The organism is Dyadobacter endophyticus, from assembly GCF_014641595.1.
Taxonomy (GTDB): Bacteria; Bacteroidota; Bacteroidia; order Cytophagales; family Spirosomataceae; genus Dyadobacter; species Dyadobacter endophyticus.
Genome location: NZ_BMIA01000001.1, coordinates 2652891 through 2768233 on the forward strand (window position 1 = coordinate 2652891; position 115343 = coordinate 2768233).

Sequence of the window (115343 nt, forward strand, 5' to 3'; positions counted from 1 at the left end):
CCCGGGTAATGTCGAAAAAATTGGCAACCTTTTCCTCGGGCGCAACCCAGCTTACGTGTAGTTCGAAATTTTTGACGACTATTCCGCGCGCATTCATCTCTTGCGTAAAACTCTGCCAGTTCTTTGATTTTGAACTTATTACCGACTCAGCAACCTTCGTCCCGATACCTTTTTTCCGTATGAGGAGCCCCTCGTAGACCAATTTGTTGAGCGCCTGCCGCAAAGTCGATCTCGATATCGCAAGCTGCTTGGCGAGTTCGACTTCATTGGGTAGGAACTTTCCATTCATGTGCTCGGGATCGTTAATGATGTTGCGAAGCAGGTTTTCGGCCTGAACATGCAATGGAACCGGGCTTTTATGGTCGATGCTAAATTTCATAATCGGAGTTAAAGTATACAATCACAAAAATAGCTAAATAGCCTGCTTGCGAAATACCTGCGCGGCCAATGCAAACAAATAGGCTCGCGTCCGTCGGGCTACTCCAGAACAAAACTTGCAGGCGCATAAGCCCCGAGAGGAAAACTGAACTTCCCGCCTGAAAGGGCGATTCGGGAACCTGTGGGTTCGCCACGAAGGTTCACCGGCGTCGCAGACTTGAATGCTGACTTCGCCGGAAGTGATACGGTAATCTCGCCCGATTCTCCTGCCTGCTCCCACAATCTGAAAATCACTCCGGGGCCGTCCGGGTTCTCTCCGAATGCCGTCACCAACGCGCCGCTCCGGGATGTTGTCACCCCCGTTTTTTGAGATTGGAGCTTTCCGCCCTGGCCGTCAGCAAAGCCGGTCAGCAGCGGTAGCCTGGCATCCCAGGCACCTTCTACGAGGTTGGACATCGTAGCAGAATGTGTGCCGACGCCCCATACACGCACTTTTTCACTCCAAGTTCCTGCCTGCCATAACGGGAAATTGGTGTTCCACATATTATTGTAAATATTCACAAACACAGCTGGCTTACTGGGAACATGGTCCATTGAAAACTTCCACAAACCGGGCTCGCCGAGGCTGATCAAGGGTGAATCCACAGGCGACAACGCTACGCCCGACCGATCTGCCTGTGTTACCGATACGCCCGAATTGACCGCCATCAGATACTTGCTTGTGCCGGTTATGATGTCCTTGGCCGGATCAACGGGTCCGCCCAGACGGCCTATCGTAAACGCGGGACTCTTCACCGCAAAAGGAAAGCAAAGCCAGCCTCCTTCGGGATGTTTATCCGCGGTTTTGGAGTCCACAAACCATTCCACGTCGACATAGGCAGCTTTACGCGGAAATGTAAATACCATGGTGTATTTCTTTGCCAGGCCTTCGGTATCCTCCGAAATGAGCGTGGCAATATCGGCAGCGGCCGAATGTGACACCTTAATATGCCAGTTTGCAGGCGTGATGGCCTTGTAGGGCAACTTATCGGCCGTCGGCATGCCGGGTTTACCCAGGTCGTTCAATCCCCAGCCTTCTTTGATCCGGCTGTATGCGTTGAACCAGGTGTCGACTTCATTACTGCTGAACCGTTCATGCAGGAACTGTCCCAGCACATATCCCGACGACTTATCGGCCAATTCCCGGCCCGTCGATTTTTCGATGAGCGATGAAATACCGCCTTTATTCAAATCAAAAACGATTTTGAAATGAGGTGTATCAAACGATGGTTGCGTGTCGACGGTCGGAGTATAATCCTGTACCTGGCTTTCGGTGAATGCCACAAATCCCGAAGCCGGCACATCCTTCGCATAAAAGTACTTGCCTTTCTCCCAGGGGATTTCCACTAGTCCGGAGCGCGGCCACGGCAGCGCATTATATACGACCATGCGCTTCCCTCCGATACCTACTGAGCGGGCAAGGAGATTGAGGTGATTCGACAGCTCCTCATTCACGATATTGCCAGCATTATGAATATACCGGCGCTTTTCGTCGTAAGAATTCAGCCACTTTCTTTTGCTTCCTTTCTCGGTATTTTTGGCGTAGCTGTTCGGTAGTTTCGAATAGTCGCCATCGGCGGCAACCGGCTCAGCTTCCGCTTCTTTCATCCATTTTTTCCAATCATCGCCATAGCTGTACCGCGGGCCATATTCTGCATTCATTCCCCAGGTATGCTCGGCGTACAGCAGGCTCTGCTCGTAAGCTTTTGCCAATTTCTCCGAGACCGGTTCCATCGGGATATTCCATAATTTCATTTGCGTATGCAAGCCATCCAGTGCCGACTCCAGCGGACGGATATTTCTGGCAATTTTTGCTTCTTCCGGATTCGACAGCAACCCTTGAATCCAGGTATCGGGCGTGTCCCCCTTCACAACAGGCAACTTCGGGTTTTCGGCCAGTACCGCCCGGGCGAAATCGTCCAGCGTTCCCAAATGTATGCGTACGCCCGGCAGGTCCCTGGTGGTTCTTGCCAAAATTTCGTCCAGCTGCTTTTGGGTCGGCGGCCCCTCATTATCGTTGGTCATAATCATGCCCAGGTAGTTGCGGCAAGGCCAATCCACCGGCGGCTTTATTTCCGACCCATACAGCGCCGTGTACTGGCATAAAATTCGGGAACCATCAGCTCCCTCCCACCAAAACAGCGGCGGAACCCGGGGATACTGACTGGCGGGATTGCAACCCAATTGGAGAAATTTAACACCCGCGTGGTTGAGCAATACCGGTAGCACCCACGAATGGCTCGGAACATCGGTCATTTTCGCGCTGATCGGGAGCGGCAGGCCATACGTGCGGGCAACTTTTGAGGAAAACCCCAACCCCCTTACAAGATCTTCGTAATCAAGCGACTCGGTATGGGTACTGAATGGAAATGCATGGGCGACAATGGCGCCTTCGCGGACCGCTTTTTCTACGCGCAGCCTGCGCTCGGGCGTTTGCAGCGGGCCCAGTATCTGGGCACTCAGCGGCCATCCGGGGACGGTCCACGAAAAACGTTTTTCCTTAGGGAGCCTGGCATTCTCGTCTATTATTTTCAATGCATTATCCATCATTTCCTCTCTGTACCTGGCAAATACGTTGGCGGGCAAATCGGTAAAACCAAGATCGAAATGCGTCTTGAAAACCAGCCATACATCGGTTACTTTGGACGGTTCCTGCTGCGCTTGCCCGTGTGCCGCGGTGGTCAGGGCGAAGAACATTAATAAAGACAATCTCAATACGCTCATGCTTTCCGGTAATAAAATAGCTGGTTGTCTATATCCTGATGTATGCTTTTAGGGTCGCACATTTTTTCCCTGCCGATTTCCCGAACGGCGTGACCGTGTAAGCCGGCACATTGGCGGGTACTATGAATGTTTCCGCGTAATGGATCACATAGGGTTCAAAAAGTCCGTCGGGGCTCTCCACAACGGCCTCCTCACCTTCCACCAGGTTGACTACGTTCAGGTTACCACGGGTGTAATGCGTTACCCTGGCATCAAACCAGTGCCTTCTGGTTTCAATAAACTGCGTTGCATACAGCCCGGTAGATTCCTCTCTCGAATGCCCGTTTACAGAGATTTCGGTAATGTTGTTAAACAGGTTTTCTTTGACCCAATCTTCATCGCGGTTCCAGTCGATCACCTTTTTACCGTGCTCTATATTGATCGGCCTTGGCTTTCCGTCCAGTCCCAGCCTGCCCCAATCCCACAATTTGAAGGTAAAAATGTATGGTGTGGCCGAAATTTCGAGTACTACCGCGTTCTTTCCCGAACAATGGACCGTTCCGGCCGGTATCAGAATATGGTCATGCTTCTTGACCGCCAGCTTGTTGACGTATTTTTCGGCATCAAAGTCGGTCGAACCGTTCTGGGCATCTTCCAGATCCGTGATCATCTGGGCCGCATTCACATCTTTACACGTACCCAGGTATACGCAGGCATCATCGCCAGCTTCGAGAAAGTAATAGCTTTCGTCCTGGGTATAATCCATGCCAAACTGCTCCTGGATGTAAGCCCTGGTAGGATGCACCTGCAAGCTCAGGTTCCCGCCCTCCATGGTATCCAGGAAGTCGAACCGGATCGGGAACTCGGCACCAAATTGCTTGTAGACCGATTCCCCGAGCAGCTGTTTGGGGCGGGTTAATACCAGGTTAATCGAGGGGAGTTCGAAAATATACTCCCCCAATTTGAAAAGAAGGCTATTCTCTTCCGGAACGCAGTCAAAGCCCCAGGCATAATTCACTTCGTCGCGATCCAGGTCTGCCACTTCTTTAAGCCATTGTCCTCCCCATGGGCCGGGATCAAAAAAGGGAACGACGCGAAAAGGCTGGTTTACGGCCTTATCCAGGCCCTTTTTGTATATCTCCGCACCCACCATTTTAGGTTCACCGGCGAGGTGAGTATCCAGGAAATAATCAATCAGGTCGAAAAGCCTCTCCTTATGCCTGTCCAGGACACGCCAGTCGACGAAATAACCTTGCTTGTATTTCAGTGCAAATGCTTCGTCGAGGTTATTCATTCCAAAATTCCCGACCTCTTTCCGTTTCATACGTTTCTGGATCTCCCAACGCGCCAGATCGGCATAGATCAGGATATCCGCGTCGGCAAAAAGGGCGGCGCCTTCTCCCAACACCACCACTGTACCCGCCGTGATCGCCCGCAGCTCGGCCTGCGCCTGCGCCACCAAGTCCATTTCAAAAAAATCCTTCATTTCCAGGCTATTCATTTTCCCGAAAACAGGATCGTCCGTCACAAACGGGTACACCATTTCCCTGATTTCTTCGGTGTCTTTCAGGAAGTCACCGGTGTTCAGCAAGGCTACGGTTTCAAGGTTCGTTCTGATCGCGTCCAGTATTTCGGCTGTATCAACGCCATGATACAGCTCTATGCAAATCACCGTCTTAGTTTTGTTTTTGGACACGACAAGACGCTTCACCTCCGTAAAGATATTTTCCCAGCCGGCCATGCACAGCTCTGACGATTTGCTGACTTCAACAAATGGAAACTTGTCGTAATTGGAACGCATTATCAGCTATTAGTTTGTTTTAACAATTCATATACCCCCAATATTCCCGCATGCTCCGGGCGCACGGCGGCGACGAGCGCTACGTCGGCCGGAGTGATCCAGGCGTGTTTATCGATCATTTGCCTGATGTATGGTAAAATAATATGGCTGCTTTTCATGATCCCGCCTCCCACTATTACTTTCGCGGGGTCGTAGGCGTGGATCAGATTGATCACACATAACGACCATACTTTCAGGCAGCGGTCTCTCAGCTTCGCGGCAAGCGGGTCACCTTCTTCCGCCAATTCAAAAAGGGCTTTAAAATCAATCAGATCCAACCCTGCCAGCTTGCTTGCCGAAAAATCGGGAGATGCCTCTGCGATCCGTTTCAGTGCCCAGGTCGAGCCCTCGCTTTCCACACAGCCGATATTCCCGCAGTTGCAAACCGCTCCATCGACATTGATCGTCATGTGCCCCCCGAGGTTGCCGCCGAGAAAGTTCTTCCCGCGCAGCGGCGCGCCATTCACGAGTGCGCCTGTGCCCACGCCCGTACCGAGCGTGACCAGCACGAGATCGGTGCTACCCACACCCGCCCCATGCTTCCACTCCCCGATCAGCGCCGCCCTCGCATCGTTCTCCACCACAGCCGGTACTCCGAAATGCCTGTTTGCCCACGCACGAAGGTCTGTGTTTTCGGCCCCGGGATATTTCACATACCGGGATAAAATGGTCCCCTGGTAAAAATTGACAATACCGGGGAACGCAAAGCCCATACCCGTAACCCGGTAGTCGCGGCGGGCCAGCAACCGATGGATCTCCGCACCTACCTCATTCAGCCTGTATTCAAAATCCTGCTCGGCTGCCGCCTCCATATTAAGGTCTTCCAGAATTTCGCCATCACCGACCAGTCCGATCTTAATCCGGGTGCCACCAAAATCTATACCGACAAAGACTTCTTTCATTAGAAAATGTTTTAATACTTCAAGCTTCTTCCTATTCCGCCCTTCCTGGCTGGCTGTCTGAACGTGACTTGAATTTCACACGTACAAACCGCGGACGATACATATTAGGTTGCTTTTCCAATATTTCAAAAAACTTGAAAGTGTTTACATTATAGGAGATCAGCAATTCTCCCGGCGCCGACAATGCGGGATGCGCTTTGGCATTGTAGGTAAACAAATCGGGATCCTTTATGTCGGCCGAAGTCTTGTAAAGAACGATCCGCGGGCCGAAAGGTCCCACGGGCGTAGGTCCTACCTGCATGCAGATATCGGAAAACAACCCTCCCAACTGGTATACCAATGCATACTTACCGGGAGCCAGCAAACTAACACTCAATTCATTGGAGACAGAATCAGCCAATGTAGCTACCGATTTCACGTCTTTGGTCCATCCTGTACCATTCCAGAACTCCCATTCATTAAACGCTGTCACCCTAGCCGGCGTTACCCGAGCCGACACGAGCTTTTTATCGGCTCCTTTGGTCCCATACACATATACGAAGCCGTCAGGACCGGCCTGCTCCGCCGAGCTGCTATTGTTGAACACCGCCGAACCGAATGAGATCGTCTCTCCTCCGCTTTTATAGTCATTGAAAGGCAGGTCGAATTGCTGCTGGTCCGTGTAGGGAAAATGGCTTCCCGCGGGAATGCGTATCAACGAATTGCCGGTCTCTTTGAACGGGAGCGCCGAATTATCATGTGTATTGGTGATTTGATAACTAAAAATAAACAGGTCTTTGCCTGCATCGCGATTCACAAAACCGTCGCCGAGCCAGAAGTATGTGTCCTTATCCGGCTTGTGTGCGTTGGGTCTGAATATCGCCCGGTAATGCCCTGCCTCTCCTGCCATTCTGAATGTCAGCCCGGTGGAATCGGGCTTTTTGCCTTTCAGTACTGCTACCGAATTGTTGACCAGCGAGAAACCCGGTTTCAGTTTGTTTCCTTCAATTTGGCCAATCATGGTATCGCTGAACAGAAAGAGCACGCTGTCTTGCTGCTCGTAATCACTGCCGGAAAATGGGATCGCAAAAATTCCGTCGCCGCCGAACCACCCCGATTTCCTGACGAATAAGTCGGACCATTCCGGGGCAGGCGCTGCCGTAAATTCATGCTCATCCACATCCAGCCCACTCGTCGGCTCGTTACGGTCGGACGACCGTGTGCCGCATGAGAAACTGGCGAACAAGAACAACAGAGCGTAGTATTTCATCCCGGTTTACGATTATTTTATAAATATATTCAATATGTATATATGTATAAACATTCAAGCGGATATTCTTTCAAAAAACAGGTTCGCTCCGTACAGGTAGCTGCTCAACTAGCTCTCGACATGATTATGGGCTTTACTGGTAGTCAAAAGTTGTTCTATTTCCTCCAACCTTTTTCCTTTGGTTTCAAACAAATTCTTCCTCGCGTACAGGTACGAGCAGATGCAAAAGAAAGAGAACACGAAGAATGTGTTGGCAATTCCTAAATCGTCGCGCATGATTGGAAAAAGCAGGTTCACGATCCAGTCGGATACCCACATCGTCATGATACAAATCGACAACGCCCTTCCCCGGATATGCATCGGAAAGACTTCCGTGGCAATCACAAACTTCAACGGACCGAGCGAGAATGCGAAAAAGAGCAGGAACAATATGATACACAGCAGCATTCCCCAACCATTGACCCCATACATAAAACAGAGGCCGGTCAATGCCAACGCTATTGCGGCCCAGAATGACCCGACCAGATAAAGCGACCGCCTGCCCCACGTATCGACCTTCCAGATGGCGATGAGGGTGAACAGCATACTCGCTGTTCCCAGGATCACCTGGTACAGCAATGCATCGCTGGTAACTATTCCCGCAGATTTCAAAATGGTTGGCCCGTAAAAAATCACCCCGTTAATCCCGCTGAACTGCGATAGCGCCGTCAAAGTCATCGTCATCACCAGTAAGCCTCTGAAAGGAAAACGCGTCAGTTCCTTTAAGCCGCCCGACTTCTGCGAAGCGACCTGTTTTATTGCCTCCAATTCGGAACGCGCCGTTTCCTCACCGCTTATCTTTTCCAGGATTTCCAATGCCTCCTGGTTTCGGCCGTTGCCTGCCAGCCACCGCGGGCTTTCGGGCACGATCGTGAGCAGCACACAAAATAGCGACGCGGGGATGACACTCACAAAAAACATCCCACGCCATACCTGCTGTTCGAAAAGCCAATGGAACAAACCGTCGCCGACTTCCTGATGTGCTGCTGCGTGGCGCTGCAAAAACATATTACTCGTGTAAGCAGCCAGTACGCCAATGGTGATGGCCAGCTGATAGAAAGTCACCAATCCACCCCGCTTGTCCGCCGGAGCGATTTCGGAAATATAGAGGGGCGACACATTGGAAGCTACCCCCACGCCCACCCCAGCGAGTATCCTGAATACAATCAAAATTACATAAGTGCCGGATAAAGAAAAACCAACAGCGCTGACCAGGAACAGGGAAGCGGCTACAAAGAGGACCTTTTTCCTCCCTATCTTATCGGCCAGGTAGCCAGAGAATGCGACCCCGACAATGCACCCCAACAGCGCAAACGAAACAAACAACCCTTCCTCAGCGGCCGATAAGCCATATTGCGCCCTGACAGGCTCGATAATGCCGCTTACCACAGCCATATCGAACCCAAATAGAAAGCCTCCCAATGCGGCGATGAGCGTGATAAGGGAGATAAAGTGTTTTACTTGTTTTGTTTGCAAAGCGTTGTTAGTTTAACGTCAAAGACGAATGCTACCCCAAGTCTAATGAGTCCGGCCCGCAGTACTGAACGCCAGACTATAAACGTGGCACCTCGGATGCCAACATTTACGGGCAATACTGGTCGTTCCCGGCCATTCAACTGAATATGTACAAATGTATGTACATAAAGCACAAATACAAAAATATTTTAAATAAAAACTGGTTTATTACTAAATACGGTATCCGCGTGTTTCAGGACCGGCGTGGTTGCTGCCAACGAAATCGCCCCGCTGTTGCTTTATGACAATAGCGGGGCGATGAGTTTTATTGACGGAGTCAGATCAGACGTCCTGATAAATCAGTCTTTCGCCATAAACGATCGTTCCATTACTCAGAATAGCATAAGCCCGGAAGGACACGTTATTAGTGCAAATCTTGGAGTTCTTGTTTTTCACACCCGTAGTAAAAGGCGGATCAAAGACCAATTTGGTATGGGTTCCTACTGATGGTGTTTCCGAAGAATTTCCGCCGAAACCGGTACCTGCCACCACCATGCCGAACTCTGTTATGGGGATGTTGCCCGTATCGACCAAATTGAAGTTAAAAGCAACTTCACATCTTACTGCACCCGGGGACACCTGAAGTGTAACCAGCGAAGGCGGTACTTCTGGAATCTGATGATCCTGACAGGAGTAGCTAAAAAGGAAAAGGGACAAAAAGACCATCCCGAAAACGGATAAACGTCTGGTCATAGCGATTCAAAGTTTAGGGTAAGTGCATACAAATGTTACAAATTAATCTTTGAATAAACAAATTAACGGTGGCCGATACTTAGTATTCGGCCTGCTGGTCTTTTTTCGAGCAAAAACATACCAACTAGTATGTTTTTGATTTACCTTTGCCCCATAACCTCATCAGCAATGTATCAAACACTTCTTATTTTACATTCCCTCACCAGATGGCTGGTACTGGCAAGCCTCGTCTACACGATTATCATCAGTTGGAAGGGATACCGGACAAACCGGGCATTTTCGGGCCCGGACAACGCCGCCAGGCACGTTACAGCGACGATAGCCCACATTCAGCTATTACTTGGCCTGTATCTGTACATGATTAGTCCGATTGTGAAACTTGCACCGGTGGAAGGCTCGGGTATCGCAGGCGAGCCCCTATTTTTCCGCCTCGTACACATCGCTCTAATGGTGGTCGCCATTGTCATTATCACAATCGGCTCGGCGCGTGCCAGGCGAACAGGTACCGACAAGTCGAAATACAGGACCATGCTTGTGTGGTTTTCGGTTGCCTTGCTGATCATTCTGATCGCCATTCCCTGGCCCTTTTCGCCGCTCGCCCAAAGACCGTATTTCAGATCATTTTAATTTCATTACCCATGCTGAATTTGTTCAAAACGCCCATCGGCCGTCTGAGAATCATCGGATTCTTAGAGGGTATCTCCCTGATCCTGCTGGTATTTGTGGCCATGCCATTCAAATACCTCGGCGGCCAGCCAATGCTCGTAAAATTGATCGGGCCTGTTCACGGACTACTTTTTACGCTGTTTGTCTTTACTACATTAAGCGTAGGCGTGGCTTATCGCTGGAAATTTTCGGAAACCTCGTGGAAAGTACTCTTGGCCTGCATCGTTCCTTTTGGTACATTTTACATTGATAGAACGATTCTGAAACCGCAGGAGGCTATATTGAAGGAGCCGGCCGATGTCGATGCCAAATGCCATTAAGCACATTGATCTATGAAAAAAGCGGAAGCTACGCGACTGAACATTCTGGAAAAGGCATTTGAGCTGATCTACGTCAAAGGCTACCAGACCACCAGTGTCGACGATATTATCGCCACTACCGAAGTGACCAAAGGTGCCTTTTACTATCATTTCAAAAACAAAGATGAAATGGGCGTAGCCATTATCAATGAGCTTTTGAAGCCTTCATTGACAACCAGCTTCATCGACCCCCTGCTGAATGATAGCGACCCCCTGGACGCCATCTACAATCTGATACATAACCTTTTGATCGATAACGAGTTTCTTAAAGTAGAATATGGGTGCCCGGCTTCCAACCTGACCCACGAAATGACGCCGTGGAATGCCGACTTCCACCATGCATTAAACGACCTCACCCAACAATGGATAAAGACAATGGCAGGTGCCATTGAAAACGGGAAGAGGAACGGACATGTACGCACAAATGTAGACCCCTTGCAGGCGACCATGTTTGTCATGTCAGGATATTGGGGGATACGCAACTTCGGGAAGCTCGAAAACAGCAAGAAAGTATATTTCCCGTTTTTAAAGGAGCTCAGAAATTACCTGGATTCTTTGCGGTAACAAATTCACCTTTTTCCGCGGCGATCTGATTCCCCCATCCAAGAATGGCATCCAGCACGGGCGTGAAAGACCTCCCGAAGTCTGTCAGGCTGTAAACAACTTTAATAGGCGGCTTTTCCCCGAACACTTGCCGTAAAATCAGGCCATCCTCCTCCAATTGCTTCAACTGGAGGCTCAACGTCCTTTCCGTAACACCAGGCAGCTCCTTCCTCAGCGCGCTGTACCGCTTGGGGCCGTCCTTCAAATGGTAGAGCATAACCACTTTCCATTTTCCGCCAACCAAATCCATTGCTACACTCACCGTGCAAGGGTATAGCTTGTTATTGACCTTTACAAAATCACCTTCACATTCTATTCCCATCACATGTCGTTTTGAAGCACCTATCCAAATGGATAGTTATTGCAAAGTTATTGGACTATAAATAGTTTTGCAACTATAATTTTTATAGTTAAAAAACTTCACCAGAAAGCATGAAATATCAGGATAAACCACTCATTACTATCGTCGGCGTTTTGGGCAAGCAGGGGCGCAGTGTTGCGCACACCCTGTTGGCAAGCGGGCGTTATCGTGTCCGCGGCATTACCCGCAGGATTGATTCGCCCGAAGCGCTTGGCCTGGCAGCGCAGGGAATGGAACTCGTGAGTCTTCCACTAGCCCCGGGACACAAAAAAGAATTCGAAAACGCATTCCGTGGTTCGGATGGCGTGTTCCTGCTGACGCCCAACATCGCCCCGCCGGCAAGTCACGAGTTCGAGCTGGGTAAAGAACTGGCGAATGCGGCCGTTGACGCAGGCGTAGGACACATTATCTTTAGCAGCCTGGAAAATGTCGACAAAATCAGCGGCGGAAAAATGTTTGCCCCTCATTTTACCGACAAGGCCAGGATCGAAGAATATATCCGGAATTTACCGGTCGTAAGCTCGTTTATATACATGGCTTTCTTTTACACCAACCTGATTGAATTTTATACTCCCACCATCAAAGGAGACTCGCTCGTATTCCCGATCTATTTACCGAGGGATTTCCAGGCACCATTTGTTGATCCGCTCACCGCGACCGGGCCTGCCGTTCTGGAGATTTTCTCGAATCCGGATGAATATGCGGGTAAATCGTTGCCGGTAATCGGCGACTTCATTTCTCCACAGGAAATGGTCGATACTTTCACGCGGGTCACAGGCAAAAAGGCCGAATACAGTTCCGCATTTACCCGCGAAGAACTTCTTCTTCATTTCCCGGAATTCGGCTCCAATGAGACACTGGTGCGGGAGATTTCGGGAATGGTGGCGTATGCCGTTGATTATGGCTATTTCGGTCAGGATCGCGACCTGCTATGGAGCCGGCGCATCGACCCGGACACGCTAAGCTGGGAACAATTTCTGCGAAATACGGGATGGAGCGGTGAAAAATCTCTGTCCCCTATTCGCTCTTCAAACTCTTGACCGGGTTACTCAATGCTGCTTTCATACTTTGCAAACTGATTGTCAGGAGCGTCAGGCCCAGCAGCAGCAATGGCGGAACCAGGAAAATAGAGGCGCCCAGGCCAATGTGGAAGGCATAGTTGTCTAGCCAGGCTTTGGCTATGAAGTACACGATGGGCACGGCGATCAGCGAGGCCAGCATGACCAGTTTCACGAAGTCTTTTGAAATAAGGACCAGCAAGCCGCCGATCGTCGCACCCAGTACTTTTCTAATCCCGATTTCCTTGGTACGCAGCCTGATTACAAAGCTCGACAGGCCCAGCAGCCCCATACACGCCACGAGGATGGCAAGCACCGCAAAAAGGCCGAAGACATTGCCCAGCCGCTGGTCGGCCTGATATTGCTTGTTGAAATACTCGTCCAGGAAAAAGTATTCGAACGGGTTTCCGGTAAAAGTCTTTTTGTAGAGATTCCCGATGTCGGCAAGGCTTCTGGCGAAATCTCCCCGTCGGACATTCACCGAAATATATTTCCATTCGGTGCGGGTGGGATAATAAAACAGGATCGGGTCGTATTTTTCTTTCATCGATCGCTGATGAAAGTTTTTGACCACGCCTATTACCCTGCACGGTAGCTCATTCTGCCCTAATTTAAATTTGATATCCTGATTCACGGCGGCTGCGGCGTCGGGATATCCCAACGCTTTAACGACCTCCTCATTAACGAGTACTTTATTATTGGTGGTCATTTGCATGTCCGACGAATCCGCATTCTCAAAATTCCGGCCCGCCACCAGCTGGATTTTGTACGATGGGAGAAACTGCTCATCGATTTCCATGAGGTAGCTCGTAAAATTCTTGTCGACACCCTGGCTTGCCCGTCGCACGGCGTTGCGATACCTGATCGTATTTCCGGGAATATCGGATGTGGCCGTAGCGGGGCCGATCGACGGTACATTGCGCATCTCGGATTTGAAGAACCGGTACTTTCTGAAAACAGTCGTGTCGTTGACTACCGGCGCCTTCACGATCAATAGCTGGTCTTTGTCATAACCCAGGCTGCCATTCCGCATGTAGTTGAATTGTTTCAGCACCACGAACGTGCAGGCGATCAATATAATGGAAAGCGTGAACTGAAACGATACCAGCACCCTTCGCATCGAGATGCCCGACCGCGACTGGACCATCAGGCCTTTTAGTACTTTTACCGGGAGAAAAGACGACAACACGAATGCGGGATAAGCACCCACAAGCAAAGCCCCTGCCATAAAAACCAGCAACGCTGTCGCCCAGAACCGTGGTTCGCTGCCCAAGCCGGTAGAAAAGAAATCCTGACTAATTTGTTTACCCACAAAACCATCGAAAAACGGACCGAACAAAACGATAAACACAACCGCCAAAAGAAGGGATAGCAGATTGATAATCAGTGATTCAAACAAAAATTGACCGATCAGCTGTTTTTTAAATGCACCCACTACTTTTCTCAAACCGACCTCCTTGGCCCGTTCCATCGATTTGGCCGTCGAAAGATTAATGTAGTTTATCCAGGCAATCAGCAAAATAAATACGCCGATAATACCCAGGAAATACACTTCTTTCTGACTGCCGTTTGCCTCTGTTTCATGCAGGTAGTTGGAATTGAGATGAATATCGGTCAGTGGCTGCAATTCGAAGCTGCATCCGAAGTTCAGCTCTTTCATTTTGGCGGCCAGGTACTTATTAATGAATGCCGGAAATTTGGCCTCGACTTTTTTGGGATCCGTGCCCGGCGCGAGGAGCACATAGTTGTAAAATTCCGGGTACGTCCATTCCTGGAAGCCCCATTCGTGCCCTACCGTTTCAAAGGAGATCAGCATATCGAACTTGAAATGCGAATTTTCAGGCATTTCCTTGTAAACAGCCGTCACCTTCAGCGGAAGGTCGCTGTTCAGTTTCAATATTTTTCCGAGCGGATTGGTTTTACCAAAATACCTTGCGGCTGTGCGCTCCGAGATCGCGATGGCCCTCTCTCCGGCAAGGCAGGTCGCCGGGTCGCCGGAAATCAGTGGGTAGCTGAAGATTTTGAAGAAGGATTGGTCGGCGATAAAAATATTGCCCTCGTTAAAAGTCTTTGGCGCCGCACCTCCGTCTGTATACGACATAGTCGAGGCATTCATAAACAGCGAAACACTCACGATACGAACATAATCCAGCACCTCGGGAAAATCCGCCTTCATCGCCGGGCCCAGCGCCGGGTGGTTGGTCGCCGTGGTGGGCACATCCGCCATACTGCCCGAATAGGAGATCGGGACGCGGTAAATATTGGCCGCATTCACATTGAAGCGGTCGTAGCTGTTTTCGAAGTAGACATATTGAAATACAAAAAAACAGGCAGCTATCCCCAATGCCAGGCCAAAAATGTTGATCGCGGAGAAAGCCTTGTTTCTCCACAAATTCCGCCGCGCAATTTTGAAGTAATTACCGAGCATATCAGCGCAAGTTTAAGGTTGGATAACGGGGATACAGCGTATGCTACGCAAAAGTCGCGCCCGGGCACAAAACTCTTCTTAAATTATTAATTATCAATAATTTACATTGTTGATTACGCAAATTTAATGTCCAAAAGTGAACACATTCGTTCGCTTTTGCGAAAGGCATTGGCCGGATGTAGTCCCGAAATGTAAATTTTCAATCGGAAATTTTTTTTATTATAATAATTTCCATTTCCTTTGCTGGAAATTAATTTTAATAAAAAAATTTCCAATCAAGCCGGGTGCCAGGCCGTTCCGCTTGTCAGCCAGTCTGTACTTTGTTTCACTTCAAATCATCGAATCTCATGAGAAAAGCCGGTATTTTTCTGTTCCTGCTATTTTTGGGCGCCACTGCCGCCTGTTTTTCACAAGCTTCCGCTCCCGCTGATTTCTTCGCCGGGAAATGGGAAATTACCGTCCTGAACTCGCCCAAAGGTGACGTCGTTTTTCTAACCGACCTGGTCCGGAAAGACGGATTACTCACCGGCGACCTCGTCGAGAAGGGCGATGCTGCCAATGGTACCCGCAAAATTTTGAAAGCCGAGGATAGCGCCGACAAACTGGTGCTCGTTTTCGAATCGTCGCAAGGCGGGGAAATGAGCCTGGAACTGGCAAAAGTGGATAACGACAACCTGAAAGGCACGCTTTATACTTTCGAGGCAACCGCCAAGCGATTGAAGTAACCCGCACCATTCAATCCGTTTAACTTCGCCGCAAAAAGTTGGTATGAAAGAAGAAATCCTGCAAAAGTCGCTGAGCCTGTTTTTGAAGCATGGTATCCGGGAAATGTCCAATCAGAAGCTGGTCGACTGGCTGGGCATTTCAACCAAAACCATTTACAAATACTTCCAAAACAAGGAAGGCCTGTTGGAAGAAGCGCTGCACCTCTATCATAACACGCAGTACGAGAGGCTACTGGGCTTATCGGACGAGCAAAATGCAGCTTGTCATTTTCTCGAAGTATGGCAGATTGCCGTTGAAATGGAATATCAGGTCAACAAATCATTTTACGAGGACCTGCATTACTACTATCCCGAACTGGCCAAAAAAGTGGAGGCAGCCATTGGTCCTCAGTTCGAACAGCACTTTCTGTCTATCATTCACCGGGGCATACAGCAGGGCGCTTTCCGCAGCGACATTCTGCCGGAAATTGCATTGCAAAGCATATTTATCCTGCACCGGGCATCGGTTACCAACGAATCCTTCAAAGTGTTCGGCTTACCGGCCACTGACCTGCTTTTGCAAACGACCGCCCAATACATCCGGGGCCTGTGTACGGAAGAAGGCCGGAAGGCGCTGGAAACACGCGTCCAATTGCTGAAAGCCTTGGAGGCGACTGAAAAACAGCACGAAAATATTTAACATTTAAAAGTAGCAACAAATGCTTGTTCGTACCTGCCGTGCCTTTCTTCTGTGCTTGCCATTCATTTATGCAAATGTCGGCCGTGCGCAAACCGGGTTGCAAAAACTGAGCGACGACCTGGCCCAAAAATTCACTACCGCAGACACGCTGTTCAGAGAGCCGTATATCGATGCCGATGAATGGCGCGACAAGCCGGTGCGCCACCGGTACGTGCACGGTGGGTTCAAAGGAACAGGCGCCAGATTCTCCTTCTACTTTCCCCCAAAAGAGCAGTACCGGGGCCGCTTTTTCCAGTACATTACACCTTTTCCCGACAGTGAGACCCTGTCGCAGGGAGCTTCCGGCGAGGAGGACAAGATAGGTTTTTCCGTTACGCACGGCTCCTATTTCATTGAAACGAATGGCGGCGGGCGCGTAGACTTCGCCAAACCGGAGTCCAGAGACCCTACGATCGGGGCTTTCCGCGTGAATGCGGCGGCGGCGCAGTTTTCCAGGATCGTCGCGGCCCGGATTTATGGCGGTAGCCGGGCGTACGGATACGCTTTCGGAGGCAGTGGCGGTGCCTACCGGACGGTCGGCAGCATCGAAAATACGGAGGGTGTTTGGGATGGTGTGGTACCTTATGTACTCGGCTCCCCGATGGCGATCCCCAACGTTTTCACCGTACGCATGCATGCCATGCGTGTGCTAAAAGACAAGTTTCCCCAGATTATCGATGCGCTGGAACCAGGCGGCAGCGGCAATATGTATGCCGGCCTGAACGACGAGGAAAAGCAAGCCCTGGAAGAAGTTACCCGCATGGGTTTTCCACCGAAGGCCTGGTTTGGCTATCAGCGCATGGGCATTCATGGCTTTTTGGTGCTCTACCAGGGGGTAGTCGGGGCAGATAAAAGCTATTTCGAAAATGATTTTTGGAAAACGACCGGGTATTTGGGGGCTAATCCGCCTGCTTCTTTACTCAAAGCCCGCATTCAGCAGCCCGGCAAGATCAAAGAGGGCATTTCCATTGATCAGGCGGTCGGTTTGGGATTGGCACAGCCAGTCTCGCCTACCGAGCGGGGAACGGCCGATGCTGCCTGGAAAGCCATTGGCGGGGTGCAAGGTGCGATGCCCGTTGCATTTCAGCTCATGGACGTGCTGCCCGATGTGGATTTTCTGGGCGGCGACCTGATCATCAAAAGTGGCGCGGCGGCAGGCAAAGCGTTGCAGATCACCAAAATTGCCGGAGATAAAGTGGTGCTGGGCCCTGCCGATGCCGCAGTGCTTGCGCAAGTGAAACCTGGTGATGAAGTACAGGTAGATAACTCCAATTTCCTGGCGGTCCAAACCTATCACCGCCACCAAACCCCGGGTAATGAATATAAAGTTTACGACTATTTCCGCGATCAGGACGGCAAACCCGTTTACCCGCAGCGGCCCATGCTGCTGGGACCTATGTTCACACGCGGAGCCGCAGGCGTACTGCCTACGGGTAAGTTCAATGGTAAAATGATATTACTGGAGTCGCTATGGGACCGCGAGGCATTTCCATGGCAGGCCGACTGGTACCGTTCAAAGGTCCAGGCACACCTCGGCGACAAACTCGACGACAACTTCCGGCTCTGGTACACCGACCGCGCCCTGCACGGCGATGTGTCCATCGAAGACGACCCGACCCGTACTGTGGGCTACCTGGGTGTTTTACAACAGGCCCTGCTCGATCTTAGCGCGTGGGTCGAAAAAGGCGTAGCTCCCGCCGCAACCACGCAGTATAAAATCGAAAAAGGGCAGGTAATCGTGCCGGAAACCGCCGATGAACGCAAAGGTATCCAGCCTGTTGTCACATTAAAAGCCAATGGCAACGAACGGGCCGAGGCGAATGCAGGCCAGGTAGTTACGTTTACGGCAGAAGTGGATGTACCTGAAAATATGGGCAAAGTCGTTGCCGCTGCGTGGAACTTTGAGGGATTACAGAAAGAGGTCGGCAAGCAGTCGGGATGGGATTTTGAAAAATCGGAAGCTTTCCCGGTAGCCGGCAGCTTCACGCTGGTTGACAAAAAGGGTTCCCGTGTTACTTTGAAAACAACTTACACATTCACAAAACCGGGCACTTACTTTCCAACGTTGCGGGTGGCTTCTCAAAGGCAGGGAAATGCTAAGACACCCTATACCCGCATCCAAAATCTGGGTCGGGTGCGGGTTGTGGTTAAATAGTACCCCGAATCAGCAATCGCGTCTCACCGCAACAGCAACCCGGTCGCACTCTTTTGTCGACAAATCTGGCTTTCTGTCGATGAAATAAGGTTTTCTTTCGCCATACCAGTTTTTTTGCTGCTTTAATCAGTACAGACAAACAGCGATGGCGACAACCCTTATCAACTCTGCCGATGTTTTCAATATTGATTCCTTCCCGAACCCGCAATTACTCCGGCCACGAACGGCTGGGGTGGGTGAAAGCGAATTCAGTACTTGCTATAATACGGCAGTGGGTACCCTGAAATTCAAAAGCCTGCTTTTCCCAGATATGCACGTCATGAACCTGCATTGGCAGGTCGACAGGGACGTTAGTATCGTTGAAAACAGCCGTGCCGATACTGTGAACATCAATTTCCAGATGTCGGGGCACATGAACACCCGGTTTACGGGCATCCGCAGCGAGCTTGCGATGAAGCCCCGGAAGCATAACCTCATTTTTTCTCCCGAAGGCGGCTTTCAGAACGGCGTAAAGTCAGGCGAGCAAGTCGAAATGTTCCATATCAGTATGGGGAAGAGATACTTCTCCGATCTGATCGGTTGCGACGACTATTGGAGTGAATGTGCTCAGAATAATCTTTTAAAAGACAGGCCATTTGCGGGAAAGGACGTGAATCCGGATCTGACACCCCACATGCACAAGCTAATCCGGGATATCAAGCAATGCCATGAATCTGGGGCAATGCGTAACCTGCTGATCCAGTCGAAGGTTTTGGAGCTTCTGGCATTGCAGATTGGCCAGATGCAGGACAGCCGGTCTGGCTCGCCCGGTCTGAGCGTGGCGGAAACAGGGCGCCTGCATGAGCTAAAAAATTACATGGAGTCGCATTTCCTCGAAGATTTCAGTTTGCCACACCTCAGCCGCATTTGCCTGCTCAATGATTTTAAGCTTAAAAAGGGATTTAAGGAACTGTTTGGCACAACGGTGTTTGCTTATTTGCGTAAGCTAAGAATGGATTTTGCGGGAAATTTGCTCCTGGATTCCCTCAAAAGCATCGAAGATATCTCGGAGATCCTGGGCTACGAACACCCCCAGCATTTCTCCACAGCTTTCAAACGCTACCATGGAACGACCCCTTCAGACTTCCGGTCATTTGCCACCTGCCGGTACACGGGTCGCCGGTAAAAAACGGGCAGCGCCAATAATTGTCCCATCAACGCCAGCCCACCCCTACTCCCACACCCGCGTGTGAAGCGAGGTTATTAGGCAATAGCGGCGGGGTATAGCGTAGTTTTAGGATATAAATCCATCTTCGGGTCACGAAGTTAAAGCGAAAACCGGCCAGACCGGATGGCGTCAGAAGCCGCTGGTGGTCGGTCCTGCCATAAATGCCATTGTCGTATCGATCCACTAAAAAACCGCCTAGTCCTGCCTCAAAGTAACTTTCAATGAGGTAGTTCCCCGGCTGCGGAATGCAGGAATTACGTTTGTAAGGATTTAAAATAAAACAATGGGTCAATGCTGCGGAGAGTGTAGGACTACGGAACTCCTTCCTGTTAATGGCGCCAAGTCCCGCCTGCGCATTCCAGAATGACCTTTTGAGATAACCGAATGCCGCCTCGGCTGTAACGGCGCCTTTGGGTGTTATACCATACAATTCGACACCAAATGCACCCCGTACCCGGGTATAATAAGGCTGCGCGGCGGCATACTGGGAAAAGAAGAACAGGATTATAAAATATCTCGGCAACACACAGACGGGCTTTGCCTTTTAACGGTTGAAGTATACTCGTAATTATATCAGGAGTTACATTTCACAGATCTTAATCCGGTTCCATATTTTACCGGGGATGTCAGGGGGTAGCGGCAGTCGTTTTCCGGTTGGAATTTTCGACCTGGTCAACAGCACCGAACTGCCGTAAATGGTGATCGGAATGCTTGTAGGCGAATATCCCGATTTCGTCCCGGGTCATCTTGCCGAAAAAATCGTGAATGAAATCCGGGTTGGAAAAGTTCTTATATGCCGCGATGCGACTGATCCAGATTTTCTTTTGTAGTTCCAGGTCTCCATCCTGTTCTTTTATGATGAACGCCCGGCCGGCCGGGGCGTTTTTCTTAATCGGCCGGTCGTCTTTCACGGAGGCTTTCAAGACCATTTTACCAAAAATCAGTCCCAGAAATCCCTGTTTATACTTCGGCTTATGGACACCCAAAACCCATTCGTCCCAAATGGTGCAGTGCTTCGCCATTTGATACACATTCATTTTACCCCATTGCGCCGGATGGCTTTTTTCGAGCGACTGGATTCTTCTGATCAATTCTTCTCTGGTGGCTTCATCAAAGATCGTTTTCATAGTTTGTTTTTTGTTTTGGTTGATGATGTAAAATTACCGGGGCCCTCAGAGTTGTCCCGCGTGTAAAAATGACAATCAAGGGTGTATTTTGTGCCATCTTTGTGTTAGCTTGCTTTGAACAAACCCATTGATCGATGCGTACCAGACACATTTCGGTGATCGTGTATGAGGAAGTACTTTTGACGGCACTTTCCAGCACGGTGGCGTTGCTCGCCGGAGCAAAAAAGGCGGTCGTCAGAAGTGGCAAACCGGCTCCGTTTGAAATCGAGCTGGTCGGCGTCGACCTTCATGATGTACAGTTACAGCTGCCTGTCCAATTTCACTGCAGGAAAACGATATCCGACGATTTTGAAACAGATGTGATCGTGGTACCTCCTATGAACACGGAAGATGTGGACATTGACAAGATGCTGTCGAAAAACCGTAAACTGACGCAATGGCTGGCCGAAAAATACCATCGGAAAGCGCAGATCATCAGCCTTTGCACAGGCTCCTATTTTGTCGCTGAATGCGGTTTGCTGAACGGCATGCCGGCTACATCACACTGGGGCGCAATCGACGACATGCGCAAGAGGTACCCGCTTGTCAATTTCAGGCCCGAAAAGGTCATCACCCAGTCGGAGGCGATCATTACGGGCGGCGGGGGCTTTTCGGCGTTGAATGCGGTGTTGTATTTTATCGAAAAGAACTGCGGGAAAGAAACCGCCATTACCCTCAGCAAGTACTATGCCCTCGATTACGGCCGGACCTCCCAGAGCATCTTTACGATATTCTCCGGACACCGCGGCCACAAAGACGAAGATATCCACCGCGCGCAAACCTATATCGAAGACGAATTCAAGACAGACATTTCGGTTGACCAGATTGCCGGACGCGTAAATATGAGCAAGCGGAATTTTATACGTCGTTTTAAAAGCGCAACTTCCCTGAACCCGATCGAATACATCCAGCGAATAAAGATCGAGGCGGCCAAGAAATCCCTTGAAGCGGGCGAATCAAACATCGCCTATGTTACCTACGAGGTCGGTTACAACGACTTGAAAACCTTCCGGACCATATTCAAACGAATTACAGGCCTGACCCCCATCGAATACCGGAACCGGTACAATACGGAGACATTGCTGACCTATTCAAATTAATTACACCTACTACTTGCATCGTACGATTAAAATCGTACCTTTGCCATGTACTTAATTTTCATAGCCATGAGTTCCGAAAAAACCGAACCGACGAAAGCCGAGCTCGATATCCTGACAATCCTCTGGAAACACGGCCCGTCCACCGTCCGTGCTGTTCACGACCAGCTGAATTCATTTAAGGAAGTGAATTACACCACGACCCTCAAACAAATGCAATTGATGGCCGAAAAAGGTATGCTATCGCGTGACGAGCGCAGCATGAAGCATATTTATGAAGCCGTTGAAGAGGAGCAAAAAACGAAAAGCCTCCTGCTCGACCGCTTTGTGGACCATTTGTACGGCGGCTCGGCCAGTAACCTGGTCATGCAATTGTTGGACAACAAAAAAACCTCCAAAGCAGAGCTGGACGAAATCCGGGCGGTTTTGGACCAATTGGAAAAAGGAAATTCCTAAATCAAACCAGCCATGAAAAATCTTCTTACTTCCGAAACCACCTACGCCCTGATCCGGCAGATCGGGCTTGCACTTGGCCATTCGCTCTGGATTGGCGCTGTTGCTTCACTTCTGGCGGCAGCCGTCGTCGTCTGCACGCGCCGCAGCCGTCCGGAGATCCGCTATAACTTGCTGACCGCCCTGCTTTTGCTGTTTATCTTGGCCACCGGCGTTGCATTTGTTCAATCGGGTCCCTCGGTGCCGGGCGGCGTACCGGCCCGCGGCTTTTCGGCCGCCGGCATTGCAAATGAGCCAATGGTTTCCGGTCAAATACCATCCCAAAGGCAAAGTATTGTCATCATTGCGGCGGACTTTTTAACCCGGAACATCTACACGATCACGCTGGCCTGGCTTGTCATTGTAGTTGCCAAAATCACCGGCCTCATGCTCGGGCTTTACCGTTTGTACCAGCTTAAAACGCAGCAGATTTACAGCATAGGCAGCCATTGGGAGCAGCGTGTGGGCGAGTTTGCCAAAGCCATGGGCATAACGCAGCCCGTGAAGCTATTTCAGTCCGGCCTGGTGAAAGTCCCGACCGTGCTGGGCCATTTCAAACCGGTGATACTCGTCCCGCTGGGCGTGATCGCCTCCATTCCGGCAGATCAGATCGAAATGGTATTGCTGCACGAACTCGCCCACATCCGTCGTCTGGACTTTTTCGTCAATTTCCTGCAACGGCTTACCGAGTTGCTGTTTTTCTTCAACCCGGGCATTCTCTGGATTTCCGGGCTCATTCGCGAAGAGCGGGAAAATTGCTGCGATGACATGGCCCTGCGGCATTCGGGGAACCAGACGACCTATATTCGTGCCCTGCTTGCGTTTCGCGAATACCAGCTGGGCGAAAACGTATATGAACTAGCGTTCTCCGGGAAAAGTGGCATTGTACAACGCGCCAAACGCATCGCCTCACGCACGAACTCGACATTGGGAGCGGCCGAAAAAACGATACTGCTCATGGCCATGTTCGCATTCTTCACATTTTCAGTCCTTTTTGCTCACTCCGGTGGCCGGCAATCCGGTGGCCGACAGTCCGGTGGCCGGCAATCCGGAAATACGCAAATAGTACCGCAAAAGGGCAATGTAAAGCAAGCAGGACGTTCAGGGAAAACTAAAGTCAATGCCAGCTCTCCACAAAATGAGGCTGACGCACAACCAAAGAATGCTCAAAATCAAATCATTAACAGTCTGAACACAGCAAATAAACAAGGACTCCAAAATCCCGTACAGCATGCACAGCGCCGGAGTGTGACATCAGCGGATACGCTCCAACCACTGCAAAAACCGATCGCCCCGCTCTATCAGCCTGTGGCTCCCCTCTATGCCGATTCTTCCGGCGGCGTACGGCTGGCCCCTGTGCAATGGCAGCCTTATCAGCAGAAATATAAAATGCAGCCGCTGCAAACCTATAAGCACGAATATCAGCCCAATCCGATTCGCATCAAGCGCCAGGCGATCAACGAGAAAATCATGGACGCGATCGAACAGCAGGGAGTCGCCATTTCCAGGAACGAGATCGATTTCAGGATTACCAATAAAGAACTGATCGTCAATGGTATCAGGCAGCCGGAAGCAGTTCACAAAAACGTGCTCGATGCGGTACTTACCAACCCGGACGACGTCATCGACTTCACCTACGGAAGCCACCAATAGTTTAAAACAGTGCATTCATAACCAATAACTTACTTCCGGTAAGGCAGGCAAACTACGGCTCTGCCGGTCACAAAAACACTAACCTTAACATTACATCATGAAAACCAATGGCCGGGTGGGAACCACCCTTTGGATTGCCGTTGCCATGCTGGCGGCATTAGGGAATGCTTATGCCCAAATAAAAGGGAAAGTGGTAACGCAAGACAACAAGCCGCTGGAAGGTGCGGCCGTTACAATGCTTCAAGCCGCCGATTCGAGTCTGGTCCAAACAGTGCTTACCGCCCGGGACGGGACTTTTTCCGTTTCCGGCCTGCAAAAGGGCACCTATTTCACGTCTGTCGCGATGCTGGGTTTTAAAAATTTCACCGGCGGCAAGTTTGACCTCGCCGACGGAAAGCCGGATATCGATTTGGGGACCATTACGTTGAGCGTCGCCGACATCCGGCTCCACGAGGTGAAAGTGACCGGGCAGAAGAACTTCGTGGAATACCAGATCGACCGCACGGTACTCAACGTCGATGCGCTGATTTCGAATGCAGGTGCCAATGTGCTGGAAGTACTGGAAAAAGCTCCCGGCGTAATGGTCGATCAGAGCGGCAGCATCAGCCTTAAGGGCCAGCCGGGCGTACTGGTGTTGATCGATAACCGCCCCACGTACCTCTCTCCGGCCGCATTGGCAGCCTACCTGCGGTCATTGCCTGCCAACTCAGTTGAGAAAATCGAGCTGATCACAAATCCTCCCGCTCGCTATGACGCAGCCGGGAGCGCGGGGATCATTCATATTAAAATGCGTAAAAACAAGGTCCATGGCCTGAATGGCAGCATTACGCTCAGTCCGGCAAGATCTAGGTACTGGCGGCATAATGAAAACATCAACCTCAATTACCGGAGCAACCGCATTAATTTCTTTACCAATGCCAGCTTCAACAGCACCGATCAGTGGCGCCGGCTCGATATCCGGCGAAGGTATTATGGCGAAAATGATGTATTACGGTCATCGTTCGACCAAACCACGCTTTTTTACCCCAAAAGCAGGACCTCCAACCTGAAAGCCGGTATCGATTTTTATGCCAATGAAAAGACTACCTGGGGCCTCGTGTACACAGGCGCATTCACACGCTCGCGCGAGCGGCGGCCTGTAAGTAGCTCGGTCAGGAACGCTACCGGCGATATCGATTCGCTCATACGCGCCGACAACAGCGACAAAAACCGCTTCCGGCAGCATGGTATCAACCTTAATTTCAGCCATCAATACGACAGCACCGGAAAGTTACTGACCTTCGACCTCGATTATATCAGCTACCGCATCCGCGCCAGGCAGACATTCGTCAACGATTTCTTCGACGGCGATCAGAACTTCAAAAAGCAGGAAAAAATTACCACCGACCTGCCTTCGTCGATTGCTATTTACTCAGCCAAAACCGATTACGAACATCCGCTGCGAAAGGGAAAACTCGGAAGCGGATTTAAAACAAGCCTTGTCCTAACCGACAATGCGGCCAATTACTTTCTGCATCAGGGCGAAAGCGTATCGACGGATTATGACAAAACCAACCGCTTTCGTTATTCCGAAAATATCAATGCGGCCTATCTGAATTTCAGCCGCGAGTTCAAAAGGCTCTCGTTGCAAACCGGCCTCCGGGCAGAAAACACGAATAGTTATGGTCACCAGCTAGGCAATGCAGTCAAGCCCGACTCGTCGTTTTCCCTGCATTATACCAGTCTCTTCCCTACCCTTTTCCTGAGTTACAAACTCGACACCAACCAGACGCACCTGAATTTCTCCTATGGCCGCAGGATTGGCCGTCCCTATTATCAGGACTTGAACCCATTCGTTTTTTTGCTGGACAAATTTTCCTACTTCGCCGGTAATCCCTACCTGAAACCTGAGCTGGGCAACAGGTTCCAGGTTTCACTCAACTATAAGCGCCGGTTCAACCTGTCGTTACTTTACAATTACACCCGGAATATGCACGGCGAAGTAATCGAGCAGGCCGGGAACATTTTCATCAGCAGAACGGGCAACATCAGCAGGTTGATCTGGGGTGGTATCACATTGTCGGCGCAGCTTAAAGCAGGCAGTTGGTGGACCTGCAGCTTTTACGCCGAACTGATCCGCAACAACTTCCGGGGCATGCCCGGCGATCCTGGCCGCACGACCGGCTCAACCTATGGCTACATTAGTCCGAACAATCAGTTTCTATTCAAAAACGGGTGGAGCGCCGAACTGAGCGGGTTCTATATCACCAGAAGCCAGAGCGCGCAGTTCGATAAGAACGACCTGTTTCTTGTCAATACGGCCGTTCAGAAAAAAGTTATGAAGGATAAGGGCATAGTCAAGCTGTCGCTTCGGGACATTTTCAGCTCGCTCGAACCGAATGGCCGCATTCTCAACATTCCCAATGCCCAGGCGACGTATTATAATGATGCCGACACACGGGTGCTCGTGGCATCGTTCACCTACAATTTTGCCAAAGGCGTTTCCGGGAAGCAAAAACGCAATGTAGGTGGCTCGGGAAGCGAAGAGCAGCGGGTAAAGAACTAGAAAGGCGAAGTTGTCACTTAGAGTAATTTGCTAAATATTAGCGCTTTACACTAAAATGACCCTTTAAATGTTCTGATTGCCTTTGCTACTTAGCTAAATCCGAAACGAACACGAAGCTCGTTCAAATCTACTTTCGGTTGAGCGTTGGGCTATTGTTCTTTATCGACCACTCAATACCCTGTCGCAGCAATTTCCTGTAATTAGGGTTTCCAAATGCCTCGGGCCCGTGACCGAGTTGTATGAAAAGTACCTCGCTCCGGCCAAAGGGATTGGTCCAGGCAATGTATTTCGAACTTCCCGGATGCGTTGTGCTCAGGAGAGGCCGGATCGTTGGCTGGGTCCCAAAGTTCCCGTATACTTCGTCAAAAATCTCAAAATCCGGGAGTCCTGTGGTCACAGGATGCGCCCGGTTTTCAATTTTAACCGGGATCACAACATCATGTTGGTAACTGGATTTCAACGTATCGCCATCGACTAACGTAGCCTTTGCGTAATACTTGCCGCCGATAATTTGCTGGAACGTATCCCAATTTTGATAGGAAACCAACGCATGATGCAGGAAGATCATCGCCTTGCCCTTTTGCAGCAGCTGCAAATAGGCCTGTTTTTGCGACGCCGTAATCGAGTCGTTCATGTCATAAAAAACCAGGGCGTCGTATTTGTTAACCGCAGGCGAAGCGATGAGTTCGTTGGCTTTCGGCTGCTCTATTTTGTCATAACTAAAATTACCCAGTGAATCCATCATGTTGTAAAACGGCACCTTCTCGAATCCGTGGCCGCCTGTGACGATAAGCAAACGTGGCTTAGGCGCAAAAATCTTAACCAGCTCCACCCGTTCCCCACGCCTGGTAGGAAAAGAAAATGTGCTGCCGGTCAGTTGTTCCGCTTTTTGTCCGTTCCGCAACAATTGTACTTTGTGTCCCGGCCACGGGTTTTCGATGGCACAAGGCCTTCCAGCTTCGCTCAGGAGCCTTACATATGCGATCTCTCCTTGCTCCAAACGACTACTTACCAAAAAAGCGCCATACGCCCGGAGCTGATCGAAACTGGCATTTTTGGTTTTGTTCCAATTCGGGAATATCCTGACTATCCCTTCGTAACTCTGCATCATCATTTCATTGATCGTCAGGGGAACTGCCGACAGCGTCTCTATCCCCCCGCCTTCCGCGGTAATCCAAAGGTTGGGTAACGACTGGCGCTTGATCCGGTCGGTGAGCTGCCGCATGATTTCATCAGCATCATATCCAACCCTGACCGCGGCCGGGAAGCAGGTTTCGATTCCATTACCGAGCGTATTTCCCCAATCTCCCGGGGCTTTCATTTTGTCTTTCCATCGGCTGATATCACCCAGCAGGATTTGGTTGAATGCGGAGTCGGTCTTGGGCCCGCACACGCCGGCCGGCAGGAGCAGCCCGTGTATGGATACCCGTGCAAGGCCTTCAACCCGGCTGTGAACCGGAGAAGGGCTGGATTCTACACCTTTCAGACTTGGCTTGCCGTCGACCTCCCCGACTGTGAATTGGCTCATGTGCGTCACAATATGTTCCCACTTTTGAACCCTGCCCGTGTCGGCTTTCAGGAACCTGCTTACGTCGATAATGCCTTTGAAAAGCATTTTTACCAATCCAACAGACAATGTGGAATTGAAATCACCCAGGAGCTGGCGCCATTGCCCCTTGTTTTTCAGGTTTGGCATTACCTCATTATAATGGTCCATGTGAATGACGTAGCGCCCGTCTTCGAATTTCAGATAATCTTCCCAGAAATTCGCGCATTCCAGCATATAAGGGTACACTTTTCGTGCGTAGGCAACATCATACGTACTGTAAAAGCGCATGAGCATATTGCCGACGCTGAACACGGCGTTGATTTTTTGTCCCAGAAACTTGTATCCGCCGTCGATGGTATTCTCCCTGGAAGCATACCGCTTCTCCATTTCATCGGGCGTCAATGGCCAACGTGTCGTAACAAGTCCCATTGGCCCGATTCCGACAGGATAATAAATGCCGCGGATGCCCAAGAGCTCCTTCGCATGGCGCTTTCCGTTTTCCATGTAATCGAGCAGGGGCTTGTCGAAATTACCGGTCTCGTCGATACGGTTCGACGAATAGGCAGCCCAATAGGGCGCCTGGTAGTTGTAATTCAGATGGTAGTCTCCACCCCATGCGGCGGAATCTTTTGTAATAAATGGCCCCCAGATGCCGGGCGCAAACTTATCCCCACGCGACGTCGCCCCGAAAAGGTACTGCGACGCATAGTAGTATTTTTCAAGAAACGGGTCCCCTATTTGTACTGCCGACTGCTTCCAGAACTTTTCCCACCAGGCGTAATGCTCCTTTTGCAGCTGATTAATAGTAGCCTGCGTCGTCCCCTTTGCAACCGCAATCGCCTTTTGTTTCCAATCTCTTGAATCGAAGTTGGTATACATGGTCACCACCAAAGTCACCTTGCTATTGGGTTTCAAGGTAATGCTACCGTCGTTTCCCGGCTTCGCTCCCAGCACTTTAACGGCCATCGCTACATGCGACGGCCATTCCAGCAGCGGCGTATTTTCAAACGAACGTGTAACCCAATGCGTGCCTCCGTCCACTCCCTTTGCATTGACCGAGGTATTTCCTTCGGCCGCCTTTAAGGTAAAATCCATTGAGCAAGCCTGGTTTGACCCGAGCTCGACAACTACCGTATTGGCGGTTGCCGACACCCAGGTTTTAATCCGAACCGTAAGACTATTTTTGGTAAACCGTCCGGTAATTTCACCTTTGTCCTGTATTTGCTCCGCATAATAGTCGGCGCCCGAAAGTGCGGGAATATGCATCTCCAACCACCCGGGCAGCGCAATACCACCGCCTGGATAAACAGGGTATGCACGCCAGAAATCATTTTTCCCGAGATAAAACAGCAGCTTATCAGGCTTCCCGCCGAGCGTCAGACCGATATCCCCGTTTCCCGCCAACGGCCCATCCGGCGTTTTGGCTGTGGGCACTTTGGCGGGCGGGCTTGTGAAGACGGCTTTATAGCGTCCGGCATATATTTCCTGCGCATTCCCGTCTTTAAAAAAACAGAGCAGGATTACGACTGAAAAGCAAATTCCCTGAATGGTTGTTGTCCGAAAAATCTCGTTCATGATTTCGTTATTAATAAGAATGCCCGGCGAAATACCGGCGCACTATCAGCGGTCGAATCTTGCGATGAAACCTCCGCCTTCGGCGAGGTCCAGCTGTATGGTACCATTTTTGTCGTAGCTTCCTTTTCCAAGGCCGACACCCGCGGGGTTGCCGTCCGCATCCCTCACTTCCGAAGCATTGAACTTGCCTTCCCCCAGGAACGCCAGGGAAATATCAATGCGCTTTGGCATAGCCCCATTCATTACTGCCAGAAACCAGCTCGTTCCGCTTCGACGCGCATACACGGCCGCCTCCCCAATCGCGGAGCCGGGTAGTATGATCGTCTCGTCCCACACGGACGGAATGCTCTTGATCATCCCGACGGCCGGGTTGGCAAGCAAATGCTCCGGACTGGCCGAGTAGGTAAGTAATGGGGCCGAGAAAATGGCGGCACTGGCGATCTGGTGCGCCCAGGTCGTGTTTTTCCGTCGCTCGCCAAAATGGACGGGCGTGTATTCCGCTTGCCCCGTTACAAAGCGGGTAAACGGTAATGTAACGTTGTGCCCGGCCCTGTCCTTCAACTTACTAGCCTCCATCCCCTTCACTGCCTCGCGGGTGAGCTCGTTGGGCCAGGTACGCTCCTGGCCGGTGGGTTTATTGGCTCCGTGAAAGTCGACCATGATTTTCAGTTCCGCCGTTTCGCGCAGAATTGACTGGTATAAATCAATTTCCTCCTTCGCCTCATGGTCGAAAAAATCGATCTTTAAGCCACTGATACCCAAATCGCGACAATGCTTAAAAAAAGCCTGACGGGTTGTTGCATCCCTGAGGTTTTTGGAATGCTCCCATAACCAGATGTGAACGCGCTTTTCGCGTGAATAGTCTACCAGGGATTTCAACTCGCTATCAGGCCATTTTTTCCAAAAGCCTTCGAGGATATTGTGCTTAAAACCGAGCTCAGATGCCTGCCGCGAGTATTCCTTCATAGTTTCCAGTGTGCCTTCGCCGCCGCCGTCAAGATATTTCCACACGGCGGCACCTGGCTGGATCCAGTCTGTTTTGATGCCCTGGGGAAATAGCTTCGGATCTGGTGGCGGGCAGAGGTTATGCACAATGTCGCTATTGACCAACGCATTCAGTCCGTTGGCGACGATCACTGTCCTCCATGGGGTGCTGACTGTCCCGGTGATGGCGGCAGGTTGAGAAAGCCTGAGCACATCCTCCGCGCTGTATCGCAACTTAAACGGGTAAGAAGTGGGCTGGCTTTGAGGCAGTCTTAATACCATGCCCCGGTTACCGTCTGTTTGAAGGGCCATCCCCCCGTAATTTTTGAGATCTGCCTCCGTCACCGACAGGTAGACCTGGCTCCCGGGCATTCGGAATGTCACGGAAGGAGCTGCCCATTGTCCGGCTTTCACGGTATCCATGTTTTTCCGGGCATATTCCCCTTCATAATGCATGTACAAGTCGTGGTACCAGCCGGTGGTCCCCGCGGGAAGCCTGAAAACAGTGGATTCGTCGGCAATGCGTTTTGCATCCGGCTTCCCGGGAACGATCAGCCGGAATGCTGCGCCATCGTTAAACACCCGTACATCAAGCGTATAATGCAATGCACCACGGCTAATGCCGATTTTTGAGCCGCTGTAATGGTTCCTGACCATCGAGTGAGCTCCGTACCATGGATATGTTTCGTCCAGCTGATAGCTATCTGCGTTGCCGATCCTCACCTTGTCGGTAATGGCTTTCGCATCCAGCGACATCCGGATTGGCGAAGCTTCGATTACGTCCCTGTTTTCGTAGGAAATTCGATAGAACAGGGAATCGCTCTTCGTAAATACATGGAACGCAACTTTTTGATCAGGACTTTTCACCGTCAGGTCGCCTGCGGCCAATAGCCGGGTGGATGCCAAAAGTATCAGCACCGTTATTCTTTGTATACCCATCATGATTCTCAGTCCTCAATAATTTTCGTTTTGTGTCCAGATCCCTTTCATGATATCCATTTGGGCCAAAGGGATTGGCAAAAGGTAGGCTTTGAATTTTCTTTTTGTTCCTTTCGCATCGTAAGCTACCTGCGGAATAACCTTTTCCGCGACCTTCCAACGCACCAGATCGTTATAACGCAACCCTTCGAAGGCAAGCTCAACCCTGCGCTCGTTTCTGATCACGTCGCGCGTGAGGGCCGGTTTGGGAGGCATTTCAACGCCCGGCCTCGCCCGAACATCGTTCAGCGCTTTCAGCGCACGTGCATCGGTCCCCTTTCCGCTTTCAAACATGGCCTCGGCATACATTAAGAGCAAGTCGGCGTAACGGATCTTCACCATATGCTGCTCGCTCAGCGTCGAGCCCGATCCGTTGTTGATCGCCGTGTTAACCCATTTCCTGAAAGCCATGCCTGTGTACGGGATTTGTCCTTCCGCAAGACTTCCGGTTTGCTTAAAGCCTGCCGGATTGTAGGCCCACGGGTCTCCTGCTTCAAAAATGGTCATTTTCCTGCGCGGGTCGTTGGGTTCATAGGCATCCCGGAGTTCGAGTGTGGGGAATACCGACATCCTCGCCCCGATAATCTGATCAAGCGAATGGTAATCGTCCGGGGCTTTGAACTGCACCGAAAACATGATCTCGCGGTTGCCGATCTGGTTTCCGAAGAAGATACCGGCATAGTTATCTGAGAGTTTGAATGGATTGGCGGCATCCCCGATCAGGCTCCATGCCGCATCGGCTGCCTCGCTGTACAGCTCATTGTTCAGCAATACCCTCGTCTTTAAAGCAATGGCCGATCCTTTTACCGCACGCCCGTCGGTATACGCAACCGCGGGCAGATACGAGATGGCGAGATCGAGATCTTTGAGGATCTGTGCTACTATCTCTGTTTTTGGCGCCCTGGGCGTTGCACGGAGATTATCGTCGAGCTCCGCCGGTTTCAGAATCAGCGGCAGGTCCCCGTAGAGTTGGGTGAGGTCATTGTAATAAAAAGCCCTCAGGAACAATGCTTCTCCTTTCATACGGTTGCGCACAGCGTCGGTAGTAGCCGTCACGCGATCGATATTGGCCAAGAAATAATTGCACGCGGCTATGCCCTGAAATCCGATGGTAAACGACTTGCTGACAATTCCCGTAGTGGCCGAATTGTGTTCCCCTCGCATCACGACATCGAACGACTCGTAATTGGAGGTATTGGAAGCATTGTCCGATAATGCCTCCCAAAAAAGAGAGTTGCCGCTCTGGGCCGGACCGTTTGAAATAATCGGCTCTTTGAGCTTGGCATAGCAGGCGATCAAAGCCTTGTTGGCTTCCGTCTCCGTCTTCCAGAAATTTTCAGAGTTGGGATTACCGAGCGGATTGGTGTCCAGCGTGTCCTGACAGGCGAACACCACCGTAGTCAACAGCAATAGAATTATATTATTTAAATATCTGGTTGTCATAACATTACTGATTAAAATGTGACTTTAACACCAAATGAATAGATCCTGGCCTGCGGATAAATAGCCGCTCTGCCGCTTGCCGCCGCCCGCTCGGGATCTATACCCTTGAAAAACTTGGTGAATGTCACCAGGTTATCTCCCGACACGTATACTCTGAGCATCTGGATCTTCACGCGGTTGATCAGTTTGGTTGGGAAGCTGTAACCCAGCTGAAAGTTCTTCAACCTCAGATAGGAAGCATCTTGGAGCCACCAGTCGGATACCTGGGTGTTAGGCGCGTAATTTTCGTTAAAGATGTGCGGTATCGTATTAGACGTTCCTTCACCGTCCCAGGCTTTTTCCCAGAATGTAGGAGGCGGCCCCGCCTGCCTGAAAGGTGCTATCCCCCACTCCTTGATGTATATTTTACGCCCTTCCACGCCTTGCAGGAAAATGCCGATGTCAAAGTTTTTGTAGTCTGCGTTAAAAGTCAACCCGTAGTTGAACTTGGGGAAGGCGCCGCCGACCACCATGCGGTCGTCCGTTGTAATCTTCCCATCCGGTACGCCGTTAGGCCCGCTGATGTCGCGGTACTTCATGTCACCGGGCTTTGGTTTCACGAGCGGGGTCGGCCCATTGTCAATTTCGCCCTGGTTTTGGTAAATGCCGTCAAAAACGTACATAAAATAGGAGTTGTAAGGCAGGCCTTCCTGCGTTACCGTGCCGTTGCCGTTGTTCACTTCACGGGCACCGAACTTCACAACCTTGTTTTTGTAGGTTTCAAAATTTCCCTGGACCTTGTAGCGGAAATCCTTAACCCTGCTTTGGTAGCCCAGTGAAATTTCAACACCTGTATTGCTCATTTCTCCCAGATTGACCGTCGGACCGGCTACACCAATAAAGTCGGGCACCTGCAAAGGCCTCAAGATGTTCGTGGTCTTTTTGGAATACCAGTCGATGCTTCCGAACACCGATGCCCTGAACAGGCCAAAATCGATCCCGACGTCGGTTACCGTCGTGGTTTCCCAGGTAATGTTGCGGTTGATGAGGTCTGTCTGCGTTACGCCTTGCTGCAATGAGCCGCCGATATTGTACACCACGGGGTTGAGCACCTGCTGATACGGGTAGGGCATGGATTCGCCGCCCAGGTTCCGGTTTACATTCTGGTTACCGACCTGTCCCCATGATACGCGCGCTTTCAGGCTTTCCAGCCAGTTGACCTGTTTCAAAAACTGCTCTTCAGAAATCCTCCATCCTGCGGAGGCCGACGGGAAAAAGCCCCATTTATTACCTTCCGGGAAGCGCGACGAACCGTCGTAACGGAAATTCCCTTCAAGCAGGTATTTCTCTCTGTAATTGTAACTCACCCGCCCGAATACCGATTGAAGCGCCCATTGATAAGCCAGACCGTCGGCCAGCTGCCCGCCTGGGGAGTATGCGCCTAGTTCCAGCAGGTCATTCGACGGCGCATTCCTTTTGAATGCCTGCAAGCGGTCGTACCGGAAGGTTTCCTGGCTCACGCCCAACAATACATTCAGGTCGTGATTTTCCCTGATTTTCTTCGTGTAATTCAAAGTACCAAACAGGGTGTACTGCACGTCATTTTCTTTCCGGACCGTCAGGTTGTTTTCGCCCACTGTACCGTTCCACTGCGTGTTGTACAAGTACTGGCCGCTGGCGTCCGGCAAAAACATATAGGCCGGAATCCCCACTACGTGCACTTTGGTTTGCCGGTCGTTGAATTTCACAGCGCCTTTGATCTGCCCTTTTAAACCCGGGAAAATATTCACATCTAAAAATGCCGATGCCAGCGCGTAATAGTTCCTGACGTACCTGCCGCCGTTTTCAGCGAGTGCGACCGGGTTTTTGTTGCCGCCTTCCTGTATATAGGCTTTGGCAGCATAACGGCCACTTCCATCGGGCAGCTTCGGCGTAAATGTAGGGTGCGCTGCCAATGCACTGAGAATCTGGTCTTCGGTCGAATTCCCGTCGAAAACGGTATTCAACGCAGTTTCATTCCGATCTCCTTTCGAAAAGGCCAGGTTGGTCCCAAACGTAATTTTTTTGTTAAGACTTGTCTTGAAATTGAACTGCGCATCGTAGCGCTTGTAGCCGGTAGCGATCAGGATCCCGTCCTGATTGAGGTAACCTGCCCCGAAATTATAGGTCGTGTTTTCCTTTCCGCCGTTTACGCTCAGGTAATGCTGCTGCATGGGGGAAGTCCGGAAAATAGCGTCCATCCAGTCGTAGCTCGGGTACTGGGCAGGGTTTGTAATGCTTCCCTGGCGGTATTCTTCAATTTGTGCGGGCGTATAGAGCTGGTTCGCATTTGTTCCCGTGTGGGCGATGGCCTTGTTGAGCAGCTCCATAAACTGCACCGAGTTTGTTATCCTGTCATAGACGGAAGTGGCTTTTTGGCTGCCGAAGTTGTAGCTGTAATCGACGTTTAACCTCCCGGCCGTACCGGTTTTGGTGGTTACCAGTATAACCCCGTTCGCGGCGCGCGAACCGTAAATAGCCGCCGATGCCGCATCTTTTAATACAGAAATGCTTTCGATCTGATTAGGGTTGACGTTGTTCAGGTTACCCTCCACCCCATCGATCAATATGAGCGGATCATTCCCCGCCCCGCTGAAAGTACCCTGCCCGCGGATTTGTATACTGGCGTTTTCAGCACCCGGCTGCCCCGAGTTCTGGGTCACTTGCACGCCGGGCATTCTTCCCTGTAACAGCGAAGTGGTATTGGGCGCTTGCCGGGTGGTCAGCTCGGAGCCTGTCACATTGCTAACGGCGCCGGTCAGATTCACTTTTTTCTGGGTACCGTAGCCCACCACCACTACCTCTTCCAAAGCCTTTTCGTCCGTCGCCAGCACGACGTCGAGCACTTCGCGCTTGCCAACTTCCAGCTCCTGAGCCACGTAGCCCACAAAGCTGAATATGAGCACCGGATTATCTTCCTGGAAATCCAGATTATAATTCCCGTTCTGATCCGTAATCGTCCCGTGACTGGTCCCCTTGATGATCACGCTTACGCCCGGCAAGCCCACACCATCCTTGTCGGCCACCTTGCCCCTGACCGGAGCCTTCGTTTTGGGCTCGGGGATCAGTACCTCGCGTTCGGTCAGGATAATATTTCTGCCCTCCTGCCGGAACACGATATGGGTTCGGTCGAGGATCAATTCCAGCGTTTTCTGAACCGTCCTCGGCTCCCTTTGGAGCGTTATGTTGTCGAACGGCGAGACGGCCTTCGAAAGGTAGAAGATATTGTACCCCGATTCCTGTTGCAGCTTTTGAAGCGCTTCCCTTAAAGAAGACTTTTCCAAACCAATTGTTACATTGGCTTCCCTAATATCTTGCGCACCGCTCACACCCGCCAGCAGCAGTTGGCTTGCTATGATGAGAAGGCCGATACCATAAACGCTGATCTTCATTAAATTGCAAAGATATCGGCACAAGATACCTTGCCGGCCGGGCACAGTTCTTCTGCCTACGGATATAGGTTTTTTCATATATTTGTATTGTCTAGAAATTTGTTTTGCGAATTTTCTATTCAAAGCTCCCTATTGCTGTCCAAGGCCGGGGAGCTTTTTTATGGGATCACCGGGCAGCTACGGAGCCCGGCCGGGATGGTTGGCGTTTTGTTTCATAAGAGTTTAGTTATCAGTCAATTCAGCGGCAGCCTTCTCCACTTAACACCAGTTCGCCGCCTTCCAGGGCATATTTTGTATTGCTGGTCAGGGTCAGTACCTTAAAGACTTCTTCCAGGGTTTCCGTCCCTGAAAACCGGCCGGTTATCAGGCAGTTTTGCAATTGCGTATTTTGAAAAGATATTCTTACACCATAACGTTTTGCCAGCATTTCCGCCAGCTCCCCGAATGGCATTTCCTGAAACACCATATCGGCCTGCACCCAGGCGGTAAGCTCTTGCGACTTCACAACTTTTTCGTCCGCAATGGTCGTGTGGGTGTTGTAAGTCATCTGCTCGTTCGCAGTCAGCAAACTCGTGTGCTTACCTCCGTCGTCCACCCTTACTTTCCCCCTGGTGACCGTTACCACCACCTCACTTTCGGAGGGCAGGGATTTAATGCTAAATGCAGTCCCGAGAACCGTAGTACTGATTTTCCCCGTCTTGATCACAAAAGGAACAGGCTTGCGGCCACTGGCATTTAGATGCACCACATCAAAATAAGCCTCCCCTGTCAGCGACACCTCCCGGGTTTTGTTGTTAAAATCCCGACCGTATTCAATCCGCGTGTCGCCATGCAGCACGACCCGGCTGCCATCCGGGAGTACGACAAATTTCGTCTGGCCTTTCACCGACCGGTGCGTTACCATTCTGGCGATTGAAAGCTTGACTCCGGGATGCTGTTGTTCCCTTAGAACGAAGAAAATCCAGCCCAACCCAATCAGGATCACAACTGCCGCCGCCATACGCCAGAATATCCCGGACCAGAGCGGCCGAGACCTGGCTGGTTGAGAATTAATGCGTTTGGCTATGTTTCCTTTCATTCTTTCATGCACGCCGGCGAGCTCTTCTGCCGACACTTCGGATAAATGATCCGGTTTGCCTGCAAAGAGCTCATAGTATTTCTCGATCATGTCCGTTTCTTCCTCATCGGCACCCCCTTTGAGGTACTTCGCGACGATCGACCTGAACTTATTCCTATTTCCGCTTGACATGTTTATAAAACGCTGCTTATTTACCAGTGAAGAATGTCCCTGAAAAGTCCCAGGCCGACCTCAGATTTTTTACAAAAAATTTTAATGCAGGCAGACCCGGCTCGTGGAAAGGCTATGGGCGAAGCAACAAAATGATGACGATAAGGAGCCTTCCGATACTCTCGCGAAGGCTTTGTTGGGAAGTATTAAGCTGGTTTTGTACGGTTTTTCTCGATATATCGAGCTGCTCGGCAATTTCGATTGTGGAAAGTCCTTCAAGAAACCGTAATCTGAAAATTTCCCGGCGCTTTTCGGGCTGTGTTTCCAGCCATTGATGGATGCTTGTGAGCAGCTCATCCCTCAGAAAATTGGAATCGGCATTATCGGTAGAAAACGCCATATAATCGAGCGGCTCCTCGAAAGCCGGTAAATTCTTCCGTTTGTGATAAACAGCAAATACCTGGTACCGTACCGCCCCCAGCAAATATCCCCGGAGGTTTTCGATCCGTCTGCTGGCCCTTTTGTGCCATAGATCAACGAATATGTCCTGTACAATCTCCTCACTGTCCGAAGAGTCATTGATCCTTTTGAACGCTTCATTATAAAGTTTTCTCCAGTAACGCTCATAAATCGAATCAAATGCAGCTTCGGATCCGTCTGTCAACAGGGTCGCCAACTCATCATCCGTTGCCTTCTCGAGGGTATTCATGCCAGGTATGTCCAGATACAGAAGCAAAAATAACAAAAAAATAAAGAAGTAATGTCCTATTTTCTTTTGTCACGAAACTCCGCCGACGGAATAGCCGGAATAGAAAATACGCCCCAATTACTACCGATTAACAATATACGTTTTACTCGGTAAACAAATCCTCCGTGGGCAACTGGCTGCTGCGCGCTCTATCGAAACGGTATAAGTAAGGCGCTTTGTTGGCAGCGCCGGTGTACTTCTTTTCCAGCCGGTCGAGAACGTTCAGGCGCAAAATGCGTTTGGGAAAGTTGTTTTGAGCGAAGCGCTTTTCAAATATGGCTTCATAGAGGTCCTGGATTTCCTGCATGGTAAAGGTTTCAGGAAGCAGATTGAATGCATTCAATTTCTGGTCGATCGTGAGCCTGAGCGTTGCCAGCGCATTGGCCACGATCTGGTTATGGTCCATGATCATAGGCGGCAACTCCCCGATGGGATACCACTCAATAGACACGTCGAGGTCCGTCTTTTGCGGAATTACCTGATTCATGTCTACCAGGGCGTAATAACCGATGGATATAAAACGACGGGTGAACCAATCATAATCCATCCGGCTACGTTGCCCTTCGGCTAGCGGGTCACTAAACAAGTCGCTATTCTGACCGATCATCCGGTCGAGGAACTCCCGGCTGTTCCGGTTCGCCTTTCCCATTACCTGAAACTGTTCCAGGTACACGTCCTTTATGCCCGTACGTTCGTAAAGGATGCGCCTGGCCGCGTCGTCCGTGTCCTCGTCCTGGTACACAAACCCGCCGGGCAAGCCCCAAAAATCTCCTTTAAAAGCAAGCTTTGGCACCAAAACCCTCAGCTGCCGGTCCTGGTACCCCAGGATGACACATTCGACAGAAACCTGTTCGATGTAATTTTTATCACTTACTGATTCCATATTGTTTTTCATTTCTTGATACAGGCAGTCTGCTCACAAAGGGTGCCGCCGGGAACGACCGAAAGATACAGATTTAATTTATTATCTGATCATGTAGAGAATAACTGCCGATTTTCGGTTCAGCGGCCCAATGTTGCTAAACGGATGTCCCGGCAGCGGCCCCTTCAAACCAATAAAACGAAGACTATCAAGACATTATGTAGACGACAAGTAACTAAGACGGATCGCGATGCGCCGCGTTCAAATCCGAAACACAGTCAAAAAATTTATTATCTATTCATGTAGATAATAATAATATTTTTCTTTTACATTTGTGGAGTTATATATGATCACATATTGACGCATTGAAGTAATCAGCTACCAGTCACTCCATTACAGAGTGGCTGGTGTTTTTAAACGCCATTGAATTTTTGTTTGAAAAGCCGCCAGCGCCAAGGGGTACTGTGCCTGGTACCGGCTTGCCCGATTTGTACATTATAACCGATTAACAGATGAACAGACAATTCTACCTTCCCCGGCCTGAAAATGTATTTCGGCCGCTCTTTGGACTTGTGCTCCTATTCATGATCAGTTGCCAGATTGCGTTAGCCCAGTCGTCGGTCCACGGAAAGGTGGCAGATGGAAAGGGAGAGTCCCTGTTGGGCGTCAGTGTAAAGGTGAAAGGTTCGGTCCAGGGTACGGTTACCGATGGCTCGGGGAATTACGAGCTTTCTAACCTAGACCGGTCCGCGACGCTTGTATTCAGTTTTATTGGCTTCTTACCCAAAGAGGTAGTCATTGGTTCTCAGTCCGTTATCAATGTGCAGCTCATGGAAAGCCCGGCCAATCTGGAAGAAGTGATTGTTACCGGTGTATTCGATAAGCGAAGCCGGATGGAGTCCTCGGTGGCGATATCGGTGCTTCCTGCCAAGCTTATTCAGTTGCAGGTGCCCTTGAGTGCAGCCGATCTTTTGAAAAATGTACCCGGTGTATATGTCAACTCATCGCTGGGCGAAATCCGTAACACGGTCAGTTCCAGAGGCGTAAACGTAGGCGGGAACGACGTCTCCAATGGCTATTACTATGTTTCGATGCAGGAGGACGGACTGCCGGTAACAAATGCAACTTACGGCAACTATGGCCCGGATTTCTTTCTGCGGCCCGACCTTACCCTGGGCAAACTGGAAGCGGTTCGGGGCGGTACGGCGTCGATTCTGGGCAACAATGCTCCGGGAGGCATCTTTAACTATGTTTCCAAAACAGGTGGCCAGACATTCGAAGCGCAGGCGCGGGTGAAGTTCGGGCTGGAAGGCAACGGCCGGAATCCCTATTACCGGGCAGACGCTAATATCGGCGGCCCGCTGACGAGCGATAAAACGCTCACCTTTAATATGGGCGGGTTCTGGCGGCAAAATAATGGTGCCCGCTACCCCGGATATCCCATGAACAACGGCGGGCAGATCAAAGCCAATGTCGCGAAACACTTCAAAAAAGGCTCCATGAAATTATACGCCAAATACCTGAACGACCACAATTCCTGGTTTGAACAGTTGCCGACAGTTGATTTCAAAAACCCTCATCTGGCACCGGGCGTCAAGCAAACCAGCTCGGTATTGATCCCGCCGGTGTCGGCCCAATACACCATCAATGACAGCGGCGAGCAGGGCACCTTCGATTCGCGGGACAAGATCCACTCTAAAGACCTGGCAATCGGGCTCAATTTCGACCACAGCTTCGGGAAGGGATGGACGCTTGAAAACAAGGTTCGCTACGCCTACAAAACGTCCTATTGGAACACGACATCGATCCCCTACCCATTTGCAATCGACAATGTGACGTTCTACGGGGTAAATAGCCTGGCGGGTAAATTGGGCACTTATTCGTTCCGTGATCTGGCCACCGGCACCGAACTGGCCAATGTTACGCAAGGCATCAATTTCGTAAACGGGGCGCCGGCGGGCCTCAAATTCACCGTTAACAGCAGCAATTTACCCGGGGCGGAGGTTCAGAAGAACTCCCTGCTGTTCAACCCTTTGATCGTGTTTGATAACCGTGTAAAGGAAACCATCGACCAGGTCACGCTGACCAAACGGCTGAGCCACATGAGTTTTACAGGCGGCCTTTACTACGCGCATGCCGGTGTAAAGCGGCTTAATCCTAATGGCGTAGGCAGCATGTTTGGGCTCATGGGAAGCGCCCGTCCGCAACCAACGGCGATTGTCTACACCGACCTCCAAGGAAAAGTATATCAGGTTACCAATCCCGAGGGTACAACAGGCGGTTCCGGCAGGAGCGTAGCTACCAATATCTTTGATCTCACGCAAAATCAACTCGCCGGTTTCTTCGGACATACATGGGAAATATCCGGCAAACTGAATTTTGACTGGGGGATTCGCTTTGAACGTATAAGGGTGAGAGGTAGCAACCAGATCGCGTCCGCGACGACTTCCACCGACGGCGGAACGGACAAAAATCCCCTGACATTATACGACAACATGGGCGGAGCCGTGACTTCGACATTGGATTATAACAAAACGGTCAAGACCATTTCCTATTCAACCGGCCTTAATTACAAGTTCAATGACCAGCTGGCCGTATACGCCCGCTATTCACAGGGCCGCAAAGCGCCTGATCTTGGCATTTATCTCAACGTTCAGTCGTCGGTCAACGCCAGTTATCTCAATCCGATTGCGCAAAGCACACAGCAGTATGAAGTGGGTTTCAAAGCAAAACAGGATCGGTTCTCGCTTTTCGTTACCCCGTTTTACAGTCTGCTGGGCAAAGTCCCGCAGCAGGCCCTCGGCCAGGAATCGGCCGAGCTCACCTCCACCTACACGACTGCTGTTCTCTACAACAAGTTCAAAACGGTCGGAGTTGAAGTGGAAGGGACTTATAATCTGACCAAACAACTGAGTGTCCGCGCAGTCGCGACATTCCAGAAATCAACAGCTGTCGATTTCAATACCTGGGTGCTGAACGGTAACGGCAAGGCCGATGATCAGATTCAAAGCTACTCGGGCAACGAAACCGATTATTCGCCCCGCCAGATCCTGCGCATTTCCCCAACCTACACCTCCGATAAAGTCTACGGTTCGATCGACTGGTCGTATACAGGCAGGCGGGCAGGTAATGTGGCCAACGTATTTTATCTCCCCGGTTTTGACCAGACCAACCTGAACCTGGGCTATAACGTTTCACGCAGGTTACAGATTCAGGCTAATGTCAACAACGTGTTCAATCAAAACGGCATCATGGGCTGGTCGGCACCGGGCGGGTTTCCGGCGTCGCTCAATACGCAGGGCTTCACGAAGGCCCAAATGGAAGGCAATCCCAATGCGGTATTTTTCACGCTAAGCCTACCTCCGAGAGCCTATTTCCTGACGGCAACTTACACCTTCTGACCGAGTACCAATGCATTCACCGATGATAACCGCGCAAGGTCCATACTACCGGACCGGTGCCGATTGACCATCCACTTTACCATCATGTCATTCATCAAATCAAATGTTTAAAATGAAAAAGTTAAGTTACTTGATGTGGGCTTGCTGTGTGGCCTGCCTACTGCATTCTCCTGTTACCCAAGGGCAAAAGGCCGCGGTCAATCAAACCAATTACGCGCTTACCCCAAAGCTACCGCCCCCGCCGAAGCCCGAGCCTTTCAAAGTGTCCACCATCCCTCTGCCGGACAACGTTCTGGATGCGGTGCTGGTCAACTACTTACCCGATGCCCAACATCTGATTATGGAGGTCACTATGGCCGGTGCGAAAAAATCGAACCTTGCCGTCATGAAGGACGATGGCACCGGTTTCAAATGCCTGACCTGTGATTTGCCGGAGAACATCGGCGGAGAAATGCCGGTACCCCTTGCGGATGGAAAGCGCGTTTACACGCCGACCGGCATTCTTGAATGCAGCCCCTCTATCGTGGATTGCAAGCAAGCCCGAATCCTACCGCTGGTGTACCCAGCTGTTCCGGGAGCTAAAACACTGGCCCGCATTGCCAGCAATATGTCTCAGGACGGCATTCACGTCGCTTACACCCTGCTGGTAGCGAGGCCATTACCGAGCGCCCTGGTGCTGGTGAGCGAACTGACCCGCGTTTCAGATGAGAAAGGAGCGCGCTACGAACTCGCCAAAACGAAGGTAATTTCAGGAGACAAGACAGCGCTACCCGGTGCTCCTATCTTCCGGCCCTTCTTCTACGGAGGAGGCGAGGTAAAAAGCTTTACCGGGATGGGGAAATATCTGACGACTATCAGTGCCTTTGAAGCAGGTAATTTCGATATTGCCAAAATCGACCTGACCACCGGCGACGTCAGCCGCTTCACAAGGCATTTCAGCTATGATGAGGGCGTTTATCCTTCGCCGGACGGCAAGTGGCTGATTTTCCAGTCGCACCGGCATACAACCCGAATGGACGCGTTTAGCCTGATCCCCCGCCCGCTCATTGTCAACAATGCCCTGGCACCGGGAGTCGCGGAATGGCGGAACGAAGAAGTTGAAGGGTTCAGGGATGCCAGGCGGTATTACGGCCTGACGATGACGGACCAGTACGGCGACCGTGCACGGCTACCGGAGGACGGATACACCGGGCAGAACCTGACGACGGCATCGGACAACCTGACCGAGTACAATCACTTCGGTAACCTGACCTGGCACCCAAGCAGCACCCGCGGTATTTTCTGGGAGCAAAAGGATCCCCGGAAGGTAAAAAAGGGCGAAGCGATGGGCCGCCTGCGGATGATTACTTTTACATCGAGAAAGCCGACTACTCCCCTTCCGATCGTGACCCCAACCATGGACTGGGCAGTGAACCTGGCAGATCTTAAACCACTGGATTCCTCACAACCAACCGAAGGAAAGCTGGTCGGGCTTGTTTCCGGCCATGCCAATATAAGCACCCAAAAACCTGCGTCGCCTTCCGAAGAAACGCTATTCAAAATCGAGTATGTGAATTTCTCCGATGATGGGCAATATGTCCTGAATGGCTCAGAAACGATCGGTCAAAAAACCTTTTGGGAAGCAACCTGGAATGCGGATATTACTGTAACCGGCAAACACAAGGGTTTTCTCAAAGTTGATAACGCGAAGTTTAGCGGAAGAAGCCATGGGTCGGGCACCATCCGGACACAACTGGACGGCCACAAAATTGAAGTTGATCTCTCGAAAGGCCTGCCAACGGGCGTACCTGGCGAACTTCGGTAATACACAACCAAAATTTCTATGCTATTAGCGAAAAAGACCATTGTTGTGACCGGTGCCGGAAGCGGTATCGGTCAGCAACTGAGCCTGCAACTGTTGCAGCGGGGAGCCAACGTCGCGGGCATCGATATCAATGCAGCTACGCTTGACGAAACGGGGCGGCTGGCAAGTTCAGCGCCGGGCGAATTCAAAGGCTTCCAGGCAGACATTACCGATCCCAACAAAGTAAACTCGTTACCGGCCGAAGTGCTCGCGCATTTCGGTACGGTCGACGGAATCATTAACAATGCCGGTATTATCCAACCTTTCCGGCGCGTTCTCGATCTGACGATCGAGGATATCAACCGCGTAATGGCTGTTAATTTCTACGGTACGCTCTACCTTACGAAAGCCTTTTTGCCGCTTCTTTTAGCCCGGCCGGAGGCGCATATCGCCAATGTGTCGAGCATGGGCGGCTTTCTTCCGGTGCCGGGCCAAACGCTCTATGGCGCAGCAAAGGCGGCTGTAAAACTGTTTACCGAGGGACTTTATGCAGAATTGAAGGATACCCATGTGAAGGTTACGGTCGTGTTTCCCGGTGCCGTTGCGACCAATATAATGCAGAACTCGGGGCTGAACGTCCCTAAGGCGGACACGGCCGGTGCGTCTGAGTTCAAGCCCATATCACCGCGGGAAGCCGCGGGGCAGATTCTTCGGGCCATTGAGAAGGACCAATTTCGTGTGGTGATTGGCCGGGATGCGCGTGCTATGGACAAACTTTACCGTCTCAATCCAAAATATGCGGCTGACCTGATCCAGCGCAAAATGCGTTCCTTGCTAGGCTAGGCAGGGGGTTTCAAGCAACCGGTAATCCTGAATACAGATTGAATAAAGCGGACAATGCGGCTAGCGCGATACTAGCCGCATTGTCCGCTTTTTAGTTAAAGTTACTATTTCGAACGCGCTCCAATTGCAATTACTTAATATTTATTTTCAACATTTAAAAATCCAATTATCAAACAATTCAATTAATCGTTTTCCCGTAGTGGTATGTCCTACCTGAATCTCATTTTGCATTTACTCACGAAACTCATTTACAAAATCATCAGAAATAGTCACAAAATTCAGTTATCGATACTTCATCACCCATTCATACCACAAAACCATTAATTATATTAGTTGAAAACAAATTCGAATAACAATTATATAAATATTAATATCCATCAAAATGAAATTTCAAAATAGAAAACAAGTTTAACGGAACAATCCATTTCACCCAAAGGAAAGGCCATTATTCATGTTGCCGTTTAATAATATAAAATATGATCGAATTAAGTATTCATATAAATTCGATTCGTTAACATATTTTTTTCAAATCTAAACTGTAAGCAAATGGCAAAGGGTAGAAAAATTCCAGAAAAACTTACGCTTACCAAAACAGATCTAAATTTAATAGATTTGGGTATTGAAATTTTAAGAAACAATAATGTTAAGAAAGTCGACGATCTTACCCGACTGAAAGACATTAACGAGCGGGGTGTAGCCGTTCCTGGTCGGGACTTGGTAGCCACAACACCCTATGTTGAAGTTGCGGTTGCGGTGGTGGCCCTGACTATTGCCGTTTATAAAGCATATAAATCAGGGGCTCTCGCGAACACCCGGGTATTGCCTACCGAGTTGCTTCAAAGATTCAAGATTGAGCACGACTTTTCCCTCGAACAGTTAATAGACGCCAGGGGAGAAATCAACACGATGTTAAATAGGTAATCGAACAAATCAATTAGTAAATATGGACATTTGTGTAGCTTTCATATTCGGTGTGTGGCTTTTGATTTCAATTATTTGGCAATTCCAATTCAAAAGCTTGACAACCATCAAGGAGTTCGACTTTATTGGTATTTTCCCCAACTGGACCTTTTTCGCCCCCAATCCAGGAACCAGCGACTATCATATTGTGTATCGATTGGCGCAAAATGATACCGTTATAACCGAATGGACGGAAATCCCCCTGATTTCTTACAGGACCTATTCAAATTCCGTCTGGAATCCGGAAAAAAGGAAGGTAAAACTACTGATAGATTGCATCAATGCACTGATCAAGACCGTGCAAAAATGTCGTAAAGAAAACATGAGTGATCTTTACATGACACAAAATCTATGCACAAGTGTTCCATATTTACTAATACTTAATGCAGTAACAAAATTCCATCAAAATAACACGGATAAAAACGCTACGCATTTGCAGTTCACCCTTGTGGAGAGTTTTGGGATAGGGTCAACCGAAGCAGCGAAGCCTATTATCAGTTCTCCGTTTCATCGTGTCAGGTAAATACACTTAAAATCATGACAATATGTATTACTATGAATATTTATACGTCATTTTACTATTATTCGTAATAGGCCAGGTTTTCACGACCTCAGAGTTGCTGTTCCTGCACCTCAAAGGGGAATACAGCAGCAACGGTTTTTTCTCCTGGAAAATCATAAGGCTCGACATCAACACCTTGACCGGAGACTCTCGAATCGGGAATATTCTGGATAATCTTTTAGATGCCCGTGGTTTTGTTAAACTGGTGTTCATGAAGTTGGCTTGCCTGATTATTCTGGTGGCTGCCGCTCCGTACTCCTACCTTTTCACATTCGCTAGCGCAACGCTCGTATTATGCATGCTTCTGATACAATTCAGGAGCATGTACGGGGGAGATGGTTCAGATCAGATGTCACTCATTCTTGCGGTGTCCATCTTTTTTGGATTAAGCATGGTTTCGTCGCCAGTCATTCAAAAGTATTGTTTTTATTTTATTGGCTTACAATCATGTCTGGCCTATTCAACATCAGGTATCGCAAAAATACTCTCAAAAAAATGGCGTAGCGGCGATGCGGTCTATGAGATTTTCAATACCGGATCGTATGGAAATAAAACCATATCAAATTTGCTGAAAAATAAAAAATACATCAACCTATTTTTGTGCTGGGCAGTAATCATCATGGAAATAATATTTCCTTTATGTTTGATCGGTCCGATTTATGTATCGTTTGCCATACTCCTGTGGGGATTCACTTTTCATTTACTGAATGTGATTGTCATGGGCCTGAATTCATTTTTTTGGGCATTTACAGCCACCTACCCCGCCCTGATTTTTATTATGCTGGATATTAAAAACTTGATTTGATCACATCGTCAGATGCGGCCCGCGGTAAAGCCACCGATAGTGCCTAATGAATACCGGGAACCCCGCTATAAACCAGTAACCGCAATGCGTCGGCGTCTCGCAAATGCCAGCTTCCCCACGATATGGGCGTATCACCGTTTGCGTCTTTCACCGACGGGTCGGCTCCGGCTTCCAGTAAGCTTTTGATAATCGTCGTGCTCGCGTACGCGGCGGCCCTGTGCAGCGGAGTTTCCCCTTTGAGGTAAGCATCGCGCATGAAGCAAAGGGTCGACACACCGGGGAATGTTTTCTTATTCACATCAATGCCTGCGGCTATTAAGATCCTGACAATTTCTTCCCTCTCCTTCATTTCGCTGGTTTTAGAAATCGTGTAGTGCAAAGCATTCTCGCCAGTCTCTGTGAATGCGAAATTGGCGTCCTCCCCTTTATCCAACAGCCATTTTACAGAATTCACCTTTCCATTGTAAGCCGCGTTGCACAGGAGGTTGGCACCCTCAAACGTGATTTTGGCTCCTAAGCTGTAGAACAGGTCCAACGCCGCTATATTACCATCCCAGGCGGCTGTAAACATCGCAAAATTGCCCCACTGATCGGTATAGTTGATATCTGCCCCGAGGCTCACCATTTTTTCGACTGTCGCCAGATGGCCATCGAAAGCTGCCGATAACATTTGTTTGTTCAAGTCATCCATAAGTTCCCGGTTTATTTTAAGGCCCAGATGTCACATGGCTCACCCCGCGTGGTTTGAGGCCGCAGCTACCTATGAGTTTGTCATCTATTAAATATAACCGGATTTTCGACGCTGTCGTCAAAACGCCACCATCCCATTCGCTGGCTTTGGCGTCGTTCCGTAAAACTTGCCGCTATTTCGTCAATGAAAGGTAGCCGTGGGCCCCGTGAAAAGGACTTTTCATGGCCGGACGTAGTGGAAAGATTCTCCCCACGTCATATTCAGTGTTTTGAAGGATGAGGCTTTGAGCTCGGGGTAAGTTAATTGCAGAAATTCGGAATCGCCCCAGAACGGTACCCGGTCGTCCAGCGGATGTCCCAATTCATTTTCGTGTCCGGGAATCACAAGTTCGGGATTGAACCCTTTTACGATCCTGTGGATTTCGTTGGTCCAGCTTGGGGGGATCAGCACGTCAACGTGGTACTTCCTTGCCACATGGTCAATCCAGTCGTAATCGATCATGAATTTTCCCTCGTTGATCTGGTCGCCCATATGCGAAAACGAAAGGCCTTCGGGTGTGAACACGAGCGGAACATTATTTTCAGTTTCTCCCATCTGGTGTCCGGGATACAACACGATTTTTAATTTCCGACCACTTTTGAGCGTCAGTTCCTGCAAGGTGTCGGCCTGCCGCTTCAAATGCGTTACTGCATTGTGGACCGGTTGTCCAGCCCAGATTTGAGGCGGCGCGATTACCGGTTTTCCATTGTCGATAAACTGCCTCGCAATCGCTTCATCAGCATGGTCGCGGTGGTAATGGCTTACGAAAAGTACATCGCATTGGCGAATGAGCCGGGTCATGATGTTCCCGGAAAGAGCAAATGAGTCGGAACGGGAGCTTTTCCCATCCACAAGATCGAATGCAAGCGTTACCGTTTTCGTGCGGATGATGAAACCCATATTATACAGTTTCCATATGACGGCCCCTTTTTGGACTTTCGTATTTTCGATTTCCGCGAGGGTATTTGCTATTCTTTCATGAAAAAAATCCTGCACAGGCTTTCTGTACGCAGCATACTTGTCGTGCAATACGGCATCGAGCAATAGTAAATGGGGCTGCCTGTGCGCCTGATGCGACAGCCCGGGAGGATATTTTTTGAGGGTTGCGTTGACTTCCGCAAGAAATGCCCTGGCCTGCCGGTCCATATATGCGTTGCCTTTGGCATCAAGGCAGGGGTCGGTGAGCGTCGCCGTATCGGTGGGCTTGTTCTGCGCAATACATAATGATGAAGAGAACAGTATTACACAAAGAAAGCAAGTGCGTATCATCGGTTGGGTTTTAAAGAATAACTGGTCTAATTACTCAAGACCCTCCATTTGATACCCCTCCAAGCCGGAAATGTTTGCTCCTGGTAAGATGAAGCTATCGTGCCGCCAGCGGGTTTTAGCGCGCAATAGCAGTCGTGCTCAAATCAATGTCCGAACCATGCTCAGAATCGTAAAACTCAGCAAAGATTATCCTGGCAACTACTTTTCCACCTGCCGTCTCCAACGAGAAGTCAACATTTAACAGCGCCGAAATATCCCTTACCAATATTAAGCCTAACCCGTAACTATCTCTACCTGAACTGCCAGCATCCGCTTCAAACTGGTACCCCTGATCTGTTCGCGGAATTTCATCCCGGTCTTCGCCCGGAACTGGGTTTTGAATACAAAGGTGCAGCCGGTCATCGATAACGGTGCCTGATATTTCGATTTCACCGTCCAGGGTATTTTTTATCGCGTTGTCCAGCAGATTATGTAGGATCACGCCAAGAAGGTTAGAATTGCTGATCACAGTCAGGTTTTCGTCCAAAGAGAAGCGTAATGTGTTGCCCCTTGAATGTAGAATCTGTTCAAACAAACCTGCCTTTTCGTGGATCAAAGCTACCAGGTTCACATTACCTAAATGCAGCGCCCCTTTACGGATCTGGCCTTTTGCAAATTCCAGCAGATTTTGCATAAATATCCCCATATTGCTCAACGCTCGTTCCAGTTGCTGATTATATTCATCTGCCCGCTCCAACTGGTTGTCCCTGATGAGATCGCCGGTAAGTTTAGTTCCGGTGATGATAAATTTCAGTGGTGCATTGACATCATGGGCGATCGATGCAATGATACGCGTGAGAAGGTATACCTGATGGTCCAGCTCGTCCTGCGACTTGCTCAAAACGGAAAGTGTTTGCTCTAATTCCGCGGTCCGCTCCGAAACGCGTATTTCCAGCAAGTATTTTTGCCGCTCGGCAGCAATAGCACGATCTGTGGCTCTTTGTAACGCCTCTTTTTGCCGCTGACGTTCGATTTCAAGCAAAAAAATAATGGGAACCATAATAAGTCCTATTAAGAGGCCGCGCAAGGAAAGGCGAATTGCTGCTATCCAAAATGGAAGTTCACGGATTGGTTTAAGCGGATAGTCCTCGAAAAAGGGGTTTGATCCGTAATAGAACAAATTGGACAGAATAGCGCAAAATATCAATGAAACAACGAGTTTCTGCCAGGTAACTAAACCAGGCCGGTAGTAAGTGTAATAGCTCACCAGCCAGATTGACATACACATCAGCCAGATAACAGTTTCCGACCCGATCAGATTTACGGGGTTAGCAGCCTGGCCCTCAGAAAGCCTGACTGGCAGGATGGAGACGGTTACCACGGTAGCCATCAGCGCACCAAGTCGCGAATTGTATTTCTTCATGGAAATAATATAGGAGCAATAATCCTTGCAATATAGCAGGTAGATAGCCTGTTGCCAATTTGAGCCTCAATGCGGAGCAGCCGATTTCATTGCATTGGTCTCGCCTATAAAGTTTTATATTTGGCGATGCAAAGCCACGGCTGGTCGGTGAGCGCGAGAGCTCGCACCCGATAGCAGGCTTTTGAATTGTTTGAAGCTCAACGAAGTTCCATGAACGACCAACCCATTATAATTGCCGACGACGACGCCGATGATAGCGAATACATGCGCACGGCCCTGATTTCGGTCTTTGGCCAGGACAAACAAGTGATACAGGTTCCGAATGGCCGCGAATTACTCGCACTCGCCAAAAGCCCAACATTTCGACCGGAGCTCATCATTATCGATATGCAAATGCCGTTTATTTCGGGAACGGATATTCTCTGCAAACTGCGCGACCAGCAACATCTGAAGCAGGTACCGCTGGTCATCATGTCGGGTGATAAGTATAATCTGGAACTCGCCTACCGGGCTGGTGCAGATGGTTTCTACTCAAAGCCAACATCACCCGAGGGCTATCTTGAAGTTGCCATCGATATTAGAACACAATACTACCGTTAGCAAAAGCGAAGCCAGGATCCTGGCCGCCGGGGCATTTACACTGGATATACCCGATCAAAAGCGCAAGTGCTCTCTGGATTTGATCTTAAAGGATGTCACCTGTACACCTAAAAACAGTATATTTAAAGTGCGGGAAAGCGATATTTGTATCTGGCGATAACATAACGATCTTTTGTGTTGGAACAGCACAGCATTGGCACAGAAGCCAATTTTTTAAGGAACACAGGCGAATCAGGGCAATTGATTCTTCAATATGACTGGGACAATTCCTCCCTGGGCCCCCTTTCTCAGTGGCCGTCCAGTCTGCGTACTACACTGGGCATTGTATTGCATTCGGCGTTCCCTATGTTCCTGTTTTGGGGACCTGACAATATTTGCTTTTACAACGACGCCTATCGCCCCAGTTTAGGTCTACCGGGGAAGCATCCCGCCATTGGCAAGCCGGCAATCGAGGTATGGCCGGAGATCTGGGAAATGACTGCTGCGCTGATCAATGAGGTATATTTAACAGGAAACGCGCTGTGGTTTGAGAACAAGTTGATCCCCATTGAACGCAATGGCCGGCTTGAAGACGTCTATTGGACATTCAGCCACAGCCCGGTATACGGGGACAATGGTACCATAGCCGGTGTGCTGGTTACCTCGCTGGAAACAACGCCGACGGTGATAGCCCAGCAGAAGATCAAGGAAACGGTCTTAAAACGTACGCGGGAGCTGGAACAAGCCAACGCCTCGATCAGTCAGGCCAACGCGTACCTTCAGGATATCATTAACTCATTCAAACAACCTCTTCAGGTGCTCGTGCCCGTCTATGAAGGGGGCGAGATCGTTGATTTTCGTTTCAAACTGACGAATCAGGCCTATGCGTCCTATGCCAACACGACACCGGATGCGATCAGCGGCAGCAGAGTAAGCGAGATATTCCCGGGTTACCTGAAAACAACCAGTTTTACCAATGTGGCACGGACTTTCCTGTCGGGGGAAACGGACACGTGGATGATCCATTATGATCAGGACGGGCTGGATTTGTATAATGAAATGACTGCGATTAAAATGGGAGACGAAGTGATACTTCATTTCGCAGATTATACGAAGCTGAAATACCTCGAATTTGAGCTGCTCAATAAGATCACAGAGCTTGAAAACTCGAATCAAAACCTTGAAGCCTTCGCACATGCCGCGTCACACGATTTGAAGGAGCCTGTAAGGAAAATACAAATGTTCGCCAACATCCTCCAAGGGCAACTCGGGGATAAATTATCCGAGCAAAACCGAATGACATTCAGCAAGATCATATCCGCAGCTGAAAGGATGGGTAAGCTGATCGACGACTTGCTGCAGTACTCGCAATTTAGTCTTTTGCCGCCTTTAATGGAACCGGTTGACCTCAATGAGAATGTCCGCCAGGTAATAGAAGATCTGGAAGTTCGGATTCAGGAAAGCAACGCGTCTTTGATATTGAAGGAACTACCCGTCATAAATGGCTACAAAAGGCAGTTGTACCAAATGTTTCAAAATCTGATCAGCAATTCGCTGAAATACCGGGACCCCGCAACTCCGCTGAACATTGAAATCTCCGCAGCCCCTTGCACCGAGAACGGAATAAACTATCACCAGCTGGAAGTACGCGACAACGGTCTGGGATTTGAACAGCAGTTTGCCGAGAATATTTTCCAGCTTTTCACCCGCCTGCAACACACCAGTATGCAAGCAGGCAGCGGCATCGGGCTCTCTACCGTCAAACGGGTCGTCGATAACCACAAGGGAATCGTCAGAGCTGAGAGCCAACCCGGCAACGGCGCGCTATTCAAAATTTTTCTACCAAATAGTGCGCCAAACGTTGAAGTGAGCCATTTCTGATCGCGCGGCTTTTTCTAATGCAAAGGTTATGCTGTTATTCACTTCGTAATGACTTTACCGGGTTCGTCAGAGCTGCTTTCACACTCTGAAAACTGACTGTCAATAGCGCTACCACCACAGTAGCCAAAAGTGCCAGCAGGAAAATAGCCGGATTAAGCGAAATCTTGTACTCAAAATTCTTTAGCCAGCTCTCCATCGCCCACCACGCGACAGGCGCAGACAGTACAAAAGCAATAGCGATTAATTGTATAAACTCTTTGCTAAACAACCAAAGAATGCTCCGTACACTAGCCCCGAGTACTTTACGGACGCCAACCTCCTTAGTTCGTTGATTGACCATGAACAAGACAAGCCCATACAGGCCCATACAACCAATAACCAGAGCTATCCCGGTGAAGAAGTTGATCAACTTACCCATCGTCTGCTCCTGCTGATAAGCCTCCTGAATCTGATCATCTACAAACTGGGGATCGAAAAAACTATCGGCATAAACTTGATTGTAGGCCTTTTCCAATTGTTTCAACGCCCGGCCGAAGTCAGCCGAACGCAACTGGATGTTGGCCGAGTAGTACCCGCTGGCCATCGTGGTAAGGAACATGGGCTTGATCCGCTGCCTGAGATCAGACTGATTGTAATCTTTTAAAACGCCGACGATTTCCAGGGATACCGACTGTTTATGCAGGATTTTGCCCAACACCTCCTCCGGTCGGCTGAAACCCAACTGCCGCATGAAGGTTTCGTTAATGAGTGCTTCGCGGGCAGTGTCGGAACGTTGGAGGTTGCGGCCGGTTATCAGTTTCAATCCATACAAACCCACATAATCGGCATCAATCCAAGCCTGCTGCGGGGTATAAGGCTCTTCATTCGGGCGGGTCTCGAAACGGACGTTCGTTTGACTGGTGGAGCCTGACTGAGGGGGCCCACTCATCGAGTAACTGAAACTGCTCACATTGGGTACTGAGGAAGCCAGGTTACGAAACGCGCTCATTTTGCTGATGTCCTGCGCCGGAAGGTTTGGTAGGCTCACAGTCAGGATAGCATCCTTTCGAAAGCCCAAATCTTTTGTCTGAACGTAGCTGAGCTGATTGGTCACTACGATTAACCCGATAATCAGCATTTGCGAAATGGCAAACTGCGCCACCACCAGTCCCCGCCTGAGGGAAAAGCCACCGGTCTGCTGCGTGGTGAGACGTCCGGCTAATGCCACCACCGGACGGAAACCCGCCACGATCAACGCCGGGTAGAGGCCCGCCAGCAGAATGACCGCGGCCACCATAAGGGCCAGCCATGCCAGCACCGACGGTGAAAAGTAAAATGTAAACCGGAAAGGACCACTCAGATACGAATGAGCCAATGTTTGACCATACTGAAACAGGACGATCCCCAAGGCAAGGGCAGATAGTACTATGAGCGTAGTTTCGCCCATGAATTGCCAGAATAGCTGCGTTTTTGTACTGCCCAATACCTTACGAACGCCCACCTCCCGCGCGCGGTTGAGCGCCTGTGCCGTAGCCAGGTTCACAAAATTGATGCTCGCCGTACCTATCAGCAGTATGCCGATCAACACCAGCGACAGTAACAAGCCGCGACTAACGCCCCCATACTCGGGAGACAGGTGCATACTGCTAAAAGGTATAGCCGGGTAGGATGTTTCCTTGATTTTCCTGGGATTATACTTCTTGACGAACGGAAGCATTTGCTGGTTCCAATCCGCGACCGTAAAGCGGTCGTTAAACAGGGCAAAACAGTGGGTGCTGCCGTTCGTGTTGTCAAAGGGTTCATCTTCGGGACGTCCATTGAACTGCTCTTTCAGCGACCCCCAAGAGGCCATGATCGAGTAATCCAGATCGGTATCCTCGCGGTAGTCGGCAAACACGCCCACCACACGCGCGGGAATGCGCGCCTCGAGCCGAACCGTCCGGCCTATGACGTTGGTGGTGGTACCGAAGCATTTGCGGGCCAGCTCAGCGCTCATTACGACTGTACCTGGCTGGCTGAGGTCGTCGGGCCCACCTGCAATCCAGGTGTAGTCGAAGATGCTGAAATAAGCCGGTTCAACAAACGCGCCGTTGTGACTCTTCTCTTTAATTTTCTTATCGGCCTGGTTGGCGACGGGCACCGCTATCAGTGGCGAATACCACTCATCCAGCATTGCAATGCGCTCAATCCCGGGGTAATCGTTGCGAACCGCCTGACCAAACGGGTAAGGGATACCCTGAATGTTGAATTCGTTGGTAGGCGATGTAAACCGGGAAGTGAATTGATAAATCCGGTCGTAGTTCCGATGGTGATGGTCGGTTTGGTAGTGGAAGCGAACAAGCGCGAAAATCAGCAGGGCACAACCCATACCAAGTGCCAGACCTGATATATTAATGAATGCATAAGCTTGGTTTTTGCGTAAGTTACGCCAGGCAATTTTGAAATAGTTTTGTAGCATATTGATGGATCGTGATGCTTTGTTCAATCTAAAAAGGCTTCCCCCTGCCCTATTGAGTCAATTATCATACCACGAAGTTGAACCTGCATTTTGATTAAGGAGAGGCTTCCTAATCGCTTAAAATGTACGATTTCGGACAACCTGTGTCCGGTACTGCTGCAACCCAATTGATTTGTATTTTCCTTTCGAATTTCCTTTTATGAATTTTGTTTGGGTATATCAAATGAGTGACTTCCCTTTTTCCCGACAAGTAGAACGGCTTCATCACGAGAAGTTAAAACAGAAAACATAATTTCAACTGACTAGCATATAAAACTATGGCAAAAAGTAATTTAGTAAGAATGGACAATATCGGCATCGTTGTAGAATCCCTTGACGACGCCGTTTCGTTTTTCACAGAACTCGGACTGAAGCTTGAGGGACGAGCCACCATTGAAGGCGAGTGGGCTGGCCGTGTAACCGGACTGGGCTCTCAGCACGTAGAGGTTGCTATGATGGTTACGCCGGATGGTCACAGCCGGCTCGAACTTTCCAGATTTCTTACCCCACCAGTTAAATCGGACCACCGAACTGCGCCTGTGAATGCATTAGGGTATCTGCGGGCCATGTTCACGGTTAAAGACATTGACGACACGGTAGCCCGGCTCTCTGCGCACGGCGCTCAGCTGGTTGGAGAAGTGGTTCAGTACGAGAATTCGTATCGGCTCTGCTATATGCGCGGAACCGAAGGGATTCTTATTGGATTGGCAGAAGAAATCGGGCACAAGTAACAAAAAGCGCCCCGGCTATGTAAAAATCACATAAGCGGGGCGCCGGGGCTTGGAAAAACGGTGCAATTCGACCTTCGCTTTAATAGCCGTCGTTCTGTTTCAGATTTGAGTTTTTATTAAGTTCCGGACGCGGGATTGGCAGTAAGCTCCGGTAAGCTCCGTTTGGCTTATGGGAAAGCCACGACTTGGTAGTGAAAACTCCGAACCGGATCAAATCCTGGCGGCGGCGGCCTTCCTGTGCAAACTCCCAGCCCAATTCATCCAAAAAGCGTCCGTACTTAATGTCTGCCCCACCTTCCCGCGTCGATGTGGTGGTGTTGCGGAGCCCGTAATCGTATGCGCTACCCTTCATCAGATCGGCGCCGGTGACAGTAGCTTTGGTAGGGTTGGCTTTGAAATTGCGTTGTCTGACGGTTGTGACAAGCGTAGCGGCTTCATCGGCTTTACCACTTCTGAGAAGCGATTCCGCTTTCATCATAAGCACATCGGCATAACGCAAAAGTGGCCAGTCGTTACTCAGATTGACGGTGGTACCTTTTTCAATTTCGAACTTCCCAAGCCTGAAACCGTGAATCTCTTCGGACTGATCGACACCCGGCAGTTCGTTGATATAACTCAGAGGCTTGCCTGCAAAAGCGCCCAATGTGCAGTTAAGCGGTGTTCCGCCGGCAGAAAACTGAGGCCCCTGGATCCAGTTACTTGTCAACCTTTCATCGTTTTTGTCGAATGAATTGATAAACTGCGGGATAGCACAAATTCCTCCCCAAGGTGTATTCAGCAGATTATACGTAGCCTGGTTGGCCGGTTGAAGTGTTTCCATGTGTATTGAAAAACCATTCCAGTCCGTCACATATTTAATGTCAAAGGGGATCGCAAAAATAATCTCCTTCGATGATTCATTGTTTGTTTTAAAAACCTCTTTTTGGGTAGCTTCCAGTGCATAACCCGCACCGGAATTGATAACCGCATTGCAATGTTCAATACACTTGTCCCAGGCTGCGGTTCCTGTAAATACCTCTGCATTCAAGTACATCTTGGCAAGCAAAGTATGTGCTGCCCATTTGTTGAACCGTCCGTAAGTAGTAGGGTCATTCTTGTCGGAAAGAAGCGGCAGGTTATCGGTGATATCCTTTACGATAAACTCAAAGACCTGCTTACGGGTACTTTGCTCCGGTAAAAAGCCGGCGGGTACATCAAACTGGGTAATGATGGGTACATTGCCGAAGATGTCGCAAAGCACGTAGTAGTACGAAGCCCGCAGTACTTTCAGTTCGGCAATAACCGCCTCTTTCCCGTCGGTGAATGGGATGCTGCCCGATTCGATCTGATAAATGATGCGGTTGCAATTGGCAATCCCCGCATAGGACCGGTTCCAGTTGTTGACGGCAATGTCGTCATCGGCGGTCCATTTATGGTCGTGTATCCGGCGATAAACACCACCATCCACCCAGCCGTTGGGCCGCGCGGGCATCACGAGTTGGTCGCCGGAAACCTCCTGTGTCCTGAAGAGCCCGTTCCATTGTTGCAACACGTCACGCCAATTGGTATACGCTGCGCCAACGAGTGAGGCCACGTCTCCCGACGCAGGCGTGAACTGGCTTGCAATGATCCTGTCAAAACTCTCGTCCTTTAATTCGGTGCAGGCAGTAGCCCAAAGCAAAAGAAGTAATGCAATCTTACTTTTTATGATTAACTGTATGTTCTTCATGATCGGAGATAGTTTAAGAATTTTACAAAACAAGGTTTAGCCCCAGGGTGAATGTGCGCGTGGTTGGGTACTTGTCACGGTTGTCATTCCCTGGTGAGAGCCCCAGCCGGTCCACTTCCGGGTCGATGCCCTTGTACTTTGTAAAAGTGAAAGTGTTCAATGTAGATCCGTAAATACGGATGGACTTGATGAACTTATTCTTGAACCCATTGATATCGTAGCCCAGTGTAATGTTGTCGATTTTCCAGAAATCGCCGTTTTCTACATAGTAGCTGTTAAATTCCTGCGGCATACTGGGGCTTAGCACGGCCTTGTCGAATATTTTGTCGTAAGCAGACTTGATATTGTTGTACTGCTGCAATCCGGTGCTTTCGAAGAACATGCGCTGGAAGTTCAGGATCTGATATTTGAATGCGCCCCGCATGGTCACCCCCAGATCAAACTTCTTGTAACGGATGTTGTTGTTCCAGTTCAGGTAGAACTTGGGAAGGCCGTTTCCGAGCACCCGCTTATCTTCAAATGCATGCTGATAGTCCGCATAAGCCTGCGGTTTTCCATCCCTTCCCTCGTAAATCCATTTCCCGTCTTCCGAAATATCGACCACCTTGAACCCGTAGAAGTCACCGACCTTATCACCGATTCTCACAATATGGGTAAAGGTCTGCACCGGATCGCCGGTTGCTCCCGTTACGAAATAGTCATTTGTGGACTTATAAATTTCGTTCGAAAGGCTCACAAGCTTATTGGTATTGGTGGAATAGTTGACGCTCGAATTCCACACCAGGTCTTTCGTCTGAACCGGAACAAAATTGACAAGCACTTCAAGCCCCTTGTTCTCCATTACCCCCACATTCGCGCGGGTGGAAGTATACAGGTTCGGCGGGCTGGGTACCTGAAAATCATATAGCAATCCATTAATCCGCCTGTTATAATAGTCGATGCTACCGCTGATCCTTGCTTTCAGGATCGAGAAGTCAAGACCGATATTGGACTCGTGCTTTTCTTCCCACCGAAGGTCCGGATTGGGGTTCTGCGCTGGTACCAGGGTTTGTATCCACTTCCCGTTCGAGTAAAAATATTTTTGATAGTTCAGGATCGCTACCCCCAGAAACAGGTTGCTGGGCTGGGTACCCGTTACACCATAGCCCGCACGAAGTTTCAGATCGTCAAACAGATGTTGGCCTTTCATAAAAGCCTCATTGCTAATGCGCCACCCGAGCGAAACGGCCGGAAATGTCCCCCAGGGATGCTTACTGCCTACGAGTTGGCTAGCTCCTTCATGCCTTACGCTGGCGAGTAGCAGGTAGCGGTCATCATAGTTATAGGTAGCCCGTGCGAAAAAGCCGATCAGATTGGTTTCCGCTTTTCCACTGCCCATCGGCGCAAGGCCCGTTTTGATGGCGTTTCCTATACCTATGTTGTTGTAGGTGAATTTGTCGGTCGGGAAATCCCAGTTTTGCATCCAAAAATTCCGGTTCGAGTTGTCCTGATAGCTGTAACCGCCCAAAACAGATGCCTTGTGCTGCCCAAAGTTTTTGGAAAACTGCGCGGTCAATTCCATCAATTTGTCCACAGACGACGTGGACCCGTTAGAAGCATAGCCATTGCGGCCGTCGCGCAAGGTGGAAATGTGGTTCTTCGTCTCGGAATAACCGCGGGTTTGATTGTAGCGGTTGTAGGAGAGCAAAGCCGATAGTTTCAGGCCGCTGATTGGATTATAAGTCAGGTTACCGGTGATGCGGCTGTTTTGCGAATCGTTTTTCCCATCGCTTTCATACAGACGTGCCAGGGGGTTGTCGTAATTAAAGATACCGGTTTGCTGAAACCATGTTCCATCCGGGTTTTTGGTAGGGGCAGTTGGATTTTGTATCAGCGCCTGGCGGTATGCATAACCATTGAAGCTCACGCCGTCGCCGGTCGTCGGATAAGTATTGTAGGAGTTAAGAAACCCGATATTGATGTTCAGTTTATCATTGAACATGGTATGGTTTACGTCAGCGCGCCCATTGAAAGTGGTGTTTTCCGACTTAATAAAAATCCCATCCAGAAAGCGGTAATTGAGGTTGACCAGGTAATTGGTTTTGTGGTTGCCACCGCGGAACGTCAGGTTGTGTATCTGACTGAGCGTCTTTTTCGTCACCTCTTTCATCCAGTCGGTATTCCCGCCCAGGTCCCAGGATTTATCCCTGATGCCCTGTGCAATATGCTCCCGGTAATCGGCAGCGGTAAGCAGGTCCAGCTTCCTGGCGATCGTCTGGGTACTGAACGAAGTATTGTATTCAACTGCACTGTTGTAGTCCCCGCTGGCTCTTTTGGTGGTCACGATAATCACCCCGTTGGTACCGCGTGTGCCGTAAATGGCCGCAGCGGAACCATCTTTCAACACATCAATGGCCTCGATATCTTCGGGGGCAATCGTCTTAAGATCTCCCGGCACGCCATCGATCAGAACCAGTGGGTTGGAATTGGCGCCGAGTAGCGTCGTATTTCCGCGAAGCAGGATCTGCGAGCCTTGCGTAGGGTCGCCGCTCGGTGCCGAAATGGTAAGCCCGGCTACTTTTCCCTGCAAAAGCTGCCCTGCATCGAGGGTTGGGCCTTTGATGAAATTTTCGGGGGTTACGCGCACCACGGCACTGGTAACATCCGCCTTCCGCTGGCTTCCATAACCTACCACTACCACTTCCTCCAGCGCCTTGTCGTCCACCACCAATTTGATGTCCACCACGCTCTGGTTGCCTATCGCTTTCTCCTGGGTCACGTAGCCAAGAAAACTATAAACAAGCGTGCCCTTTTCGTCCGGGATATTCAGGCTATACTTCCCATTAACGTCTGTTGCCGTCCCGGTTTGTGTTCCTTTCAAGACGACATTTACGCCCGGCAATCCGTCCCCCTTTTCATCGGTAACTTTTCCGCTGACCATAAACTGCGTCAAGTCCTCCGGTTTCAGGATCTCCGCGGGTTCTTCGACAGCGCCCGAGTTTTCAAATTCGTTATCGCTTAAAATTATATGCTTTTTGTTGACCTGGAATGATATCTCCAGGGGTTTGAAAAACCGGGCAAGTACCTGGGCGAGCCTTTCGTTTTTGACTTCCAGCGTTACCTTTCGCCTCGACCGGATCAGCTCCGGGCTGTACATGAACTTTACATGTGCGATAGCTTCTATTTTCAATAAAGCGGTCTTAATATCCTGGTTTTCAATCTTCAATGTAACCCGCTGTTCAAGGATTTCCTGTGCATGTCCGGGCCGGGCAACCACAATGGTCGCAAACAATGCAATGGTGCAGAATTGTATCAACGTCACCTTCATAGAAAGCAGTAGTAAGCGTTGGAGGACTGGGTTAACTTTCATACATTTGATTTGTTTTGTGTCGATTTTTGGGAAAATTTTGGACAAAGCGATCCCCCGGGCTTTTTGCAAGAAAGCCTTATACGTAAGTAGAAAAAGGGGGAGGATTATGGAAGACCCGCAGTGCCGCAAACACTGCTGGTCTTTTTTATTGGGTAGAGCTTATGTTTTCATATAGCTGAGATTCTGGGTTGAGATGGTTGGTTTACTTCCTGCAACTTCTTACATTCATCACGATCTGTCCGTCGATCATTTCGTAACTCGCATGAATGGCCTTGCACATCAGGTTTAATTTTTCTATCAGCGGTTCGTCGGCCATGGAAGCCGTCAGGGTACAGTTTTGCACCTGGTTTTCGTCCACGATGATTGGAATGCCGTAAGCTTTTTCAAACTTTCTGAAAACTTCAATCAGCGGCGTTTCTTCAAAAACAAAGTCCTCTTCCCTTACCGTACGGTCCACAATGACTGGATTGGCGATCAGGCTTTTCTGAAATTGCTTTTCGTCTTTTTTGTAATAAATCTCCTGATTGGCCGTCAGCACGATCCCATTGAGCGAAGGATTGGGCTCCTCCTTGGTTTTGGTTAACTCCTCATTGTCAAACACCGACACTTTCCCCGTTTTCACAGTTACGAGTACCTTTTCTTCACTATCGAAGGACCGGATCGTAAAACTCGTACCAAGGACTTTCACCACCAGCTTATTGAAATGCACCAGAAAAGGCTGGTCAGGGTTCCTTGCGACATCAAAAAATGCCTGCCCGTCCAATCGTACAACACGGATACTTTTGTCGAATGCCGCGGGATAGGTGAGCGAACTGCGAGGCTGAAGGGTAACTTTACTACCGTCGGCCAGGCTAATTATTTTGGCCACGTCGGAGTTATTGTGTTCTTTAATCAGCTCGCCCTGCCCGGGAACCTGTGATGTTTCCGGATCTGAAACGAATGCGAATTTGCTTCCTGCGGAATAGAACCAGGCAAAGCCCAGTATCAGCAAAACAGAAGCGGCCACAGAGAATGTACTTACGGAGTATCTCTGCCAGAACGGTTTCACCACCTGCCTGTCATGGCGTTTCTGGTGTTTTGATAAAATTTTGTTCGCGAATTGCTCAATATAATCGTCGGTCACCGCTGGTTGCCCGTCGGCGATGTTGAGCAAAAACGACCTGGCTACTTCCATCTCCCCCCGGAGATGAGGGTGCTTTTCGGACAATGCATTCCAAAATAGACCAGACTCCTGCTTCCTGTGAAAGATCCAGTCGCGAAATCCCGGATCATTCACAAAGTCTATCGTCTTGAAATTTTCATACTCATTCATGAAATTGAAGTATTGTTGATTTCCTGATACGATTAGAAAGAATCGCATCATTTATACCCTATTTCACAAAAAGTTTTTTGAAAAATTTCGACTAGTCTACTAAAACCAATTGATTAACAATAACTTGTGAAGAAAAAGAAAAGGTGCAAATATCCAATTTTCCCTCAAAACATTGATGCTTTTCAACAGCAGGTTCGAAACGGACTGTTTGCTGATGCCCATCATTTCGGCAATTTCATCATTGTCCAGATTTTCGTAGTAACGAAGAAAAAGGACCTCCTTTTGTCGTTTGGTAAGGAAAGAAAAGAAGCGGGTGATTTTTGAAGTAAGCTCTGTTGACTCGTCGAGGCTGACAAGAAATTTTTCGATGTTTTCGAAATCCGCAAAAAGATCCTCCTTTTCGGGCATTTCGATGTTAACCATGTTGTCGTTCATAGCCCTGATGAGGTTATTCCTCAGGCATTTGAAAAGGTAATTTTTAATTGAAACAGGGTTACCAAGATGGGTTCTTCTTTCAAGAAAATCCAGGAAAAGGTCCTGAATAACGTCCTCCACCAGCGAACGATCTTTGCTGAATTTGCTTCCATAGTGAAGCAGGGGACGAAAATAGCGCGACAGAAGTATATTCAAGGATTGATCATCCCCACTCTTAAAAAGAGCCCAGGCCACGGTGTCTGTGATATTTACCTGCTGGATTTCGATCAATTTATCCATTTTGCTCAATGCTGGCCACGACTACTTAGAGAACTGGCATTGCCGGGCCTGGTAAACACAGGGACAAATCGGCATGCAGGAGCTACTAATTAAGACTAACACCACAAATATTGTAATTATTTTCACAATAATTGTAATATATACAATTATTACTTTCAGTATTCCATCAACGTGGTGGTATGCCGAAAGAGCTGATTAATCGAAGAAATCTCCGCTCACGAAGCCCATTGCTCCCCGACTTATCCAAATCAGGAACTTTTAAAGCTGAATAATCTGTCTCTTGTTAAACCGGTCTGGAAAACGGCCTGAAAGATGCATTATGAAGAAAATCGGATTTTTATCGTTCGGACATTGGTCAAACCATCCGGCTTACCGGGCCCGGACAGCAAGCGACACGTTGCTTCAATCTATCGACCTGGCTGTCGCTGCCGAAGAGATCGGTTTGGACGGCGCTTACTTTCGGGTTCATCATTTTGCAGCGCAGTTGGCATCGCCCTTTCCTTTGCTTTCGGCTATCGGCGCTAAAACGCGTAAAATAGAGATTGGAACGGGTGTCATTGACATGCGGTACGAAAATCCGCTTTACATGATAGAAGATGCCGGCGCGGCGGATTTGATTTCGGAGGGCCGACTGCAATTGGGAATCAGCAGAGGATCGCCGGAACAGGTAATTGACGGTTGGCGCTATTTCGGGTATGAACCGGCTGAGGGTGAAACCGATGCAGATATGGGACGCCGCAAGGCATTGGAATTCCTGGATAAGCTCAATGGTGTAGGATTTGCGCAACCAAATCCATACCCGATGTTCCCGAACCCGCCGGGCCTGCTGCGTTTGGAACCTTACTCGGAAGGATTGCGGGAACGTATCTGGTGGGGAGCCGGCTCCAACGCCACTGCTGTTTGGGCGGCCGAAAACGGAATGTATCTTCAAAGTTCAACCTTGAAATTTGATGAAAGCGGTAAGCCTTTTCATGTTCAGCAAGCCGAGCAGATCAGATTGTACAAAGAGGCGTGGAAAAAAGCGGGGCACCAGCGTGAACCGAGGGTTTCCGTGAGTCGGTCTATTTTCGCATTGGTATCCGATCAGGATCGCTATTTATTTGGACAGGAATCCAATCGGAGCGATAAAATTGGCATGATCGAACAGAACAAACGCGCGATTTTCGGTAGAAGTTACGCCGCAGAACCGGATCAGCTGATAAAGGAACTGGCACAGGACGAGGCTATCCAGGAAGCGGATACGCTCCTTTTGACAATACCTAATACGCTGGGAGTTGACTACAACGTACACGTATTGTCTTCTATTTTAGAGCACGTGGCCCCCGGATTGGGGTGGCGCTAAATCCTTGTTCAAATGGTGAATTGTTTTCATCGGCCTCGCTTTCTTACTTATACAGTATTCTGATCTGAAGACCTATGGATGTGAACCTCAGATTGCGGCTCGTGACACCGCCAATGGGATAACGAAGCTGCGGTTCGATTAACAGGGAGCTCCGCGTCGTTACCTTCTTTTCTAGCAGGATTGAGGCACTTAAATACGACGCCGGAGCAAAAACAACCCCGCTGTTCCCACCGGTCAACGGCCTTTCTTGCTTTGAAACCAGTTCTTGAACTTCCCTGACTTCTCCGTTGGAAAGCGCCAGCGTATTCGTAACGATTTTATCCTTCCGATACAATTCTTTGAAATGCTCACCCCAATTTAAGGACGACGACACCCCGAAAAGACCGGATAAGCTAAATTTTGGGCTGTTATGAAGCGCTACCTGGATATCTACCGGAATATCCAGGTCCCACCAGCGGTAATCGCCCGTGGTGAGCCATCTGACCGCATCTTTCTTAAATTCCGGATCCGGGTTGCTCACGTACGCGTGTTCGCGCAGCAGGGCGAGCCCGCCGCGCAGCGACAGTTTGGATGCAATAGGAAATGTAGCAAAAACGGCGGGTCCTAATGTAAGTCTGTTTTCGGAAGGTCTGGTATAGTTTGCCCTCATGGCCGGCCCCAGGCTTAGGTGAAAGCCACGACCGATATTTCCGGTATCCCTGGTCGCATTCATTTCGCTAAGCCGGATGGACGGTAGCCCCAATTTTACGGCATATAATGAAGGTCCTCTGCTGAGCAACGCTCCCGGATTCCGAGGCAAATTGGCTTCCGACCCGGAAATAACGAATGGAGAATTGTTGTGCGACGGCATTAAATGAGGAATTGTAGAGGCGGTGCCCGCTAATCCGATACCTGTTTTAACCCGAAATGTTTCAGGTGTTTTTCCCGAAACTGCCTTTTCGTGGGCATTTCTTTGATAACTGGCTCCCCGGGATCGCAGATCGATGCTTCTGTCGGTCTTACCGTTCTCAACCTGCGCACGATGCTTTTGAATGCCCCCCTTAAATCTATTCGATTGTTGAACAGCCCTTTTTCCATTTTCTAAAAAGACCCGGAAACCAATCAAAACGCCCAAAATGAATAGGACCAACATGCCGATGCCTGCGGCACCGGCAAGTTTTCGGTTCCTATCCTTCCTGCGCCGGTGTTTTTCAAATAGCTGCCAGGAATCATCTCTGGGGTCGCTTTCAAACCCGGCCAATTTGTCCCTTATTTTCCGAAACCCTTCGTCATTCCCCATATCGGCTTCCAAATTTTCGTTGTAACATCAACGACTTTATCCGTTGCTTTGCCCGCGTCAAATAGGTCCTGCTGGTGGCTGCGGGAAACCCAAGCATCTCTCCTATCTCCTGGTGGTTATATCCTTCGATTTCGTATAGGTTAAACACCAATCGTTGGCTCTCCGGAAGCTCCTGCAATAATTTGATAATTTCCTCAGCCGAAAGTTTGTCGATCACATCCTCCGCGATCGTCATATCCTCTTCGGCATAATCGGTGGTGATCCTTTCCATTCGTCGCCGCTCTTTGCGGTAATGGTCAAGCGCGGTATTCACGACGATTCTTCGCAGCCAGGCCCTGAAAACTAAGATTTCCCGGGTGATCAGGATATTTTCAAAGACTTTCAGGAAACTGTCGTTCAGAATTTCCTGGGCTTGCTGATCGGAATTGGAATACCTCAGACATATACCCATCACAAACCCATAAAAATGCCTGAACACCTTTTCCTGGCAACGCGCGTCTCCGCGTCGACAGCCTTCAATCCATTCCGATTCCAGAAAATGTTGCAGAACAAGGGTATTCAAAGTAGAAGAATAGGTTAATAGAGATTACCTTGTTTTGTTTACAAATTCGACACGCTCCCTTTTTCATCCACCACTTTGTCAGCCACTTTCGACCCATTGGACACTCTCACTACGAAGTCGGTTGGATTGAAGGAATCACCTATTAACTTTTTAAGATCAACCTGCAACGTGTAGGATCCTTTGGGATCGCAGCCGTCGTTGTTGCTCTCATTTGCTACCACCAGGTTGATCTGCTGCGGATAAGATTCAAGTATCTCTCCATTCCAGATTGTTTTGAAGTCATCCGCCGAACAGCCGCCCTTCACATCGATGGCCAGCGTATTGCCGGTAAGTACGATGTTCGGGATTTCGAAAGGGACACCGCGGGAGTCTGCCCTGCTCTTCATGATCCGTTCGTAATCACCATTTAGTTCGCTTCCCGGATCGGGCTTTACATTTTGGTTATTATGATCACAGGCGACGAATGAGAGCAATGACAGCAACAGCATTCCTGTTCCAACTAGTCTGATTTTTTTCATGGTTCTAAGTGATTTGATTTCAAACACATGACGTATCAGCGGAAGCAAACGCTACAGTGGGGAAGCAAGCCCGGTCGGAAACCCGGGTTTTCATTTCCGGGAACAATTCCCGCAGCTGATTATATTGGAAGAAATACCTTCGGGATACGCAGCGGCGTGCACTCCGAAGGCCACTCTGCTAGAAGGCGGCGAGGGCGCTAAGCCGGGCGATTGAATGTTTTTTGTTACTCCGTCTTGATCGATTGAACCGGGTTGGCCACGGCGGCTTTGACACTTTGGAAACCAATGGTAAGCAACGCCGTGATCACGGCCAATAGCCCCGCCAGCAAGAAAACCCACCATTGAATTTCCACTTTATAGGCAAAATCATTCAGCCAATGATCCATTACAAGCCAGGCAATGGGCGACGCGATTACGATGGCGATGAGGATCAATTTCATGAAGTCCCTGGACAGCAATGTTGTAATATTCAAAACCGTCGCACCCAGCACCTTCCGGATTCCAATTTCCTTGGTACGCTGTTCGGTGGTAAATGATGTTAACCCCAGCAGTCCCAGGCATGATATTACAATTGCCACGCCTGCAAAAAAGTTGAACAGCCGACCCGTTTGCTCCTCCGTGCGGTAGAGCGCATCGTAATTGGCATCCAGAAATGCATATTCGAACGGATAGGCCGGCATGTATCGCTTCCATAACTGTTCGGTTTTTTTAATGGCGACTGGCGCAAGTTCTGCCGTTGTGTGTACATGCACACGGAAATTTCGGCCCGGATGGCTGAATATAACCAACGGGAAGATAGGCATCCTGACCGAGGTTATATTGAAATCTTTCACCACACCAATGATGATCCCTTCTGTGGCATCCAGCTTAAACCGCTTGCCGATCGGGTCCTTAATTCCAGTTTGCTTCACGGCAGTTTCATTCAAAATCACAGAGGTCGAATCTACTTTGGTACCCCTGAAATTCCGCCCTGCGAGCAGTTTTAGTTTAAAATTCGGGATAAAATCCCGATCCACATTCAGCTGTGCCATAATAAGCGCCCTATCCTTAGCCTTTCCATCCCAATCCGTTGATAAAGTCCCTGTCAAGACATTAACCGGCGTATCTGTTGAAGTACTTACGCCCAGAACGCTCGACTCACCGCTGAGCGCTTGCTTGATCTGTGGCGTAAAAGTCCGTCCGTCGAATGTAAAAGTGTGTTTTCGGTCGAAACCCGGGTCTCGATCTCTGATAAAACGCATTTGACTCCCGATAACAAAGGTGCCTACAATGAGCATGGTTGCCAGCGCGAACTGCGCCACTACCAGCGATTTGCGCAGCAAAGCACCACTCACCTGGCTGGAACGTCCTTTTAATGCCTGAACGGGATTAAAACCCGAAATCAAAAACGCAGGGTAAACGCCTGCCAGAACGAAACAGAATGTGAGCGCGCCGAGCAGAATTTGCCAGGTATGCGGATCGAAAAGGGAAAAGCGGCCCGACTTGCCCGTAATGCTCGCATAAAAAGGTAGAATTCCTTGTAGGAGCATGATTGACAAAAACAAGGAAAGGCTTAGTGTCAGCAAGGATTCCACCAGCAATTGCATAGCCAGCTGCCGCGAGCCGGCGCCTGCGACTTTGCGAATGCCGATTTCCCTGGCCCGCCTCGTGGCCCGAGCTGTGGTCAGGTTTACATAATTAATGCAGCCAATACTGAGCAAAAGCAGCGCAACCGCTCCCATTATCCCCACCTGCTTATCGGCCGAATCGTTGCCTTCGACAGCATAAAGATGGATTTCAGAAAGCGGCTGTAATTGGAAGTTTGACGGATTAGTCGCGTCGTCGCGCGTTTTGGCTTGTATCGAGGTTAATTTTTTTGCAACTGCCGACGGATCTGCGTTCGCTGCCAGCTTCACATAGGTTCCAAACCCGTAATCATCCCAATTCTCGTCCACCGGGCGTCCTCCTTTTCCCGGATCAAGGGTTTTCAGAATGGCCAGATTCACATACATATCATTTTTGAACGATGAATTATCAGGCGCATTTTCCAAAACTGCGCTTACCGTGAAGGTGGCATTGCTTTCAACATTGGTGAAGGTTTTTCCAATGGCATCGGCCGTTCCGAAGAACTTACGAGCCAGTTTCTCTGACAATACTACGGCATTAGGGGTAGGAAAAAGTACATTTTTGTTGCCATAAAGCACTTTGAAGCCGTTGAAGATGTCGACAAAATTGACGTCCGTATAAGCCAGGTTATCCTTTTCCGTAAATGTTTTGTTGTTGGCGCGGAAAGTCGCCGACGGATAATCACCCATGCGCACCGCGCTTTCTACTTCCGGCACTTCCCGGAGCGCCGCCACTGCGATGGGGCCGGGTGTAGAGGTAGAAGTATATTCGTCCTCGCCTTTACCAAAATGAACATTGACCTGATAGATCCGTTCTGTATCGGTGTGAAAGCTGTCATAACTCAGCTCATCCTGAACCCACCGGAACAAAAGCAGGCTGACAGCCAACACCACCGCCAGACCGCCGATGTTCAATGCAGAATACCAGCCGCCTGCGCGCAAATTGCGAAGGGCTATTTTGAAGTAATTTCGGATCATAGTGAAGGAAGTGAGGTATTTATGTGAATACTAAATCCATACTCGTTGTGTTGCAATATCCAGACTGCAAACTGGATTTATGTAAGCTATATAAAGTCAATTCCGGTAGTTTTCATTCGACTCTCCCAGAAGTAGTTATAAACATTCGATGGTTATGTCAAAAGATTTTGAAGTCGAGAAATATTGGTTTGAAGACGATGGGCTGATACCTAACAGTAGCTTGCCTGTCCTTGTTTACCGGCAAGTTTGCACGGTAGAAGATAAGTCGGACTGGTTTGAATCTACTTTTATTAAAAACGGGTGGACCAATAACTGGCGCGACATCATTCTTCCCTATGATCACTTCCATAGCACAACACACGAAGTGCTGGGTATGGGCAAAGGTAGTGTTACGCTGCAAGTCGGAGGACGTTTGGGGAAGCGCTTGCTCCTGAACGCAGGTGATGTCGTCATACTTCCAGCCGGTGTTGGCCATTGCGCGTTGACAACTTCGCACGATTACGAAGTAGTCGGCGGCTATCCGGAAGGCAGAGCGTGGGACCTCCTGAAAGGTGATGAAGAAGGGAGAGACAGGGCATTGGACCGCATCAGGAGTGTGCCAATTCCCTTCACAGATCCAGTCAATGGTGAGTATGGTAGTTTAACAAGTTACTGGTAGCGTTCCGGGTTGAGCAAGAGCAATTTCCTGATCGCTACCACCATGTCATTTTGAAATCCGGCAGTGCTGGCACAATCCCGAATCTTCATTTATAATTTTTTATTCTTTTTACAGAACTGTTAAAAAATGGGTTTTAGTCTTCACTATACATTTGTGATATAAATTATACTACTATCCATACTCAAAGACAGTTAACAATGAAAAAGCACACCGTTAAATCATTAAGCCTGGGCGTTCTCGCAGTCGTGGCATTATTCACTACTTCCTGCAAAGAAGACCTTATTCCGGCAGAGGAATTATCAGCACAAACAGAAGGAGATAACCGCAACGCCAAGCTGGGAATCCCGACCAAATTTGACGCCAACGGATTTGCAACCAGAATAGAAAATCTCCTGGAAGGCGAGGTTGGTTTTGGCTATGCTATTTACAATAACGGAGAGGAATTTTACCGCGCCAATGGAGGCGATGGCTTTGCCAGAAAGCACTTCGAAGGAAACTTTCAGTTGCACGGTGCCATTGTAAAACAGGAGGTACTGAACACGACACAATACGTAACTGCCATTACGGTATTAAAAATTCTTAAAAAATACAATTTACCCATTACGACAAAAGTATGGAACTATCTTCCCAAAAACTGGGTGCCTAGTTCTAAATTTAAAGAGCTGGATTTTGAGCGATTTTTAGCACACAAAACAGGCCTTATTTATTATCCGAATCATTGGGATAAAGTTAAACTGACTGTGGAAGGACCGGTCAATGAAAGCATCTTTAATTCAAAAACAAAGCAGGATAACAATATCAACTATTTGTTGCTAGGGATCATACTTCCTTATGTAGAAGCAACTGAACTAAAAAAACAGGGCAATGCTGCTAAATGGAATGAATTGAATGCGACACCCGAAAACTTCGCATTATACGGCGAGCATTATCGCAACATTGTACGCACCAATGTGTTTGTTCCGGCAGGGCTTGAAAATGCGACTGTAATCGATTGGCAAGCCTGGGGACAAAATGCCTGGGGACAAATGGGGCCCATCAGTGCGGGGCTGTCTACGCAGGGCTACCCGTCCAGAAATGGTGATGAGCCAGGAATCGACAAGCCCATCGTTCGTTGGGACTGTGGCGCTACCGGCTTATATCTGAGCGCTTCTCAATTCGGAAAACTCTCCTCAAAAGTTGCTAAAAATGAATTACTCACCCTTACTGAGCTAAACCTGATGAAATCCAAACTGCTTGGTTTCGATGGTAAACTTACCGGCACGAAAGGCAACTATTTTTATAAAAGCGGAGTCGGCTATAATTGCGAAACGATCTTGATCGACTTTGGCCCCGTGCAGGTAGCAGTGTTTGCCAATTCGCCTCAGAGCGACATTTCAGATCCGACGGTTATCGCGCAGATGTACGAAAATTCGTTTATGCCGCTTTAAATTGCATTTCAAATAACGCAAATAAGAGGCCATTAAAAAGCTGCCGCAACTCATTTGCGGCAGCTTTTTAATGGCCTCGCTATGAGCAAAATTTTTATCGTGATGGAGCTACTCCTCACTTAAAGCTATACAAATAGGGAGCCATATGTGCCTTTCCTGAAAAGTGCTTCTCATGACGTGTCAATACCTCCGCCGCGAGCATTTTACGCTGAAAAGTTGTTCTTCGAAGCTTGGTTCCTAAAATGGCTTCGTACACATTTTGAAGTTCATTCATGGTGAATTTTTTGGGAAGCAGGTTCCCTCCCACCAGTTTTCTGTCCAAATTATCCCGTAAAGTTTGAATGGCTTTCTCAACGATATTCCGGTGATCCAAAATAAGTTCAGGAAGTTCATTGACCGGATACCACTCACAGGAATCCGAAAGTGCATCGGGCCTTGGTGTTACCTCTTCATAATTGATCAACGCATAATACGCCACGGAAATAAATCGGTCCAGCATCCATTGGTACCCATCACCAGGCAGGATACCGTTGGCTTCCAGCAAAGTGCGCATAACTTCTGGATCAAAACGGCTAAAATCTCCAAATGTATAGAATTGTTCGAGGTATATGTCCGTCAGGCCCGTCCGTTCATTCAAACCACGAAGCACAGCGTCGTTCAGATTTTCCTGCAATTGTACAAACCCGCCCGGTAATGCAAACAGGCCGGTGTTATGATATTCCATGATCAGGATTTTCAAGTCACCTTCTGAAAATCCAAAGATCACTGAATCGTAAGCAATATGGGGTAAATAGGCCGTTTTGGGCATTCTGAAAATTTTCATCAAAAATAGTTAGCACTTCTGATAATTACCAATTACTATTGTCACAAACTGAGACAATAAGAATGAAAACATTCCTTTTCCTGGCGGCACTACTGTTGTGCCTCGTTGACAGCACCAACCTGTTTGCACAGGGTAACAATGGATTTGCGGTGCAAACAAAAGTAGAAACCGGCACGATCGAGGGCCTGTTTGACACTAAAACCGGCCTGCAATACTATCTGGGCATCCCTTTCGCCAAACCGCCGGTTGGGGACCTCCGGTGGAAAGCACCGCAAGCGCCGAGCAACTGGACAGGCGTAAAACAAACGAAAGCATTCGGCCCGCGCGCCATACAAGCACCCGTATTCGGCGACATGGGTTTCCGTTCGAACGGTATCAGCGAAGATTGCTTGTATCTGAACGTATGGACCCCCGCTAAACGCAACACAGCCGGGCTTCCCGTTTTGGTTTATTTCTATGGTGGCGGATTCGTTGCCGGCGATGGCTCCGAACCCCGTTATGACGGAGCAGCTATGGCCAGGAAAGGAATTGTGGTTGTTACGGTTAATTATCGCCTGGGATTGTTCGGATTCCTGGCGCATCCGGAGTTGAGTAAAGAAGCCGCCTACAAGGCATCCGGCAACTATGGCTTGCTGGATCAGGCATTTGCATTGAAATGGGTGAACAAAAACATTGCGGCATTTGGCGGCGATCCTAAGAAGGTGACCATTGCGGGTGAGTCCGCCGGGTCAATTTCTGTAAGTGCGCAAATGGCCTCCCCATTATCGAGGAACCTGATAGCCGGTGCAATCGGTGAGAGTGGCTCCGGAATTGGCGCATTATCGGCAGTGCCGTTGGCCGAAGCCGAAAAGGTAGGCGCCGAGTTTGCCAAAAATGCCGGTTACACATCCCTGGCCCAGCTCAGGGCAGCCAGCACCCGCGAACTGTACGAAGCATATACCGAATCCAAACGTTTCGGTTTTCCTTCCGTAATAGATGGATACTTTCTTCCAAAGACTATGCTGGAAATTTTTAATACCAGGGAACAAGCGCAAGTCCCTCTGCTCCTGGGCTGGAATTCGGCCGAGATTCCGGGAACAGCTTTCACGCAAGGACCTATCAATGACGAGAATTTGGTTAAAAAGGTAAAAGAGGCTTATCCGGATGACTGGGAAGAGGTATTGAAAGTGTATCCGCACGGCAATGCGAAAGAAGTAGAATGGGCCGCGACCAACCTGGCTTCCGACCGGTTCATCGCTTACAGCACCTGGAAGTGGTTTGATGTGCATCGCAAAAACAGCAATCAGGCCGTCTACCGTTACCTTTATAGCAAACTTCGCCCACCTTTGGTCGACAAAAACCTGACACCAGGCCTTGCCGGCGGTGTACAGCAGGCTGCCAATAAGATGCCCGAACCCATTGGAGCCCCGCATGCCTGTGAGATTGAATATTGCATGGGAAACCTGGATCTGGTGAAAGACTACGCCTGGACGCCGGATGACTACAAAGTATCAGAAACCATGCTGAATTACTTTGCAAATTTTATTATCAAAGGAAATCCAAACGGCGATAAACTTCCCGAATGGCAGGCAGCGCAGCCAAGCGACGCTACACCACCGGTGATGATTTTGGACAAAGAATCGAAAGCAGTAAAATACAATGATGCCCGGTACTTGTTTCTGGACCGTAAGAGTGGGAATAAGTAGGAATAGGACACCTCACAAGACAGAAAGGGCCAAAAGTTGACTTTTTTCGTCTCTTTCAATGCTATAATCGTAGCTTTGCCGCTTCAACCAGTGCAAAGATGATTACAATTGAAAATTTGGCCGTTGAATTTAGCGGTTCTGTCCTTTTTAGCGAAGTTTCCTTCGTGATTAACCCTACTGATAAAATTGCCCTGATGGGTAAAAATGGCGCCGGGAAGTCCACCATGATGAAAATTATTGCTGGTGAACAAAAACCCACGCGTGGCCACGTACGTGCACCTAAGGATGCCGTCATCGCCTACCTGCCGCAACATTTACTGACCGAAGATAACTGTACCGTTTTCGAAGAAGCGGCAAAAGCATTCAAGCAGGTCTTTGAAATGCGTGCCGAAATGGAAAAACTGAATCTTGCGCTCGAAACCCGCACAGATTACGAGAGCGATGAATATATGGCAATCATCGAGCAGGTTACCGAACTGGGTGAAAAATACTACCAGCTGGAAGAGGTAAATTATGACGCGGAGGTTGAAAAGGCCTTAAAAGGGTTAGGATTCAGGCCGGAAGATTTTCAACGGCAAACCAAGGAGTTCAGCGGAGGGTGGCGCATGCGTATCGAGCTTGCGAAAATATTATTGCAAAAGCCAGACCTGATTTTGCTGGATGAGCCCACGAACCACATTGACATCGAGTCCGTGATGTGGTTGGAAGATTTTTTGGTGAATAAGGCAAATGCAGTAATGGTTATTTCCCACGACCGTGCTTTCATCGACAACATTACCAACCGTACCGTTGAAGTGACCATGGGGCGGATTTTTGACTATAAAGCAAACTATTCACATTACCTGGTGCTGCGTGAGGAGCGCAGGTCACATCAGATTAAGGCGTATCAGGAACAGCAGAAAATGATTGCTGATAATCTGCAGTTCATTGAACGCTTTCGCGGGACATACTCCAAGACCAATCAGGTTTCCTCCCGCGAACGCATGTTGGAGAAACTGGAAATTATTGAAATTGACGAAATTGATAATTCCGCCCTGAAACTTCGGTTTCCACCTTCGCCGCGGTCAGGGGACTATCCGGTTACCGTGAAAGATGTGTCAAAGTCGTACGGGGACCAGGTTGTGTTCAAAAACGCAAGCATGTCCATTTCAAGAGGTGAAAAGGTATCATTTGTGGGGCGAAATGGGGAAGGTAAGTCTACAATGATTAAGGCAATCATGGGCCAGATCGATGTGGATGGCACCTGCCAGCTTGGACACAATGTTAAGGTCGGCTATTTTGCGCAAAACCAGGCATCCCTGCTGGACCCTAATCTGACTATTTTTCAGACGGTGGACGAGGTCGCAGAAGGAGATGTGAGAACCCAAATCAAGAATATTTTGGGGGCCTTTATGTTTCAAGGGGATGATATCGACAAGAAAGTCAGTGTTTTGTCCGGCGGAGAAAAAACGCGGCTTGCAATGGTAAAGTTGCTTCTGGAACCTGTAAACCTGTTAATTCTCGATGAACCTACGAACCACCTGGACTTAAAGTCGAAGGATGTTTTGAAAGAAGCACTCAGAAACTTTGATGGTACGTTGGTGCTGGTATCTCACGATCGTGATTTCTTGCAAGGCTTATCCCAAAAGGTCTTTGAGTTCAAAGACAAACGTGTGATCGAGCATTTTGAAACGATTGATGCATTTTTGGAACGCAATCGGATCAAAAGCATAGCAGATCTCCAACTTGCCAGGTAGTCACGAGCAATACCGCACATGCTTCCTGTGCGCGACTGGCCGCTGATGAAGGGCTCTTAGAATGGAAGCTCGTCGGTGCTGTTTGGGAACCAAAGTGTGCAGGCGTTGTTACTGTAATGAACGATACAAAACAGCTATGGCACGACCCAAAAAATTCGATGACGCTGCCGGATTGCAAAAGGCCCTGAACGTATTTTGGAAAAAAGGGTATGCAGGTACCTCGATTTCAGATCTCACGGCCAGCATGGAGATCAATGCACCAAGCCTGTATGCCACCTATGGGGATAAGCATACGCTGTTTGTCTCGGCTCTGCAAGCCTATATGCAATCCCAGCATGCGTGGATGCGGCAGTCGGTGGGTGAAAACAAGCCCGTCAGGGAAATCATCCGGCTTCTTTTGACATCGCTGGTAGATGACACCCTGGCGGACCCGGAACGCCGCGGATGTTTTATGGTCAACACGATTACCGAAATGGCCAACCAGGATGCCCAGGTGTTTACAATCGCTTCCGACAATGAGCACCGCGTCCGCTCGATCCTGGCCGACCTGATTCGCAATGGCCAGCAGACAGGTGAGATTTCTCCCGATAAAGATGCCGACATACTGGCCAGTTTTCTGTTTATCAGCTTCATGGGCATTCGTGTGATAGCCGCTACCAATAATAATAAGAAACACTTGCACAGTGCATTAGACGTCATTCTCTCAGCTATCTAAATTTCTTTTGTGTTTTATAGTGATCACTACAAAAAATTTAAGTAGTTTTGTATCGATCATTACAAAACAATCAAACGAAGAAGATCATGTCAAGATTAGCTCATAAAACAGCAGTAGTTACAGGCGGTAACAGCGGAATAGGTTTGGCTACGGTGCAAGCCTTTGTTCAGGAAGGTGCAGAAGTTATTTTTACCGGGCGGAATGCCGATGCGAACCAGCAGGTAGAGCAAGCGCTCGGAGAACGTGTTCACGGCATTGTGTCCGATGCCGGAAAATGGGAGCATATTCAGGCGATCAAAGCGCAGGTAGAAGCGATTGCGCCCAAAGTCGATGTTCTGTTTATCAATGCAGGAATTGCCCAGTTTGCACCGGTTGATCAGGTGAGTGAAGGCTTTTTTGATAAGATATTGGATGTGAACTTTAAAGGTGCCTTTTTCACGATCCAGGCCCTCCTACCATTGGTTAGCGACGGAGGATCGATCATCCTGAATACTTCGATCAACGCGCATGTCGGTATGCCCGGAGCCAGTATTTATGCTGCATCGAAGGCTGCACTGCTATCGCTGGCCAAAAACCTTTCGGCCGAGCTCGTTTCCAGAAAGATCCGCGTGAATGCCATCAGCCCTGGCCCAATTGCCACGCCACTCCATACACCCGACAAATTCGGGATATCCGAAGCTGAATTCAAACAAATCGGCGAGAGCATTGCGGCGCAAATTCCGGCAGGACGCTTTGGTGCTCCCGAAGAGATCGCCAGTGCCGCCGTGTACTTTGCTTCCGATGAATCCCGGTTCTTACTTGGAACTGAGTTAATTATCGATGGAGGAATGGCCACTTTATAAATGCAAATTAGTTTTTTAGAAACTGAAATTCCGCTTGATCCTCAACCTGCTCGTTTTGAGCCCAGGGTGGTCGGCGGAATATTCAGCATAATGACCGCGCCGCCTTCGCCCCTGATCCTGAATTACATTTGCTACTCCTCCGATAAGTCCCTTGTAAAATCAATGATTTTTCGCGAACTACTGCCTAAATCAATCATCGTGAAAACAATGCAGACCCAGAATGCGTATGACAGGCTTAAATCAGTACTTGAAACCCTTGTTCCCCTTTCGGACGAGGAGTGGGGCTCGCTGAGAGCTGCCTTTACGGAACGGACTGTAGATAGCAAAACGATCATTACCCGGGAAGGAGAAATTGAGAAGGAAGTATATTTTATCTGTTCCGGTTTGGTGCGGCTTTATTACCAAACCAGAGACAATGAACAGATTACCGCCTTTATTTTTTGCGAAAATATGTTCGCCAGCTGCATGGAAAGCTTCATTAAACAGCACCCCAGCACGCAGAATCTTGAAACATTGGAAAGCTGTACGATCCTTGTGCTCAGCACGGACAATCTTAATGCACTTTACGAGCAGGTCCCTAAAACGCATGTGATCATGCGAAAAGTAATGGAGGCCCGGTTTATTGCTGCACAACAGCTTTTGTCGTCCTATATTTTGGCCGGGCCCAAGGAGCGTTACGAGCTGTTTTCGCTCCACTATCCACATTTGGTACAGCGTGTGCCGCAATATATTCTGGCCTCGTTTTTGGGAATAACGCCGGTTTCCCTCAGCCGCATCCGCAAGCGAATTGCCCGGTCGGGGTGATTTCTTATCTTTTGTTAAGGACTGGCCCTATTGACGGTGGATATCTTTGCAGCTCATCAAACACGAAATGTTATGACCAGAATCTGCAAAGTCACTTTGATTACCATGTTGGTATCCTGCCTTCAAAGCCAAGCACAGCGCCTTCCTTCGCCTGACCGGTTTGAGGTCGAAGCAGATCCGGTTGCATTCATATTTAACGGATACTCGTTCCATCTTGGTTATACCAGGGGGCATTTACGGTTCGATGCCGGTATTTTTGGCATCAAACAGCCTAGTTTCGCCGTGGAGAATAAACTTTTCTCGGTTTTTAGTTCCGGCGGCGGTATTAAAGTCGATTATCTGCTGCGCCGTAACCGTGGATTGTTCATTGGTCTGCAATCAGATTATGCAACCGACAAAGTTGGTTTGAAGTCGGATGGTGACACCCAGTCTGTAAGTGGCGTAACGCTTGGATTAAGAACGGGGTATCGGTTCATGTTTGGAAAGGAAGAACGTCAGTTTAAAGGTTTTTACCTGGTTCCATGGGTAGGCTTGATACATGCTCTAAACCCTTCGATCATTACAAGCAATGGACATGATTATACGCAATCACGATGGTCCGTTTTTCCAACGATCCATCTCGGGTACAGGTTTTAAGTGAAGGAAAGGAATTCGCACGGCACTCCGCTTGTTCTCCTGAACAATCCACCAATACAACAGCTGTGCTCGAGAATCCATTGATTTACCTTGATATTACTGTAAATGCGTCCGCCGAGCACGTCTGGGCTGTGCTGACCCAACCCGAATTGATCGGGAAATGGATGTTTGATACACCGGTCGAGATCGACACCGAATGGCATGAGGGCGGTAAGTTACGGGAACAGGGAGATCTGCACGGCCTGCCATTTGAAAACCGCGGTGAAATTATCCGATTCGATCCTCCCGCCGCGCTGCAATACACGCATTGGAGTACATTGTCGCTCATACCTGATGTGCCGCAGAATTACTCGCTCTTGCAGTTCCAATTACAAAATATCGACAGTCGCACCGTTTTAAAATTAACGATTAGCAACTTAGTGACGTTCGAGATTTTTAAACACCTGGAGTTTTACTGGAAAGTAGCACTTCATTTACTGAGAGAAGTGGCCGAGTCGTTACAGAAGGAGGATTCTGCAATTTAACCGGACCAGGATATGAAAGATTACTACGCCCTTTTTTTTCACTTTTAAGGCAGGTAAGTCCCGGCTTGTCGAGCATTGGGCTTATTATTACTAAATAATTAGTACAAAATCTAATCAATTAGTTTGTCTACTAGTTTTTTAGTAGTACGTTTGCGATAACATCATACTATTAATCTGGAATATGGAACCCCGTTCACTTACCCGGGCCGAAGCAGAAATCATGAAGATTCTCTGGCAGCTCGGCAAAGCATTCATTAAAGACATCCTGGCGCAAATGAATGACCCGAAGCCCGCATATACGACCGTTGCTACTTTCGTGCGCATACTGGAAAAAAAAGGTATCGTCGCCCACACCACCTACGGCAATACACACGAATACTACCCGCTGATCAGCGAGCAGGAATACAGAAAATATGAGGTCCAGCAGCTTGTAGAAAATTACTTTGACAATTCTGTAACCAACCTCGTCTCTTTCTTCATGAAAGACGATAATTTAAAAAAGAGTGACCTCGACGATTTAGCCGCGTTTATCGAAAAAAATAAAAGCAAGTAATAAACATCCTGAAAAATGGAAGCACTTCCCTATTTGCTGAAAGTCAACATCTGCTGGGCGGTATTCTATGGCTGCTACTGGCTGCTCTTCCGGAAGCACACCTTTTTTATGCTCAACCGGGGCTATTTACTTCTCTCTTTGGTCATCAGCTTTTTGATTCCGGTCATTGAATTACAGCAAACCGTTACAGTCGTCGAAAATGCGAGCGTTGTGGCAACGGCAAGCGGTCCGGTCGCAGCTGCGGAAGTGACGGCTGGTACAAATTCTACGGAATATTTACTGCTCGCCTGCTATTGTGCCGGAGTTGTTGTGATGCTGACTGGGCTGATCAGCGCTATCCGTCAGGTGTTTCGAATCGTACAGCGTGGGATTTGCATTCCCATGCAGGGCTATCGTCTGGTCATCAGTGAAAGCCAGCATACCCGGAGCGGGTCGTTTTCATTCCTCAAATGGATGATCATCTCCAATGAGGATTACGAGCAAAACTTTGAACCTATTTTCACGCACGAAATAGTGCATATCAGACAATGGCACTCGCTCGATATTCTGCTGATCGAAGTATTGAAAGTTGCATTCTGGTTCAATCCGGCCGTATGGCTTTACAAACGTGCATTACAGGATACACACGAGTTTCTAGCCGATGAGCAGGCCACCGACAGGGACTATTACGCCACATTCCTGCTTGCCTACGCGAAAAGTTCAATAGCGACTTCCATTACCAATCAGTTCTTCAACTCTTCGTTGCTTAAAAGACGGATTCACATGATATACAAGAACCGGACAGCGGCCTGGCTAAGGGGTAAGTACCTGCTGCTATTGCCTGTGCTCGCGTTGGCAGTCATTCTGATGGCCGCCAGAAAGTATGTCTATGAAGAAAGAAACATCCGGGCTGAAAATGCGCATACTTTTGATTTAGTAACGGTTAAGGGAATCGTAACTGACGAATCGGGTGTGTCGGTGTCCAATGCTGCGATCACTTTCTCGGGCAGCTATGAAAGTGCGGTAACTGGCCCAACAGGCCGCTTCGAGGCAACTAACATTCCCCGGGGCTCAACGATGACGGTGGAGCACGACGATTTTTTACGTTACACACAGAAAATTCGCAAGTCGAGCGATGAATACCCTATTCGGTTGAAGCGTAACACCATGCCACGTTTGACAAAGAAAGATAAGCGTGCAGCCAGACGAATGCTCGTAACTAACGAGCGAGCCCGCATGCTGCTGGACCGCTGGCCAGGACTTCCTGATAAAAGCAATTTCATCGCCACCACGCTAAAATATCCAAAGCAGGCCATTCTCGACGGGGTCGAAGGACAGGTGCTGGTGTCATTCCTAATCGATACGGAGGGGAATGTAAGCGATCCTAAAATCGAAAAAGGTGTAAGAAAAGACCTGGATCATGAAGCTATGCGTGTCGTCCGATTAATGCCTAGATGGCGACCTGCCGAAAAAAACTTCAAACGAGTGGCTGTTCGCTATACAATGAACATCGCTTTCAACATTGCAGTGGACACATTACCGCTTGCTGTGAAAGAGAAAACACCAGGTTTTTGGGGTAACAGGTCCGTCTACGCTCCGGCAAAAACCGGTCCGATTGGCGATCAGCTCGTCAAAGAGGTATTTGAGCAGGCTACGATTGATCTTCGCGACAGCACCCCGCCAACTACGGCCTTGCATCGATATGGGTATGGATATGGATATGTCCATCGCCCTCTCCCCGAAAAGTATGTTGATATGCGGATTAGACTACCAAAAAAATGACATATACACTGTTCTTCTCACAAAAAAACTAGTCGCTGAGATTGATAGCCGGGGCTAGCCTCTCGCTGTTCGATATCGAACACAGCGAGCGAAGGCGCACACTCATTTGCACTGTAATAATATTCAATCACTTACATTCCAAACACTTAACAACTGGCACGACTATCGCATAGGCGATTGGTATTCTATCGTTGCCAGTATTTACATTTAACCAGAACCTTCGCTATGACCTATTTGCGGATACTGCTTGCACTACTACTCATCTCGCCGATTACGCTGCCGGGGCAGCCCGTCCCAGAAAGTGCTATGTATTTAAATCAGAAGCCTCCCGGTTCGGTGGCGACTTTGTTTGCGCCGAATTTAATCTCTTCAAAAAATCAATACGAATATGGGTCGACGTTTTCCAAAGATGGCACCGAGTTCTATTATGCAGTAATTATTAATGATAAGCCTCAGATCCGGTGGAGCCGGTTTGTAAATAACGCCTGGGAAAAACCTCAAACGATCATTGGCAGCACCAACTATGAATACAATGATCCCTTCCTGTCTCCCGATAAGAAACGACTCTACTTTATATCCGACCAGGCAAAAGATGGAAAAGGCAAGAAGAAAGACTTCGATATCTGGTATTTGGAACGGCAAAAAGACGGCTGGTCCCAGACTCCGGTTAATGCTGGCCCGGCTATTAACACGAATAAAAATGAATATTATATGTCATTTACAAAAACAGGTAGCATGTACTTTTCCTCGAATGGAGGTACAAATCAGGCGGCCGATCAAAATTATGATATCCGCTTATCCCGCTTTTCGAAAGGTACATTTGAACCTTCCAATAAGCTTGCAAATACTGTAAACAGTGAGCATTACGAAGCCGACGTCTTTGTTTCCCCCGACGAGCAATATATTATCTTTTGCTCTGAACGTCCGGGCGGTTTGGGAAAAGGCGACCTGTATATCAGCTTTAAAGACAGCAGCGGGGAGTGGCAAAAGGCAAAGAACATGGGTAACGCAGTCAATACGGAAGGGTATGAATTTTGCCCGTTCGTTACAGGCGACGGAAAATATTTATTCTTTTCTCGCGACGGAGACATTTTCTGGATGTCTGCAACGATCATTGAATCGCTGAGAGAGTCTATACGCTGATTTCCCTAATTACCATTTGATAATGAGCACGACGGCTACCTCCCTTTCAACGGATAATCCTTCAAACGCACAAACGAATAACCCAACGCAAGTAAGGATGGCACAACCTTTTGCAAAGCCTCGTAAGAATTCCATTCCGGGTGGTTGAAATGCATAATGATCAGTGCACCCGGCCTGACATGTTTTAAGATACTGCTTTCGATGACATTGGCCGGTGTATTAGGAACGGCATCGCCGGAAAGAACATCGAAGCTGATCATGGTAACTCCAAGCTGCCTTGCGATTTTCGCGCATGCTTCGTCTGTAAAGGCAGTAGCTGACCGGAAGAAAACAGGCCGTCTGCCGGTAATAGCCGTGATTTTACGTTCATTTGCTTCAATTTCATCAAATGCGTCGGGAACGTCGGGGGTGCCCTTGATCCCATATTCCCTTTCGCCGTCCACCGAACAGGGCTTGTGATTCAGGCCGTGATTTTCAATTTCGAAAAGACTGTTTTTACTCAGGTTTAGAAATGTCGGATAGTTGGCGTCAATCCACCTGCCCGTCACAAACAAGGTGGCGGGTATTTTCATTTTTTCCAGGTAGCCGATCAGCTCCGCATCATATCCGCTGCCGTGTGGGCCTCCGCAGCCGTCAAAAGTCAGGGCAAGCAGCTTTTTGTTGGTCACAATGTCCTCGTCGACACCCTTTACAAACTCTCCCCAACTGCCGGGTGGGGTGTGCGCAAACTCGGCAGAAACCCTATTCTTGGCCGCCAGATAGGAGGTGTCCTGGTATTGCTTTTTGAGATAATATTCGTTTTCCAGACTAGGTGGAAGCGTTTGGGCCAAAAGCTTGCCCGCAAGGAGAAGGAAAAAAATTAAAGTCGGAAAGGTAGCCAAAGTCCTGTTCATCGTGTTTTCTGTTAACTTATCCAAGGTCGGATCGCCCCTATTCGGCGACTTTAAGTACCGTTTCCGCGAGTCCACGGTAATTTTCATCATAGTGATGCCCCCCGGGAATCAGGGCAGTCTTAATGCCCGCATCTGTCAGCTTGTTTTTGAAAACGACGTCCTCTTCCGAGCCGAAAACACAAATAGTGCTTATCGCTTTGGCTTTAAGGATTTCAGAAAGGACATTTTCGTCATTCTGGCCGGTTCCTATGCTAAGCATGTCGGCAAGATGGACTTCAAAATCAGTCGAGGAAGATGGAGAAAAAAGAACCATTCCTTCGAGATCCTTTCCAAGAGCGAGCCGATTCGCTACGAATGGAACGATAGAGGCCCCAAACGAAAACCCAACCAATACTACCCGTGTTTTTTGCAGATGGTTCCTGTAATAGTTAATAGCCTGAGCTATTTCCGAGCTGGCCGTCTCCGGACTTTTCTTGTTCCAAAAATACTTCTGGGCATCCATTCCAATGACAGGCATGCCCAGCGACGCAATTGCCTCTGAGACGGACTGGTCAAAACTGGTCCAGCCCCCATCTCCGGAAACAAAGAAAACAAGGGGCAGCTGCGTGTCCGGTCTGGAAGCAGGTACCATACACAATGGGAGTTCTCCAGGGAAAGGAACAAAGTTCTGATTACGAAGGGCCTGATTTTCTTCCGCTTTAAGCTGCGCAAAAGATGGCGCATCGCAAATTTTCTGGTAAGCTGTTTTAAATTGCGGTAGCCAGTTTGCATCGACGCCGAAACCGTGCCCCACCTTTTGCAGCGGCACAAGTTCCGCCCTTGCAACACTCGATAAAAATTCTTTTACCGGCTGATACAGGCAATTCAAGTCTTTAACGCCATTCAAAACAATGAATGGTGCTGTTAATCCGGCGGTCTTTTCCAGATAATACGACTTGCCTTCCTTTATCGTGCGGATACTGAGTGCTGTACCCTTACAAAGCGGGCGCGGAACATCAATATCCGGGCAAAAACCGAGTGCCAAAGCGCCTTTAAAAGTATTTGCCGGAGCCTGCGCCAGTATGCCATACACCAGGACGGCCCCATACGAGTAACCGACTAAAACGGGTTTAAAATAAGTAGGAAATTTGTATTTCTTTTGAATCATCAGACTCAGATTCTCAAAGTCCGAGGCCGGATAAAGGCAGCCTTGTTTTTGTGCGGCAAGCGATTTCTTGTAAGTGCGAGCATCTATTCCCAGCACAAGTGCCCCTTTTTCAGCAAGGGTTTTAGCCATATTGATTACACCAGAATCCCAACCTCCGTCTCCCGAAACAAACAGGGCCACGGAGCTGGGTTGTTTAGCCGGGTGATACAGGGTAATTTTCCCAAAAGGGCCATAAGAAAAAAACTCCGTCCCAACAGCCTTCACAGTAATGGATAACGTACAGAGCAGTAATATGGTCGTCAGCAATTTGTTCATTACTCTTCAAACATTTGTTATAAGAATTGAAAACTGAGGACTAGGGTTTAATGACGGACGTCAACGCAGCGGGAACCTTGAACAGATCGTAATCCTGATCATAAACCAGATATTTATTAGACCATACGGGAGAGAATTTATCCTTATAGTCGCGTAGCCCTTTATAATGTGAGAATGCTCTTATTTTCTCGTATGCAAATTTCATGGAACGTTCAGGAAAATTCCTGGGGTCGATAATCCCTGACAATGGGGCAAAGCCCAAATTCACCGATCGATATCCTTGATTTTTCAGATACAGAAACATTTCAACCGTGATAAAATCGATGATTCCATTGGGCGCCTCCCTGGTTTTCCGGATCAGATCAAATGTTGCCTCATCCTTCACATAATCTGGAATAATGTCAAGAAAAGCAACAACTTTCCCCTCTTCATCCTCCACCGTCATGATCGTATGCTGCCGAAGCTCCTCTTCCAGAAACATGCCCTGAGAGAAGACAATTTCGGACCGTCCCGTTTCTTCAAGCCATTCGTCGGAGACGGCCCTCAGCATTTTTAGCAGATCTGTTTCAATGGGGGCAGCGTAAACTTTCGTGTGAAAGCCTTTGTCTGTAACCTTCTTTAATGCATTACGGATTGACTTCTTGGAACCACCCTCCAATGAAAAACTCAGCAGGTCCACCACCGCTTCCTGTCCTAAAAGCAACCGCCCCTTTTTGGGAAACAGCGAAAGCGATTCCTCGGATACCCGATAGTAAATGCTTTTTAACCCTGTTTCGAAACAATGCCCGTCGAATGCGTCCACAATGTCCTTCTTCGATTTGTCGGGAGCAACCGGGCCTTCCAACACTACGGCAAAGCTTCCGGCAATCCGGTAGCTGAGAAACCCTTCTTTCTCAGGAATCCGAAAAAAAAGTTTGTCCGGATACGTTTTGAAGTAATCCAGCGAAGAATCGCCATATTTGACAAGCTGCTGGCGAGCCCATTCAAAATCATCCTGCGCCGATTGAGCTTGTGAGAAATGAGGACGGACAAGCGTGTAGACCAGGAAAGAAATGCATGCGGCTCCGCTGATATTGAGCGAGTATAAAAAATCGCGGGCAAAATTATCCTTTGCAACGAGCCCCTCGCTACGCAGCAAGAAGAAGTTTTGAAAAGTATACCGGACCGATTCCATCCAATTAAAATCCTGGTCAAAATGGTTAGGATCAAGATTATAAAACCCAATAAATCCATACAGAAGAACTGCCAAGCAACCTAAAAGCATCGTCTTCACACCAATCAACCCCAACCGGCGGCTATTGTGCATATAGTACTGTTTTCTTGATGCCACCAGGATTATCATCACCGCAGCAGCAAACAGCGCTTCTTCGTAATCAATTGCTTTAAGCAGATTTCCGACAACAGAAACAACGCAAAGAAACAACGCAAAGTACCATGCCGTCCTCAGCCCCTTAAGCATAAACGCCGCGGTGACCAGCAGAAACAGGCCAGTGATTAACACAAAATAGTTGGAAACGGCCATCGCACTTACCGGGATGAAATCTTCCAGCAAATGGAGCCGGCTGCCAATCGCCGGTGTCAACACCGATACGATATTGACTATACCCAGAATCAGTAGCAGCAAGGCGGGGAATACCCGCATGATGAGCTTATTAATTTTCAAAAGGAAGCTCAATGCTCCGGCCGCGAGCGGTATCCAAAACTCAAGAAGTCTGTAAAACAACGTAATAGAAAGTGCTGCCGCATCGCCGAATCCAAATCTGCCCAGCAGGTAAGCCATTGACAGCTCTATGGCGCCCAGGCCTCGCAGAAACGGAGAAAGTATCAGAAAAACGACGGCTACAATATAGCTTAGGGTGGCAGCGAGCAAATTAGGCTGCAAATGCAGTGCGCGCATTGCAATATAGATATGAGCTATACCCGTCAGCTCAATGATAACACTGTACAAAACGATTCGAAAAAACTGCCTCCTTTCGATCTTGTTACTCTTCAAATTATCCAGGTAGTATTCTATCGAGGGGAAATGGCTTATCAGCTTATTGAAAATATATCCCTGGGCAACAATCGACCTGTAAAGTATAAGAAGCACGAGCATCAGGACAACCACCGATATAAGCGCCACCAACTCTTTTCCCCCAATACTCCCCAGGGAAATTGCAATGACGAAAGCAGGAGCCGCGACGAGCACAACAGACAATATTCCTACAAACGCATAGATTACAGACGCAAAATGGACCTGTGCTTTACTGATTCCTTTTCTTTCGATAGCCGTGGTAAAGAAAGCCAGAGAAGACACCCCGCCTGCGGGAAGAAACACGCTGACAAAATTCCGTTTCAGGAAAAGCACTGTACTGTCTAAAAGTGATATATGCTCCCCCACGGCCGCGAACGATGCCACATACATCAAGCCTTGCAGAATGATGTAGATAATGGTCAAAACAATACCGAGAATCAGCCAATCCCAACTGGAAGCGGAAACAATAGCCCTCACCTGCATCAGCTCTATCTGCTGATGCCGAAAAAACCACAGCCCTAACCCCAGGAAAAAAATGGTGATAATAAACTGGCTTACCATTCGGGCATGTTCGCGCAGGTATGTAAGTCCATTCCGCTTGATAAGCCCTAGCGTATTGATCGTCAACTGGTAGGATTTAATGATTTTCCTCATTTCGTCAGATTTTTCACAAAGAACATGGGAATGTCTCCTTCAAAATACAGGAAAAATACTTAGTATTGTCGCCGACCATATCGTAATTTTCATCCGGCCGGGACAGGTCCATGAACTGACACCGGAACAAGGTTGGACGGGTTTTCTGATTCAGTTTAGGAAGGATTAACGCACCTTGATATACATTCTTACCCTGCGTGGATGGTATTTGCTGGGCTTAGCGTTGAACTTCAGACGATGCTTCCATAACAAAAAAGGCCTTGCGCCCCCAAATTCCAGGACGATAGTCAAAACCAAACCGATGGACAATTTCAGCAAGAACAGAATAACGGCCATTGATCTGCTTCGCGGTACGGTCATGATCATTATGGCGCTTGACCACGTCAGGGACTACCTGTTCACAGACTCCTTTTTGTACGATCCCTTAGACCTGGCGAGGACGAACGGCCCGGTATTTTTTACCCGTTGGATCACTCATTTCTGCGCGCCGATATTTATGCTGCTGGCCGGCACCTCGGCCTACCTGATCGGTCAGCGGAAGACCAAGCAAGAACTAAGCGTATTCCTCTTAAAAAGGGGTATTTGGTTAATTGTCCTTGAACTGACCGTGGTCAACCTCGGATGGAACTTTAACCTGGAATTTCCTATGTTCTTTTTCATCACCATCTGGGCGCTTGGCCTGAGCATGATTGTCCTTGCGGTCTTGGTTTATTTGCCGGTTAAAGTAATCCTGCCTGTATGCCTACTGATAATTGCCGGGCATAACCTGCTGGATAGCGTCCATCTGGACGGTAATTCATTTCCCTCCTTCCTTTGGTCATTGGTGCACGACCAACGTTTCTTCTCCTGGCACGAAAAGCTCTTCCTGGTCGGCTATCCCATTGTCCCGCTCCTGGCGGTGATGCCCCTGGGCTATTGTATGGGCGTCTGGTACACCACCGACTATGATGTTGCAAAAAGACAACGCCATCTAAAATGGACAGGGTTCAGCGCTTTGGGCACCTTCGTATTGATCCGCCTGCTCAACAGCTATGGCGATCCCGTACCCTGGACCGTGCAAAAAGATAACTTCTTTACCTTTTTATCATTCATCAACGTCAATAAATACCCTCCGTCTCTTTCGTACCTGCTGATCACGCTGGGCACCGCCTGCCTGTTCCTGTCATTTACGGAGCGGTTAAAAGGGCCCGGCGTAAAGATCATCTCGGTCTACGGCAGGGTACCCATGTTTTATTACCTGATCCATATCTATGTGATCCATGCAATCGCGATGCTCGCATCATCACTAACGCCCGGACAGGACTGGCGGCGATGGATACTGGAAAAACCGATCTGGTTCACCGAAAACCTGAAAGGCTACGGTTTTTCGCTGCCCGTAGCTTACCTGTTCTGGGTATGCGTTGTGATCGGCCTATACCCCTTGTGCAAACGTTACGATGCTTACAAACAAGCACATAAAGACAAATGGTGGCTGAGCTACTTATAATAAGCCCGTCTAAGGACCTTTTTAGGGAGCATTCGGGAAAAATTTGGCCAATTTCTCGTCTAAGGCATCCGGTTTCAGATCTATGGATAGTATGGTGCCGTCTGGCCCGATTAAAAAGTTCTTTGGAATAGCTTCCACACCGTACAAAGTCGATACTTCATTTGACCAACCTTTTAAATCTGAAAGTTGAGGCCATGCCAATTTATCTGCCTTTATCGCTTTTATCCATGCGTCCCTGTTTTTTAACTGATCAAGTGAAATCCCGACAATGGTGAAATTGCGATCTCTATATTTATCAAATACCTTGACCAGGCCCGGATGCTCAGCGCGACACGGACCGCACCAACTGGCCCAAAAATCAACGAACAAATATTTCCCCCGGAATTCACTCAAAGAAACCGGCTTTCCGGCAGTGTCTGCCTGAACGAAATGCGGAGCAACTGCGCCAATGCTGGTTCTCGAAAGCTTGGTGAGAGCATCCTTATAGTATATGCCGGAGGGGCTATTTTGAACAGATTTATCCAGGCTTTCAAACAGGCCGGTGAGTTCTTTAACGTCCGGCGTAAAGCCACCGACGGATTTGACGGCTCCAATACTGACAATGCTGGCAGGCATGGCCTGAATAAATTGCCTATAAACATTGGTCCTTTCTGTACGGACCGCTTCCAATTGTTTCTCCCACCTTTGTTCGAATTCCTTCTTGTCCGCATCATCAGATAATGCTTTTTTCGCTGCGTGATATGCCTGATATGTTTCGGAAAGCTTCTGGGTGACGGGCCGCAGCATTTCGGCGAGCTTACCAAAATCTTTATTGGCCTGACCTCCGGAGACTACCGCCTCACTCAATAAGCCAGTGCTCTCCACCAAAATAGTTCCTGGCTCAACATAGAATTCAATATTGCTGTAATCAGGCTTGGTATACATAATAGCTTTACCAGGAGCCTTAATGGTGCCGTCGATTACAAAATTCCCGTCGTGGAGAACCGCCGAATCTTTGACACCGACCAGGTTGGTCGGATCAGGATACCAAATGTGAACGGTCTCCTGTTTTTTTAACGGATCAATTTTCCCCCGGACGACGAATGAATGAACTTGACCGCATGCCGTGTGCTGCGCCAGCGCAAGAACAAGTACAGTTGCAACAAAGGATCGGCAGTAATAATTAAAATGTCTCATGGCTATGAACGGTTAATTCGCTTGTAACAAAGCTGTGACAGAATATCAATCAGATCGGCACCATTTTGATAATGCCTTTAATGTACTGATAAGTTATTAATCATACAATGGTTACAAACTATTAAGCATATCCAAATAGCTTCTGGTAAGGCGTTTAGCATGTTCGGATTCGGACGCAAGGCCGTTCGCTAACGGACAACACTGATTTCTAAAATGCCCCATTACCCTATCATTTACACTATTTCTTAAATGGCAAAGTATTTGTCAGACATTTACGAAACTAATAAACACTATGAAGGGGACCTACCTGGGTGAGTTTGAGGAAATCGTGCTGCTGGCCGTTGCCATACGAACCGGAGATTCGTACGGGGCGACGATTGTGAATGAAATTGAACAGCAGATGGGCCGGACGGTGAGCCTGGGGTCCGTGCACACTGCCTTGCATCGTCTTCAGGAAAAGGGTTTGGTCAAATCTGAATTCGGTGGCGTGACGGGTGAAAGAGGTGGGCGCAGCAAGCGGTTGTATGTGGTCACGGCGCTTGGCCGTCGTTCCCTGGAAGAAATCAGGCAGATCCGAAACCAAATGTGGGACACCATTCCAAAAATAGCGTGGTCATGAAAAAATCAAAACGCGGCTGTCCCACTCCTCCCGTTTGGGCTACATTGCTTCTGAGGATGTTCTGTGACGCATATCTGATCAATGAATTGGAGGACGATCTGAATCAGCTGTTCGAGGAACGGGTGAGGGCCGCTGGTGTGCGCAGGGCCAGGTGGCGTTACATTCAGGATGTGTTGAGTCTGATGCGTCCCGCTCTTCTCAGGTCGAAGTCAAATCACTACCCAAACCCCAGCCATACAGATATGTTACAAAACTACATCAAGGTCGCCTTTCGCAATCTGGTCAAAAACAGGACCTATTCGTTCATCAACATATTCGGGTTATCCATTGGAATGACGACGGCAATTTTAGTTGGCCTTTGGATATGGGACGAACTTTCCTACAACAAATATCACAAGCATTACGACCGCATTGCGCGCGTTATGCAGCATCAGACCTACAATGGCGTGACCAATACGACCGTTGCAACGCCATTGCCCATGCGAACGGCGCTGCAAAACGATCACGGCAGTGACTTCACCTACATCGTTTCGTCATCCTGGACGAGGGACTACGTACTGGCATTTGGTGAAAAGAAAATTTCCCGAAAAGGTAATTGTGTCGAGCCGGATTTCCCCATGATGATGTCGCTCAAAATGCTCCGGGGCACGGCGGCGGACTTTTCTAATACCACATCTGCATTGCTCTCTGAATCCGTTGCAAAAGCCTTGTTCGGCAGCGGGGATCCATTGAATAAAATCATCAGAGTCGACAACAAGAAGCATTTCAAAGTAGCCGGCGTGTACGAGGACCTGCCCCATTCAACTGAATTCCGGGACGCATCCATTTTGCTTCCATGGAAGTTTTTCCTGGAAGAAGAACCTTGGGTTAAACGATCCGAGACCAATTGGGGCAACAACTCATTCTTATTATTAGCGCAAATTGCCGCCGACAAAAGTTTTGAACAGATAAACGCTAAAATCAAGAATATCAAGGCCCGGCACGCGAAAGAAGAAGCGCGATTCGATCCCCAGGCCTTTCTTCATCCCATGAGCAGCTGGCATTTATATTCAGAGTGGGAAAATGGCCGGCCTGTGCGCGGCCGGATCCAGTATGTGTGGCTGTTTGGATTGATCGGTGCTTTTGTGATGTTGCTGGCTTGTATCAACTTCATGAACCTCGCCACAGCCCGTTCACAGAAGCGCGCCAAAGAAGTCGGTGTCCGCAAAGTCGTTGGGTCGGTACGGAGTCAATTGGTCACCCAGTTTTTCAGTGAGTCGATTTTGATGGCTTCGATGGCCGCTATTATCGCCCTATTTCTCGTGCAGATATCCTTACCCTTATTTAATCAGATCGCCGACAAGCAAATACTTTTCCCCTGGCATAGTTTAAAAAGCTGGCTGCTGGGTGTAGGCTTTACCTTCCTTATCGGATTGCTGGCCGGCAGTTATCCGGCACTTTACTTATCGGGCTTCCGGCCGGTTAAGGTGCTTAAAGGCACTTTTCGGGCTGGCCGCTTTGCAGCTTTGCCACGCCAGGCATTGGTGGTGGTTCAATTTACGGTGTCTATCACTCTGGTGATCGGCACGGTGATCGTGCTTCGCCAGATCCGGCACGCCAAAGATCGCCCGGTCGGTTTCGACCGGGCCGGATTGTTGTCTATCGCTATCAACACCGCTGACCTCCAAGATCACTCGCGCGCCCTTTTGCAGGAATTAGAGTATACCGGCGTAGCAATAAATGCAGGCAAATCTTCCAGCCCGACCTCTGAGGTTTGGAGCAGTGACGCGAGTTTTAGCTGGCCCGGCAAAGACCCTAATCAACCAGGCGACCTGGGAACGGTAGGCGTCACGCACGGCTATGGGAAAACGGTTGGCTGGCAGTTAAAGCAAGGCCGTGATTTTTCAACTAATTTTTCCACTGACAATCTTGGCATGGTTATTAATGAAAGCGCCGCTAAATTCATGGGTTTGAAAAATGCCATTGGCACGAAAATCGATTGGAATAATGAGCAATACACTATAATCGGGATGATTAGCGATGTGATCACAGGGTCACCTTTTATGCCTATTCAACCCACCGTCTTTATGCTTAAGGAAGATTGGGCGGCATTTATCCACATCAGACTTAACCCATCTCTCGATGCTCGGCAGGCGTTGGCTAGACTGGAAGCAATTTTTAAAAAGTATAACCCCGGAAGTCCATTCGAATACAGTTTTGCCAGCCAGGAATACGACCTGAAATTTAGCACCGAAGAGCGCATCGGAACGCTTTCAACTATATTCTCCTCCTTAGCCATTTTCATCAGCTGCCTGGGCCTATTCGGATTAACATTATTTTTTGCGGAGCAGCGTCAAAAAGAAATAAGTATTCGTAAAGTGCTTGGGGCGTCCGTTGGAAGTTTATGGCAAATGCTTTCCAAAGACTTCCTGATGCTGGTCGTGATCGCCTGCGTCATAGCCATACCTGTTGCTTTCACCATCATGCGTGACTGGCTGGAACAGTACGCCTATCGTACGAACCTTTCGTGGTGGATTTTCGTCACCACCTTTCTGGGCGCGCTGCTTGTCACCATGCTTACGGTTAGTTTTCAAGCTTTGAGAGCTTCACTACTGAACCCCGTGAAGACTTTACGCGAGCAATAACTTATCGACAGGCCCACGCATCCAACCACTTTCCGGTACTCTGCAACCAGGTAGATTTTTTAATAAAGGTCTATGTGGGTAAGACGCCATTTTCAAAAAAATCGGATGGCAGGTAACTTTTTTTGCCTATTTCTCAAAAACAGGTAGGGTATTGTTATCAAATTCTGTCTCTGTAACAAATGGTATACTAAATATTGGTCAGTTTGGAAAAGACGCAGAATATGAGTTTGACTGAACCTTTGCGGGAAAGTATTTTGATGCAGGCAAATTCCGAAAACAGTCAGGACACAGGTTCGGAGTTGCCTGTCGACAAGGAGTTTTTTATTAAAAGCGTATTTCAAACAGATGTCAAAAAGGGATACGACCTGTTATTCCGCCACTACTACGCGCCGCTATGCAGCCATGCCGTCAGGTACGTATATTCCAAAGAGGTAGCTGAGGATATCGTTTCTGAAACATTTTTATCGTTTTGGAAAAAGAGTGTGCATGAGCATATCACCACTTCGTTTCGCGCTTACCTGTTTGTGTCGGTGCGAAACAAATGTTTCAGCTATCTGAAGTGGGAATTAAGGAATGAAATAGCCGAAGAACTTGAAGACGCAACGCTCGTATCGGTACATATGCAGCCCGACCGTCTGATGGAGTTTGACGAACTCTATATGAAAATCGAGCGGATTATCGCCGGGTTTCCCGCTCAAAATCAGAAAGTCTTTTTGATGAGCCGCTTCGGCGGAAAGTCCTATCAGGAAATAGCCGACAAGCTTCAGATCTCAAAAAAGGCCGTCGAGGCACATATCAGCAAAGCACTTGTCGAACTGCGGAAAGCGCTCAGAAGCTACAACCTGATGATTATCGCGGGCCTTTCAGAATTGTTTTAACCCAGAATCTGTGGGCCGACAGAGGTCCCCTATTCCTCTGCCCCATGGCTAAAAAGATTAAAAAATGAAACCAGAATTGACGAAACATACTGTCTTCACCTACTTTTCGGGAGATGCAACCACTCTGCAGAAACAAATAATAGCAGATTGGCTTGCCGAGGGACGAAATGCGGAGACCTACTTTGAATGGCTGGAAGAATGGGAAAGGAGCCAGCTCCAGTTTCAGCCCGATACATCGGCAGCCTTGCTTGTAGTTACGGAGAAATTGGCCTGCGAGCATGAGCCTGCACCACATCAACCGGTACTTCTCGCCAGGAAAGCTTCCATAAGGACGGTTATGCTCTGGGCGGCAGCCAGCCTGTTCATAGTGGGGTTGGGCTCGTACCTGGGCAGGGACTTTTTGATGTACCGCACCTACGAAACTGCCTTTGGCGAGGTGAACAGGTTCCGTCTGGCAGACAGCAGTGTCGTATTCCTGAATGCAAATTCGACCTTGAAAGTCCCCAGATGGGGTTTTGGCAAAGCCACCCGGCATGTGTACCTGCAAGGCGAAGCCGAGTTCTCAATACGACATACCATTGACCACCAATACTTTAAAGTCCACAACGCGGACAATAGCCTGATTACCGTACTCGGGACCGAGTTTGTCGTCTACACAAATCCGAAGCAAACTAACGTGGTACTCAACAAAGGCAAGGTCGAGCTTTCTTCAAATGCCGGCGAAAAGCCCCTTACCATGCTGCCGGGAGATCGTGCAACCATCGGAAAAAGCGGAGAAATAAAGGTTGAGAAACTGTCCGAAGCGCAACTCGCGCAGCACTCGGCATGGAAGCAACACCGGTTTGTCTTTCATGATACGCCTTTGCGGGAAGTTGCCGCGAAGATTCACGAGGTGTTTGGGGTGGTAGTGAAAATAAACGACAACAAACTCGCGGCCCGGACCGCAACGGGCTCATTCCCTGCAGAGAATGCCGAAGAGCTGCTTTCAAACATGTCCTATATGTACAGCTTTGAAATAATGAAGGCCGAAAACAAGATCATACTGATTCCTAACCCTTAATTATTGTTTCATCCTAACCTGCCGATTTATGAATTTAAAGTTACAGCTGATAAGGTTTTTCTGCCTTTGTCTTGCAAGCGGCGCAATTCCAAATCCGGTTCAGAGCCAGCTCCTTGCCGATTCGAAGGCGATTTCGCGCCAGTCGGACACGAGGCCGCAGTTGAAGGAGCTGGCAGATATGCTGTTGATACTTAAAGACAAATATCAGGTGGATTTGCTCTTTGAGGAGAAAATCCTGCATAAGATCATGGTTCCGGCCAATAGTATCCGTCCATCGGCGTCCTTCGAAGCCAACCTGGAATTTCTGCTGGAGTCCACAGGGATACGATTCAGGAAGGTGAAGAAGGGCACCTATGTGCTGCTGGACGAAAAAATAAATCCTGCACCGATACAAAAAACACCGGGGGGTATTTCCGGTCAGCCGGCGGAGGGCAGCACCGTGAAGGCGTTGGAGCTTATGGGGAGAAAGATCAGGGAATTTTCGAAAACTAACGCGGATGTGCCTATTACCGGCCGTGTTACGGATGAAAAAGGGGAAGTACTTCCCGGTGTGAATATCACGGTGAAGGGTACTTTACGTGGAATATCGGCGGATGCGTCCGGCAATTACAGCCTGATGGTACCCGCAGGCGACGTAACGCTCGTTTTTTCCTTTGTCGGGTATGTAACCCAGGAAGTACAGCTTGCCAACCGCAAAACCCTCGATGTGATCCTGCGCCCGAACAATCAAAACCTGGACGAGGTAGTGGTCGTCGCCTTCGGGACCCAGCGGAAAGAAAGTATCGTTGGGGCGATTTCGACGATTTCTGCAAGCGACCTGAAAGTACCCGTCAGCAAGCTGAGCAATGCGCTGGCCGGTCAGATCGCGGGTATCGTCTCGGTCCAGGGAAGCGGCGAACCCGGCTCAGGGTCGAGTTTCTGGATTCGCGGCATCAGCAGTTTCGGCGCCAACAACACGCCACTGATCCTGGTAGATGGTATCCAGCGCTCTATGGACCTGGTCGACCCGGAGGATATAGAATCGTTTTCAATCCTGAAAGATGCCAGCGCAACCGCCGTTTATGGGGTAAGAGGTGCAAACGGCATTGTCCTGATCACCACGAAAAAGGGTAAATATTCTGATAAGCCAACCATTAATGTCCGCTACGAAAGGGGCTTTCTTGCCCCCACGAGGTTGCCCAAGCTGGCCAATGCAAGCCAGTGGATGGATTACTATAACGACATCAGTTATGACGCAAACGGATCCACCCCTTTCCCCGATCATATCAAACAGAAATATCTCTCGGGCGAAGATCCGGACCTTTATCCTAACGTAGACTGGATGAAGACGATTTACAAAGACGCGACAACCAGCAACCGCTTGAACCTGAATGTATCGGGTGGCGGCAGGATCGCCCGGTATTATGTTTCCGGTTCGTATTACAATGAAAACGGCCTTTTCAATCCGGTCGTCAGCAAGTCGTACAACCCTTCGGTGAGTTACAACAAATTCACCTTCCGGTCAAACCTGGATGTCGACATTACCAAATCCACAGAATTAAGCCTTAACCTGTCGAATACCTACGAAAATAAGAATCGCCTGGGAGTCAACATGGATGCCATGTATGTAATGGTAATGACAACGCCGCCTATTTCCATTCCGCCTTATTATTCCGATGGTACGCATGCCCAGCCGCTGGTCGGTGCCAATCCCTACTATTCGCTGAACTCCACGGGCTATTCCCAGGATTTCTGGAATACGTCGCAGTCGCTGATGAGCCTCACGCAGGACCTGGGTGATTTTTTGCTGCCGGGTTTAAAATTCAATATCAAGTTTTCATGGGATGCGACCAATGAATCGACCCTGGACAAAAGAAAAAATCCGGCGACTTACTACGCAACAGGCCGTGACGATAACGGGCGGCTTATCCTCCATAAGAACACCGACGGAAGCGATTATCTGTCATTGGCGAGATCCAACCGCGGCACGAAAACGACCAATCTCGAATCGTCGCTGAACTACGACAATGCATTTGGCGATCATCGCATAGGAGGATTGTTTCTATTTACCAGAAGAGAACATACCAACAATTTTCCTGGCGATTACATCCAGGCGTTCCCCTACCGCAACATCGGCATTGCGGGGCGGGTGACCTACGCCTTTCAAAACAAGCTCTTCTTCGACGGCAACTTCGGCTACAACGGCTCGGAGAACTTCGCTCCTGCCCACCGTTTCGGTTTCTTTCCCTCGATCGGCATCGGATATAACCTGAGCAGGGAGAAATTCTTTCAGAACCTGTTCCCGGCGGTTAACCTGATGAAGTTCCGGGGTTCTCACGGGTATATCGGAAACGACCAGATTGGCGGCGACCGCCGGTTTGCCTACAACTCGGAAATGAAGTATTCCAATTCATACACCTTTGGAACAACCGGCCAGAAATACATTACCGGTATTGCCACGGGAAACCCGGGGAACCCCAATGTCGCCTGGGAAGAAGCGATCAAAACCAATATCGGATTTGAGCTGGGTATTTGGGATAAGCTAAAATTGCAGGTCGATTATTTCAACGAGCGCCGCGACGGGATCTACATTTTACAACAAAGTGTGCCATCGGTGGTGGGGATCAATGTAGCGCAGTATGTGAACCTGGGGCAAATGGCGAACCGGGGCGTGGACGGCTCTGTCGAATACAGTTATGTGAAGGGCGACTGGCTGCTTTCGGCCCGCGGCAACTTCTCCTACAACCGCAACAAGGTGATTTACAATGATTCACCAACCCCGATATACGGCTACCAGGAAATTGCGGGACAAGCCTACGATCAGCAATTCGGATTGGTTTCAATGGGACTATTTAAGTCAGTGGAAGATATTGAACAAAGCCCCGTCCAGAAGTTCGGGTCGGTCGTGCCCGGTGATATCAAGTTCAAGGATATCAACGGGGATGGTGTGGTAGACAGCTACGACAGGATAGCCATCGGACGGACCACCGTGCCAGAACTATCCTATGGTTTCGGATTGAGCGCCAAATATAAACAATTCGACCTGTCGGCATTTTTTCAGGGAACAGGGCACGTGACCAGGATCATTGGCGGAGACCCGGTGCAAGGACCTCAGGGAAGTATCCTCGTAAACGGGCAGATCCTGGCCGACGCGGCCGAGAAAAGATGGAGCCTGCACAACCAGAACCCGAATGCCGAGTACGCGCGGATGTCCCTGGCTTACAATGAAAACAACCGGCAGGCGTCTACCTTTTATCAGAGAGACATGAGCTTCATCCGATTAAAGAACGCCGAAGTGGGTTATACCGTGCCGAAACGGATTGTCAACAAGGCGAAAATCTCCAACGTGCGCATTTACGCACAGGCAGTCAACCTGTTCACTTTCAGCAAATTCAAACTTTGGGACCCCGAATTAAATGCAAGCTTCGGGAACATCTACCCGCAAATGAAAACGGTAAGCTTTGGAGCAAGTCTTAATTTTTAATACCACCAACATGAGAAACTTTTCCATCATATTTGTCCTGTTATTAAGTGTGATCGCCTTCACGTCTTGCAGCGACTACCTCTCGGTAGAGTTGAAGAATGCGCTTACACTCGAAGAAACTTTCAATAAAAGGGCTACTACTGAGGCTTATCTTGCTCAGGTTTACAGCTTTTTGCCCGATGACTCCGACATGGTTGGCGGCGAAGCCTCCGTCGTTCCCAGATCGGACGAAGGCATGTTCTCCTGGTTGTCGGGCGTGTCGTGGCTCAATATGAACAACGGCTCATGGGGACCTACCACGTCGTCTTATGTAACCTGGAAAAATAGCTACACCGGTATTAACCAGGCAACAATCTTCATGAATAATGTCGATAAGAACGTGGAGATTGGCCCTGCCGAAAAGGAAGTAATGAAGGCCGAAGCCCGTTTTATCCGCGCGTTTCTGTACTTCAACCTGCTGCGGAAATATGGTCCCGTATATATCTGGGGAGACAAGGATCCCGATATTTCCATACGGCCGGAGTCGGTGGACCGTCACACAACCGAGGAAAACTTCGCATTCATCTTGTCGGAATTTGACAAATGCATAAGCGTCCTGCCCGTAACGATCACCGAGGACGCCTGGGCGGGACGGGTTACGAAAGGGGCTGTGCTCGCTGCCAAAACCCGTGCTACGCTTTATGCCGCACGTCCGCTTTTTAACGGCGCCGAGTTTCTCAAAGGAATGGTCAACAAGGAAGGTAAACATATCTTTCCTGAAAACGCCGATCCGGGAAAATGGGAAACCGCCGCGCGAACAGCGAAAGAGCTGATCGACATGAACCAGTACGCATTGTACACGGACAATAGCGAAACAGACCCCATGCGCAAGGCGATCAAATCTTACCAGGGTATATTTTTCAAATTCTGGAATTCGGAAGTGATTTGGGGCCGTTGGCTCGGTGCCGCGAATGCATGGGTCGTGAGGGCCAACCCGCCAAGAGTGGTCAAAGAGGGTTACGGTGGATATTCGCCGTCTCTCAAATTGGTCGATACTTATCCAATGGCGGCCAGCGGGCGCTATCCGGTGACGGGTTACGATGCGAATGGCTATCCGGTCATAGATCCGAAAGCGGGTTATCGCGAAGAAGGCTTTACGCCCGGCTACATCCATCCGGTCGACAACTGGAAACCCGTCAGGGCGCACAACAGCACGGTCGGCCGCGATGCGCGTTTTTATGCTTCCATTCTTGCCAATGGGTTCAACTGGTACAATCGCGGGGCCGGCGACAAGGTCGTTACATTTCATACCGGCGGCACTTCGGGTTACCAGGCTTCGGGAGATTGCGTGAAGGCAGGCTACCTGTTCAGGAGAATGAGTGACCCGAATAACAATACCGAAAACGGACAATGGGGACAATTCTGCTGGCCTATGTTCAGGTTGGCGGAGATCTACCTCAGCTATGCCGAGGCCTGCAATGAAAAACCGCAGCGGAATGAAGCGGATGCCTTGCTTTACATCAATAAGGTCAGAAACCGGAGCGGATTGAACAATTTACAGGTAGCATATCCGGAGGTAATCGGGAACCAGTCGCTACTGCGGGAGTTGATCCGCAAAGAGCGCATGGTAGAAATGGCCTTCGAATCGCACCGCTACCACGACGCCCGCACATGGCTTATTGCAGAGAAGGAATTTGTTGGTCCCAATTATACCAGAAACGTTGCTGCGACCAACTATGACGATTCGTGGAAGCGCTCCTCGACATTATTTCCCGGCACCAGGGTCTTTGAAAAGAAACATTACTTCTTCCCTATTAACCAGGAGCAGTTGAACGAAATGAAAAACTTCACACAAAATTATGGATGGTAGCCACATGAACAGCCGACCTACACGTATGAACAACACAAACAGCCTGTCACTACTCCTGATCTGCCTGCTCGCCATTGTCGCATCAGCCTGTGAAGATCGCCGCATGAATAACATGGCCGAAGACAAGGTCTCGCTCAACGATTTTGGTGAAAATGTGCAAAAAGTATTCAAATGGGAAAACTCCACCTACCAGCTTCGGGTCATCAAAAGCGGGGCCGGACAAACGGGCGGTGAGGTTACGCTCAGTGTCGACAAGTCGGTCCTAGACAAATACGGTGATACCTATACGCTACTACCGGATGAGCTCTACAAGGTTAAGACACCGCTCATTTCCCTGGGAAAATCAGATTACAGCGTCCCTTTTGAAATAGAATTTAATGCTGCCGGAATCGAAGCATTGCAGGCTGAAACCAAACTGCTGTATGCCGTACCTTTCCGACTTTCGTCCAATACGATTAAACCTGCTGCGGAAAGTCAGCTTTATTCCCTGGTCGTTCCCAAAATACTGAGTCCTTACATTCATTTTAAAACAGCAGGCCTTGCTCCCGATGCCTCGACCGTCAGCTTGGCAAATTCGCCTTCTGAATCAAGGTTTTACGCTTTTCTTCAAACCAATTATCATAACAAAACAGACTTGCGATATAAAGTCGAAATAAGCGAGGCTGCCTTAGCGGCCTACAACCTCGCCAATGGTACAACCCACAAACTCCTGCCCGCTGAGGCATATAAGCTTGACGAAAGCAGTTTTGTGATCGCAAGTCTGAACGACGAGCAGGCATTGTCCTATTACCTGCTGAAAGGCAAAGTTGCCAATGGCGAATACATGCTGCCGCTTAAAATTACATCGGTTTCGAAATATGGCATCGATCCCGCCCGGTCGACGATTTTTATCCCTGTTAAGATTCAGGATTAACCGGCAGATCGCATCAGGCCATTAATCAGCACAATAGTCTGAATCCTCGACTACTCATTTCATCATACTGATATTCGTCATGCCACCGTCCGCGAGAATTTCCGTTCCCACAATAAAAGCCGAGTCAGTCGAGGCCAGGAACACCGCCGCCTTTCCAATGTCGGACGGAAGACCTTGTTTGCCGATTGGAATAATGTCGATCCATGCCTGCTTTACCTGCTCCAAACGCGCTTCGGGAACCAGTTTGCCGAATACAGGCGTATCGATCGAGCCCGGTGAAAGGGTGTTGACCCGGATGTTTCTGGCCAGCAAATCCAGCGACAGGCCTTTCGCAAGCGAGATAATGGCCGCTTTGGCGGCACTGTAAATCGCCATGCCCGGCGCGGCGCGGTGGGCGGCGCTCGATCCGATCAGGATGACCGACGCTCCATCGTTCAGGTACGGCAGCGACTTTTGAACGGTGAAATAGGCGCTTTTAAGGTTTAAATCCATATACCGATCGTAGCCTTCCTCGGTCACATCGCTGATCGGGCCCATCGGCATGCCGTCCACCACACCGCCTGCATTCACGACCAGCACATCGATCTTGCCGAATGTTTCAGATGTTTTTTGAAAGATATTTTCCAAATCATCCTGGCTGGTAACGTCGCCCTGTATACCGACAAATCCGTTGCCCAATGCCTGGACGGAGCGGTTCAATGTCGTCTGGTTTCGTCCGGTGATGGCACCTGTTGCACCCTCATTTTTGAATGCTTCCGCGATACCAAAGCCGATACCACTATTGCCGCCGGTAATGACGGCCACTTTGTTTTTTAGCTTGTCCATGTGTTTTGTATTAAATCAATAGCGAGTTTGGGAGCATTTACAGCCCGTAAATACCGCCCGAAACGGAGATTTTTTCGCCGGTAATCCAGGCTGCGTCGTCAGATGCGAGGAACACGGCTACTTTGGCGATGTCGTCGGGCTGTCCCGTGCGGCCAAGCGGCGTGGTGTCGATGAGTTTTTTTTCAAAATCGCTACCGATGAAGCCTGCGCTGCGTGCGCCTTCGGTTTCTACCACGCCGGGCAGAATGGAGTTGATTCGTATGTTTTTGCCGCTGAATTCCTTGGATAATGAAATCGTAATAGCATCCAGCGCAGCCTTGGTGGCCGAGTACACCGATCCGGTCGGGAGTGGCGTGCGGCCTGCTTCGGAGCTGATATTGATGATATTGCCGCCAGCATCGCCGAACAGTTTCAACGACTCCTGGATGGCAAGAATGGAGCCGAATACATTGATATTGAACTGTTGATGGAAGGTCCCGGCCGATACCTGTTCGATCGGCTCGTACTGGTAAATCCCCGCATTATTGACCAGAATATCCAGCGAGCCAAATGCATGTTTCGTCTCCTCGAACATGCGCACGACATCGTCTTCTTTTGATACGTCACCTTTTACAGAGATGGCCCTGCCTCCATTTTCGGTAATGGCTTGCACCACCTTGTCGGCATCTTCCTTACTGGATGCGTAATTCACCACTACTTTTGCGCCCTCTGCTGCGAATTGTTTGGCGATCGCCGCGCCTATGCCTTTGGATGCGCCGGTCACCAAGGCCACTTTGTTTGCTAATCTGTTCACTTTTTCAATCCATTTAAGTTTGGATTACAAAGCTAGGTCACGTTAGTTACTTTTCGTAACTTTGTGTCGAAAAGTAACAGTAACATCCAGGTAACAAAGTAACATATGGAGTGCGAACCACGTCAGATCGATAAGCATAAAAAGGAAATGATGGCTGTCCAGGATTCGATGGACGTGCTCAGCGGCAAGTGGAAGGTTTCGATCATTTCATCCATTTGCTATTATAATAAACGGCGGTTTTCCGACATCCTCAACGATGTGGATGGTATTTCCAACAGGATGCTCAGCAAGGAATTAAAAGAGCTGGAAATCAACCAGCTGGTAAAACGGACGGTGCTCGACACCCAACCCGTGACTGTCCAATACGAATTGACGGAGCACGGTCTTACGTTAAAGACCATCATCAATAACCTGACCGATTGGGGTATGGAGCATCGCAAAAAGATCATCGGAGGATAAGCCGGCAGGAAATTCTCCTACCGGCTTCGCTACGCTCAACCCGAGCCACCTCACTTGGGCATCAGCACTGTATCAATTACGTGAATTACCCCATTAGACTGAAAAACATCAGCAATGGTGACCATCGCTTTGTTTCCTTTGGCGTCGGTCAGCACGATTTTCTTACCCTTCTGCATGGCAGTAAGCTCTCCGCCTCCCACAGTTTTCAACATTGCTTTGCCGTCTCCATCCTTGATAGCTTTCATCAGATCGGCGGCGCTCATGTTGCCCGCTACCACGTGGTAGGTCAAAATGCCTGTCAGCATTTCTTTGTTTTCTGGTTTTACCAACATGTCAACCGTTCCTTTCGGCAATTTATCAAACGCCATGTTGGTCGGCGCAAATACAGTGAATGGCCCCGGGCCCGATAAGGTTTCTACCAAACCCGCGGCTTTCACGGCTGCTACCAGTGTAGTGTGATCCTTGGAATTGACTGCATTCTCGATAATGTTTTTGGATGGGTACATAGGTGCCCCCCCGACGGTTACGGATTTCTCTTGCGCAAACGAATAAGTACCGATAAAAAGCAATGTGGTGAGTGCCGTCAAAAAATGTAGCTTTTTCATAGTGTAAGTTATCTTGATAGTGAAAAACAAGTGTGTGTGATCGATCAACACGACCAATCTACGCGGGCTGCCAGGTGATTGGATCAGTTTACCCACTTATTTTCATCAAATTTCAAATACAATACTATTAACTATTTAATTTACAGTACTTTAAGTCACACAAAATTGGTCGATATACGTCGAAAACGTATATCGATGATTGGATTAAACATAGATTTCCAGGGAAAATATTTTTTTTCACGCCTTGATCTTAAGTAAAAAAAGAGGCGTATGTCTCCCCGAAACTCATTCAAAATGAAAGGGAAACAAGCTCTTAAACTTTTACTGATCTAGATTATGCACACAAACAAGAAGTACGGCTCCTACGAAGTAGACGAAGAAGGGGCATCACTGGTCAACAGACGTTTGTTTTTAAGTTCGGCGGGACTGACCACAGCATTTGGTACTATGTTGATTGTAACGGGCTGTACCAAGGAAGATCACCAGATTCCTGGCATGAGTGACGCCGTAGACCTCGGCTCCGGGGATATCGGCGTGCTCAATTATGCGTACGCACTGGAACAACTTGAAGCGGCATTTTACGCAAAGGTGATAGACTCGCCTTTTTCGGGTATGACCGACGCGGAGAAGACGATCCTAACCGAGATCCGTGACCACGAGATTGTTCACCGGGAATTTTTCAAGGCAGCATTGGCAGGTAACGCTATCAAAGGATTGACTCCCAATTTCGACGGAATCGACTTTGGCAGCAGAACAGCAGTTCTGGGTGCAGCCAAATTGTTCGAAGATACTGGCGTAGCTGCATACAACGGCGCGGGAAAACTGATTAAAGACCCGAATTACCTGCTGTTGGCCGGAAAGATTGTCTCCGTTGAAGCACGCCACGCGGCAGTTATCCGTGACCTGATCAACCCCAAGTCTGCCGATTTTGCCGGTGACGACATCATCGATTTGAATGGCATGGACAAGGCCGTTGCGCCTGCTGACATTCTTGCGGCAGTCAAGGGCTACGTTAAAGACACAATTAATGGTGCTAACGTAGGTAAATAATCGTATTCACACTAACCGGATCAGACACAATGAATATTTTCAAAATTATAGATCAGTTTCAGCAAATTGACGGCGATGCCGTGGGGAGACTCGAATATGCATCGCGCCGCCACTTCATGAGCAAGGTCGGAAGTAAGCTGGCTTCCGCCGCAATTCCAACGGCATTTGCAGCGATTGTAAATAAAGCATTTGCACAGTCGGCAGCGGCTATCGATGTGCTTAATTATGCATTAACACTTGAATATCTGGAAGACGAATTCTACAAAGGAGGCCTGGCGGCAGCGAATTTGATCCCTGCATCGGATAAATCGATATTTATGCAGATCGGCAAACACGAGTCGCAGCACGTCGCCTTTCTGGTGAAAGCGCTTGGCGCGAAAGCTATTGCCAAACCCATGTTTGATTTTACCTATAAAGGGGCATTCGCCGACGTATTCAGTAACTACAACACCTTTGTGACGGTTTCAAGCGCGCTGGAAGATACGGGTGTACGGGCCTACAAAGGCCAGGCCGGAGTTTTGATCGCCGACCCGCAGATTCTGGAATATGCATTACAGGTTCACTCGGTGGAGGCGCGCCACGCGGCTGTCGCCCGCAGACTCGCGGCCACGCTATTAGGAATGCCCGCCATGAAGGGCTGGATTACAGGCAAAGAAGGAGCCGTACCGGCTATTTATGCCGGGGAAGACAATATGACCCAGGGTGGGGTGAACATTAAAGGTTTGGCTTCTAAAACGGACGCTGCTGTTACAGAAGCGTTCGACGAGCCGTTGACAAAGGATGCGGTATTAGCTATTGCCGGTCCATTCATAAAAGGTTGATTGAGTTGTATAGTAAAGCGAATTGATCGCAGTTTAAAATCCGTTGTCACAGGTACAACGGATTTTTTTGTTCATAATCCAATTTCCATCGGCAAAGCCCAACGTCCCGTCAACATTCAAATCAATATCCGCAGGGCGTTATCTGTTGTTCAGTCATAGCATCCCGCTTTTAACATTCATCAAGACAATTAGGATAAATCGAAATTTAACATAACCAATAAATCCAAAGACCGGCTGGCGACGTAAGTGGGTTATCAAACTACATAACTCAATCACGTTCCTATGAAATTACTCAACTTTCGCCTGAGGCCGGTGGTTGCCGCCCTTAGCTTCATTCTCTCGTTCTCCATGTATTCCTGCGAGGATCACCGCGTGCCGCCTTCCGGGCCGTCACTCCCCGACAGGGTCTTCTACGCATTGTCGGATAACAACCAGTTGCATGAGATCAACATCCGAAACACCGCCGTGCCATTACGCACTTTTGCCGTAACCGGTCTTGAACAGGGTGATATGCTGAAAGGCATCGATTTCCGCCCGGCCACGGGACAGCTTTACGCGATCGGTTCGATGAATAACCTTTATCAGGTGAATATTAAATCCGGTGACCAGGAAGGAAAGGCTACCCGCATTGGCTCAGCTCCGATTGCCGCTACTTTGAACGGTCATATCGGTTTTGACTTCAACCCCACCGTCGACCGCATCCGGGTGGTGACCAACTCGACTCAGAATCTGCGCCTGCATCCTGAAACGGGTGCAATTGTTCCGGGCGACTCTCCATTGAATGGTTATGCCAATCCGATGATCGGCGCGGTGGCCTACACCAACAGTCGCGCGGGCGTTACCGCCGCTCCTGCGGGCGCGGGCACGACGCTTTACGACATCGACCCTTCGACAGACATGTTGTACATACAAAACCCTCCCAATCCCGGCGGTTTAGTACCGGTAGGTCCACTCGGCCTGAACATCCAGGAAGTAGGCGGATTCGATATCTCCCCCGACATAACTCCTTCTGATATTTACCCAATTGTCTCTGTCAAATTCGACGACAAATGGGAGCTTGATTTTGTCGATTTGGCTACCGGCAAACTTCAAAAACTGGGCAATTTCCCTACTAATACGAATGTTATCGGCATTGCTATCCCCCCGCTCCCTGTCGCCTATGCTTTGACCGACAGTGGTATGCTGAAAATTTTCAACCCTGAAAACGGCATGGATTACGGCACTAAGTCGATCCCAACCATCCCAGGCGTCACCTTGCAAGGCATAGATATCCGCCCGGCTAACGGCAGGCTGTACGCACTCGGCAGCAACAGCAAAATCTACGGCATCGACCTTGGAAGCGGAGCTGCGACCGAGCTGGCAAGCCTGAAACTGGCCGACAACACCCCGGTAATGCTCAGCGGAACTTATTTCGGCGTCGATTTCAATCCAGTGGCCGACCGCCTGCGTGTTGTAAGCGACAATGGACAGAATCTTCGCATTAACGTAAGCGACGGGGTTACAGCCGTAGATCAACCCCTCAAAATCGGTATGGCAGGCCCGATTCCCTTCATTACCGGCGTTGCCTATACCAACAGCTACCCGGGCACCACTACCACGATGCTCTTCGACATCGACAGCCAATCGAATACATTATACTTACAGACACCGCCCAACAACGGTGTGATGGCCGACCCGAAAGCGCTGGGCATCGATGTAAGTTCCGGCCTCGGTTTCGACATCGGTAATATCTCCGGCAAAGGTTACGCCATCTTCACAGTGGGACTCAACACCGGCTTTTATACAGTCGATCTGACTACCGGCGCGACCACGCACAAGTTCCCGTTCAGCGGACCAGTAAAAGGGCTTGCCATTGGGTTCGGGTTATAAATTTCAAGCTTTTGGAAAAAGCACCTTCCGGTTTGACCGGAGGGTGCTTTTTCACGAAAGAACGACCGCATTGATGATGGATTAGAAACTAATAGATAATGTCTGGACGGCACGGGAAGTGACTCAATCATCATGACCAGGGTTAGCTATATCATCCCCCGGTTGAATAACCGCATCTGATGGTAAAAATGCTGCTAATCGTTCAAACATTTCATGTCAAACAATATCCTTTCGGCTGATCAGCACGATGCTCGCCAATGCACCGGAAACATAAACCGCCAGACCGATCCATAAATACGAGTATTGCCAATCGGCCATTTGCAGTGAATTGTTCAGAAAACCAATGGGCCACAGGTACGGCGACGCTTTGCTGATTGCAAAGCCACGTGAAATGGCGCCTGCCATCGCGGCGAAAAGCCCGAGGCCTGCCGGCACGATAAAGCTTGCAAATTCCATACTGATGTATAGCTGAATAACAATCATCCCCCCGCCGGCCAGAAACATCAGTAAACTTGCTTTTGATAACACTTCGTGCATAGAATATGACTGGAACCCGTAGCGGGGTTTAAGAATACCCAGCAACCATCCGGCCATCTCGGAAAAGCCGTACAATGCGATGTGGCTCAGCGAGATAAGCCCCGTAAGGATCAACAACTTCCCCGCATAAATACTCCATTTCGGCACCGGCAGACTGTATAAATAGGCGAAAGCGCGGTTCTGATGCTCCATGGCGCTATACAGCGCAGATTGAAGTGAAACGTAAATGGGGAAAACAAACAGCGCCCAGCCTACCAAAATATGCCCTGAGAAATTGTCCCAGGGATTGATATCGGGCCCGTAAAATCGGTCCCCGTCCGCATATGCGGCTACGAAGGCGACCGTCACTACAAATAAGGGCGCAAAAAGCGCAAGCCATGGCACCAGCGTGTTTTTGATCTTGATTTTCTCCATAGCCACGCTGCGGGATAAATAACTAAAACTATTCATATTGAAGCGTTAGTAAGGTTCAGAAATATATCTTCCAGGGTTACAGCCGAATGCCCGTGCAAGTTTGGAACTGCACCGATCCGCAATTGGTATGCTTGATACAGCCCTCCTATCGGCCCTTGAAATAATAGATGGCCGTTATGGATGATCGCGACATCGGTCACCATTTTCTCCATTTCGCTCAACAAATGGCTCGATACAAAAATCGTTTTACCGTGCTCCTGGCTCAATTCAATGAGCAAGCTGCGGATTTCGCGAATCCCGGCCGGATCCAGTCCGTTGGTTGGCTCATCCAGGATCAGTAAATCAGGATCGCCAAGCAAGGCCAGCGCAATGCCCAACCGCTGGCGCATGCCCAGCGAGTACCCTTTCACTTTTAAAGAGGCATCGTCGGTCAATCCTACCATGCGCAGTACTTTGCCTACCTGGTCACGATCTGCATTGCGTGCAAGCCTGGCGATTTCCAGATTCTGCTGCCCGGTAAGATGCGGATAAAGGGTCGGTATTTCAATCAAGGCACCTACCCTGCGCAGTATCGACAGCCGGTTACCGTTGATATCCTGGCCAAACAAGGTTATGCGCTGTTTGCCGGTTTGGATCAAGCCAAGTAACAAACGGATCGTTGTCGTTTTACCGGAACCATTTGGTCCCAGGAATCCAAAAATAGATCCCGCGGGAACTTGCAGGCTAATATTTTGAAGGACCTGTCGCTCACCGTAAGCATAAGCTAGCCGGTCGGTCTGGATTATATAGGCACTCATAGCTGTTTGATTTTTTGTCAAAAGAAACTGCTGTTTGCTGTATGACAAACCGTAATCCGTAGACCCGGAATCCCTGGCCGCCAAAAATGGATTTATAACCATCATCGGTTTGAGGGAGCTATAAATGGTGTCTGGCCTTTGGAATTGCCTGTCTGAGGGAAAAACAGAAAAGGCAATGTTGTAATTTTGTAAATTACCCGGATGATGCATATCCGACTACAAGACTTGTTTTACCGGCCATTTCCTGCTCGTTTGCCTGTCTGGGTCCATGCTGTGGTCTGGCTGGTGTACTTGATGTTTGTGCTTTACATCAATCATTTGCAGGGCCTCGATTTCCTGGTGGGCTATCCGGGCATCTACATTTTTGCCCAGGCGATTATCTTTTATTCCAATTATAACTTTCTCATTCCTTCGTTACTTGGGGAAAAGAAACTTACCTGGTTTTTACTAATTAATCTTCTGCTCGCTGCCTCTTTGGTTGGCATCTTCATTCCGCTTTATCATGGGCTGCGTGGCTGGTCGCTGGGGTCGACGTTGGTAGCTTTCCCATTGTCGTACGGGGATCAATTTGTGCTTAGGTTTTTCGAGTTGCTGTTAATGGCGCTGCTGGCGTGCCTGACCCGATTTGCCGTTGACTGGTTTACTTTTCAGCAAAAAACACGGGATATGGAAAATCTTCAACTAAAAACTGAACTTGCATTCCTTCGCTCCCAACTCAATCCCCACTTTCTTTTCAACACACTCAACTCCCTGTACGCGCTCGCGATCAGGCAGGCACCCGGCACGCCCGACGGCATTATGCATCTTTCACAGCTGATGCGCTATGCTTTATATGAAACTAATGAAGAACGCGTAGCGCTTTCAAAAGAGGTAGAGATGATCGAGAATTTCATCGAATTACAGAAATTGCGCCTTCCCCTCGACTTCCGCATTGATCTTACGGTCGAGGGAAATGTAAACGAGTGTGTAATAGCGCCGTTCCTGGTGATGCCCTTGATCGAAAATATGTTTAAACACGGGACTGAATTTGCTTCTATTTCTGTCAAGGTGGCCGAAAACCGCTTAACGCTGGTCACGGTTAACGGAATTCAGCAGCCTGGTGGTTATGAACCGGGCGGGATCGGCCTGGCAAATCTTCAAAGACGGCTTTTGCACCTGTACCCCGACAAATATTTCTTTCAGGTTGAAAATAGCGCCCTAGGTTTTCAAGCTACCCTCACTTTGACTTTAAACTGACACGATATGAAGATCCGTTGCCTGGTGGTGGACGATGAACGGCTGGCCCTGGAAGTAATGGAAAGCTATATTGAAAGGGCACCTTTCTTGCAATTGGCGAAACTATGTTCGACGCCGTTGGAAGCGCTTGATTTTTTATCTAGAAATACGGTCGATGTGATCTTTCTGGATATTGAAATGCCCGGCCTTACCGGTTTGCAATTGCTGCAAACCCTTAAAGCCCCTCCGGCGGTAATCCTGACCACAGCCTATCCACAATTTGCTGTCGATGCATTTGAACTCAATGCAGTGGATTACCTGCTCAAACCTATACCATTTCCGCGGTTTCTGACAGCTGTTCAAAAAGTCCAGTCGCTCGTATCTGCAAAGGCAGCTGTAAGTCCTGCACTTGAAAACAGGACAAATGCATCCGCGGGGCCTATGTTTATTAAATCAGGCACAAAGACCGTGCGCATCGACTTTACGGATATCCTTTTTATCGAAGCCAGGAAGGATCATGTGTTGATTATCACAAAACAGCATAAAATTGCCACGCAGCTTTCAATGGCCACTCTCCTTGAAAAATTACCTGCGGAGCAATTCCTGAGAGTACACCGGTCATTTATTGTTTCCATTACAAAAATCGAGACGATTGAACGAGGGCGGATACTGATCGAAAAGACGGAAATACCCATTGGCGAGTTTTACCGCGACGGAGTTAATGAACGCATACGTTTCCAATAGAACTTTGCACGGCGATTCTAACGACCATTTGGCGTGCCGGCCAGGTAGTAGTCATGCTGTTTTTGCAACTTTTTTAAGCCATCGCTGTCCAATCAGTAGCAATGGATCAGAAAGAACCCCACAGTCCGACCGACCGCATATTGGTAGAAAGAGTGCTCGGTGGCAACACCAGGGCCTTCGGCATCATCATTAAGAACACAGAAGGACTTGTCGGGCAGATTTTGTTTAGGATGATTTCTAACCGGGAGGAGCGTGCCGATATTGCTCAGGACATTTACCTGAAAGTCTTTCAAAAGCTCGGCAGCTTTCGTTTTCAGTCAAAGCTCTCGACCTGGATCGCACGAATCGCTTATAATACTTGCGTTAATCAACTTGAAAAAAACAAAACACTGGCTACCGCAAACTACTATGAAATACCAATTGAAAACGACGGTGAAAACCAGGCTAACCGACCCGAATTCGCAGACCCTGGCGATCTCGAAGAGAACCTGATGGGTGCCGAATTCAACGGCCTGCTTCAATTAGAGATCGAAAGGCTTCCTGCGATCTACAAATTACTGGTCACCCTTTACCATCATCAGGAGCTGAGCTACTCGGAGATCGCACAGATCGTCGCCTTGCCGGAGGGGACAGTCAAAAGCTACCTTTTCAGAGCACGAAAAATGTTGAGAGAGCAGTTACAAGCCATTTATAACAAAGGTTTATGAAAAAAGAGGGCCATTTATCGGATACTGAAATCCAGCAATATGCTTTGGGCGAATCAAGGATCGCTCATACCTTAACGAGCCATATCGAGCATTGTCCTCAATGTTCCGCTTATGTCAAATTCTACCGGGAAATAGCGCGAAACCTGTCTTCGCCCACGGCGGAAGTCTTTGATTTTGAGCTTGCGCCACTAGTATTGGCCAAGCTTCCGGCGAAAAGGGCCAGAAAAGCAAATGAATTGGTATTCGTTATTTGCATATCTGCGATCGGCATGGTAGCCGGCACCGGCCTATTCTGGTATCTCAATGCCGGACTGCTAAGTAAAATACCATCCAACAACAGCGCGATCATCTGTGGCTTTCTGCTGACCTGCGGTTTGCTATTTTCTTTCCTGACGACAAATCTGCGAAGGGAGTACATTCTCAAAATCCGGCAGCTCGCCGGCTCGGGACATTTGCAACAATATCCGGATGCGGCGGTCTAATCTGTAAACGGCTAAATAAACATGAAAAAGCGCATATTAACCCTATTCATAGCACTGCTTCCCGCCTTGGCGAGCGCGCAAACATCAAAAAGTACCTACATTGATCGTGACCAGATTGCGCTCGGGGTAACAGTCCTGCTAATTGCTTTTATACTCGTGTTCCTGTTAGAACTAACCAACCGCTATTTTCAATACCGCCTCAGAGAGAAAGTCCTTGAATCCGGCGTGACCGAGCAGCTGGCAGCACTTTTATTGAAATCAGATCGTCGGGAAAACTTGCAGGCTTGCATCAAATGGCTCGCTATTTTCCTGGGTTTGGCTTTGGGCTTTACCATAATTGCACTTACAAACCCTCCCGTTTGGGCCGCATTGGCTGCTTTGTCGCTATGCCTATCGGTAAGCTTTATGGGCTACTACATTTTTCTAAAGAGAGCTGATCATTAATTCATTATAAATCAATCAACCATGACGCATCCGAAACTACCCATTCTATGGGAACGGGTTCTTATTGCCTTTGCCTTACTGTTGCTGCTGAGTATCAGAGGTGCGATTGGCCAGTCAAAAACGGAATCCGATTTTGACCGGCTGATGGAAACATCACAGCTTCGCGATGATTTTCAATCTTTTCGAACGGCATTAAGCCAACATCATCCCGACATGTACCGCTACCGGCCTGAGGAATCTTTAAACCAACTGCTGGACAGCTGTCAGGCAAGCATTAGCGGTCCGATGAGCCTGATTAGGTTCAACAATCTGATTCGGTTTGCAGTCAGCGCCCTTGAATGCGGGCATACGAGCGGCAGTCTGCCCGGCGAAATAATGGAAAGCTACGCAGCGGGCGTACCGATGTTTCCGCTAAAAGTCTGGTTTGCAGATGGCCACGCGTTTGTGCTTTGCAGCAAGGATGAAAATGCACCGGCAGGATCAGAAATCCTATCGATCGACGGAGAGCCTATTGAAAATATCCGCCGGAAACTCATGCTATACTTGCCCTCGGACGGAAAAATTGAGACGAAGAAAAACGCTACGCTGAATAACGACGCATTTCTGTTCCTGTACAACTTCATCTATGGCGTTAAAGCGACTTATAGGGTGAGTTTAGCAGCGGCAGGCGGTAATCCGCGGGAGGTCACCCTGAAATCAGCAAAATTTGAAAACACGCTTTGCCCGGCATATAAAACCGGCAGCAATGCCAGGCCGCTTGAAATTACCTACCCCGGCGACTCACTGGCCTTGCTAACCATCCGTACATTCAGCAAGCAAAGAATTAACGATGCCAATCAGGATTTTCCGGCCTTTTTGGAAACCGCATTTCAGGAACTGCAACAGAGAAAAATAACGCGCCTGATCATCGATTTGCGGGGAAACGGTGGAGGTGATGATATTTACGGCGCATTACTGTATTCTTACCTGACCGTTGAGCCATTCCGATATTTTTTGGCGCTTCAATCCAGGTCCAAGCCGGTCATGA

General features: G+C 49.0%; 92 protein-coding genes (2 of these 92 cut by a window edge). 52 read left to right on the plus strand and 40 right to left on the minus strand.

Going from position 1 to position 115343, the window contains the following annotated elements:
- The 7 genes from IEY24_RS10645 to IEY24_RS10675 all read right to left on the minus strand — a co-directional run.
- Positions 1 to 379, minus strand: partial view of a GntR family transcriptional regulator gene (locus tag IEY24_RS10645; protein ID WP_188931468.1) — the 5' portion only. Its footprint begins 353 nt before the window's first position; only the first 379 of its 732 coding nucleotides appear in the window; its start codon is at positions 377 to 379; its stop codon lies beyond the left edge, outside the window.
- A gap of 98 nt (positions 380 to 477) precedes the next feature.
- On the minus strand, positions 478 to 3141 hold the full coding sequence (locus IEY24_RS10650; protein ID WP_188931470.1) for a DUF5054 domain-containing protein: 2664 nt from the start codon (positions 3139 to 3141) through the stop codon (positions 478 to 480).
- 28 nt (positions 3142 to 3169) lie between these two features.
- A complete protein-coding gene (locus IEY24_RS10655) occupies positions 3170 to 4921 on the minus strand; it encodes a class I mannose-6-phosphate isomerase (RefSeq protein ID WP_188931472.1) in 1752 nt (583 codons plus the stop codon).
- A 2-nt stretch (positions 4922 to 4923) separates the two neighbouring features.
- On the minus strand, positions 4924 to 5862 hold the full coding sequence (locus IEY24_RS10660) for an ROK family protein (RefSeq protein WP_188931474.1): 939 nt from the start codon (positions 5860 to 5862) through the stop codon (positions 4924 to 4926).
- A gap of 31 nt (positions 5863 to 5893) precedes the next feature.
- Positions 5894 to 7111, minus strand: a complete 1218-nt coding sequence (locus IEY24_RS10665) for a DUF5005 domain-containing protein (protein ID WP_188931476.1) — start codon at positions 7109 to 7111, stop codon at positions 5894 to 5896.
- Positions 7112 to 7219: 108 nt separating this feature from the next.
- Entirely contained in the window at positions 7220 to 8626 is a 1407-nt protein-coding gene (locus IEY24_RS10670) for a sugar porter family MFS transporter (protein ID WP_229221837.1), read from the minus strand.
- Positions 8627 to 8947: 321 nt separating this feature from the next.
- Entirely contained in the window at positions 8948 to 9358 is a 411-nt protein-coding gene (locus tag IEY24_RS10675; protein ID WP_188931478.1) for a hypothetical protein, read from the minus strand.
- A gap of 168 nt (positions 9359 to 9526) precedes the next feature.
- On the opposite strand from IEY24_RS10675, the gene IEY24_RS10680 reads away from it, so the two are divergent.
- From IEY24_RS10680 to IEY24_RS10690, 3 genes are read left to right on the plus strand one after another with little or no spacing between them, the layout of a single operon-like run.
- The gene (locus IEY24_RS10680; RefSeq protein WP_188931480.1) at positions 9527 to 9985 is read left to right on the plus strand and encodes a hypothetical protein; all 459 of its coding nucleotides are present in this window, start codon (positions 9527 to 9529) and stop codon (positions 9983 to 9985) included.
- 11 nt (positions 9986 to 9996) lie between these two features.
- Positions 9997 to 10344, plus strand: coding sequence for a DUF3817 domain-containing protein (locus IEY24_RS10685; RefSeq protein ID WP_188931482.1), 348 nt, complete (start codon positions 9997 to 9999; stop codon positions 10342 to 10344).
- Positions 10345 to 10356: 12 nt separating this feature from the next.
- The gene (locus IEY24_RS10690; protein ID WP_188931484.1) at positions 10357 to 10947 is read left to right on the plus strand and encodes a TetR/AcrR family transcriptional regulator; all 591 of its coding nucleotides are present in this window, start codon (positions 10357 to 10359) and stop codon (positions 10945 to 10947) included.
- On the opposite strand, the gene IEY24_RS10695 is transcribed toward IEY24_RS10690, so the two are convergent.
- On the minus strand, positions 10919 to 11308 hold the full coding sequence (locus IEY24_RS10695) for a winged helix-turn-helix transcriptional regulator (protein WP_188931486.1): 390 nt from the start codon (positions 11306 to 11308) through the stop codon (positions 10919 to 10921). The genes IEY24_RS10690 and IEY24_RS10695 overlap by 29 nt on opposite strands.
- A gap of 110 nt (positions 11309 to 11418) precedes the next feature.
- Here IEY24_RS10695 and IEY24_RS10700 point away from each other — a divergent pair, with 110 nt between their 5' ends.
- Positions 11419 to 12387, plus strand: a complete 969-nt coding sequence (locus IEY24_RS10700; protein WP_188931488.1) for an NmrA/HSCARG family protein — start codon at positions 11419 to 11421, stop codon at positions 12385 to 12387.
- On the opposite strand, the gene IEY24_RS10705 is transcribed toward IEY24_RS10700, so the two are convergent.
- Positions 12365 to 14833, minus strand: coding sequence for an ABC transporter permease (locus IEY24_RS10705; RefSeq protein WP_188931490.1), 2469 nt, complete (start codon positions 14831 to 14833; stop codon positions 12365 to 12367). The genes IEY24_RS10700 and IEY24_RS10705 overlap by 23 nt on opposite strands.
- A gap of 347 nt (positions 14834 to 15180) precedes the next feature.
- Here IEY24_RS10705 and IEY24_RS10710 point away from each other — a divergent pair, with 347 nt between their 5' ends.
- From IEY24_RS10710 to IEY24_RS10725, 4 genes are all read left to right on the plus strand, one after another.
- On the plus strand, positions 15181 to 15558 hold the full coding sequence (locus IEY24_RS10710) for a hypothetical protein (protein WP_188931492.1): 378 nt from the start codon (positions 15181 to 15183) through the stop codon (positions 15556 to 15558).
- A gap of 43 nt (positions 15559 to 15601) precedes the next feature.
- Positions 15602 to 16237: a TetR/AcrR family transcriptional regulator gene (locus tag IEY24_RS10715; protein WP_188931494.1), complete on the plus strand. Its 636-nt coding sequence runs from the start codon at positions 15602 to 15604 to the stop codon at positions 16235 to 16237.
- Positions 16238 to 16256: 19 nt separating this feature from the next.
- Positions 16257 to 18431 carry a hypothetical protein gene (locus IEY24_RS10720; protein ID WP_188931497.1) on the plus strand — a complete coding sequence of 725 codons (2175 nt, stop codon included), beginning with the start codon at positions 16257 to 16259 and terminating at the stop codon, positions 18429 to 18431.
- A gap of 145 nt (positions 18432 to 18576) precedes the next feature.
- Entirely contained in the window at positions 18577 to 19596 is a 1020-nt protein-coding gene (locus IEY24_RS10725) for a helix-turn-helix domain-containing protein (protein WP_188931499.1), read from the plus strand.
- 28 nt (positions 19597 to 19624) lie between these two features.
- Here IEY24_RS10725 and IEY24_RS10730 read toward each other — a convergent pair whose 3' ends face one another.
- Together IEY24_RS10730 and IEY24_RS10735 are read right to left on the minus strand one after the other, a co-directional pair.
- On the minus strand, positions 19625 to 20164 hold the full coding sequence (locus tag IEY24_RS10730; protein WP_188931501.1) for a hypothetical protein: 540 nt from the start codon (positions 20162 to 20164) through the stop codon (positions 19625 to 19627).
- 100 nt (positions 20165 to 20264) lie between these two features.
- A complete protein-coding gene (locus IEY24_RS10735; RefSeq protein ID WP_188931502.1) occupies positions 20265 to 20765 on the minus strand; it encodes a DUF1569 domain-containing protein in 501 nt (166 codons plus the stop codon).
- Positions 20766 to 20899: 134 nt separating this feature from the next.
- Here IEY24_RS10735 and IEY24_RS10740 point away from each other — a divergent pair, with 134 nt between their 5' ends.
- The 4 genes from IEY24_RS10740 (at position 20900) to IEY24_RS10755 (ending at position 26591) form a co-directional block, all read left to right on the plus strand.
- Positions 20900 to 21904, plus strand: coding sequence for a GlxA family transcriptional regulator (locus IEY24_RS10740; RefSeq protein ID WP_188931503.1), 1005 nt, complete (start codon positions 20900 to 20902; stop codon positions 21902 to 21904).
- A 66-nt stretch (positions 21905 to 21970) separates the two neighbouring features.
- A complete protein-coding gene (locus tag IEY24_RS10745) occupies positions 21971 to 22357 on the plus strand; it encodes a BlaI/MecI/CopY family transcriptional regulator (protein WP_188931504.1) in 387 nt (128 codons plus the stop codon).
- A gap of 12 nt (positions 22358 to 22369) precedes the next feature.
- Positions 22370 to 24046 (plus strand): M56 family metallopeptidase, encoded by a 1677-nt coding sequence (locus IEY24_RS10750; protein WP_188931505.1) that lies wholly within the window; start codon positions 22370 to 22372, stop codon positions 24044 to 24046.
- 97 nt (positions 24047 to 24143) lie between these two features.
- Positions 24144 to 26591, plus strand: coding sequence for a TonB-dependent receptor domain-containing protein (locus IEY24_RS10755; RefSeq protein ID WP_188931506.1), 2448 nt, complete (start codon positions 24144 to 24146; stop codon positions 26589 to 26591).
- Positions 26592 to 26718: 127 nt separating this feature from the next.
- Here the strand turns inward: IEY24_RS10755 and IEY24_RS32770 are convergent, their stop codons facing one another.
- The 7 genes from IEY24_RS32770 to IEY24_RS10790 form a co-directional block, all read right to left on the minus strand.
- Positions 26719 to 29715 carry a ThuA domain-containing protein gene (locus IEY24_RS32770; protein WP_229221849.1) on the minus strand — a complete coding sequence of 999 codons (2997 nt, stop codon included), beginning with the start codon at positions 29713 to 29715 and terminating at the stop codon, positions 26719 to 26721.
- Between the two features lie 45 nt (positions 29716 to 29760).
- Entirely contained in the window at positions 29761 to 31641 is a 1881-nt protein-coding gene (locus tag IEY24_RS10765) for a glycoside hydrolase family 97 protein (protein ID WP_188931510.1), read from the minus strand.
- A 12-nt stretch (positions 31642 to 31653) separates the two neighbouring features.
- Entirely contained in the window at positions 31654 to 33120 is a 1467-nt protein-coding gene (locus IEY24_RS10770) for a RagB/SusD family nutrient uptake outer membrane protein (RefSeq protein ID WP_188931511.1), read from the minus strand.
- An 11-nt stretch (positions 33121 to 33131) separates the two neighbouring features.
- The gene (locus IEY24_RS10775) at positions 33132 to 36530 is read right to left on the minus strand and encodes a SusC/RagA family TonB-linked outer membrane protein (protein WP_188931513.1); all 3399 of its coding nucleotides are present in this window, start codon (positions 36528 to 36530) and stop codon (positions 33132 to 33134) included.
- Between the two features lie 238 nt (positions 36531 to 36768).
- The gene (locus IEY24_RS10780) at positions 36769 to 37779 is read right to left on the minus strand and encodes a FecR family protein (RefSeq protein ID WP_188931515.1); all 1011 of its coding nucleotides are present in this window, start codon (positions 37777 to 37779) and stop codon (positions 36769 to 36771) included.
- A 112-nt stretch (positions 37780 to 37891) separates the two neighbouring features.
- On the minus strand, positions 37892 to 38467 hold the full coding sequence (locus IEY24_RS10785; RefSeq protein WP_188931517.1) for an RNA polymerase sigma factor: 576 nt from the start codon (positions 38465 to 38467) through the stop codon (positions 37892 to 37894).
- A gap of 142 nt (positions 38468 to 38609) precedes the next feature.
- On the minus strand, positions 38610 to 39389 hold the full coding sequence (locus IEY24_RS10790) for an NUDIX hydrolase (RefSeq protein ID WP_188931519.1): 780 nt from the start codon (positions 39387 to 39389) through the stop codon (positions 38610 to 38612).
- A 491-nt stretch (positions 39390 to 39880) separates the two neighbouring features.
- On the opposite strand from IEY24_RS10790, the gene IEY24_RS10795 reads away from it, so the two are divergent.
- The 6 genes from IEY24_RS10795 to IEY24_RS10820 all read left to right on the plus strand — a co-directional run bounded on the left by IEY24_RS10795 (position 39881) and on the right by IEY24_RS10820 (position 47722).
- Entirely contained in the window at positions 39881 to 42769 is a 2889-nt protein-coding gene (locus IEY24_RS10795) for a TonB-dependent receptor (RefSeq protein ID WP_188931521.1), read from the plus strand.
- 112 nt (positions 42770 to 42881) lie between these two features.
- Complete coding sequence (locus tag IEY24_RS10800; RefSeq protein ID WP_188931523.1) at positions 42882 to 44573, plus strand: TolB family protein; 1692 nt, start codon at positions 42882 to 42884, stop codon at positions 44571 to 44573.
- Positions 44574 to 44591: 18 nt separating this feature from the next.
- Positions 44592 to 45395 (plus strand): SDR family NAD(P)-dependent oxidoreductase, encoded by an 804-nt coding sequence (locus IEY24_RS10805; RefSeq protein WP_188931525.1) that lies wholly within the window; start codon positions 44592 to 44594, stop codon positions 45393 to 45395.
- Positions 45396 to 45941: 546 nt separating this feature from the next.
- A complete protein-coding gene (locus IEY24_RS10810; RefSeq protein ID WP_188931527.1) occupies positions 45942 to 46316 on the plus strand; it encodes a hypothetical protein in 375 nt (124 codons plus the stop codon).
- Positions 46317 to 46338: 22 nt separating this feature from the next.
- Positions 46339 to 46878: a hypothetical protein gene (locus IEY24_RS10815; RefSeq protein ID WP_188931529.1), complete on the plus strand. Its 540-nt coding sequence runs from the start codon at positions 46339 to 46341 to the stop codon at positions 46876 to 46878.
- A 22-nt stretch (positions 46879 to 46900) separates the two neighbouring features.
- Positions 46901 to 47722, plus strand: a complete 822-nt coding sequence (locus IEY24_RS10820) for an HTTM domain-containing protein (RefSeq protein ID WP_188931531.1) — start codon at positions 46901 to 46903, stop codon at positions 47720 to 47722.
- A gap of 43 nt (positions 47723 to 47765) precedes the next feature.
- On the opposite strand, the gene IEY24_RS10825 is transcribed toward IEY24_RS10820, so the two are convergent.
- From IEY24_RS10825 to IEY24_RS10835, 3 genes are all read right to left on the minus strand, one after another.
- On the minus strand, positions 47766 to 48413 hold the full coding sequence (locus IEY24_RS10825) for an ankyrin repeat domain-containing protein (RefSeq protein ID WP_188931533.1): 648 nt from the start codon (positions 48411 to 48413) through the stop codon (positions 47766 to 47768).
- A gap of 219 nt (positions 48414 to 48632) precedes the next feature.
- Positions 48633 to 49721 carry an MBL fold metallo-hydrolase gene (locus tag IEY24_RS10830; RefSeq protein ID WP_188931535.1) on the minus strand — a complete coding sequence of 363 codons (1089 nt, stop codon included), beginning with the start codon at positions 49719 to 49721 and terminating at the stop codon, positions 48633 to 48635.
- Between the two features lie 115 nt (positions 49722 to 49836).
- The gene (locus IEY24_RS10835; RefSeq protein ID WP_188931536.1) at positions 49837 to 50982 is read right to left on the minus strand and encodes a sensor histidine kinase; all 1146 of its coding nucleotides are present in this window, start codon (positions 50980 to 50982) and stop codon (positions 49837 to 49839) included.
- 351 nt (positions 50983 to 51333) lie between these two features.
- On the opposite strand from IEY24_RS10835, the gene IEY24_RS10840 reads away from it, so the two are divergent.
- Complete coding sequence (locus IEY24_RS10840; RefSeq protein ID WP_188931538.1) at positions 51334 to 51723, plus strand: response regulator; 390 nt, start codon at positions 51334 to 51336, stop codon at positions 51721 to 51723.
- A gap of 174 nt (positions 51724 to 51897) precedes the next feature.
- Complete coding sequence (locus tag IEY24_RS10845) at positions 51898 to 53583, plus strand: sensor histidine kinase (RefSeq protein WP_188931540.1); 1686 nt, start codon at positions 51898 to 51900, stop codon at positions 53581 to 53583.
- Between the two features lie 34 nt (positions 53584 to 53617).
- Here IEY24_RS10845 and IEY24_RS10850 read toward each other — a convergent pair whose 3' ends face one another.
- Positions 53618 to 56020, minus strand: coding sequence for an FtsX-like permease family protein (locus IEY24_RS10850; protein WP_188931542.1), 2403 nt, complete (start codon positions 56018 to 56020; stop codon positions 53618 to 53620).
- Positions 56021 to 56337: 317 nt separating this feature from the next.
- On the opposite strand from IEY24_RS10850, the gene IEY24_RS10855 reads away from it, so the two are divergent.
- Complete coding sequence (locus tag IEY24_RS10855; RefSeq protein ID WP_188931544.1) at positions 56338 to 56790, plus strand: VOC family protein; 453 nt, start codon at positions 56338 to 56340, stop codon at positions 56788 to 56790.
- 79 nt (positions 56791 to 56869) lie between these two features.
- Here the strand turns inward: IEY24_RS10855 and IEY24_RS10860 are convergent, their stop codons facing one another.
- The 4 genes from IEY24_RS10860 to IEY24_RS10875 all read right to left on the minus strand — a co-directional run bounded on the left by IEY24_RS10860 (position 56870) and on the right by IEY24_RS10875 (position 63873).
- Positions 56870 to 58498: a RagB/SusD family nutrient uptake outer membrane protein gene (locus IEY24_RS10860; RefSeq protein WP_188931549.1), complete on the minus strand. Its 1629-nt coding sequence runs from the start codon at positions 58496 to 58498 to the stop codon at positions 56870 to 56872.
- A 22-nt stretch (positions 58499 to 58520) separates the two neighbouring features.
- Positions 58521 to 61847, minus strand: a complete 3327-nt coding sequence (locus tag IEY24_RS10865; protein ID WP_229221851.1) for a TonB-dependent receptor — start codon at positions 61845 to 61847, stop codon at positions 58521 to 58523.
- A 202-nt stretch (positions 61848 to 62049) separates the two neighbouring features.
- Positions 62050 to 63159 carry a FecR family protein gene (locus IEY24_RS10870; protein WP_188931551.1) on the minus strand — a complete coding sequence of 370 codons (1110 nt, stop codon included), beginning with the start codon at positions 63157 to 63159 and terminating at the stop codon, positions 62050 to 62052.
- 99 nt (positions 63160 to 63258) lie between these two features.
- The gene (locus tag IEY24_RS10875; RefSeq protein WP_188931553.1) at positions 63259 to 63873 is read right to left on the minus strand and encodes an RNA polymerase sigma factor; all 615 of its coding nucleotides are present in this window, start codon (positions 63871 to 63873) and stop codon (positions 63259 to 63261) included.
- Between the two features lie 319 nt (positions 63874 to 64192).
- On the opposite strand from IEY24_RS10875, the gene IEY24_RS10880 reads away from it, so the two are divergent.
- Positions 64193 to 65215 (plus strand): LLM class flavin-dependent oxidoreductase, encoded by a 1023-nt coding sequence (locus IEY24_RS10880; RefSeq protein ID WP_188931556.1) that lies wholly within the window; start codon positions 64193 to 64195, stop codon positions 65213 to 65215.
- A 43-nt stretch (positions 65216 to 65258) separates the two neighbouring features.
- Here the strand turns inward: IEY24_RS10880 and IEY24_RS10885 are convergent, their stop codons facing one another.
- From IEY24_RS10885 to IEY24_RS10900, 4 genes are all read right to left on the minus strand, one after another.
- Positions 65259 to 66494, minus strand: coding sequence for a porin family protein (locus IEY24_RS10885; protein ID WP_188931558.1), 1236 nt, complete (start codon positions 66492 to 66494; stop codon positions 65259 to 65261).
- Positions 66484 to 67056: an RNA polymerase sigma factor gene (locus IEY24_RS10890; RefSeq protein WP_229221875.1), complete on the minus strand. Its 573-nt coding sequence runs from the start codon at positions 67054 to 67056 to the stop codon at positions 66484 to 66486. Before IEY24_RS10890 ends, IEY24_RS10885 begins: the two co-directional genes overlap by 11 nt.
- Before the next feature lie 38 nt (positions 67057 to 67094).
- Positions 67095 to 67574, minus strand: a complete 480-nt coding sequence (locus IEY24_RS10895; RefSeq protein WP_188931560.1) for a hypothetical protein — start codon at positions 67572 to 67574, stop codon at positions 67095 to 67097.
- Positions 67575 to 67798: 224 nt separating this feature from the next.
- A complete protein-coding gene (locus IEY24_RS10900; RefSeq protein ID WP_188931562.1) occupies positions 67799 to 70156 on the minus strand; it encodes an ABC transporter permease in 2358 nt (785 codons plus the stop codon).
- Positions 70157 to 70304: 148 nt separating this feature from the next.
- Here IEY24_RS10900 and IEY24_RS10905 point away from each other — a divergent pair, with 148 nt between their 5' ends.
- Entirely contained in the window at positions 70305 to 70814 is a 510-nt protein-coding gene (locus IEY24_RS10905; RefSeq protein WP_229221877.1) for a cupin, read from the plus strand.
- Between the two features lie 197 nt (positions 70815 to 71011).
- Positions 71012 to 72241: a hypothetical protein gene (locus IEY24_RS10910; RefSeq protein WP_188931564.1), complete on the plus strand. Its 1230-nt coding sequence runs from the start codon at positions 71012 to 71014 to the stop codon at positions 72239 to 72241.
- 115 nt (positions 72242 to 72356) lie between these two features.
- Here IEY24_RS10910 and IEY24_RS10915 read toward each other — a convergent pair whose 3' ends face one another.
- On the minus strand, positions 72357 to 73064 hold the full coding sequence (locus tag IEY24_RS10915) for an NUDIX hydrolase (RefSeq protein WP_188931566.1): 708 nt from the start codon (positions 73062 to 73064) through the stop codon (positions 72357 to 72359).
- Between the two features lie 62 nt (positions 73065 to 73126).
- On the opposite strand from IEY24_RS10915, the gene IEY24_RS10920 reads away from it, so the two are divergent.
- The 10 genes from IEY24_RS10920 to IEY24_RS10965 all read left to right on the plus strand — a co-directional run bounded on the left by IEY24_RS10920 (position 73127) and on the right by IEY24_RS10965 (position 83463).
- Positions 73127 to 74749, plus strand: a complete 1623-nt coding sequence (locus tag IEY24_RS10920) for a carboxylesterase/lipase family protein (RefSeq protein WP_188931568.1) — start codon at positions 73127 to 73129, stop codon at positions 74747 to 74749.
- 98 nt (positions 74750 to 74847) lie between these two features.
- Positions 74848 to 76485, plus strand: a complete 1638-nt coding sequence (locus IEY24_RS10925) for an ABC-F family ATP-binding cassette domain-containing protein (protein ID WP_188931570.1) — start codon at positions 74848 to 74850, stop codon at positions 76483 to 76485.
- 136 nt (positions 76486 to 76621) lie between these two features.
- The gene (locus IEY24_RS10930) at positions 76622 to 77200 is read left to right on the plus strand and encodes a TetR/AcrR family transcriptional regulator (RefSeq protein WP_188931572.1); all 579 of its coding nucleotides are present in this window, start codon (positions 76622 to 76624) and stop codon (positions 77198 to 77200) included.
- Between the two features lie 86 nt (positions 77201 to 77286).
- On the plus strand, positions 77287 to 78042 hold the full coding sequence (locus IEY24_RS10935) for an SDR family oxidoreductase (protein WP_188931574.1): 756 nt from the start codon (positions 77287 to 77289) through the stop codon (positions 78040 to 78042).
- Positions 78043 to 78249: 207 nt separating this feature from the next.
- On the plus strand, positions 78250 to 78846 hold the full coding sequence (locus tag IEY24_RS10940; protein WP_229222134.1) for a Crp/Fnr family transcriptional regulator: 597 nt from the start codon (positions 78250 to 78252) through the stop codon (positions 78844 to 78846).
- A 72-nt stretch (positions 78847 to 78918) separates the two neighbouring features.
- Positions 78919 to 79482: a hypothetical protein gene (locus tag IEY24_RS10945; RefSeq protein WP_188931578.1), complete on the plus strand. Its 564-nt coding sequence runs from the start codon at positions 78919 to 78921 to the stop codon at positions 79480 to 79482.
- 65 nt (positions 79483 to 79547) lie between these two features.
- The gene (locus IEY24_RS10950; RefSeq protein ID WP_188931580.1) at positions 79548 to 80006 is read left to right on the plus strand and encodes an SRPBCC family protein; all 459 of its coding nucleotides are present in this window, start codon (positions 79548 to 79550) and stop codon (positions 80004 to 80006) included.
- A gap of 181 nt (positions 80007 to 80187) precedes the next feature.
- Positions 80188 to 80559: a BlaI/MecI/CopY family transcriptional regulator gene (locus IEY24_RS10955; protein ID WP_188931582.1), complete on the plus strand. Its 372-nt coding sequence runs from the start codon at positions 80188 to 80190 to the stop codon at positions 80557 to 80559.
- Positions 80560 to 80574: 15 nt separating this feature from the next.
- The gene (locus IEY24_RS10960; RefSeq protein WP_188931584.1) at positions 80575 to 82320 is read left to right on the plus strand and encodes a M56 family metallopeptidase; all 1746 of its coding nucleotides are present in this window, start codon (positions 80575 to 80577) and stop codon (positions 82318 to 82320) included.
- Positions 82321 to 82545: 225 nt separating this feature from the next.
- Positions 82546 to 83463 (plus strand): TolB family protein, encoded by a 918-nt coding sequence (locus IEY24_RS10965; RefSeq protein ID WP_188931586.1) that lies wholly within the window; start codon positions 82546 to 82548, stop codon positions 83461 to 83463.
- 35 nt (positions 83464 to 83498) lie between these two features.
- Here the strand turns inward: IEY24_RS10965 and IEY24_RS10970 are convergent, their stop codons facing one another.
- From IEY24_RS10970 to IEY24_RS10980, 3 genes are read right to left on the minus strand one after another with little or no spacing between them, the layout of a single operon-like run.
- Positions 83499 to 84356 (minus strand): polysaccharide deacetylase family protein, encoded by an 858-nt coding sequence (locus tag IEY24_RS10970; protein ID WP_188931592.1) that lies wholly within the window; start codon positions 84354 to 84356, stop codon positions 83499 to 83501.
- A 37-nt stretch (positions 84357 to 84393) separates the two neighbouring features.
- Positions 84394 to 85818, minus strand: coding sequence for an AcvB/VirJ family lysyl-phosphatidylglycerol hydrolase (locus IEY24_RS10975; protein ID WP_188931594.1), 1425 nt, complete (start codon positions 85816 to 85818; stop codon positions 84394 to 84396).
- Between the two features lie 40 nt (positions 85819 to 85858).
- Positions 85859 to 88486, minus strand: coding sequence for a phosphatidylglycerol lysyltransferase domain-containing protein (locus IEY24_RS10980; protein WP_188931596.1), 2628 nt, complete (start codon positions 88484 to 88486; stop codon positions 85859 to 85861).
- Between the two features lie 301 nt (positions 88487 to 88787).
- On the opposite strand from IEY24_RS10980, the gene IEY24_RS10985 reads away from it, so the two are divergent.
- On the plus strand, positions 88788 to 89972 hold the full coding sequence (locus IEY24_RS10985; RefSeq protein ID WP_188931602.1) for an acetyltransferase domain-containing protein: 1185 nt from the start codon (positions 88788 to 88790) through the stop codon (positions 89970 to 89972).
- A gap of 21 nt (positions 89973 to 89993) precedes the next feature.
- Here IEY24_RS10985 and IEY24_RS10990 read toward each other — a convergent pair whose 3' ends face one another.
- Positions 89994 to 91148, minus strand: coding sequence for a TlpA disulfide reductase family protein (locus IEY24_RS10990; RefSeq protein WP_188931604.1), 1155 nt, complete (start codon positions 91146 to 91148; stop codon positions 89994 to 89996).
- Between the two features lie 292 nt (positions 91149 to 91440).
- Here IEY24_RS10990 and IEY24_RS10995 point away from each other — a divergent pair, with 292 nt between their 5' ends.
- The 7 genes from IEY24_RS10995 (at position 91441) to IEY24_RS11025 (ending at position 102554) form a co-directional block, all read left to right on the plus strand.
- Positions 91441 to 91767 carry a PadR family transcriptional regulator gene (locus IEY24_RS10995; RefSeq protein ID WP_188931606.1) on the plus strand — a complete coding sequence of 109 codons (327 nt, stop codon included), beginning with the start codon at positions 91441 to 91443 and terminating at the stop codon, positions 91765 to 91767.
- Positions 91764 to 94391 (plus strand): ABC transporter permease, encoded by a 2628-nt coding sequence (locus IEY24_RS11000; protein ID WP_229221894.1) that lies wholly within the window; start codon positions 91764 to 91766, stop codon positions 94389 to 94391. Before IEY24_RS10995 ends, IEY24_RS11000 begins: the two co-directional genes overlap by 4 nt.
- Before the next feature lie 221 nt (positions 94392 to 94612).
- The gene (locus tag IEY24_RS11005; RefSeq protein ID WP_188931608.1) at positions 94613 to 95269 is read left to right on the plus strand and encodes an RNA polymerase sigma-70 factor; all 657 of its coding nucleotides are present in this window, start codon (positions 94613 to 94615) and stop codon (positions 95267 to 95269) included.
- Between the two features lie 64 nt (positions 95270 to 95333).
- Entirely contained in the window at positions 95334 to 96329 is a 996-nt protein-coding gene (locus IEY24_RS11010) for a FecR family protein (protein ID WP_188931609.1), read from the plus strand.
- Positions 96330 to 96357: 28 nt separating this feature from the next.
- Complete coding sequence (locus tag IEY24_RS11015; protein ID WP_229221897.1) at positions 96358 to 99792, plus strand: SusC/RagA family TonB-linked outer membrane protein; 3435 nt, start codon at positions 96358 to 96360, stop codon at positions 99790 to 99792.
- A gap of 10 nt (positions 99793 to 99802) precedes the next feature.
- A complete protein-coding gene (locus IEY24_RS11020; RefSeq protein WP_188931610.1) occupies positions 99803 to 101641 on the plus strand; it encodes a RagB/SusD family nutrient uptake outer membrane protein in 1839 nt (612 codons plus the stop codon).
- Positions 101642 to 101666: 25 nt separating this feature from the next.
- Positions 101667 to 102554: a DUF1735 domain-containing protein gene (locus tag IEY24_RS11025; protein ID WP_188931611.1), complete on the plus strand. Its 888-nt coding sequence runs from the start codon at positions 101667 to 101669 to the stop codon at positions 102552 to 102554.
- Positions 102555 to 102608: 54 nt separating this feature from the next.
- On the opposite strand, the gene IEY24_RS11030 is transcribed toward IEY24_RS11025, so the two are convergent.
- Complete coding sequence (locus IEY24_RS11030; RefSeq protein WP_188931612.1) at positions 102609 to 103379, minus strand: SDR family oxidoreductase; 771 nt, start codon at positions 103377 to 103379, stop codon at positions 102609 to 102611.
- Between the two features lie 37 nt (positions 103380 to 103416).
- Positions 103417 to 104172, minus strand: a complete 756-nt coding sequence (locus IEY24_RS11035; protein ID WP_188931614.1) for an SDR family NAD(P)-dependent oxidoreductase — start codon at positions 104170 to 104172, stop codon at positions 103417 to 103419.
- Between the two features lie 105 nt (positions 104173 to 104277).
- On the opposite strand from IEY24_RS11035, the gene IEY24_RS11040 reads away from it, so the two are divergent.
- Entirely contained in the window at positions 104278 to 104631 is a 354-nt protein-coding gene (locus tag IEY24_RS11040; protein ID WP_188931616.1) for a winged helix-turn-helix transcriptional regulator, read from the plus strand.
- 50 nt (positions 104632 to 104681) lie between these two features.
- On the opposite strand, the gene IEY24_RS11045 is transcribed toward IEY24_RS11040, so the two are convergent.
- A complete protein-coding gene (locus IEY24_RS11045) occupies positions 104682 to 105236 on the minus strand; it encodes a fasciclin domain-containing protein (RefSeq protein ID WP_188931618.1) in 555 nt (184 codons plus the stop codon).
- Positions 105237 to 105572: 336 nt separating this feature from the next.
- On the opposite strand from IEY24_RS11045, the gene IEY24_RS11050 reads away from it, so the two are divergent.
- The 3 genes from IEY24_RS11050 (at position 105573) to IEY24_RS11060 (ending at position 108976) form a co-directional block, all read left to right on the plus strand.
- Positions 105573 to 106286 carry a ferritin-like domain-containing protein gene (locus IEY24_RS11050; RefSeq protein ID WP_188931620.1) on the plus strand — a complete coding sequence of 238 codons (714 nt, stop codon included), beginning with the start codon at positions 105573 to 105575 and terminating at the stop codon, positions 106284 to 106286.
- Between the two features lie 29 nt (positions 106287 to 106315).
- On the plus strand, positions 106316 to 107107 hold the full coding sequence (locus IEY24_RS11055) for a ferritin-like domain-containing protein (RefSeq protein WP_188931622.1): 792 nt from the start codon (positions 106316 to 106318) through the stop codon (positions 107105 to 107107).
- Between the two features lie 282 nt (positions 107108 to 107389).
- Entirely contained in the window at positions 107390 to 108976 is a 1587-nt protein-coding gene (locus tag IEY24_RS11060) for a DUF4394 domain-containing protein (RefSeq protein ID WP_188931624.1), read from the plus strand.
- Between the two features lie 216 nt (positions 108977 to 109192).
- Here IEY24_RS11060 and IEY24_RS11065 read toward each other — a convergent pair whose 3' ends face one another.
- Both IEY24_RS11065 and IEY24_RS11070 read right to left on the minus strand, forming a co-directional pair.
- The gene (locus tag IEY24_RS11065) at positions 109193 to 109963 is read right to left on the minus strand and encodes an ABC transporter permease (RefSeq protein WP_188931625.1); all 771 of its coding nucleotides are present in this window, start codon (positions 109961 to 109963) and stop codon (positions 109193 to 109195) included.
- Positions 109960 to 110724: an ABC transporter ATP-binding protein gene (locus IEY24_RS11070; RefSeq protein WP_188931628.1), complete on the minus strand. Its 765-nt coding sequence runs from the start codon at positions 110722 to 110724 to the stop codon at positions 109960 to 109962. The genes IEY24_RS11065 and IEY24_RS11070 overlap by 4 nt, the downstream gene beginning before the upstream one ends.
- 201 nt (positions 110725 to 110925) lie before the next feature.
- Between IEY24_RS11070 and IEY24_RS11075 the strand changes: the two genes are divergently transcribed.
- From IEY24_RS11075 to IEY24_RS11100, 6 genes are all read left to right on the plus strand, one after another.
- On the plus strand, positions 110926 to 111960 hold the full coding sequence (locus IEY24_RS11075; RefSeq protein WP_229221907.1) for a sensor histidine kinase: 1035 nt from the start codon (positions 110926 to 110928) through the stop codon (positions 111958 to 111960).
- 6 nt (positions 111961 to 111966) lie between these two features.
- A complete protein-coding gene (locus IEY24_RS11080; RefSeq protein ID WP_188931632.1) occupies positions 111967 to 112683 on the plus strand; it encodes a LytR/AlgR family response regulator transcription factor in 717 nt (238 codons plus the stop codon).
- Between the two features lie 101 nt (positions 112684 to 112784).
- Positions 112785 to 113390 carry an RNA polymerase sigma factor gene (locus tag IEY24_RS11085; RefSeq protein ID WP_188931634.1) on the plus strand — a complete coding sequence of 202 codons (606 nt, stop codon included), beginning with the start codon at positions 112785 to 112787 and terminating at the stop codon, positions 113388 to 113390.
- A complete protein-coding gene (locus IEY24_RS11090) occupies positions 113387 to 113872 on the plus strand; it encodes an anti-sigma factor (protein ID WP_188931636.1) in 486 nt (161 codons plus the stop codon). Before IEY24_RS11085 ends, IEY24_RS11090 begins: the two co-directional genes overlap by 4 nt.
- A gap of 21 nt (positions 113873 to 113893) precedes the next feature.
- Positions 113894 to 114316: a hypothetical protein gene (locus tag IEY24_RS11095; protein WP_188931638.1), complete on the plus strand. Its 423-nt coding sequence runs from the start codon at positions 113894 to 113896 to the stop codon at positions 114314 to 114316.
- 21 nt (positions 114317 to 114337) lie between these two features.
- A protein-coding gene (locus IEY24_RS11100; RefSeq protein ID WP_188931640.1) for a S41 family peptidase crosses the window boundary here: on the plus strand, positions 114338 to 115343 show its 5' portion. 386 nt of this gene lie beyond the right edge of the window; the window shows 1006 of its 1392 coding nt (coding positions 1-1006); it begins with the start codon at positions 114338 to 114340; its stop codon lies off the right edge, out of view.

Excerpts from the sequence above, each read along its gene's own strand:
- IEY24_RS10650 (WP_188931470.1), bottom strand. The coding sequence starts at position 3,141 with ATGAGCGTATTGAGATTGTCTTTATTAATGTTCTTCGCCCTGACCACC.
- IEY24_RS10655 (WP_188931472.1), bottom strand. The coding sequence starts at position 4,921 with ATGCGTTCCAATTACGACAAGTTTCCATTTGTTGAAGTCAGCAAATCG.
- IEY24_RS10660 (WP_188931474.1), bottom strand. The coding sequence starts at position 5,862 with ATGAAAGAAGTCTTTGTCGGTATAGATTTTGGTGGCACCCGGATTAAG.
- IEY24_RS10665 (WP_188931476.1), bottom strand. The coding sequence starts at position 7,111 with ATGAAATACTACGCTCTGTTGTTCTTGTTCGCCAGTTTCTCATGCGGC.
- IEY24_RS10675 (WP_188931478.1), bottom strand. The coding sequence starts at position 9,358 with ATGACCAGACGTTTATCCGTTTTCGGGATGGTCTTTTTGTCCCTTTTC.
- IEY24_RS10680 (WP_188931480.1), top strand. The coding sequence starts at position 9,527 with ATGTATCAAACACTTCTTATTTTACATTCCCTCACCAGATGGCTGGTA.
- IEY24_RS10685 (WP_188931482.1), top strand. The coding sequence starts at position 9,997 with ATGCTGAATTTGTTCAAAACGCCCATCGGCCGTCTGAGAATCATCGGA.
- IEY24_RS10690 (WP_188931484.1), top strand. The coding sequence starts at position 10,357 with ATGAAAAAAGCGGAAGCTACGCGACTGAACATTCTGGAAAAGGCATTT.
- IEY24_RS10695 (WP_188931486.1), bottom strand. The coding sequence starts at position 11,308 with ATGGGAATAGAATGTGAAGGTGATTTTGTAAAGGTCAATAACAAGCTA.
- IEY24_RS10700 (WP_188931488.1), top strand. The coding sequence starts at position 11,419 with ATGAAATATCAGGATAAACCACTCATTACTATCGTCGGCGTTTTGGGC.
- IEY24_RS10705 (WP_188931490.1), bottom strand. The coding sequence starts at position 14,833 with ATGCTCGGTAATTACTTCAAAATTGCGCGGCGGAATTTGTGGAGAAAC.
- IEY24_RS10710 (WP_188931492.1), top strand. The coding sequence starts at position 15,181 with ATGAGAAAAGCCGGTATTTTTCTGTTCCTGCTATTTTTGGGCGCCACT.
- IEY24_RS10715 (WP_188931494.1), top strand. The coding sequence starts at position 15,602 with ATGAAAGAAGAAATCCTGCAAAAGTCGCTGAGCCTGTTTTTGAAGCAT.
- IEY24_RS10720 (WP_188931497.1), top strand. The coding sequence starts at position 16,257 with ATGCTTGTTCGTACCTGCCGTGCCTTTCTTCTGTGCTTGCCATTCATT.
- IEY24_RS10725 (WP_188931499.1), top strand. The coding sequence starts at position 18,577 with ATGGCGACAACCCTTATCAACTCTGCCGATGTTTTCAATATTGATTCC.
- IEY24_RS10735 (WP_188931502.1), bottom strand. The coding sequence starts at position 20,765 with ATGAAAACGATCTTTGATGAAGCCACCAGAGAAGAATTGATCAGAAGA.
- IEY24_RS10740 (WP_188931503.1), top strand. The coding sequence starts at position 20,900 with ATGCGTACCAGACACATTTCGGTGATCGTGTATGAGGAAGTACTTTTG.
- IEY24_RS10745 (WP_188931504.1), top strand. The coding sequence starts at position 21,971 with ATGAGTTCCGAAAAAACCGAACCGACGAAAGCCGAGCTCGATATCCTG.
- IEY24_RS10750 (WP_188931505.1), top strand. The coding sequence starts at position 22,370 with ATGAAAAATCTTCTTACTTCCGAAACCACCTACGCCCTGATCCGGCAG.
- IEY24_RS10755 (WP_188931506.1), top strand. The coding sequence starts at position 24,144 with ATGAAAACCAATGGCCGGGTGGGAACCACCCTTTGGATTGCCGTTGCC.
- IEY24_RS32770 (WP_229221849.1), bottom strand. The coding sequence starts at position 29,715 with ATGAACGAGATTTTTCGGACAACAACCATTCAGGGAATTTGCTTTTCA.
- IEY24_RS10765 (WP_188931510.1), bottom strand. The coding sequence starts at position 31,641 with ATGATGGGTATACAAAGAATAACGGTGCTGATACTTTTGGCATCCACC.
- IEY24_RS10770 (WP_188931511.1), bottom strand. The coding sequence starts at position 33,120 with ATGACAACCAGATATTTAAATAATATAATTCTATTGCTGTTGACTACG.
- IEY24_RS10775 (WP_188931513.1), bottom strand. The coding sequence starts at position 36,530 with ATGAAGATCAGCGTTTATGGTATCGGCCTTCTCATCATAGCAAGCCAA.
- IEY24_RS10780 (WP_188931515.1), bottom strand. The coding sequence starts at position 37,779 with ATGTCAAGCGGAAATAGGAATAAGTTCAGGTCGATCGTCGCGAAGTAC.
- IEY24_RS10785 (WP_188931517.1), bottom strand. The coding sequence starts at position 38,467 with ATGAATACCCTCGAGAAGGCAACGGATGATGAGTTGGCGACCCTGTTG.
- IEY24_RS10790 (WP_188931519.1), bottom strand. The coding sequence starts at position 39,389 with ATGGAATCAGTAAGTGATAAAAATTACATCGAACAGGTTTCTGTCGAA.
- IEY24_RS10795 (WP_188931521.1), top strand. The coding sequence starts at position 39,881 with ATGAACAGACAATTCTACCTTCCCCGGCCTGAAAATGTATTTCGGCCG.
- IEY24_RS10800 (WP_188931523.1), top strand. The coding sequence starts at position 42,882 with ATGAAAAAGTTAAGTTACTTGATGTGGGCTTGCTGTGTGGCCTGCCTA.
- IEY24_RS10805 (WP_188931525.1), top strand. The coding sequence starts at position 44,592 with ATGCTATTAGCGAAAAAGACCATTGTTGTGACCGGTGCCGGAAGCGGT.
- IEY24_RS10810 (WP_188931527.1), top strand. The coding sequence starts at position 45,942 with ATGGCAAAGGGTAGAAAAATTCCAGAAAAACTTACGCTTACCAAAACA.
- IEY24_RS10815 (WP_188931529.1), top strand. The coding sequence starts at position 46,339 with ATGGACATTTGTGTAGCTTTCATATTCGGTGTGTGGCTTTTGATTTCA.
- IEY24_RS10820 (WP_188931531.1), top strand. The coding sequence starts at position 46,901 with ATGTATTACTATGAATATTTATACGTCATTTTACTATTATTCGTAATA.
- IEY24_RS10825 (WP_188931533.1), bottom strand. The coding sequence starts at position 48,413 with ATGGATGACTTGAACAAACAAATGTTATCGGCAGCTTTCGATGGCCAT.
- IEY24_RS10830 (WP_188931535.1), bottom strand. The coding sequence starts at position 49,721 with ATGATACGCACTTGCTTTCTTTGTGTAATACTGTTCTCTTCATCATTA.
- IEY24_RS10835 (WP_188931536.1), bottom strand. The coding sequence starts at position 50,982 with ATGTCAATCTGGCTGGTGAGCTATTACACTTACTACCGGCCTGGTTTA.
- IEY24_RS10840 (WP_188931538.1), top strand. The coding sequence starts at position 51,334 with ATGAACGACCAACCCATTATAATTGCCGACGACGACGCCGATGATAGC.
- IEY24_RS10850 (WP_188931542.1), bottom strand. The coding sequence starts at position 56,020 with ATGCTACAAAACTATTTCAAAATTGCCTGGCGTAACTTACGCAAAAAC.
- IEY24_RS10855 (WP_188931544.1), top strand. The coding sequence starts at position 56,338 with ATGGCAAAAAGTAATTTAGTAAGAATGGACAATATCGGCATCGTTGTA.
- IEY24_RS10860 (WP_188931549.1), bottom strand. The coding sequence starts at position 58,498 with ATGAAGAACATACAGTTAATCATAAAAAGTAAGATTGCATTACTTCTT.
- IEY24_RS10865 (WP_229221851.1), bottom strand. The coding sequence starts at position 61,847 with ATGAAAGTTAACCCAGTCCTCCAACGCTTACTACTGCTTTCTATGAAG.
- IEY24_RS10870 (WP_188931551.1), bottom strand. The coding sequence starts at position 63,159 with ATGAATGAGTATGAAAATTTCAAGACGATAGACTTTGTGAATGATCCG.
- IEY24_RS10875 (WP_188931553.1), bottom strand. The coding sequence starts at position 63,873 with ATGGATAAATTGATCGAAATCCAGCAGGTAAATATCACAGACACCGTG.
- IEY24_RS10880 (WP_188931556.1), top strand. The coding sequence starts at position 64,193 with ATGAAGAAAATCGGATTTTTATCGTTCGGACATTGGTCAAACCATCCG.
- IEY24_RS10885 (WP_188931558.1), bottom strand. The coding sequence starts at position 66,494 with ATGGGGAATGACGAAGGGTTTCGGAAAATAAGGGACAAATTGGCCGGG.
- IEY24_RS10895 (WP_188931560.1), bottom strand. The coding sequence starts at position 67,574 with ATGAAAAAAATCAGACTAGTTGGAACAGGAATGCTGTTGCTGTCATTG.
- IEY24_RS10900 (WP_188931562.1), bottom strand. The coding sequence starts at position 70,156 with ATGATCCGAAATTACTTCAAAATAGCCCTTCGCAATTTGCGCGCAGGC.
- IEY24_RS10905 (WP_229221877.1), top strand. The coding sequence starts at position 70,305 with ATGGTTATGTCAAAAGATTTTGAAGTCGAGAAATATTGGTTTGAAGAC.
- IEY24_RS10910 (WP_188931564.1), top strand. The coding sequence starts at position 71,012 with ATGAAAAAGCACACCGTTAAATCATTAAGCCTGGGCGTTCTCGCAGTC.
- IEY24_RS10915 (WP_188931566.1), bottom strand. The coding sequence starts at position 73,064 with ATGAAAATTTTCAGAATGCCCAAAACGGCCTATTTACCCCATATTGCT.
- IEY24_RS10920 (WP_188931568.1), top strand. The coding sequence starts at position 73,127 with ATGAAAACATTCCTTTTCCTGGCGGCACTACTGTTGTGCCTCGTTGAC.
- IEY24_RS10925 (WP_188931570.1), top strand. The coding sequence starts at position 74,848 with ATGATTACAATTGAAAATTTGGCCGTTGAATTTAGCGGTTCTGTCCTT.
- IEY24_RS10930 (WP_188931572.1), top strand. The coding sequence starts at position 76,622 with ATGGCACGACCCAAAAAATTCGATGACGCTGCCGGATTGCAAAAGGCC.
- IEY24_RS10935 (WP_188931574.1), top strand. The coding sequence starts at position 77,287 with ATGTCAAGATTAGCTCATAAAACAGCAGTAGTTACAGGCGGTAACAGC.
- IEY24_RS10940 (WP_229222134.1), top strand. The coding sequence starts at position 78,250 with ATGCAGACCCAGAATGCGTATGACAGGCTTAAATCAGTACTTGAAACC.
- IEY24_RS10945 (WP_188931578.1), top strand. The coding sequence starts at position 78,919 with ATGACCAGAATCTGCAAAGTCACTTTGATTACCATGTTGGTATCCTGC.
- IEY24_RS10955 (WP_188931582.1), top strand. The coding sequence starts at position 80,188 with ATGGAACCCCGTTCACTTACCCGGGCCGAAGCAGAAATCATGAAGATT.
- IEY24_RS10960 (WP_188931584.1), top strand. The coding sequence starts at position 80,575 with ATGGAAGCACTTCCCTATTTGCTGAAAGTCAACATCTGCTGGGCGGTA.
- IEY24_RS10965 (WP_188931586.1), top strand. The coding sequence starts at position 82,546 with ATGACCTATTTGCGGATACTGCTTGCACTACTACTCATCTCGCCGATT.
- IEY24_RS10970 (WP_188931592.1), bottom strand. The coding sequence starts at position 84,356 with ATGAACAGGACTTTGGCTACCTTTCCGACTTTAATTTTTTTCCTTCTC.
- IEY24_RS10975 (WP_188931594.1), bottom strand. The coding sequence starts at position 85,818 with ATGAACAAATTGCTGACGACCATATTACTGCTCTGTACGTTATCCATT.
- IEY24_RS10980 (WP_188931596.1), bottom strand. The coding sequence starts at position 88,486 with ATGAGGAAAATCATTAAATCCTACCAGTTGACGATCAATACGCTAGGG.
- IEY24_RS10985 (WP_188931602.1), top strand. The coding sequence starts at position 88,788 with ATGGACAATTTCAGCAAGAACAGAATAACGGCCATTGATCTGCTTCGC.
- IEY24_RS10990 (WP_188931604.1), bottom strand. The coding sequence starts at position 91,148 with ATGAGACATTTTAATTATTACTGCCGATCCTTTGTTGCAACTGTACTT.
- IEY24_RS10995 (WP_188931606.1), top strand. The coding sequence starts at position 91,441 with ATGAAGGGGACCTACCTGGGTGAGTTTGAGGAAATCGTGCTGCTGGCC.
- IEY24_RS11000 (WP_229221894.1), top strand. The coding sequence starts at position 91,764 with ATGAAAAAATCAAAACGCGGCTGTCCCACTCCTCCCGTTTGGGCTACA.
- IEY24_RS11005 (WP_188931608.1), top strand. The coding sequence starts at position 94,613 with ATGAGTTTGACTGAACCTTTGCGGGAAAGTATTTTGATGCAGGCAAAT.
- IEY24_RS11010 (WP_188931609.1), top strand. The coding sequence starts at position 95,334 with ATGAAACCAGAATTGACGAAACATACTGTCTTCACCTACTTTTCGGGA.
- IEY24_RS11015 (WP_229221897.1), top strand. The coding sequence starts at position 96,358 with ATGAATTTAAAGTTACAGCTGATAAGGTTTTTCTGCCTTTGTCTTGCA.
- IEY24_RS11020 (WP_188931610.1), top strand. The coding sequence starts at position 99,803 with ATGAGAAACTTTTCCATCATATTTGTCCTGTTATTAAGTGTGATCGCC.
- IEY24_RS11025 (WP_188931611.1), top strand. The coding sequence starts at position 101,667 with ATGAACAACACAAACAGCCTGTCACTACTCCTGATCTGCCTGCTCGCC.
- IEY24_RS11030 (WP_188931612.1), bottom strand. The coding sequence starts at position 103,379 with ATGGACAAGCTAAAAAACAAAGTGGCCGTCATTACCGGCGGCAATAGT.
- IEY24_RS11040 (WP_188931616.1), top strand. The coding sequence starts at position 104,278 with ATGGAGTGCGAACCACGTCAGATCGATAAGCATAAAAAGGAAATGATG.
- IEY24_RS11045 (WP_188931618.1), bottom strand. The coding sequence starts at position 105,236 with ATGAAAAAGCTACATTTTTTGACGGCACTCACCACATTGCTTTTTATC.
- IEY24_RS11050 (WP_188931620.1), top strand. The coding sequence starts at position 105,573 with ATGCACACAAACAAGAAGTACGGCTCCTACGAAGTAGACGAAGAAGGG.
- IEY24_RS11055 (WP_188931622.1), top strand. The coding sequence starts at position 106,316 with ATGAATATTTTCAAAATTATAGATCAGTTTCAGCAAATTGACGGCGAT.
- IEY24_RS11060 (WP_188931624.1), top strand. The coding sequence starts at position 107,390 with ATGAAATTACTCAACTTTCGCCTGAGGCCGGTGGTTGCCGCCCTTAGC.
- IEY24_RS11065 (WP_188931625.1), bottom strand. The coding sequence starts at position 109,963 with ATGAATAGTTTTAGTTATTTATCCCGCAGCGTGGCTATGGAGAAAATC.
- IEY24_RS11070 (WP_188931628.1), bottom strand. The coding sequence starts at position 110,724 with ATGAGTGCCTATATAATCCAGACCGACCGGCTAGCTTATGCTTACGGT.
- IEY24_RS11075 (WP_229221907.1), top strand. The coding sequence starts at position 110,926 with ATGATGCATATCCGACTACAAGACTTGTTTTACCGGCCATTTCCTGCT.
- IEY24_RS11080 (WP_188931632.1), top strand. The coding sequence starts at position 111,967 with ATGAAGATCCGTTGCCTGGTGGTGGACGATGAACGGCTGGCCCTGGAA.
- IEY24_RS11085 (WP_188931634.1), top strand. The coding sequence starts at position 112,785 with ATGGATCAGAAAGAACCCCACAGTCCGACCGACCGCATATTGGTAGAA.
- IEY24_RS11090 (WP_188931636.1), top strand. The coding sequence starts at position 113,387 with ATGAAAAAAGAGGGCCATTTATCGGATACTGAAATCCAGCAATATGCT.
- IEY24_RS11095 (WP_188931638.1), top strand. The coding sequence starts at position 113,894 with ATGAAAAAGCGCATATTAACCCTATTCATAGCACTGCTTCCCGCCTTG.